Here is a 115,343-nt window from a genome sequence, read left to right on the forward strand (position 1 = left end):
GTTGAAAATAATAATTAACGAGAAATTATAGCCGATTATTCGGCTATATTTTTTTCTAAAAATTCTAAGAAACCACTTTCAAAGACACATAACTAGAATTTATTCTAGAATGTGTTATAATCTATATTGGTTTAAAACACTACTTAGGAGGGAAATTTCTCATGTCAATCTTATTGGGAAAAAAAGTAAAAGTTTTCACATTATCTTCAAATCCAGAATTAGCACAAGAAATCTGCGATTCTATTGGTATTCCACTATCTGATTGCGAAGTATTACATTTCGCTGATGGTGAAATCAACGTTCAGATTAACGAAACTGTTCGTGGTCACCATGTATTCATTATTCAGCCAACAAGTGCTCCAGTTAATGATCATTTAATGGAAGTATTAATTATGTGTGATGCATTAAAAAGAGCATCCGCTAAGACAATTAACCTAGTAATTCCTTACTATGGCTATAGCCGTCAGGATCGTAAGGCAAGAAGCCGTCAGCCAATTAGTGCAAAGCTTGTTGCTGACCTTTTACAGGTTGCAGGTGCAGACCGTGTTATCACAATGGATATTCATGCAGCTCAGGAACAGGGCTTCTTCGATATTCCAGTTGATAACTTTATGGGCTTACCTATCTTAGTAAATTACTTAATGGATAAGCATTTAAAGGATGTTGTTGTTGTATCTCCAGACCATGGTGGAGCAACAAGAGCTAGAGAATTCGCTAAGATTTTAGAGGCTCCAATGGCTATCATTGATAAGAGAAGACCTGAGCCAAATAAGATGGAGGTTATGAACATCATTGGTGATGTTAAGGGTAAGACTTGTATCTTAGTTGACGATATGGTTGATACAGCTGGTACATTAACTGTTGGTGCACAGGCATTAGTTGATGCTGGTGCAACTGAGGTTTATGCAGCTTGTACTCATGGTGTATTATCTGGTCCTGCAATTGAAAGAATTAAGAATTCTGTATTAAAGGAAATGATTATCACTAATACAATTAAGTTACCTGAAGAGAAGAAAATTGATAAGATTACTGTATTATCCGTTGGTCAGTTACTTGGTCATGGTATTTTAAGAATCTTATCTGATGAACCATTATCTGGTTTATTTACTTATACATACGATAAGAGCAAGAGAGAATTATTATAAAAATGAAGCTTATAATTGGACTTGGAAATCCAGGTAAGGAGTATGAGAATACTCGTCACAATGCTGGATTTATGGCAGTCGATGCTTTTGCTTTGAAGCACGATATCTCCTTTAGCCTTGAGCCTAAAATGAAGGGAATGCTAGCCCAGGTCAATTTAGGTGGAAATAAGGCAATCCTACTTAAGCCTATGACATATATGAATTTGTCTGGTGAAAGTGTAATTAAAGTAATGCAGTTTTACAAAATCGAAGTAGATGATATTTTAGTAATATCTGATGACTTAGATTCACGTCTTGGTAGACTTCGCCTTCGCGCTAAGGGAAGCGCAGGTGGACATAACGGACACAAGAATATTGCAATGCATATACACTCAGAGGATTATAAGAGGATTAAGATAGGAATTGACCGCTCTGATGTTATTCCTGTTGTTGATTGGGTGCTAAAAAAGATGACTCCATCTGAACTTGAAATAATGAAAGAAGCAACAGAAATTGCAGCAAATGCAATTGAGGACTTTATTTTAGGCGAAGAATTTGTTAAAATAGCATCGAAGTATTCACAAAAGTAAATATTTTTACTCGCAGGGAGTAGAAAGCCTGGTAAACAGGTTGTAATACCGACAATCGCGGCTTCGGGCCCGGTATTATATTAAATTTTGAGACTGCAGTACCTTATGGCGGTACTGCGGTCTTTTTGTTTCTAAAAAGGGGGTATATAAATGTTTTTAGATTTAGTAGATTCTTGGATATCTAGCTGGACTATTGGGAATTGGAGTATTTTATTCTTTATCGTTTTTTTGATCATTGGAGTATTTTTCTTAGTAAAATGTTGTGACATTTTTGTAGATAGTGCAGCATCCATTGCAAAAAAGGCACATGTATCTCCTTTGGTTATCGGTCTTACGATTGTGGCTATGGGAACCTCATGTCCTGAGCTTGCGGTATCGGCATCCGATTCAATTTCAGCATTAGTGGATTCCATAAGTACAGGCACAACAATTCAAGCGAATATTGCGATGGGGAATGTTGTAGGATCCAATATATGTAATATTTTATTAGTATTAGGATTATCTATTATCTTTACACCTATCATTGTTAAGAAAGCGGTACTGAAAAGAGATTACCCATTCCTAATTGGTGCATCCTTACTTTTGGTTTTATTTGGTATTTTCTTTGGTATTTCATCTGCAGTAGGCGATTATACAATTATGCGATGGGAAGGTATTATCTTTATCGTATTAATGGTAGCTTATTTAATCTATTTAATTTTAGATAGTAAAAGACATCCAACAGATGAAGAGGATGAAGAAATAAAGGATATGCCTGTATGGAAGGCAATCCTATTCTTAGTTTTAGGCGCACTTGGAATTGCCCTAGGTGGAGAGCTTGTTGTTGTAGGATCTAAAAACCTAGCTGTAATGGGGGCAACCGCAATCGGTATTGAATCCGATTTAGCTGAAAAGATTGTAGGACTTACGATTGTAGCTGTAGGTACATCACTACCTGAGCTTGTAACTTCTGTAATTGCAGCAAAAAAAGGCCAAGTCGATATGGCCCTTGGTAATGTCATCGGTTCAAACCTATTTAATATTTTATTTGTATTAGGTGTTTCAGCAACCATTAATCCAATCGTTGCAGATAGTACAATTATCTTTGATTTAGTATTTATGATGACAACAACCTTATTACTATTCGGTTTATCCTTTACAGGTAAGCTAAAGAAGTGGATGGGATTTTTATTCTTAGGATTATATATAGCCTATTTAGTTTATTTAGTTTTAAGAGTTGTTTTAGCATCAAAGGGTATTTGGTTACCTTAAGGACAAAAAGGGGAAATTTCCCTTTTTTCTTTCTTGAAAAGACGAGTTTTATGATAGAATGATAATATAAAATGGAGATGATTATATGGCAAAGAAAAGACAAACAAAAAAGGCGATTAGAGAAGCGAAGAAGCTTGCTAAAAAAAGCCCTAAATTATTTATAACCTTAGTTGTATTATTAGCTATTGCAGCTATTATATTTATTGTATTGTGGAGAGTAGGTGTTATTTCCTTTGGAGATAAAAAGACAGATAAACCAGTTGAGACAACTACAAATCCAGTAGAAACTACAACTACTACAATTACTCCAACAACAACAGAAGTTATCGAAGAAAAAAGCTATAGCTTTGATAGTAATTTAAAATATTATAAGGTAGAATACGATTCTATAAATAATGAATTCCTTGTAAAGGAAGAAGCATCCTTAGAAAAAGATTCCTTATATATTATTGCAAAAGATGTATCAGGTGTGGTATCCTTATATATCCTAGAGGATAATAACACAAAGGAAGTATCCATAGGTGTTTTACCGGCTAAGGTAGAAAAGGAATATGTTTGGATTTTTAAGGAGACTAAGGATTCAAAGAATGAATTTGTAAAATATGTAGGTGGAATTGTTGAAGGTGTTTGTTATGATGAATTCCAAATTCATTTCATGATGCTTGGAAACGATAAGGCTGGAGATTGTACATATATTAAGGCTGGAGATACAGATATTTTAATTGATGCTGGATCTACATCTGGTTCTTATACTACAACTAGTGCTTATATTAATCAGTATTGTAAGGATAATTCCTTTGAATATGTTATTGCAACACACGGAGATCAAGACCATATTGCAGCATTCCCTAATTTCTTTAAGAATTATGAAGTAGATACTGTAATTGATTTTTCATGTGAAACATATACAAAATATCAAGCATTTAAGGAATCTAAAAAGACAACTAGAGATTATTTTGCTGGCACAACTAAAACTACCGCAACATATGGTTCATATTTAGAGGCTAGAGATACTTATGCAAAAAAGCATTATACTGCTGGTGATTGCTATAATAATATCAATGGTGCAAAAAGAACATATCAGCTATCTGAAAATGTAACTATGGATATTTTATATAACTATTACTATTATGATAATAATAATGATGGTAAGGTAGATTCAACAGATGAGAACAATTTCTCTGTATTAACTTTATTCACTTATAATCTAAATGGTACATATCATAGATTCTTCTTAGGTGGAGATTTAGAAAAAGAGGGAGAAGAAAAGTTTGCAGAATATTATGATGGCTCAACAGAAGAAAAAACAATGCATAGCGTAGATTTATATAAGGCAGGACATCATGGCTCTAAAACATCATCGAATGATTGCTTATTAGATATATTACAGCCAAAGCTTTGTGTTGCTTGTTGTTGCTGTGGTACAGATGAATATACACCAATTACAGATAATCAATTCCCAACACAGGATTTTATTAATCGTATTGCGAAGTGGACAGATAAGGTTTATGCACCATCTGTATTTGATTCTTATGAAATTGTAACAGCTTCTCAAGCAAAGGATTCTGATGGTAATTTAAAATTTGATAAGAATGGAAATCCTGTATCTGAAAGAAGTGGAGTTGCTATTGGTGAACAATATATTCATACAACAGGATTTAAAGAGCTAAATGGTAATATTATTGTTTCATGTAATGGTAGCAATGTAGGACTTTGGGCATCTAATAATTTAACAAAGCTTAAAGACACGGAATGGTTTAATTCAAAGGTAACACTAGATGGTATAGAAAGGACAATGAGAGTCTGGCCATCTATTTAAGGAGGCATATATGGAAACTATATTAAATAAAATTAAAGAATTTGACAAAATCATAATTCAAGGTCATAGTAGACCAGATGGAGATTGTATTGGATCTCAATATGGCTTATATTATTTAATTAAGGAGTCTTTCCCTAATAAAACTGTAATTATTACAGGTGAAACTAGTGAATATGTATCTTTTATTGGAAGACCTACATTATGCTTAGATTCTGATTTTGAAGGAGCATTATCTATTTGCCTAGATTGTGGTAATTCAGAAAGATTATCTGATAAAAGATTTACCTTAGCTAAATATGTAATTAAAATTGATCATCATCCAAATGTAGAACCATATGGTGATTATGTATATGTAGATACTACTTCCCCTGCATGTGCACAAATCATTACAGAGTTCTATATGAAATATAAGGATGAGCTTAAAATGACAAAGGAATGTGCAACAGCACTTTATACAGGTATTTTAACAGATACAGGTAGATTTAAATTTGATTCTGTAAATTCTAGAACCTTTAATGCTGCCGCATGCTTAGTAGACCATGGCGTTGATTTAGCTTATATTGACAACAAGCTATCTGTAGAAACATTAGATACGCTAAAGCTTAAAGGATGGGTTTTAACAAACTTTAAGATGAGCGAGCATGGATTTGCATATATCGTATTAAAAAGAGAAACTATTGAGCAATTTAAGGTATCCGATGAGGATGCGTCTAATCAGGTATCAACAATATCTACAATAGAAGGATGTCCTGTTTGGGCATTATTCATTGAGTACCCAGGTGAGATTAGAATAAGGTTAAGATCTAGGGGACCTGTGATTAATCTTTTAGCTTCAGAATATGAAGGTGGAGGACACCCTAAGGCTGCAGGAGCTAAGCTTGCTTCTTGGGATGATTTAGATTCATTTGTAAAAAAAGCGGATACTTTAACATTAGAATATAAAAAGTCTCTTGAAAACTAGAATAAAATTTAGTAGAATAATAAGGGTCTCGTAAAAGGACCCTAAATAGGACTATAGCCAAGCGGTAAGGCAAGGGACTTTGACTCCCTCATGCGCTGGTCCGAATCCAGCTAGTCCTGCCATCAAAGAATAATAGAGATTGTGTCGAGAGACACAAGCCTTTAGTAATAAAGTTACACAAAAAGTAGCGAAAGATAGAGACCTAGCAATAGGTCTTTTTTCTTTATGTTGCACACTTCACGATATCGTGGTATAATGAAATTGGAGGAAATAGAATATGCCAACAATAGCATTATTCTATGGTATTATTATCCAAATGTATTTCTTGAGTTCTGAACATAATCCTCCACATATTCATGCAATCTATAATGATCATAGGGCAACGTATTCATTAATAGATATGACGAAAATCAATGGAGATCTTCCTGTTAAGGCAGAAAAGTTAGTTTTAGAGTGGATGAAGCTTCATATTGATGAATTGCGTGAAATGTGGGATAGTCAGACATTTAAGAGAATTGAACCATTAGAATAGGAGGTGGATGCAGTGAAATATATTTTTCATCCAGTAAGGACTGTTACAGCATTAGATAATTATATGTTATTTGTTGAATTTTGTGAGGGTGTATCAAAAATATATGATATTAAACCATTATTTGAAAGAATACCTATCTTCAACGAATTAAAAGAAAACAATCTATTTTATCAAGTACATGTAGATGTTGGTGGTTATGGTACTATCTGGAACGATAAAATAGATTTAGCTGCAGAAGAACTTTATTATAATGGTACTCTTGTTCCATCTAGATTTGATGGCATTATGGCACTTGGTGACGCTGCTCAATTTTGGAATATAGATGATTCTACATTACGTCACGCTATAAAAAATGGGAAATTTAAATGTGGTACTGACATTACTAAATTTGGAAAGCAATGGGTAATCACCATAGAAGCAATGGTTCGCGAATACGGCGAGCCAAAGCATTAATTGCTATTTGAGAAAAATATATAAAAACCAATAGGAGATGAGGTATTAATTTATGTATTTGAGAAAAATGAAAATAGAAGATTACGATAATGTATATTCGCTATGGATGTCTTGTGTAGGAATAGGATTAAATAATCTTGATGACTCTAAAGATGGAATTGAAAAGTTTTTAAATAGAAATGTGTATCATACATTTGATCCGGCTTTTGCTATAGAAAGAATACTGGAAGAAAAAAACATTTTATTAGATGAAGAATCTCAAAATAAAAAAATAATGAATATTATTAGGAATCAGCACTATGAACAATATGTTAAATTAATTCCTATGACTAAAGAACTTGCACATAAGCTTTTCGTAGATTTCAAAAACGATATTTCACTTTTTGACAATAAGGAAGATTTTAAAGAATATCAATATGAAAAAGAAAAAGTGGATTTATATGCGGATAGTTACAAAGAAAAAGGATATATTTTACTTGCAATAATATATAAAGATGAAGTTATTGGAGAAATTAGATTTAAAAATATTACTGAAGAATCTGCAGAATTAGGCATAATATTAAAAAACGATAATTATAAAAATAGAGGCTTAGGATCATATTCTATAATAAAAGCTTTGGATTATGCTAAAACATTTTTAAAATTAAAGAAGATTATTTTATCTATATTGCCTAGTAATACTAAATCAATTCATGTTTTTGAAAAAAACGGATTTAAAGAAACTCATGAAGATGATAAATTTGTTTGGTTTGAGAAAATATTATAAAATTATGTAATTAATTTGTTAGGCTTTCCGCTAGCCTTACGCGTCATTTTTTGTACTACCCTGCTATGGCGAGCCAAAGCAATAATTGCTATTTGAGAAAAAAATAAAAAATAATACTAATTATGATGAAGCAAATATACAATTTAAGAAATTGTTACTTACTATAAAAAAACACAAAATATAGTGTAAAATGAAATGTAAGGTGCCACTTGACAAAATTCTAGGCTACTCTTTATGGAATGTTTGATTTGCAAGGCATACAATTAAGTTGCAAATATGGAGGGGACAAATATGCAGTTAGCAGATAAAATAAGAATTATTAGAAAAGCTAGAGGTTATTCTCAAGAACAACTTGGTGATAGGCTATCTAGAGTAAGTGAAAATGGAATTAGCCGTCAAGCAGTATCCGATTGGGAAAATGGAAAGACTGAACCTAAACTAGATAATATTAGGGATTTAGCTGAAGTATTAAATGTATCTTATGATGCGCTATTAGATGAAAGTATCGATTTAGAAGAACCTAAGGTATTAAGTAAAATATTAGGTGAAAAAGAAACTGAACCAAATATAGTTGCTACACCTAATAGATTACACTTACTACATTATGAATATATTAGTAAAACTAAATTATTTAATATGCCACTTGTGCATATTAATATCGGCTTTGGAGTAAGAAGAGCTAAAGGCGTTATTGCAATTGGAAATATTGCAACAGGATTACTTTCAATAGGGTTAGTTTCTGTTGGCTTAATTTCTTTAGGAGTTTTATCTTTAGGTTTATTGTTTGCTTTTGGAGCATTATCTTTAGGCTTCTTATCTATTGGTGCTATAGCAATAGGCTTCTTATCTATCGCAAGTATTTCAGTTGGATATTTCTCAATAGGTGCAATAGGTGTAGGTAAATATTCAATTGGAGCTTTAGCTTATGGTTCTAGTATATCTTATGGTTCAAAGGCCTTTGGTGGTTGCCCAATTGAGACAAATAATGGAGAAATCTCTTATACAAAAGAACAAATTAAAAATATAATTGAATCAAACGCAAAGAATGTCCCTTATTTCATTAAGCAAATCTTTATAGGATTAGGCGCATAATATGGAAAAAGAAAAGAAGTATATTATTCTTATAGTAGAAACATTAATTATTACAGGAATGCTATGTCTAGCTAAGTTTATTCCATCTACAGGTATTAATGGCCTAGATATAGTATTCAATATATCTTATAACTTAATTATGGGAATTACAGCCTTTATAGCTTGTAAGCTAACAGGAATAAAGATTGATTTTGAATGGAAGAATTATAAACAATTTATTATTGGTTTTGGTATCGCATCTTTATTAGCATTAGCTTTAGGTGTAATCCCTGCAGCATGTGGAGGAAGCTTGGCTGGTCCACATCAAAATTTTAAAATTTGGAATTTCTTATTTAATTTATTCTATTTATTATTAATTATTGGACCAGTAGAAGAAATGGTATTTAGAATGTATTATCAAAATACTTTTATATCATTTTTTAAAAAATATAAGTGGATTGGTATAATAGTAGCTTCTATTATATTTGGATTATTCCATATCTTTAATGGATGGATCTCAGTACTAATTACATTTGGAATAGGATTAATATTTGGATTTTCTAAAGAGTATATTAAAGATATACATTATCCGGGAATATCATTTGCTCATGGATTATATGATTTATTCCTTAGAAGTATAACTTATATATTTTAATTACATATAAAGTTTAATATGAATATTACAGTTTAAAGGCCTCTAAGGGGCTTTTTTTCGTTTGGTAGACACTCATATAAAATTAAACAAAAAATATTCATTAAAATACTTGAATAAAATTTTTAATTAAGATTCAATTGAATTATAAAGGAGTTTTATTGTGAAAGTATTAAAGAATTATTCAAGTAAAAATGATGTCAATATATGTCAAATAGTAGCTTATAAGGGAAATGAATTATTGATAGAAGAGTATCGTAATGCTTTTTCCAAAGAAGACACTATGAATGTAATGAGTGTTACTAAGTCAATCACTTCGCTTCTTGTAGGTATTGCAATAGATAAAGGATATATTAGAAGTGTAGATGATTATGTTATGGATTATTTTAAGGACTATACTCCTAAAAGAGGGGAAAAAATGATTTATGATGTAAAAATTAAGCATTTATTAACAATGACTGCCCCATCTAAAGGAAAGAGTGAACCTTGGAAGAAGGTATGTACATCTAAGGATTGGACATATACAACACTAGATATATTAGGTGGAAGAAATGGTACTATTGGAGAATTCAAATATAGAACTTTAATAGTCCAGATATTATTAGGAATTATAAAGAATAGCACAAAAATGAATGTATTAGATTTCGCAAACAAGTATTTATTTAATCCCTTAGGTATAGAAAATAGAGGCAGCGCAAATTGCTTTAACGCACAAGAACAAATGGAATATACAATGAGTAAAAAGAACCACGGAAAAGTATGGTTTTTAGATCCTACTAATATGCCTACAGCAGGTTGGGGATTATCCTTATCCGCCTATGAAATGGCTCAAATTGGATTAATGGTATTAAATAAAGGCGTTTATAATAATAAAAGAATAGTAAGTGAAAATTGGATAGACCAGATGGGTAAATCATACATTTCATTAGATTTAAAATTTGGTAATCAAGATTATGGATATATGTGGTGGTTACCACATAGAACATCTAATGTTATAGCCGCGATTGGTGATGGTGGAAATGTCATCTATGTTAATTATGATAAAAATATCGTAGTTGCTATAACGGGATATTTTAAACCTATGGTATTCGATCGAATTAAATACATAGAAGAAAATATAGTTAAACCAATAGAATAAAAATTCAGTTAGCCTACCGCGTCATTTTTGTGCTACCTGCTATGGCGTTAGACAACTTTGTCGTATGACACAAGCCGTTAGCATAAATGTTACACAAAAAGTAGCGAAAGATAGAGACCTAGCAATAGGATATATATCCCCTCTAATAAAGATAGAAAGAAGTAGAGAAGCAATAATTAAATAAATGGTCTTTAACTATTTGCTTTATAATCTTCTTCATTGTAAAATGTATATAATTAAAAGAGGTTATGATATGAGAAGAAAAGAAAGACCACAGCTTACTAAAGATCAAATAAGAAGAAATATATTTTTAACAACTATTGTTATTGTATTAATTGAAGTATTATTATTAACATTAATATTTGTTAGAAAACAATACAATTTATTATGGACTCCAGCAATATTTGTTATCGTATATTTCTTTGCTTTATTTATGGATTTTGGTAAGCTAAAAGACCTTGAAAACCAAGACGAAAATGAAGAAAAAAATGAAGAAAATGTTTCTTTAGAAAACGAAAATGATGATATAAATAATGACGAAAACGAAGTAAAAAACAATAACGCATAACGTTTTTGTAATCAAACAAACGAACGAAAAAAGTATTAAAATAATGGCTTGTTCGATTTTAAAAAAATCCCACAATTGAGCCATTTTTTTAATTTTTGTATACTTCCGAAAATTGGGCAAACGTTTACACGAAAAATTACTCTTAAGAGTAGCCTTCTTGTGTTGTTTTTTTTCTTTTCAAAAGGTATAATTTTAGAGGTTAAAGGGATCGCGCCTTTAAACAAGAAAGAAGGAATATGGAATGAGTGAATACAGCGGTTGGACTGGTTTTAAGGGTTCTAAATGGAAGAATTCAATTGATGTTAGAGACTTTATTCAGACAAACTACACAGTGTATGAAGGGGATGAAAGCTTTTTAGCAGGTCCTACAGATGCAACAAAGACTCTTTGGAAGAAGGTTTCAGACCTACAAAAAGAAGAAAGAGCCAAGGGTGGAGTTTTAGATATGGAAACAGAAGTTGTTACATCCTTAACAGCTTATGGTGCAGGCTATATCGATAATGAAACAAAGGAACTAGAAAAGGTTGTTGGTTTACAAACAGATAAACCATTAAAAAGAGCATTTATGCCATTTGGCGGTATTAAAATGGCTGAACAGGCTTGTACTACTTATGGTTATACTCCATCAGAGAAGATTCATGAGATTTTTACAAAATATCATAGAACACATAACGATGGTGTATTTGATGCATATACAGAAGAAATGCTTCGCTGTAGACACAATAAAATTCTAACTGGCTTACCTGATACTTATGGTAGAGGTAGAATCGTTGGTGATTACAGAAGAGTTGCTTTATACGGTATTGACTTCTTAATTGAAAACAAAAAGCGTGATTTAAAATATACAGGTCTTCGTGGAATGGATTACGAAACAGTACAGCTTCGTGAAGAAATTGCACTTCAGATTCGTGCATTAAATGAAATGAAGATTATGGCATCCATTTATGGCTTTGATATTTCAGAGCCAGCAAAGAATGCTAAAGAAGCATTCCAGTGGTTATATTTTGGATATCTTGCAGCTATTAAAACACAAAATGGTGCTGCGATGAGTGTTGGTAGAGTTTCAACATTCTTAGATATCTATATTCAAAGAGATTTAGAAAATGGTACTATTACTGAGGCTGAAGCTCAGGAATTAGTTGACCATTTTGTAATGAAGCTTAGAATGGTTAAATTCGCAAGAATCCCATCATACAATCAGTTATTCTCTGGTGACCCAGTTTGGGCTACACTTGAGGTTGCAGGTATGGGTGGAGATGGTCGTCCTCTTGTAACAAAGAATGATTTCAGATTCTTACATACATTACAGAATATGGGACCAGCACCAGAACCAAACCTAACAGTACTTTGGTCATCTAGATTACCTGAAAACTTCAAGAAGTATGCAGCATTAATCAGTGTTGAAACTTCTTCAATTCAGTATGAAAATGACTGTGTAATGAGACCTATTTGGACAGATGATTATTCTATTTGTTGTTGTGTATCTGCAACACAAACAGGAAAAGAAATGCAGTTCTTTGGTGCACGTGCTAACCTAGCTAAGTGCTTATTATATGCAATTAATGGTGGTGTTGATGAAATTACTCATCAGCAGGTTGGACCACAGTATTCCAAGATTTCAGCAGATCTTTTAACATATGATGAGGTTATTGCTAAATACGATCAGATGATGGAGTGGTTAGCAGAAATCTATGTTAATACATTAAATGTAATTCACTTCATGCATGATAAATATTATTATGAAGCTGCAGAAATGGCTTTAATTGATACAAACGTAAGAAGAACCTTCGCAACAGGTATTGCAGGTTTCTCTCATGTAGTAGATTCCTTATCTGCAATTAAATATGCAAAGGTATCTGTAGTAAGAGATGAAACAGGTATCGCAACAGACTTCAATATCGAAGGCGACTTCCCAAGATATGGTAATGATGATGATAGAGCTGATGAAATTGCAGTATGGCTATTAAAGACATTCTTAGCAAAGATTTCTCGTCATAATACTTATAGACATTCTGAGCCTACAACATCCATCCTTACAATTACTTCTAATGTAGTATATGGTAAGGCTACTGGTTCTATGCCAGATGGTAGAAAAAGAGGAGAGCCATTATCTCCAGGCGCAAACCCTGCATATGGTGCAGAAAAGAATGGTCTTCTTGCATCCTTAAACTCTGTAGCTAAGCTTCCATATGAAATGGCACTTGATGGTATTTCTAATACTCAAACAATTAACCCTAATGCATTAGGTCATAATGATACAGAAAGAAAGAATAATTTATCTCAGATTTTAGATGGTTACTTTGATCAGGGAGCTCATCATTTAAATGTAAATGTATTTGGTACTGAAAAGCTAATTGATGCAATGAATCATCCTGAAAAGGAAGAATACCAGAACTTTACAATTCGTGTATCTGGCTATGCAGTTAAGTTCATTGACTTAACTAAGGAACAGCAGCTAGACGTTATTGCTCGTACTTGTCACGAAAGCTTATAAGATATGGCTAGCGCATTTTATTCAAAATTTGAATCCTTTGCGTCAGTAGACGGACCTGGTGTCAGGTCCGTTCTGTTTCTTTGTGGATGTCCATTTCGTTGTCTTTATTGCCACAACCCAGAAACCTGGACTACAAAGGGCGGAAAAGAAATAACAAGCGAGGATGCATTTAAGTTATTATCTAAATATAAACCTTATTGGAAAAACAATGGAGGAATTACTATTTCAGGTGGTGAACCACTTCTCCATATGGATTTTTTAATAGAGTTATTTAAGCTTTGTAAAGAAAAAGGAATATCAACTTGCATTGATACTTCCGGAGCTCCATTTACAAAAGAAGAACCATTTATATCTAAATTTAATGAGTTATTAAAATATACAGACTTATTTTTAATGGATATTAAAGCACCAAATGAAGAATTACATCAGGTGATTACTGGAAAGTCCAATAAAAATGTCTTAGAAATGTTTGATTATTTAAATGAAAAAAATATACCCATTTGGATTCGATATGTATTAGTCCCTAAATATACAGATTCCAAAGAAGTATTAAATCAAACAAAGGATTTTATAAATACATTAGGGAACGTGAAAAGAGTAGAGGTATTACCATATCATCCATTCGCACTTCCAAAATATGAAGAGCTAGGTATTGAATATCCACTAAAGGATATTAATATGCCAGATAAAGAATCCTTGGCTTACGCAAAAGAATTATTAGAATTTGAAAGATAATCGTACATAAAAAGTACGATTTTTCTTTACAATAAGAAAAATGCATATATAATTATAGATGGAAAATGAATAACACTTCTATAAAAGGGAGTAGGTGCCCAATTGTTGGGTATATATATCGTCAAGACGGGAAACCCGGTATATATTTAAAATTCGAGACTTTTACAATTTAGGATTGTAGAAGTCTTTTCTTTTCTTTTGGAGGGGACAAAATGAAAAAACATTTACTTTATGGTAGTTTTAGAGAATTGCTTGCTTTTGGTATCATTGATCTTGCAGCGATTTTGGCACTTGTTACTCTTAATATAAGTGGCAATGCCAAAATCTGGTACAATGTAATATTGATTGTTATTGCAAGCTTATTCTCTGTTTCATTTGTTATATTTTTGGTTTTTTATGTCATTAAGCTTTATGCAAGATGTGGAAAGAAAACAACCGGTGTAATCTTGGATGTTTTTCAAGTATGGCATAAAAGAAGACCAGATGATTATGTAATTGAAGTAAAATACACCAATGAATTTAATAAGGAATGCAAATTCTATGACAAGATATCTTGGGAGTTATTTGATCTTTTATCTAAAGATGATATCATTCCTATTCGAGTTCATGGTAAATTTGGCGCACTTATTCCTAATGAGGTACAAGATTATATGGAAAGAACATTAAAAAGGAGATCCGGTTTATAAGATTTCATATAATCAGAAGTGAATTTCATTTTTAAATATATAAAAAGGAGAGAGAAAGTATTATGAAAACAGCAGCACGTGTTCTTACTTTTGTATCTGCAGGAGTAGGTATTCTAACAGCATTTATTTGCTTTATTTATTATTCTAATTTCAATGAATTACTTGCTAATTCACAAGTAGATGATCCAAAAGCATTGGATTTAATCGCATTTTTTAAAGGATTATTGCTATTCTTGATTATTGGATGCATAGTTTCTGCAATATATGCTTTTATTGCAGGATCACTTTATTCAAGTGATGCAGATCCAAGTATCAAAAAAGCACTTGGAATTGTAGCAATTATTATTGGTATGATTACAAATACTGCATTACTTTTAGGTGGTATTTTTGCAGTGGTTTCTGCATCAAGAGAAATCTCTACAAAAGAATACCATTCATCTACTATTAACAATAATAGTAATAATGATGATGAATATTCAATTTATAGATAAGTTTTATTTATAATAAAAAAACGGGAGGAAAAGATTATGAAAACAGCAGCACGTATTATTACTTTTGTATCTGCAGGAGCAGGTATCTTAACAGCATTTATTTGTTTTCTATATTTAACTTTATTTACAAAAATATTTGATTTTGCACAATCACAAGAACCTGATCCAAGATTAACGGATTTAGAGGTATTCTATCAAAGATTATTCTTATATTTAATTATTGCAGGCTTAGTTTCAGCAGTAGTTGCAATCATTGCAGGTATTGTTTTTTCAAGTGAAGCAGATCCAAGTGTAAAAAAAGCACTTGGAATTGTAGCTATTATCATTGGTGCCTTCGCAAATACAGTATTACTTTTAGGTGGAATCTTTGAAGTGGTTTCTTCATCAAGAACGATTACTTCAAATAATTATTCATCTTCTAATAAGAATAATAGCGATAATGGTTATACAGTTTATAGATAATTATTATATATAATAGGCTAAGGAGGCTAACAGTTATGAAAACATATAAAATAGGGTGTAGTACATCTAGAAGTGTATGGCTAGCGTTAACTATTCCTTTACTAGCAATTGTAATTATAACCTTAGCTACAGTAAAGAATAGTCCACAGATTATACCCTGGGCTATCGTTTTTGGTATTGCTTTTGGTATTGTTTTAACAGGATTTATTGTATCTAGTATATTTGAAAATAGAAAAACCTTTGCCTTATCTGGTAATTTATCTACTGCAACTATAGAAAAAATAAAAAAGAACCCATTTTCAGAAACATATTCGACAGTATTTTATAAATATAAAAATGAATATGGTGAAGAATGTATTGGAAAATGTAAATTATTTAAAGATTGGGTAGAAATGCTTTATGAAGGTGAGACAATTCCTGTACATGTAAAAGAGAAATATGCAGCATTTGATATGGAAGAAATTACTACCAATAAATATGTTGTAAAGCCTACTATAGTTATTAAAGAAGAAAAAGAAGTATTTGTTGCTCCAAAGGCTTATTGTGAATATTGTAATTCTAAATATGATATTAAATTAGAAAAATGCCCATATTGTGGTGCAGTAAATAAAGCAAAATAAGATATTGTTTTATCATTCATTTATCTGTGCTATAATATTTGGGTATGCTGGATTAGCACAGTTGGTAGTGCAGCTCCCTCGTAAAGAGCAGGTCGTAGGTTCAAGTCCTATATCCAGCACCATAATAGTTATTAAGAGATTGCCTAGGTAATCTCTTTTCTTATCATTAATAAATTATTTTATGATATAATGGTTTTGTATAGGAGGACATTCTTATGGAAAACACAGAAGGAATTAATTTATTAATGGTAGAATATGAAGAAAATGTGAATGTGGTAGCTAAAATTAATACAGAGCTATGTAAGATGTATGGGCTAGAGCATTATTTAACAGAGTTTTCTTCTAATTTAATTAATGCTTTAAATCAATATAAGAGATTTGTAATGCTAATGAATGAAAGAAAAAAGTTTGTTTTAGGATTACTTGATTTTTCTCGTGCTTGTATTGAATTCTTTGAACAAAATAAGGATGTTAATAAATCTAGTCATGATGCAATTGTTGAAAAGATGAATAATTTAATAAAGACAATGAATGTCATTAATGATCAAATTAACAATACATTTCAAGATTCTGTAAAGGATTATTTAAAATAATGAAATATGTAGTTAGAATAAAGGCAGTCTCTGAATGCATGAGAATCAGAAGAGCTGCCCTTTGTTATGTAAGGGCAGAAAATCATACTTATGATATTCATAAGGAGGCACATCCATTAAAGAAGTTTATTAGTATTACTATAAAGGATTCTATGATTATTGTAGATGGTAAGATGGAAGCATTAAAAATAGGAGAGGAAGTATTCTTTTATAAAAAGAATCTAGTGGATACTGGATTAAAAATGGAAGAAGAAATCTTAGTTTTAGGTGCTATGCTAATACCACTAGATATAGAAATGAAGGACCATTATATAGATTTAATTGAAAAAGGGGAAACCTTTGATCAGTGGAATGGCGAAATAGAATATCTTTTAGGAATGATGTATGAGCTTGATTTAAAGGATGATTCCTTAGCTAATGAATGGTATATAAAGGCTAAGGATAAGAAATTTAATTTCTCATTACTCAATATGGATAAGGTATGTTAAGGAGATAGTCATGAAAAGTTATCATAGTTTTAATTTTTTAAAGAAAATATATTTTGTAAGAACTGGTGGTTCTATAGAAGAATTAAACGCAGCTAAATTAATTCAAGAAGAAGTTAAAAGCTTAGGTGGAGAAGCTACTATAGAAGAGTTTTTAGTGGATTATTCTGACATTCAAGAAGCTAAGCTTATTTTTGATGATAAAGTAGAAATTGAATGCAAGGGCTCTGGCTATAGTGGAAATACTCCTAAAGAAGGTATTCATGGTGAGCTTGTATATGTTTCTTCGGATGAAGATTTAAAAATGACAAACCTTGAAGGTAAAGTAATCCTATATCCAGCAAAAAGAGTGCCTCATAAGGTATATATGAAGGCATTAAAGGAAAAAGCAGTAGGCTTTATTACTACTACTGGAGATGTCTATAAAAGCGATAAGGATGTAGATTTAGATCCATATTTAAATAGAGATGCTTATTATAAGGAAGGTATGATTCCTACAGTTATGATAAGAATGAGAGATGCTGAAAAGATATTAGCTAATGAATATAAACGCGTAAATTTAACTTTAATATCAAAAGATTCTAAAAGAAATTCTAGAAATGTTGTCGCAACCATTTTAGGTAGTGATATTAAAGATGAAATGATTACTTTTACTGCTCATTATGATAGTGTTGCCTTTTCAAAAGGCGCATTTGATAATGGTACTGGAGTTATTACTTTATTACAATTATTCCATTATTATATGAATAATAAACCAAGAAGAACCTTAAAATTTATATGGTGTGGTAGTGAAGAAATGGGACTTCTTGGTAGTAAGGCATATGTAGCTATGCACGAAGATGAATTAGATAAGATTCGTCTAAATATTAATGTAGATATGGTTGCAGCAACCATAGGATATGATATTGCTTGTGTTACAGGTGAAACTAATATTATTAATTATATAGAGTATACATCTAAGGAACTAGGGTTCCCAATTCATGTATATCAAGGAGTATATTCATCTGATTCAACTCCTTTTGCAGATAAGGGCATTCCTGCAATTAGTTTTGCAAGACTTGCCAAAAATGGTGGAGCTACAATTCATTCAAAGAATGATATTATTGAAAGATTAAGTGAACCTAATTATATTAAGACATATTCATTTATTATTAATCTTACAAAGAGATGGATTGATGCTATCTATTTCCCAATTGAAAAGAAAATGCCAGATAATATGAAGGATGAATTGGATTATTATTTATTAAGAAAGCCAAGACCTGAAAAGAGGTAGTTTATGAAGGATATTATACTTAAAAGCTCATCTCCAAGAAGAAAGGAATTATTATCCAATATGGGATATTCCTTTACGATTAAGGTATATGATGTAGATGAGACTATGGATAAAGATAAAAGCCCATATTTTAATGTTAAAGCCTTAGGCTTAAAAAAGGCTATGGTTAATAAAGAAATGGATTATGGGGCTATTTTAATAGGTTGTGATACTATTGTTGTATTAGATGATAAGATTTATGGAAAGCCTAAAGATGAAAAGGATGCATATCAAATGCTTAAAAGCTTATCTGGTAAGAAGCACCAGGTAATGAGTGGACTTGCGGTTATATATAAAGAGCATATATATAATGATGTTGAAGTATCTGATGTTTATTTTAAAGAATTAAGCGATAAAGATATTTATGATTATATAAGCACCGGGGAATGCTTTGGAAAAGCAGGTGGATATGCTATTCAAGGGATTGGTATAAGATTAATTGATCATTATGAAGGATCCTTAAATAATATCATTGGGCTTCCAACAGAAAAGCTTGAAAAAATATTAGGTGAAATCAATGGAATGGAAAATTAGAGATATTACAATACCTAATCAGCTAGTATTAGCGCCTATGGCAGGTAATACAAATGAAGCATTTAGAATCATTTGTAAAGAAATGGGCTGTGGCCTTGTAATGGCTGAAATGGTATCGGATAAAGCAATAGGCTTTAAAAATGTAAAAACCTTAAAAATGACAAAGGTAAATCCTATTGAGCATCCTATTTCTATGCAAATCTTTGGGGCAGATATAGAATCACTAGTAAATGCAGCTAAATTTATTGATTTACAAAGTGATGCAGATATTATTGATATTAATATGGGATGCCCTGTAAATAAGGTTGCAAAGAAAAGTGGTGCAGGAGCATTCCTTTTACAAGACCCAGCAAAGGTTTATGAAATCGTAAAGGCGGTAGTAGAGGCTGTATCTAAGCCAGTTACAGTTAAAATTAGAATTGGTTGGGATAGTGACCACATTAACTGTGTTGAGGTTGCAAAGCTAATAGAGGAGGCTGGAGCCTCTGCAATTACAGTTCATGGTAGAACAAGAAGCCAAATGTATTCTGGTAAAGCCGATTGGGATTGGATTAAAAAGGTCAAAGAGGCAGTATCTATTCCTGTAGTTGGCAATGGAGATATTGTAGATATTGAATCTGCAAGAAAAATGCTTGAATATACTGGCTGTGATGCGATTGCAATCGCAAGAGGAGCCTTAGGTAATCCTTTCCTATTTAGAGAAATAAAGGCTGCGTTAGATGGAAATGATATTCCAGCAAGACCAACCCATGAGGAATTATATGATACAATTGTAAGGCATTATCATTTATTGTTAGAGCTTAAGGGAGAACATCTTGCGATGCTTGAAATGAGAAGCCATGTGGCTTGGTATTTAAAAGGAATGCCTGGGTCAGCTAAGGTAAAGGATGAATGTAATCATCATACAAATTTTGATGAGGTATTAGCTATATTAAGAGAGTATTTAAATATTCAAGAATAGTATAATTATTGACATTATAAATTAAAGAGAGTAGTATAAAAACAGCATTATTTTATATGAAGGAGGGAGAAAAAATGAAAAAGAGAATTATAGGAATTACATTAGCAATGGGCGCTCTATTACTTGCAAGCTGTGGAGGGAACGATTCCAAAAGAGATACATATGTAGAGGTATTAAATCAGTGTAATAAAAAGCTTCAGGAATCTAGCGATACAAAGCTTGCCTCTAGTATTTCAATGGATAATTTTTCGTTAAGTAAAACAGATACAGGTGATATTACAAGCACAAGAACATTCGTTCATTATATGTCTTTATTATATAAAAATCCAAATTTTAAAATAACAGAAGATGCTGTTTCGGTAGATTCAGATTATGTTAAAAATGGGAAAGTTCTTCAGGATAACGAAATTACTATTTTAGGAAAAATGGAAGAAGAATCAGGGCTTGTAAACTTTGAACTTTATGGCACATGTACAAATATGTACTCGGAACCACGTTATTTCTATTTTATGTTTGAAATTCATTTTGATTTCACAAAGGGTATTTTGAATGACTTTGACACGTATGTTTATTATGTTGAAAATGGGGATTTAGATAAGAATAACCCGTATGTAAATCGCTATATGGATGGTAATCTCTACTATGGTTTAACAGATGAAGAGCATTCTATGGTATTTTATGACTATGTGAATACAAATTATTGGGGCAAACATAAGGAAAGCTTGAAGAACGCAGAGAAGATTGGTGATTTCTCTTATGAATATACTAAGGCTACAAATGATATCCTTGGTGAGGATTGGCTAAAAGTAAACTAAAAAACAATTTATATGGTGAATAAAGAAGAATTATAGGATTGACGAAACTAAAGTCAATCCTTTTCTTTTTATAAATTCATGGATATTTCAGCCAAAATCTTTATTTTTGTATTCAAAAACTATCAACGAAAAATTTTCGTAAAACTTTCATAACATTTTCAGCCTCTTTCATGTTGCATTGTTTGTTAAATATGGTATCATTAAATTGTGATAGGCTAACTCTCACTTTGATAGCAAGACTTTTAAATGAAGAGATGGCCAGAACTATGGTAAGGATGGTGGTTATATGAACAAAATGAAGGACAAGGCTAAAGCGTTTATTATTGATGAAGCCTGTAGAATGTTCCTTCAAAACTCTATTGCAGGTGTTACAATGAGTGATATTGCTAAAGAAGTAGGAGTAGGAGATGCAACAATGTATCGCTACTTTGGCTCTAAGCAAAAGATTATTATGAGTGTAGCTGTTAAGCTTGCGAAGGAAGTATATGAGAAATACTTCCAAGATCAAGGAAATAAAACAGGCTATGAAAAGATTAAGGATTTTTATTATTCCTACCTTGAGGTTTTCAAAAATCATAATTCTTATTTCGCATTCGTAAGAGAGTTTGATGCATTCTTCTTAACAGAAGCCAAAGAAAAGGTTGATTACGAGCAAGAAATTGACCTATTTAAAAATAAGTTCGTGGAAGCTTATGTTTGGGGTGCACAGGATGGCACAATCAAGAAAATAGATAATGTTGAATTATTCTATTATTCCACAACACATGCTTTATTAAATCTTTGTAAGACATTATCTTATAGTGGTGCATTAATTAGCCAAGATGAGAGAACATCTAAAGAAGATGAAATAAAGACATTAATTGATATCTACTTATATAGAGTAGCTAACAAGTAATTTTTATTTTAAAAAAAACAAAGGAGTCAAAAACATGAAAACAAGAAGATTAACAAAAAAAGAAATGTGGATTTTCGCTATTGGTCAGCTAGGTTGGTCAATTCTATCTGGTATTATTAGTGCATGGTTAGTAGCATTCTACTTACCTACAAAGGATAAAACAAATCCAGTGTACTTCTCAGATACAACACTTAATTTCTACACATTAATTACGCCAGGCTTAATTATTGGTGGCTTCTTAACAATTTTAGGTTTAATTACTGCACTTTGTAGAGTATGGGATGCAGTATCAGACCCATTAGTTGCAAATTTAAGTGATAATTCAAAGAATCCTAAGGGAAGAAGATTCCCATTCATGAAGTTTGCAGCAATTCCATTTGCAGTTGTAACAATTTTAATTTTCATCTGTCCATCACTTATTTCTGGTGGTACTGAGCCAACTGGTTGGAATGTTGCTTGGGTTGCAGTTATGCTTGTATTATTCTATACATTTATGACAATTTATTGTACTCCATATAATGCATTAATTAGTGAATTTGGTAAGACTCAGGAAGATAGAATGAATATTTCTACATATATTTCATTAACATTCTTCGCTGGTACATTAATTGCTTATTTACCATTCGTATTCTCTGGTATTGTTAGAGGATTTGGCGTTGGTTATTATTGGAGCTATGTAATTTGTTTTATTCCACTTGTAATTATTGCATGCGTTTCAATGCTAATTCCTACATTATTATTAAAGGAAACAGACTTTGTTGAACCAAAGCCAGCTGGAACTAATGCATTTAAGTCATTAACTACTACATTTAAGAATAAGAACTTCTTAGTATTCTCTGGTTCTGATGTTATGTATTTCATTGGTTTAACATTATTCCAGACAGGTTTACCATTCTTCGTTAAGGTTACAATGGGTCTTGACGAGTCTTGGACAATGTATCTACTTGGTGGTATGACTGTATTATCTGCAGCATTCTATCCAGTTGTATCTAAGCTAGTTTCTAAGTGGGGTAAGAAGAAGCTTGTTATTGCTGGTTTCTTAGGCTTAGCAGTAGCTTATGTTTTAGCAGCATTAGCTTATCCTATTACTCATAATGAAAATTCAGCATTAAGCTACCTTGTAGGCTTTGGTGTAGTTGTAATCGCAGCATTCCCAATGGCATTACTTGGTATCATTCCACAGTCAATCGTTGCCGATGTTGCAGAACAGGATTCTATCGTTACAGGCGAAAAGAGAGAGGGTATGTTCTTCGCAGCAAGAACATTCGCTATGAAGCTTGGTCAGTCTATCGCAATGCTAGTATTTACTTCATTAGCTGTAATTGGTGCTGATCATGTTGATACAGCTTCTAATGATATTTCTGCACACCACATTGGTGTAACAATCGTTGCAATCGTTGCAGTAGTATTCTGTTTACTTGGTGCAGCTATTCTATTCTTCTATAATGAAAAGAAGGTTATGAAGACTATTGCTGATCATCAATTAGAAGAGGGTTTAATTACTGAGGCAGAAGAAAAAGAATTAGTTGGCGAAGAAGAGGCTGTTGATGCTCCAGCTGAAGAAGCTACTGAAGTTGAAGAAGCTAAAGAAGAAGTTACTGAAGAATAACTAATTTTTCAAAAACAAGGATGGAGGAGCAAATATGAAGTTTGAAATTACTTATCAGCATAATGGTAAGACATTTACAACAAAATCAAATGATACAATGGTTGAGGTTATAGCTAAAGAAGAGGGAGTAAGAAATCAGCTTAGCCTTAAGGCTAATGAAAATATTACAGTTAAAGAAGCTAAGGTTTTCTTAGATTTTACTTTTAAGGAATCGGATGCCTTATTTTGTAATGGATATCAGTCTTGTACAGATACACAGGAATTTGGTATTCATGATAAATTAAATAACTTAAAACAAATCCCAGGATTTGGTGTTAAAATGTTCTCTTTCAAAAGCTATGGAGATATTGCATTCTATGAATATCAAAAGAATGTATTACATGGCTGGGATGTTGGATATATCCGTGGAGATGAGAACTTATTCATTGGAAATAATAATTATGAGTGGGCAGGCATGATTATTGAATTTCATGTTACTGAAAATCAAATTGTATTAGTATTAGATATTAATAATGTTAAGCTTTCTTCTAACGAAGAGAAGTTATTCTTCGATTTCAATTTAGAAAAGTTTGATGATTTAAATAATTTAGAATATTTTAAGAAGTTTAGTCCAAGAACAACAAACAAGCTTGTTGGTTATTCTTCTTGGTATAACCATTTTGATAAGGTTAATGAATCTATTTTAATTGAAAACCTTCGTGCTGTAGATAAGAACCACTTCAATCTATTCCAGATTGATGATGGTTATGAATCTGCAGTAGGTGATTGGAAGGTTTGTAATCATGAAAAATTCCCTAATGGCTTAAGAAGCGTAGTTGAAAAGATTCATGAAAAAGAATTAATGGCAGGTATTTGGGTTGCACCATTCGTTGCCCAAGAAGGCTCTAAGCTTTTAGCTAACCATCCAGGATGGTTTAAAAAGGATTCTGATGGAAAGATGATTAAGTGTGGCTCTAACTGGGGTGGATTCTATGCACTTGATTTCTACAATGAAGAAGTTAAGGCTTATATTAAGGAAGTATTATTATACTTTAAGAATTTAGGCTTTGATTATTTCAAGCTAGATTTCTTATATGCAGTATCCCTACCTTTATATGAAGGTAAGAATAGAAGCCAGGTAGCTTGTGAGGCATACCGCTTCTTACGTGAGGTTTTAGGTGATTCTCTAATCTTAGGTAATAGCTGTATTATGGCACCTGCATTCGGCGTATTTGATTTTGTACGTGTTGGACCATCTGTAACTACAGAATGGGATGATTCTTGGTTAATGAGAAAGATGCATCGCGAAAGAAATTCCACAAAGCATACGATTTTAAATACAATTTCTAGATCCATTTTCAATGGTAAGGTATTCTTAAATGACCCAGATGCATTCTTATTACGTAAGGATATTGGATTAACTTATGATCAAAAGAAATCCTTAGCTACAATCAATGCATTGTTTGGTTCTGTATTAACAACATCAGATGATATTACAACATATGATAGATTATATCCAAATTATGATAAAAAGGCTGCAGCTGTACTTGAGCAGACTCTAGAGCTTCAGAAATCTGCAAAGAATGTTTCCTTCGTTAAGAAGGGTAACCTTATTGAGATTTCTTATGAATTAAATGATTCTACTCATGTATTTATGTATGATCCTGAAACAGGAAACAGCCAAGAGAAAAAATAAAAACAAAGGAGATAAATTATGAAATTAGCATATACCATTAAGGGAGTTCTATTTCAAACAGAGAAAAGTGATGATGCTGTTGAGATTAATGTAGCTACAAAGCAAAATAGAACTACAGTTATCTTAAAAGCAAAAAAAGAGATAAAGATTGAATCTATAGAACTAACTGAACCATATGCATATAATCCCAATGACTTAGTATTTGTTAATGGATACCAGTCTTGGACAGACACAAAGGAATTTACTGTAAAAGAGAATCTAAAGAATATTTATAAGGTTCCTAAGTTTTTAGTAAATAAGTTTGCCTTTGATAAATATGGAGATGCTCCTTTTAAGAAATATCGCAAGGGTGTATTACATGGCTTTGATTATTCTTATATTCGTGGAGAAAAGCCAGTATTTATTGGATCATATAACTCAAGGAATGCTTATTTAATTATTAATCATGAGCTAAAGAAGAATCAGATTACTCTTGAGGCTGATTGCAAAATCACATTAACTCAGGGTGATGAATTCACTGTCTTTGATTATGCAATGGTTTATGGAGATTTAGATAAAACCATAGAGGCATTCTTCCCTAAGAAAATGGAAGATAAGAACATCTTTGGATACACTTCTTGGTATAACCATTATCAAAATATTACAGAGGATATCATTTTAGATAACCTAAAGAATATTGACCCTAGATTTGATTTATTCCAAATCGATGATGGCTATGAGCAGTTTGTTGGTGACTGGTTAAAGGTAGATAAAGTTAAATTCCCTAACGGACTTGAAGGAATTTGTAAGCAAATTCTAGATAAGAATGTAACTGCAGGTATTTGGCTTGCGCCATTTGTAGCTGAAGAGAAGAGTGATTTATATAAAGAACATCCGGATTGGTTATACAAGGATAAGGAAGGAAACCCTATTAAGTGTGGATCTAACTGGAGTGGATTCTATGTATTAGATATTTATAATGAGAATGCTAAAGCATATATTGTAGAATGCTTAACTCATTATAAGGAAATGGGCTTCCGTTTCTTTAAACTAGATTTCTTATATTCTGTTGGAATGATTGAAAGAGAAGATAAGACTCGTGCTCAAATTACAGAAGATGCATATCAGCTAATTGTAGATACTTTAACAGATTGCAAGGTATTAGGATGTGGTGCTATCCCATCAAATTCTGCAGGTAAGTTTACTTACTTAAGAATTGGACCAGATGTTTCACTTATTTTTGATGACGTTTGGTTTATGAGATTCTTCCATAGAGAAAGAATCTCTACAAAGGTAACATTACAAAATACGATTTATAGATCTATTTTTGCTAGAAGCTTATTCTTAAATGATCCAGATGTATTCTTATTAAGAGATAACAATATTAGTCTTTCTAAGGAGCAAAAGGAAGCTTTAGCAACTATTAATGCATTATTTGGTAATGTATTAATGACTTCAGATAATCCTGGAGATTATGATGAGGAAAGAAAAGAAGTATTAACTAAGATTTTACATATTAATCAAGATGCTAAGAATAAGAAATATAGTAGAAATGGTGATTTAATTAATATTTCTTATGAATTAGATGGAAAAGTAATAAATAAGGTTTATGATACACAAAGAGGTGTTTTCAATGAGTGATAAGACAAGTGTGATTTTTGGCAATCCAATAGATAAAAAGACAATTAAGGCTGCAGAAAAATCCAAAAAGAAATATATAAAGAAATATGGCGATGATACAAATAAGGACTATAAGCTTGGATTTGAGGATATTCCTACCCTAGATTTTATGGGCTGTAAGAATTTAGTGTTCAAGGATAAAGTAGAAAGCCTTGGAGAAAAGCCTCTTATTGTAGGTAATATTCGTATGGGCTTTGGTCATTATAGAATTTCTATCGCTATGGCATCCTGTGCTAAAGCCTTAGGCTTTACACCATATTGGTTAAATTTAGCAGGCTTTGATGCCACTGGATCTAAAATGATTCAAGAACAGAATGCAATGTATTCTTTAGCTTCTCGCTTATCTCAAAAATCTCATTTATTTAATCATTTTGTATGGGAGCCATTAAATAGCGAGGGCTTCCGTAAGTTAACATATAATGCTAAGGATCAGAAGAATTCTGAATTACTTGCTCCAATCATTAAATCCTTACCAAAGGATACTCCATATATTGCAACTCATGTATGGCCAAGCCAGGCTGCAATTCATGCAGGTATGACAAATGTAGTTAATGCTATTCCAGATAACTGGCCTATGGCACTACATTTATCTGAAGGTGCAATTCATACAGTACAAACTCCATTTGCTTACTTCGGATATAAGATGATGAATGGCTTTGCAAAAACTCCACTTAAGGGTATTCCAGAATCTGAAATTCAAATGGTTGGAAGATATATTGACCATGAATTATTAGTAAATCTAGAAGAAGATAACCAAAAGAGAATTGATAGAGTTACTAATGGAAAACCTATTAGAATCTTACTTACCGTTGGTGGCGCAGGTGCTGGTTTTGATATGTTCTTAGCTATGGTTAAGCATTTAATTCCTTATGTAAAACAGGAAAAGGTTGCATTATTCATTAATTTTGGCGATCACCAGGATGTATATGAAAAAATGCAAAAGAAGATTAGTATTGAAGATAAAACATACTTTAATAAGTATGATGAATTTAAGGAATTTGTAAAAGCATTAAGAAATAATGATGCACATGGCGTATACGCTATTTGCAATAATGATATCTTCCAGGCAGTATACGCAACAAATTTATTAATGCCTGAATGTGATATTTTAGTTACTAAGCCTAGTGAGCTTGCATACTACCCAATTCCAAAGGTATTTATGAGACATATTGGTGGTCACGAGGTTTATGGAGCAGTAAACTCTAGTGAACTTGGTGATGGTACATTTGAATGCCCAACAGAAGAAACCGTAAACGGAATGCTAGATCGTCTACTTATGGATAAGGAATTAATTATTCATATGTGCAAACGTATTGACGAACTAAAGAAAACCGGTTATTATGATGGTGCATACAAGTGTGTTAAGCTTGCAGCAGGTATAAAAGAATAGAATAAGAATTACCCGGCATTGACCGGGTAATCTCGCATATTTAGAAAGGGTGATTAAAATGATTAATTCTTACATTAATGGATTAGTTTCTTATGCAGTAAAAAAAGGCTTAATTGAAGAAGAAGATAGTGTTTATTCTAGAAATAGAGTATTAGCTTTATTAAAGCTTGATGATTATAAAGAATGTGAGCCTAAGGAATTAGAGCTTCATGAATTATTAAAGGGTATTACAGATTTTGCAGTAGAAAAGGGCTTATTAAATGATTCTATTACAGAGCGTGATATCTTTGATACAGAGCTTATGGCTATTTTTACAGATAGACCATCAAGTCTTATTAAGAAATATAATGAATTATATAAAAAGGATCCAATGCTTGCTACCAATTGGTATTATGAGTTCTCTTGTAATACAAACTATATTAGAAAAGATAGAATTGCTAAGGATGTTAAATGGAAAACAGATACAGAATATGGTACATTAGATATCACTATTAACTTATCTAAACCAGAAAAGGACCCTAAGGCAATTGCTGCAATGAGAAATGCTAAGGTAAGTCAATATCCTGCATGTCAATTATGTAAGGAAAATGAAGGCTACTTAGGTAGATTAAATCACCCAGCAAGAGGAAATCATAGAATTATTCCCCTATCTATGGAAGGAGAAGATTTCTTCTTACAGTATTCTCCATATGTTTATTACAATGAGCATTGTATTGTATTTAACAAAATACATAAGCCAATGATTATTGATAAGCCAACATTAAGAAAGCTACTTTCCTTTGTGGATTACTTACCTCATTACTTTGTAGGCTCTAATGCGGATTTACCTATTGTTGGTGGTTCTATTTTAGCTCATGAGCATTTCCAAGGTGGTCATAACCATTTTGCAATGGAAGATGCAAAGCCTATTTATGAATTTACAGTAAAGGGATATCCAAATAGCAAGCTTGCGATTGTAAAATGGCCACTATCTGTAATTCGTGTATATTCTAGCAATAAGGATGAGGCAGCAAATTTAGGTGAGCATATTTTAAACACATGGATTAATTATTCTGATGAAGAAGTATCTATTTATGCTTATACAGATGGTGTAAGACATAATACAATTACTCCAATTGTTCGTAAGAAGAATGGATTATATGAAATGGATTTAGTATTAAGAAATAATCTTACTACAGAAGAATATCCATTAGGATTATTCCATCCACATCCAGAATATCATCATATAAAGAAGGAAAATATTGGATTAATTGAAGTTATGGGTCTTGCAATTTTACCAGCAAGATTAAAGAAGGAAATCCAATTAGTAGAAGAAATACTACTTGGTAAATCAGATATCACAGAAGAAACAGAAAAGCATAAGGATTGGATTGAATCCTTAAAAAAGAAATATACATTTACAGAAGAGAATGTAGATTCTATTGTTAAAGAAGAAATCGGTATTACATTCGGTAAAATACTTGAAAATGCAGGTGTATATAAAATGACAGATGAAGGAATTGAACACTTCATTAAGTTTACAAAGGCATTATAAAAAGAAATAGGTATATAATACAATTTGTAAAAGTGTAATTTTGCGTGCTATCAAATTTTTGATAGCGCGCATTTTTTTTGATATATGATAAACCAACAATAAAAAGAGACGTGAATTTTAAAAAAAACACAAATTTAAATTAAAACTTCATATAAAAATTGTTTGACAGTCAAACAAATAACAGTATAATTGTTCTTGAAAAACTAGAAAACTACAAAAAAGGGAGGGATTATATTATGTTAAAAAAGTTTTTTGGTATTTTATTGAGTACTGCAAGTAAGCACATATTTTTTAGAAGATGTCAAACTAGGAAGTGTATTCGATATATATTTGTAGTTGTTTCAGTGTTTACCACGGTTTTTATCCTTGGTGCATGTTCTAATGGAAATCATGATCAAATTAAAATACGTGACATTGGTATAGTTGGATGTAATAGCATAGAAGATTATCAAGATTTTTTATATAATCAATTTGATAGTATTATCTCAAATGAAGATGAAGGAGTTATTGATTTAACCTTGACAAATAATTTGTCAAATTATCAAAAAAAACAATTTACCTTCTTATCATCAATTGATGAATCAAAAAAGGTTAATAAAAAAACAAATATATCTTTTGATTGTGAGACATTAATTTTTAATTGCTCTATATCATATGAGTGTGAAGGCGAAGTAATAAAAGAAGATATTATTGAAAGTAATCCATATTATGTTCCGGAGACTAATGATTATTATATTTTCGTTGATGGGGAAGAAATATCTATAAGCGAAGCACTGAATAATGATTCGATTGATTTTTGTATTGCGCTAGTTGATGATGCGGTATATTTAGCTGCTATAGCAGTTGTTGCAGTTGTAATAGTTTCTATGCCTGTTATTGAAAAAGTTGTTACTGGTTTTGTTAAAGCTGTAGAAACATTCTTTACTAGTTTTTGGAATTGGTTAAAAGGAATTTTTTCAACAAAAACTACATATACTCCTGTTTATGAAGACAGAATTAGTTATGAGGTTAGATATGAAAATATCACATATACATTGGTGGAGGCGGATGTAAAAGAATCGGATTTGAAAGAGAAAAAATATTATTTGTGTGTTGTAGCAACCGACGAGAAAAAACTTTATATGTCTCCTATTCCACTTAGAGACTGTTATGTTGCCCCTATACTAGCTTCATCAAAATATGTTAATAGTTTTTCCAAAGATGGAGAAAGGTATTGTTTGAGTACATATACGCAAAAGGATGATGATGCATATTCTGCTGCATTGGCCGCAGCCAATTTAATTGGATTAGATTATGTTACTTTTCATTCAAAATACACTAGCAATGGCACTATAAAAAGTGGACTCCAATTTGATCACTATCATCCTGGATATGACAACGGAAGATGTTCACATGCACATAGTTTATTTGGTATTCCAACATTAAAATGATTATGACAATAGATAGATTTTATAAAACAATAGAGCAGTATTCTTATAAAGAGATATTATTAAAAGATGACTACGAGTATTATGTTCGTGTTAATGAGAAACATAGAAGAATTCATCTTAGCGGCAAAAGCAAATCAATTGAATCAATTTCTAATGGCGAAATAAAATCTAGTGAATGCTATAAAGTATTTGTTATTGACGTTGGTACTTGTTATCAAGATTTACTCAAAAAACATATAAATGGTTTTTATAGGGTTTTAATTATAATACAAATTGATGAAAACAATGTTAAGAAATGTATAATGAAGTACCCATATTGCAATGATAATTGCCTAGAAATAATATCAGAGGATTTTGAATTATATGAAAGATAAAAGAATTGTTTTTATCCTTTGTATGAATATTATAGAAATATTTGCTATAGTTTTCTTTGTTATATTTGCAGTAAAAAATAGATATACAATTAGCTATGAAGACTATTTTATGGGAGTTGTCGAAATAAAAATAGAAACGACTGACGGCAAAAATGGATATGCAACTGGGTTCAAAATCGAAAATGGAATATTGACGAATAAGCATGTTATACAAAAAAATAATAATTATTATAAAAGTATTGAATATAGAAATGCAAATGAAACAGGGTATAACGTTATAAATAAAGAGAATATTATAGTTGATGATTCTTCTGATTTAGCATTCATAAATATGGAAACAAATAATTGTTTAAAGTTGACCGACAGTTTTACATTGGGGGATAGTATATTTACAATTGGTAATCCAAATGGTTGCGGTTTGGGACTATCTTTTGGGTATGTGTCAGCGTATAATTATTCGGAGAATTTTGAAATGAATGTAATTAGATTGGATTGTAGTTTAAATAACGGAAACAGTGGAGGACCAGTTATTAATAAGAATGGATGCGTAATTGGAATTGTTTCTTTTAAAATAAATGATTTGCAAGGAAATGCATTAGATGGAATAGCTTATGCGATTCCATCTAATGAGATAATGAGATTTTTACAAAAATGTTTTCGAGCATAAAGTGCATTAGTTCAGGGTTAAGAAATTATTTCAAAATATAGTATGATTTGGGTTTTACTTTAGTATTTTTGTATTAATAAGAAGGATAGTATAACATTACATATAGAGTCTAAGGCAAAATTGCTTTAGACTTTTTTTCTTTATATTTTTAAAGAAAAATGGTATATTATTATTCAGAGGAAGAGATTATGAGATTTTCAAAACTAATGGATACCTTTGAAGAAGGTATATTTGCAAATCTAAATAATAAAAAGCTAAAGCTAGAATCAAGTGGTAAAAAGGTTTATGATCTATTTGTCGGTACACCAGATTTTAAACCAGATTTAAGTATTATAAATGCTATGAAAAATGCTTTAGATGATCCAAATAATATTAAATATTCCTTACATGATATGGATAGCTTATTAGAAAGATTCATTAAGCATTATAAGGATAGATTTAATGTAGAATTAACTAAGGATGAAATCACTACTGTAAATGGTACTCAAGAGGGTATGTGCCATATCGGAATGCTACTATGTGATCCAGGGGATTACTGTTTATTACCTAATCCTGGATATGTAGCATTTAATGCTTCAGCTAAGCTAGCTAAAGCAAATATAATTACATATCCATTACTTGAAGAAAATGATTTTATGCCAAGATTAGATTTATTGGATGAAGAAGTATTAAAGAAGATTAAGTATGTTATAATATCTTATCCATCAAATCCTACTGGTGGTATTATAACTAAAGAAAGATATTTAGAAATTATTGAATTAGCTAAAAAGTATGGTTTTATTATTGTAAATGATAATGCATATTCCGATATTATTTTTGATGGAAATGAATCTTTTTCATTTTTATCCTTGCCAGGTGCATTTGATTGTGGATGTGAATTTTATTCCTTATCTAAATCCTATAATACAACTGGCGCAAGAATATCTTTCTTTTTAGGTAATAGTAAAATAGTTTCTGAATTTAAAAAGCTAAGAAGTCAGTATGACTTTGGTATGTTTTATCCTATTCAATATGCAGCTATTGCTGCAATGGATGTAGATAAAACGATTATTGAAGCTCAAAAAAAAGAATACGAATTAAGAAGAAATGCTTTATGTGATGGCTTATCTTCCATTGGATGGAAGGTAAATAGAAGCAAAGGCACAATGTTTGTGTTTGCGAAGATCCCAAATAAATATGAGGATTCCCTAGAGTTCGCAGAAGATTTACTAGAAAAAACAGGCGTACTTTGTACCCCAGGTGCTGCCTTTGGTACTCTAGGTAAGAAATATGTTCGTTTTGCGCTTGTAAAGCCTGTAGAAGAATTGCAGGAGGTTATACGTGTAATCGATGAGTCCGGTATTTTAAAATAAAATAAAAAGGAAGTGAGACATTGAACAAATACATGTTTGTTGCAATCGAAGAGGCAAGATATGGCATCAATCATGGACATGGTGGTCCATTTGGGGCTGTAGTTGTTAAGGATGGAGAAATTATTGGCCGTGGTCATAATCAAGTAATTCTTAATAATGATCCAACATGTCATGGTGAGATGATGGCAATTCATGATGCTTGTAAAAAATTAGGCACTTTTGATTTGTCTGGCTGTGAGATTTACACAACTGGTGAGCCATGTCCAATGTGTATGGGTGCTATTTTGTGGGCAAACCTCGACAAGGTGTATTTCGGCTGTAATGTTATAGATACAGAAGATATTGGCTTTAGAGACAATAAGTTCTATAACAGAACAGAAGAGGAAAAGAAAAAATTTTCTATTTGCTTAGATAGAGATGAATGCTTAAAGCTATATGCCGAATACAAAGCTATAGAAGATAAGAAGGGATATTAATATGAAAATGCTATTAAAAAACCATTGGAAAGAATTGGCAATTGTTTTTGTATATATATTAGTAGCATGCTTAGCCTATGGAGTTTGGTTTAATTCCTTATGGCATAAGTGGTATATCAATTTAATTACTATTTTAGTGATTATAGCAATTGGTGTGGTTATTGGCTTCTTCTATATCAAAGGAATGGATAAGGAAAAAGCTAAAGAAGAACAAAAGGAACCATCTATAGAAGAACCTATAGTGGAAATAAAAGAAAGTGAAGGAGAAAACTAACGTGGGAGACATAGTTTTAAAAACCTATGGACTATCAAAAAAATATGATGGTGCATTAGTTTTAAATGATGTAAATATGACTGTTTATAAGGGGGATATTTACGGATTTGTTGGAGAAAATGGTAGTGGTAAAACTACTATTATTCGTTTAATTTCTGGTCTTATATTCCCTAATGCTGGATATTATGAGCTAATGGGAAAGAAATCAGATGATCCAGAAATTATTGAATCAAGAAGAAGAATGGGTGCAATTGTTGAATCCCCATCTATTTACTCACATTTAAATGCGAGAGATAATCTTTATATGCAAGCTTTAATTTTGGGCATTAAGGATGAAGGAAGAATTAAATGGGCATTAGATACTGTTGGTCTTGGTCGTTTATATGCGGATGATAAAAAGGCTGGCAATTTCTCTTTAGGTATGAGACAAAGACTAGGTATCGCAATGGCATTAATGACTCAAGCAGATTTCTTAGTATTAGATGAACCATTAAATGGATTAGACCCAGAGGGTATTGTTGAGGTTCGTAATTTAATTAAAGAATTAAATCAGAAATATGGAATTACATTCTTAATTTCATCTCATATTCTTACAGAATTATCTTTAGTTGCTACAAGATATGGTATTATTTCTAAAGGTCATATGATTAAAGAAATTAGTGCAGATGAATTAAAGAATCAGTGTGAGAAGAGAATTGCAATTTCTACATTAGATAAGGTAAATGTAAAGAATGCATTATTATCTTTAGTTTCTTTAGAAGATATAAAGGAGACTCCTGAAGGATTTGTTATTCCTGGTGATTTAGAGTATTCTAAGGTTTTAAGTGCATTACAGGGACTTCCTATTACTGGAATAAATACAGAAACCACCTCAATTGAGGATTATTATTTATCTGTAATTAGAGGAGGTAAGCAAAATGCTTAATGTATTAAAAGCGGATTTATATCGTATTGTTAAAGATAAGATGTTCATAATTCTTCTTATTATTGGTGCAGCTATTTCTGTTGTGTTACCTGTAGCTCTTGCAGGAATTTATATGGGAGTGGCTGGAGGCTATAACCGCGCGGCTGTGGATTCATTATATATTGTTGATGTAGTTGCTTCTCCAAGCTCAGCATTCGGACTTGTTTTAGGAATATTTATTTTAATTTTCTTAGGTAAGGATGCAACAACCTTAAGAAATAAAGTTATCGGTGGTATTTCAAGAAAAGATATTTATTTTTCTAACTTGCTATTATGTATTATTCTTTATGTAGGTTTAATGCTTGCACATTCCTTATTAACATTTGTAGTTACTGAAATTTTCTTTGATATAAAAGCTGCGGATTTCCTATATGTCTTTTTGGGATTCTTATTTAAGGTTTTTGGATATTTTGTTATAGCAGCTATGCTATCCTTCTTTGGACAAGCATTCCGTACTATCGCACTTGGAATTGTATTATTTGTAATTCTAGCAGAAGTTACAGTAGGTTTTGGTTCAATAGTTCAAGCTCTTGTACCTACTATGATGGGTCAGCCAGGTTATGAACATTTGGAGCCATTATTTAAAGGATTAACCATTGTATCATATGCTTTGTTCCAATATTCAATAGGTTTAACATTACAGGTTGAGCATAATTTAATGTTCTGCTTAACTTATTTCACATCTTTAGTATTATTTGGTATGGCATTTATTGGCTTTGGCTACTTAATTATGCAGAAAAAAGATTTAAAATAACATGGATTAGGCCCTATATGGGCCTTTTCTTTTCCATTTATTGAATTTTAGAATTATTGTGATATAATTATCCTAGTTTATCTAAAACTAATGTTTTAGAGAGTGAGGTAATATTATGTTAGATATTAAATTTGTTAGAGAAAACCCTGAAATAGTAAAAGAAAACATCAAAAAGAAATTCCAAGATCAAAAATTACCTTTAGTTGATGAGGTAATTGAAATTGATACAAAGATTCGTGCATTAAAGGTTGAAGGTGAAAACCTAAAGGCACAAAGAAATACTCTATCTAAGCAGATTGGTCAGCTTATGAGAGAAAAGAAGGTAGAAGAAGCAAATAAGATTAAGGAAATCGTTGCAAAGAACAACGAAAGAATTGCTGAAATCGATCCTGAAATTGCTACTTTAGAAGAAGAATTAAAGAAGAGAATGATGGTTATTCCGAATATCGTAGATGCATCTGTACCAGTTGGTAAGGATGATTCTATGAATGTGGAAAACCAAAAATATGGTGAGCCTGTTGTTCCACCATATGAAATTCCATATCATGCAGATATCATTGCTAAATTCAATGGCTTAGATAAGGAAGCTGCTGGTAGAACAAGTGGTAATGGTTTCTATTACCTAGTTGGTGATATTGCTAGATTACATTCTGCAATGCTATCTTATGCAAGAGATTTTATGATTGATAAGGGCTTTACTTATTGTATTCCACCATTTATGATTCACTCTGATGTTGTAAATGGCGTTATGTCTTTTGCTGAAATGGAAAATATGATGTATAAGATCGAAGGCGAGGATTTATACTTAATTGGTACATCTGAGCATTCTATGATTGGTAGATTTAAAGGACAGATTATTAAAGAATCTGATTTACCTTTAACTTTAACAAGTTATTCTCCATGCTTCCGTAAGGAGGTTGGTGCTCATGGTATTGAAGAAAGAGGAATTTACCGTGTTCACCAGTTTGAAAAGCAAGAGATGATTGTTATTTGTAAGCCTGAGGATTCTATGGAATGGTATAACAAAATGTGGAGTTACACAGTAGAATTCTTTAGAAGCCTAGACGTACCTGTACGTACTTTAGAGTGCTGTACTGGTGACTTAGCTGATTTAAAGGTTAAGTCTTGTGATGTTGAAGCTTGGTCTCCTCGTCAGCAGAAGTATTTTGAGGTTGGTTCTTGTTCTACTTTAGGTGATGCTCAAGCAAGAAGATTACAGATTCGTACTAAGGGTGATAATGGTACATATTTAGTTCATACACTAAATAATACAGTACTTGCTACACCAAGAGGATTAATCGCTGTACTTGAGAATAATTATAATGAGGATGGTTCTGTTAGCATTCCTAAGGCATTACAGCCTTATATGGGTGGAAAGACTATCATTAAGTAATTAAAGGGATTTGAAATCCCTTTTTTTTACATATAATAAACATTTGTGTTTGATAATTTCTAGATTTGTTGTTATAATGCTAGAGTACGTTTTAAGGAGGTTTTAATTTTGAATCCTTTATATATAAATTTATTTGAGGCTGTAACTACTACAGCAGAGGAAACTACAACTACACAAACAGCTGCCGAAGAGCTTGCATCCATTACTTGGGTGGATGTATGGAATAAAATCGTTGACTGGGCAATGAATACCGGAGTAAAGATTTTAATTGCTTTAGTTGTTTGGATTGTTTCATTTAAAATTATTAATATTATATTTAAAAGAATTGCAAGAGGACTTGCAAAGAAAAAGGCAGATGCTACTTTATCTAAGGTATTAGTAAATATGGGTAGAATCGCAATTAAAATACTAGTTTTAATTGGATTAATTGCTTATGTAGGTATTCAAACTGCATCTCTATCCGCATTAGTATTAGCTATAGGTACAGGTATTTCCCTTGCACTTCAAGGAACATTATCTAATTTTGCTGGTGGTGTAATCATTATAATTATGAGACCATTTAAATTAGGTGATTTCATTACATCTAATGATCAATCTGGTACAGTAGAGGATATTAAATTATTCTATACTTATATTACAACTCCAGATAATAAGGTTGTAATGATACCAAATGGTGCACTTGCAAATAATGTTATTGTAAACTTCTCAGCTAAGGATACTAGAAGAGTTGATGTTGTTATGTCTATTGCATATGGTGCTGATTTAGAGCTTGCTAAGAAAATAGCAAAAGAGGTTTGCTCAAATAATGAGAAAATCTTCCCAACTCCAGCTCCATTTGCAGAGGTTGGTGAATATGGCGCATCCTCTGTTGAAGTATATATTAGATGCTGGTGTAAAAAGGAAGATTTCTGGAATGTAAAATTCTATATGCTAAGGGAAATTAAGAAGTCATTTGATGAAAATGGAATTGAGATTCCATTCAATCAATTGGATATCAATTTTAGAAATGCTATTCCAGAAAATGTTAGTAAAAAATAGGCCTGTGGTTTCACAGACCTTTTCTCGCTTTAGGGAGGGTATATGTTAAAAAGATTTATTAGCTACTATAAGCCATATAAGGGTATGTTCACCCTAGATATGCTTGCATCCTTATTCATTGCAATTATAGGTATGGCATATCCAATATTAACCAATATTATCTTAAGAAATGTAGTTCCAGATGAACAAATGGAAGAGACAAGAAAAATTACTTTAATTTGCATATTAGCTAGTATTTTAATTGCTTGTTATTTTATTCGTATGGGACTTAGATTCTTTGTTCAATATTACGGCCATGTCATTGGTGTTAAAATGCAAGCCGATATGAGAAGAGAATTGTTTACTAAGCTTGAGAAGCTTCCATTTTCTTATTATGATGAGCATGAAACAGGTAAAATAATGTCAAGAATGACCAATGACTTAATGGATATATCCGAGCTTGCTCACCATGGTCCTGAAAATTTCTTTATTTGTGGAATTAGTATTATTTTATCCTTAGGATACTTATTCTATTTGAATTGGGTCTTTGCATTAATTATATTAGGCTGTGTACCACTACTTATAGTAATTACTTTAATATATAGAAAGAAAATGAGAGATGCCTTCATGGCAACAAGAAAAAGTGTTGCAGAAATTAATGGTGCATTAGAATCCTCTATTTCTGGTGTTAGAGTTACAAAGGCATTTACGAATTCAGAAAAGGAATTAGAAAAATTTGAAATAGGTAATAAAAGCTTTGTAAAATCAAGATCCATTGCATATAAGGCTATGGGTGCATATTCTTCTACAACTACCTTTGTTACAGATTTATTTAATGTAGCATTATTAGCTGGTGGTGGAATTTTAGTTGCTCTAGGTAAGCTTGAAATATCTATTTATGTAACATTTGTTGTTTCTGTATCTTTATTTATTACTCCACTTACTACATTAATTAATTTCGTAGAACAATATCAAAATGGTGTAACAGGCTTTAAAAGATTCGTTGAAATCATTGATGAAAAGGAAGAAGAAACTGATCCAAATAGTATTACAGTATCTAAATTAAAAGGCGAAATTGAATTCCATGATGTATCCTTTGGCTATCATAATAAGGATTATGATATCGAAGAAAATGAATATCAGCAAGAAAGAAAAGAAGTCTTATCTCATGTATCCTTCAAATTAGATGAAGGAAAGACTATTGCGTTAGTTGGACCATCTGGAGGTGGGAAGACTACTATTTGTCATTTGATTCCTAACTTTTATAAATGCAGTGATGGATATATTACAATTGATGGAAAAAGAATTAATCAAATTACTTTTGATTCCTTAAGAAGAAATATAGGTATTGTTCAACAGGATGTATTCTTATTTAATGGCTCTATAAAAGATAACATTTTATATGGTCGATTAGATGCAACAATGGAAGAAGTCATTGATGCGGCGAAAAGAGCGAATATCCATGACTATATCATGAATTTAGAGCATGGCTATGATACTCAAATTGGTGAAAGAGGCGTAAGATTATCTGGTGGACAAAAACAAAGATTATCTATCGCTAGAGTATTCTTAAAGAATCCATCTATTTTAATCTTAGATGAGGCAACAAGTGCCCTAGATAACGCAACAGAAATTTTAATTCAAAGAGCTTTAGATGATTTATGTAAGGGTAGAACTACAATTGTTGTTGCTCACAGATTATCTACAATAAGAAATGCAGATGAAATCTTAGTTGTAATGGATGGAATAATAAAAGAAAGAGGTACCCATGAAGAATTATTATTAATGAATGGGGAATATACAAAGCTTTATCAAGCTCAATTTGGAAAATAAGCACCTAGAGTGCTTTTTTCTATTAATCAAAAAAGTGGAGACATCTCCACTTAAATAATTACAATATTAATGTTTCTTTTTGAATAAAATATATTTACTATTGTTATAGTAGAAGAATTATCATCTATATAGTATAAGATTTTGAAATTCTTGAAATGTGTTGATCTGATATTCTTGTTCTTTAAAAATATCTCATCACATAATTTATTTCTTTTAGGCAATTCGCTTAAAGAATTAATTGTAGACATTATACCTAGTGTAATAATTTGTGCAGCTCTAGGTCCAAGTAACACGTTAGAAATATAATCATATATTTCATTTAAACTATTTTCGGCTATAGATGAATATTCAATTTTATAGTGCATTATTAAATTTCTTCCTTAGCTTTGCTTCTACATCTTGGCTAGAAATGGTAGTTCCATTAGTATGTTCTTCAATTGCTTTATCACACATTAAAGCTATTTCATCTTCTGTATAATCTTCATATGGTTTAGGCATATTTGAAATGACTGGAGTAAATGGAATTCCATTCCTCATCTTTATTTGATTGAAATACATAGTAATTGCAGTTGTCATAGGAATTCCTAGGCTTTTTAATATCTTATCAACATCATTTTTTAATTCTCTGTCTATACGCAATGAAATGGTTGAATCTTTTTGCATTTTAAATCACCTCTAAATATATTATATTTTACAAGACTAACAAAATCAATACAACGTAATGCAAATGTTTAAACAGTATAAATTCCATTGGTTTTATGTATATAAATAAATAATAAGGAGTGCTTTTTTCTTTTTTGGTTTTGTTTTATAATAAAAACAATAGGGAGGTAGTTTATGAGCTACAAACGATTCAATAATTTAGTAAAAATGACATTAGATGATTTATATTTAGGAAATCCTAAGACATTATCGGATTTAAAAGAAAACATATATAATATTGTTGAAATGGAAGCTCCACTTACTTTAAATACATTAAAGGCTAGATTAAGAGAAGCCTTTGGTGTTGCTAAAATAAGTCAAAAGGCTTTAGATATTATTATGGAAGATATTAAAGAATTAGGCTTAAAAACTACAGATAATTTTTATGATATAGTTTTATGGCCTAAAAGTGGTGTATTTGATATAGATGAATTAAGAGAAGGAGATCGCCTAATTTATGATATTCCATATCAAGAAATGGTTATCCTAGCTTCTAGCTTAAGCTTATCTGGAGAAAAATTATATAGAGCTATCTTAGCTCATTTTGGCTTACAGGTATTAACCCAAAAGGCTTTAGATTATTTAAGATTTATTGAAACAAAACTATAATAAATTATCCTAAGATTTTCTTAGGATTTTTCTTTACTATTGTTCAATTAATTTATTATAGTATAATGTATTTGAAATTAGGTGATGGTATGTTAACTGTTGTATTAAATAAAAACGAAGAAAAAGAAAAAATAGAAGGATTTCCTTGGGTTTTTAATAATGAAATAAATTCCTTTAAAGGAGATAATATTGTATCTGGGGAAGTAGTAAGGGTTGTTACTTTTGATGGTAAATTTGTTGCTTACGGATTTTTAAATACATCTTCAAAAATAATGGTAAGAATATTATCAAGAAATGAAGAGGATGTAATTGATAGAGAATTCTTTAAAAGAAAAATGGAATATGCATTAGAGCATAGAAAGAATATTAACTTTAATGATTCTAATTGTATGAGATTAATATTTGCTGAGGCAGATTCTCTACCTGGTTTAATTGTAGATAAGTATGCAAATTATTTATCTGTTCAGTTTTTATCCTTAGGAATGGATAAGATTAAAGGAATGATAGTAGAATTATTAATTGAATTAACAGGTTGCTTAGGTATATATGAAAGAAGTGATGTACCTGTAAGAGAAAAAGAAGGACTTCCTCTTTTTAAAGGTCCTATATATGGTGAATTTGACCCTAGAGTTGAAGTTATGGAAAACGGAATAAAGTTTATCGTTGATTTAGCTGAAGGTCAAAAAACAGGCTATTTCTTAGACCAAAAGCTAAATAGAGATAATATTAAATATTATTGTAAAGATAAAAATGTATTAGATTGCTTTTCTAATGTTGGAGGATTTGCACTTCATGCATGTAAATATGGAGCAGCCCATGTAGATGCATGTGATATATCAAAGAAGGCTTGTGATGATATATTAGTAAACGCTAGATTAAATAATTTTAATCAATTAGATGTTATCTGTGAGGATACATTCAATCTACTTAGAGACCCTAAAATGGTAAATAAGTATGATACTATAATCTTGGACCCGCCAGCATTCACCAAATCAAAGGATTCTGTTAAGAATGCTTATAAGGGATATAAAGAAATTAATTTATCCGCAATGAAGATTATTAAATCTGGTGGATATTTATTAACATTTAGCTGTAGCCAGCATATGACTCCAGATTTATTCATGCAAATGATTAAAGAAGCAGCTCATGATGCAAAAAGAAGTGTACAATTCTTAGATTTTAGAATTCAATCTATTGATCATCCTGCATTACTTCAATCGGATGAACAGCTATATTTAAAATGTATGATATTAAGAATAAACTAAAAAGAGGACGTCGTCCTCTTTTAGTTATTTATATACTTTTGTTTATATTTTGTTGGAGTATATCCTGTTATTCTTTTAAATGCTTCTGTGAAGCTAGATAAGTTTTTATATCCAACTTGTCTATATATTTCAGTGAAGGATTTTTCACCTCTTAATAATAAAGCCTTTGCTTCACTAATTCTTAGTTTATTTAAATGTACGATAGGAGTATCATTCATATAAGCCTTAAAGGCTTTTGTGAAATATGCTAAAGAATAATCACTCATTGCTGCTAGATTGGATATATCTAAATCTGGTTCCATATAATGATTATACATATATAGAATCATATTCTTTATATTCTTTCTATATTTCTTTTCTGGTCTTCTATTATCTACTCCAATAGATAATCCACTACAAATTAAAGTAGAAGTAATTAGCTTTGCTAAATTTTCTGCTTTAAAGATATTATATTGTGGTTTAGCTAATTCTTTTTGGAAATCTTTAATAACCTCTAAAATAGTTGGAGGCATATTAAATCTTGTATAGAAATATTTATCTTCATATCCTAGTCTTTTCTTTAGATCATCTAAATAATCCTTATCTACTGTAATATCAATTACAGAAGATTTATCTAATGGGAATACAATTCCATGAGTAACTAAAGGATTTACAGGATAAATATATCCCACCTCTCCAATATAATTGGCTTTTTCATATACGAGTAATGCAACAGTATCTATTGGAATAATAAATTCATACTCTGTATGAGAATGGGAAAAGGCATCAATGGTTTCATGTCCTTCCTCATAATAATACTCTGCAATTGAAAAATCCCTTATTGTAGATATAGAGTTATAATTTTTAATTTGGCTAATACTTGCTCCATGAGCTTGTAATACTCCCATAACTAACCCTCCGAATGGTATATCTTATTGTGATAATAACATAATTATTTTAAAAAAAGAAACATTTTTGTATATATTTTTCAATTATTTTCCCAAAATACATTACTTTTTTCATTTTTTGGACATTTTAGTTATTAATGTGTTTTTATTTATAAAGTTGTAATCATTGCGAAGCATTTATAAAAATAATATAATATAAACAATTAGGAAGGTTGTTATGCATAAGAATTTCTTTATTTCACTTATTGTACTTTTATTTTTTATTAGTACAGCAATAATTACATATTGTTTACATTTTTTACCTTCTTGGAATTTAACCTTAGGCTTTATTATGGGATTTTCCATCTTTGCATTTTCTATGCTTGTTGGAATTATAGGAAGAAAAATATTAATATTTAATATATTCTCCTTTGTTTTATCAGGATTCGCTTTGGCATTTTTTATTTTAATATGGTTAACTTATAAGGAATTAGAAGTATCTATTTTAATGTTACTTGCGAATGCAGGATTAGCATTTGCATATACCTTTATTTATTATCTAATTATTTTAATTCCAGGTATAAGAAATCATAGGATAATATCTGCAATTTTATTTACAATACTTGGTATTGCAAGTATGCCCTTTTTCTTAAGCGCTACAGAGCTTACTTGGTTTTCAACATTTGGTTTATTTATGGTTTTATCTATATCCTTCATTTGGGTTGGGATTAAAGATAAAAAGGATAAGAAAGAGGCAATGAGGCACATATCCTATGCTGGATTTGCGAGTGTCATAGTTGGGGTTATTGTACTTCTTGCAGTTTCTGGTGGAGATTTAGATATACCAGATTTTGATATTGGTGTTGGCGGCAAAAAGAAAAAGAATAAAATGTAGGATTGGAGATTAATTTATGGAGAATTATTATCATAACGTACAATATTACGAAACAGATAAAATGGGTGTAACTCATCATTCCAATTATATTCGTTGGATGGAAGAAGCTAGAATAGATTTTTTTAAAAAGTTAGGATTTGATTATTTGGATTTTGAAAAACAGGGAGTATTTTCTCCTGTAATTGGATTAAATAATATTAAATATAAAAAGCCATCTACAGTTGGAGATATAATTGAAATAGAGGTTACTATTAAATCCTATAATCGATTAGTTTTAGGAATTCACTATGTAATGAAAAAAGATGGAGTTTCTATTTTTGAAGGAGATAGTGAGCACTGCTTCATTAAAGAGGATGGAAAGCTTGTAAGGCTTGGGGATGATATGTTTTCTCGATTACATGAAAAGCTTAAAGAACTTACAAATAAAGAATAATAGGACACCCAGAGGTGTCTTTTTCTATTTTGTTGGTCTTTATTTTTTAAAAAATATAGGTTAAAATAAATTTAATAGAACGATTTAAAAAAATATTAGAGGAGGCTTTTATGGGCAAAATAGTTATTAAAGATGGCATTACTTATTATGCAATTAATTGTATGGGCTGTGGACAGGAATTATTATTCAAAATGGATAATGATGTAAGAAGAGTTTATGGTGCATGCAGAAAGTGTATGAAGAATTTTAGCCTTGAGGTACCAAAGCTTGAAAAAAATATGAAGCCTTAATTTTAAGACAAAAAAATGAAGAAGATTTAAAACAATATTTTATTTTTTTTCAAAGTAGCATTATAATGTATATAAACTAGGAGGAAATATAATGGAAGAAAAAAGATTTATTGGTATGACACCTAATGTAGTTTTTGGTCTTACTTGGTTATTATTCCCATTCGGAATTGTAGCTTTAGCTGTAGATCATGATAAGATGACAAAAAATGATAAGCAGCAGATTGTATCTGCCTTTGTATTAGAGGCTCTTTCTGCTATCATTTCTATCATCTTCTCTATTGTAGATGCAATTATTGTTGCTTCTACAAATGGTGCAGTAACATGGGTACCTCTACTTGGATTAGTATTCTATGTTCCAATTTTCGTTTTCTGGTTAATCTCTATGATTCAGGCATTCCGTGGTATTGAATTCCATTGCCCTATCGCTTGGAGCATTGCTGGTGGCTTTGTTCATGAGGGTAAGGCTGATCAGGCTGAAACTAAAGAAGAACCAAAGGCAGAAGAACCAAAGGCAGAAGAAGAAAACAAAGAAGAATAATATAGATTGGACGGATTTTATCCGTCTTTTCTTTTAATTCTTAACTTTAAATGATAAAATACTATAAAGGATGTGGTTTTATGCTTAAGAATAATTATCATACACATACATATCTATGCCGTCATGCAGAGGGTAAGGTTATGGATTATGCTAAAGCGGCATATGAAAATGGCTTTTTAGAGCTTGGTATGTCTGATCATGCACCTGTGTTAAAGGATTTTATGAGGGAAGAAGAATATTTAAGAAATCATTTAGATACTGGAGCAATGGATATTAGTGAATTAGATTTATATTTTAAGCAAATTGAAGAAGCTAAAATAGCATATCCTGATTTAAAAATATATTCTGGCTTTGAAACAGAATATTTAGAAGAACAATATGATTTTTATAAGTCCTTAAGAAAAAGAGTGGATTATTTTAATTTAGGAATTCATTTTTTTAAGGATAAAAATGGAAATGTTTTAAATTGCTATACAGAATTAGATTATTCTAATTTAGATGAATATTATAATAATGCGAAAATGGCATTATCTACAGGAATGTATACTACATTTGTTCACCCAGATATATTTATGTTTGGATATAAGGATATAAATGGAAATCATGTATTTGATCAAAAATGTGAGGAAATCACAAGAAAAATTGCAGAATTAGCTTTAAAATATGATATTTATTTGGAAGTAAATACCAATGGATTAAAGTATTGTAAGGATAAACAGGATAGATCTACATGGTTATATCCATATCCAAAATTTTGGGAAATCATAAAAGAGTATCCTGTAAAAATATTAGTTGGAGCGGATGCTCATACTGTAGATGCACTTTATAATGAAAATGTTCGCCTAGTTTTTGATTTTATTCATGAATTAGGTTTAAAAATAGAAGAAAAGATGGTGATTAAAAATGATGAAAAATTATAGAATTACCCCAACTCTTTTATACCAAGAGTATGATAGTGAAGATGAAATGTTTCAAGCCTTTGATGACTACTTACAGAGTGGATATAAGGTAAAAGAAACAATATATCTATGCCCTGTTATTACAAATAGACAAGAAGAGATTATTTTATCTTATATTCATATGAAGGATATTGGTGAGGATATAAAGAAAAAAATTCACCGTATGTGTAAATCTATTCGAATAATGAAACCAGATTATAGCGACACTATATTAAATATTATTGGTGGAATTAGAAATAATTATGGATATGAAAGTCACTTTAAGGACTCCCATAATGTGTTGGATAGAAAATATAAAAATTGTATTATTTTATTACTTGATGGATTAGGCGCGAGTGTATTAAAGGAAAATCTAGATGAGGATGCCTTCTTAAATAAGAAGCTATCCTTCACTGAGCACGCTATCTATCCATCTACTACAGCCGCATCAACTACTTCAACTCAATGTGGATTAACTCCACTAGAATCTAGCTGGACAGGCTGGAGTAATTGGATTAGAGAATTAAATAGAGAAATAATCTTATTTACTGGAAATAATTATTATACAGATGAACCAACTGGCAGAAGTGGATTTGATTTTATTCCCTTTAAGCCATTCTTCCATGATATGAAGGTAAAGGGATATATTATTAATCCGGATTTTTCTAAAGAGACTAAGGATATTAATGATGTATTAAGTGATTCCTTATCCAAATTAAATTTCCCACAGCCTATAGTTCAATATGTATATTGGCCAGAGCCTGATGGCATTATGCATCAATATGGCACTTATTCAAATGAGGCTAAAGAGGCGATTCGAGATATAAATGATAAGGTAGAAAGGTATTCTCAGGCATTACCTTTAGATACTATCTTAATTATTTCTGCAGATCATGGTCATACTCCAGTAAAGCCTATTAATATTTATAATTGTGAAGTATTAAATAGATATTTAAAAACAAAGCCATCCAATGATTCTAGATGTGTAGTATTTAGAGTAAAGGATGGAATGGGTTCTAAATTTGAAAAAATGTTTAATAGTCTATTTGGTGAAGTATTTAAGCTATTACCTAGTAAGGATGCTATAAAAATGGGCTATTTTGGAGACCCAAATGGTCATATTCACCAAAGAATTGAGGATTTCTTAGGAGATTATGTAGCTATAGCTACTAACCAATTTTATTTAAACTCTAAAGAAAATAATTTTAATTTTAAATCTCATCATGCGGGTATAACAAAGGATGAGATGGAAGTACCAGTAATAGTTATAAGGAAGTATTAATATGAAAATTCAAGTGGACTCTATTTTATCCCAAGGAATTACCTATGGTAAGATTCATATTATGGATAAAATGGAAGAGGATGATACGGATTCCTCAAATGATTATATAAAACTTGATAATGCGATTGAAAAATCTTTAGCTGAGATAGAGGAAATGAAAAAGAAATCCCCTGAATTATCTAGCTATTTATTAGTTCAAGAATATATGATATCGGATCCTGAGCTTAAGAAAAGAATCGTGTTAATGCTTGATGAAGGTATTTCTGTTTTTCATGCTGTTTCTGCAGTAATGAAGGAATTCATTAAGGGCTTAGCGGAATCTAATTCTGGTTATTTAAAGGAAAGAACAAATGATATGGAGGATGCCGCAAGAAGAATTATCATGAATCTTTCAGATACTAAGGTTATAACTCCAGAGGAGCCATTCATCCTTTATACAGATAAACCATATCCTTCTTATTTAATTCATAATAAAGAAAAGATCTTAGGTATTATATCAAAAACGGGAGGATACACCTCTCATACAGCTATTTTAGCTAGAAACTATGATATTCCTTTTGTTATTTCTAAAGAAGAATTCAAAGAAGGGGAAGAAGTATTAATTGATACAAGAAAAGAAATTATTATTACGAATCCTTCTGCCTTACAAAAGAATATCAAAAAGGATTCAAAACATAAAAAAGCCGTTTTACATGCAGGATATAAATTCTTGGCAAATGCTGCATCATCTTCTGATGTAAAAAAAGCTATGGATTATGGATTTGATGGTATTGGACTTTATAGAACAGAAATGATATTCATGAATTCGAATAGACCATTTACTGCAATCGAGCAGTATAAGATTTATAGTGAGGCTGTAGAAGCCTTAGATGATTCTAAATATATTGTATTTAGAACATTTGATGTTGGTGGAGATAAACAAATATCTTATGTTCATACGAATAAAAAGGGTATAGATAATTATAAACAAAATCCTTATATCTTTGAAAATCAGGTAATGGCAATATTAAAAATATATACGGATACAAAAAAGGATATAAGAATAATGTTCCCTATGATATTTGCCCCAGAAGAATTTGATTATTTAAGGGGCTGGGTTTTTGATTTAGCATCTAGATTTGGTTATAAGGTTCCACCTTTAGGTATGATGCTTGAAACAGAAAGTGCATTAGAAAAAATAAAAGAATTTAGAGGTATTAAATTCATTTCTATTGGAACAAATGACTTAGTTAAAGATATTTATAAAATAGATAGAGAAACTGCAGTCGATAGACTAGATGAATATAAGGATGACCTTATTAAAAGATTACCACCAGTTGTAGAATTTGCAGAAAGAAAGAATATCATTCTATCTGTATGTGGTGAGATTGCATCTATTCCTGATATTGCAGAAGAATTCTATAAAATAGGGATTAAGAATCTATCTGTTTCCCCATCCTTAGTAAATATGCTAAATCAAGCATATCAGGACTATACGAATAAAACAATGAAGTAGAAGATATCTGTAAAAGGGGAGAAATGTGATAATATGAAAAAAGTAATTTGTATGATTTCTTTATTATTCTTAACGATTCTTAGTGGTTGTGGCAATGACACACCACAGCGTGCATACGAGATAGGAAAAGTGGAGTCATTTGATAAAACCCTTATTTTAATTGAATGCGATACAGAAAATGAACTGTTTAGTATTGATGTTAAGAATTTAAAATATGAAGCTGTGTTTGACTTTAGATTAACAATTGATTTTAAGCAAATTGACAATTTACAATTTTATAATGTCACTAAAGGAGAAGCTATTTCTATAGCTGAAAATTATACTATGAAAGAAGACTCCACATTTAATGTTTCATATAAAGATATTTCGATTGATTATAAGAATGAAATTCTAAAAGGGAATTTTCAAATAGATTTCTATGGAAGTCTTTGGGTGATAATCAAATAAGACTTGAATCAAGTTTTTTAGGAGGTGAATTTTCACTTCCTTTTTAATTGTAATCGGTTTTATACTTTGGATTATGGATTTTAAATTGAATTTGATTCCTATATTTAGTATAATTACTAATGGTTTTGAAAAGAATGGAGATTAAATTATGAGTACATTAGTTGTTGTAGGATCCCAATGGGGAGACGAAGGTAAAGGTAAGATTACAGATTACATGGCTCAAAAGGCTGATGTTGTCGTAAGAAGCCAAGGCGGAAATAATGCCGGCCACACAATTACAATTGAGGGAGAAAAGTTTGCATTAAGAAGTATTCCATCTGGAATATTTAATCCAAAAATTAAAAATGTAATGGCAAACGGTATGGTAATAGATCCAAAACAGATGCTTGAAGAGCTTAAGGGCCTTGAGGATAGAGGAATTAAGAATTATCAATTATTTGTTTCTAATCGTGCTCATATTGTACTTCCATATCATAGATTATTAGATGGTGCCTATGAAAAATTTAAGGGAGATAAGAAGATAGGTACTACAAAGAAGGGTATTGGACCTGCATATGCAGATAAGGTAAATAGAATTGGTATTCGTATTGCAGATTTAATTGACCCAAAGATTTTTGCTGAAGCATTAAAGACAACTTTAGCTATTAAAAACATGGAGCTAAAGATGCTTGGCGAAGAGGAATTAGATTTCGATTCTATTTATAATGAATATGTAGAATATGGTAAAAAGATTAAACCATTTGTATGTGATACTTCCTTACTTCTTGAAGAGGAAATTGAGGCTGGTCATAAGGTATTATTTGAAGGTGCCCAGGGTGTAATGCTTTGTATTGAGCATGGTACATACCCATATGTTACATCCTCATCTCCAACAGGCGCATCCGTACCTGTAAATACTGGTGTTGCACCTAAGTATATTGATAATGTTTTAGGTATCTGCAAGGCTTATACTACAAGAGTAGGTGAAGGTCCATTCCCTACAGAAATCGATAATGAAATAGGTAATTATATTCGTGAGCGTGGCCATGAATATGGTACAGTAACAAAAAGACCTAGAAGAGTAGGCTGGTTAGACTGTGTTGCTCTAAATTACGCAAGAAGAGTATCTGGTATTAATTATTTATCCTTAATGCTATTTGATGTATTAAGTGGTCTTGAGGAAGTTAAGATTTGTTATGCATATAGCTTAGATGGAAAAGAAATTAAAACAATTCCTGCAACACTATCTGAACTTGAAAGATGCAAGCCATTATATATTACAATGCCTGGTTGGAAGGAAGATATTACTAATGTAACATCCTTTGATGAATTACCAGAAAATGCGAAGGCTTATATTAAAAAGATTGAAGAATTAACAAAAACAGAAATTGTTATCTTCTCTGTAGGTCCTGATCGTACTCAAACTATCCAATTAAAGGATTTCTTTAAATAAAATGGAAAAGATATTAGTATCCGGCTGTTTAGCCGGATTTAATACAAAATATAATGGTAAAAATAATTACAACTCTTTAATTGAAGAATTAAAAGAGAAATATGAGCTTATCTATATATGCCCTGAGGTTGATGGGGGATTATCTATTCCAAGAGATCCATCAGAAAGAGTATTAGATAAGGTTATTTCTATAAATGGTAAGGATGTAACAAAAGAGTATTCTTTAGGTGCTAAGATAGCACTAGATAAGGCACTAAAGAATAATATCAAGATTGCAATATTAAAGGATGGGTCACCATCCTGTGGATCCACTTATATTTATGATGGTACATTTAGTCATAAAAAGATTAATAAACAAGGCGTTACTGCAGAATTATTAATTAAGCATGGAATAAAGGTATATACAGAAGAAGAAATAATAAAGCTATTATAAAGGGTGATTATATGAGTGAACTTGAAGTTACTAAATCTGAGATGAGAAAATGCTTAGATATAAAGAAAATAATCATAAATCTAATCATATATTTTTCTATATATGCCATTATTTTTACAGGTCTTTATCTTCTTATGTATTATTACATTTTAGATGTAACCTGGTGGGCTGTTGTTGTAACAATAATATCTGTTTTCTTTTTAATCTTTGAAATTAGTAATTTTATAAGGCTATTTTATATGCTGAACGCATATAAGCATTTACCTTGCTATAAAGTAAAATTAGACAAGGTAAATTATTATTTAAATAAAAAAATACCTGTATTTGCATGTGCTATACCAACAAAGCTTGGTATAGAGGTAGTAGAAACAAATGCGATATATAAAATAAAGGATGTCCCATATTATAAGGGACACCAAGCGAAGGTATTATATGATTCAAAGAAGCATAGAATATATGTAATTTCTTTGGTAGACTAAGGCATCGTTATGGTGTCTTTTCTTTTTTTATAAAAAGTTAATTCTATGAATTAAAAAAATTAATTTATCAAAAAAAATAACACTGGTGTTGACAAAAAAACAATCTGGTCCTATAATATGGAACAGATGGGACAGATGGAACAGTTTGCCCCAATTCAAGAAAGCGAGGGACGATATATGGAAATTAATAATACCGGAAATGTATTTGAACAAATCGTGAATTATTATAGAAAATATATCTCTTTAGGCTTGCTTGAAGAAAATGATAGGATGCCATCTTGTAGAGAGCTTGCGATAAAGATAGGCGTTAACCACAAAACAGTGGATAAGGCATATCAAGAGCTTGTAAAAGAAGGACTTATCTATAATGTTCCAAAAAAAGGATTCTTTGTTAGGGGTAAGGTAGTACAAAAGGAAAACAAAATGGCCAAGGAGGTCATCCTTAACCTTAAGAATCAAGGAGTAGAAAAGGGAGAGCTACTCAGCATAATTGAGAAGGTGTATGGAGGAGAGAGCGATGATTGAAATTATTAATGTGTGTAAGTCTTATGATGAACCTGTTTTAGAGAATATTAATTTCATCATTGAAAATGGGTCTATATTTGGTCTTATCGGTATTAATGGTGCCGGTAAGACAACCTTCTTAAATATGATATCAGGTGTCATGGGCGTAGATTCGGGAGAGATATTATATGATGGAATGCATGTATATGAGAATATTGATGTTAAAAAGGATATATTCTTTTTACCAGATGAACCATTTTATACTATGAATACTACGCCTTTGAACCTAGTTAATACCTATAAGGTGTTTTATAAAATTGATATAGAGGCATATTATAAGTATTTAAAGCTTTTTAAATTACCTATAGATAGCTCAATGTATAATTTCTCTAAGGGAATGAAAAGACAGGTATTTGTATCCTTAGCTTTAGCTATAAAACCCAAATACTTATTCTTAGATGAAACATTTGATGGATTAGATCCTTTAGCAAGATTAACTTTAAAAAGAGAATTAATTAAGCTTGTAGAAGAAAAGAATACTACAGTTGTAATATCTAGCCATTCCTTAAGAGAGCTTGCAGATATTTGTGATTCTTATGGAATCATCAATAAGCATGATGTCCTATCCTATGGTAATTTAGATGAGCTAATGTATAAATATCATAAATACACTATGGCATTCGATAGAATCCTAGAGGAAAAGGATTTTGATTTCCCTATAGTTAAGTTTAATAGAGAAAATAAGATTATCTCTATTGTTACTACACTTGATTATGAGGAAATGAAGGATAAGGTTTCTTTATTAGATCCAATTGATTTAGAGGAATCTCCGCTAGATTTTGAAGAGGAATTTATGATAGAGGTTAAAAATCAGGGAGTAGAGCGATGAGGGAGTATTTTTTAAGTGTATTAAAAAAGAGAACGCCAATTATGATTGCGTTAACCATTGTATTTTTAATTGCTACAGTTGTTGTAAATAATGTAAGCCCATATGTAGTAATTGAATATAGTGATGGCATCTTCTATGATGCTCCAAAGGCAGGATTATTTATTGTATATATTGCAGGAATAATTGCTTTATCTGTTGTAGTATCCTTAATTGAATTCTCATTTAAAATGATAAGAATTCAATCCCAACAGGCATATTCCTTTCCAATAAAAAGAGAAAAGCTATTTTTAGCTAGATATCTTATTGGTTTAATTGAAATTGTTGTTCCAATTACAATTTCTTATTGTGTATCTAGCGTAATGATTTGTACTTCACATAATTTGTATAATTTAACTTATTTATGGTTATATTTGCCTTGTGCCTTAGTTACTGCATGGCTATGCTATTCTTATTTATCCTTCATGTTTTGTAGAGCGAATAATATCATTGATGGAATTGCTGGAATGGTTTTAGCAGTATTAGCACCACTTGCGGTAGGATTTGCATGTGAGACGTTTTTAAATCGTATACAAATTACATATGGTATACAAATTAACTTTATGAAATTTTATTATTGTTCTCCATTTTATATATTAGATTATTCAACAAGATTTATAGAAGCTAAGATGCTAGATAGAGAATTTGTATTCTCTTGGATTCCATTTGCTTTCTTTATGCTATGGGTTATCCTATCAGGATTAACTATAGGATTAATGGGATTTTTCAATAAAAGAATTAAAAGCGAGGATATCGCAAGTGATTCGAATTCAATATTTACTTATAAAATGTTTATCGGAATTACCACAGTAAGCTTAACAATTTCTTTAAGCTTTGTAATTAGTCTTTGGGCACCAATACTTGGTATTGGATTAACCTATTTGGGTTATTTCTTATATCAAAGAGGTACAGACTTAGGGGATAAGATTTTATATCCTTTATGGATATCCTTAGGAGCACTTGTACTTGGTGTTTTATTAGTCTCTTTACAATGGGGAGGGCTATTATGAGAAAGTTAAAATTATATATGATTGGTATGGCTTTCATGGGAGCCTTAATACTTTCATCCTGTGGTCAAACCTATAGGGGAGCATATCAAGGTTATTATAGTAAAACGATGTTCAAGTATGAGTATTATCCTGTAGATGGTGGCTATGGACTTGACATTATTGATCCATGGGTAAGCACAGACTATCAATTAAATGAAAATCCAGAGTATCTATTTGATTCTGTTCCTATGGGAAATGAAGAACTTGTATTACCTTCTTATTATAACGGACTTCCTATATTAGAAATATCTAATGCCAAGGGGCTTCAATATGATGATGAATTAAAAACTGTTGTTTTACCTGAAAAATTAGAATATATAAAAACCTCTCGTTATGAGAAGGAGTATAGAGAATGGGTTGGCACTTCAGCATTTCAATCGTGCAATAATATAGAAAGTATAGTTTTCCCATCTACTCTAAAAAAAATAGAAAATAATGCATTTTCTAATTGTAACAAGCTAGATAATGTATTTATACCTGGTTCGGTAGAAAAAATAGGTGATAGTGCATTTGCATATTGTCGTAATTTAAAAGATATCTATTTAGCTGATGGAGTAAAGGAAATAGGGGATTATGCGTTTAACACTGGTAAAATAAAGAATTTGCGTATACCAGAGACATTAGAGAGTGTTGGAGTATCCGCATTTAGTGTTACAAGAAGCCTTTGTAATACCTATGATAATCTTTTATATATGGGAAATGGAGAGAACCCATATTTATTATGTGTTGGTAGAGAAAATTTAGAAGCTACAACTATCAATATAAAGGATGGCTGTAAATATATCGCACCTCGTGCTTTTGAAAATATATCTGTTGAAACTCTTACTATCCCTTCTAGTGTTAAAAGAATTTTTGAACTTGCATTTGGGGGTTCAAAAGTAAAGAATGTTACCTTTTCGAGTGGAATAGAATATTTAGGTGATTATTCTTTTAAAGAAACTCAAATCACAAGCCTAGAATTACCAGATAGCTTAATAAGCCTTGGTAAGAGTGCATTTTCCGATTGTAAGCAATTAGAAAGCATAAGCTTGCCAAAATCCATAAGAGAAATTAGTCAAGATGCATTTAGTGGATGTAAAAGCTTAAATACATTAACTATACCAAGCAATATCATTCGTATAGAGGATGGTGCATTTAGTGGATGCTCATCCTTAGAAAGCATTGATTTTAAAGAAGGACTTAAATATATAGGATCCGGAGCCTTTATGGATTGTACTAGCTTAAATGAGGTTACTCTTCCAGATAGTTTAATTAAAATGCTAGGCTACGCATTTTATGATTGCTCATCTTTAAAAACTATGACTATTTCAGATACCATTTTAGAGATTCCAAGTTATTTTTGTGGAGGATGTACTATCCTAAATAGCGTTCAATTACCAAAGGATTTAAGATATATTGATGGTTGTGCATTTAGTAATTGTAAGGAACTAAAGAGTGTTACATTCCCTAATTCTTTAAAAGAAATAGGAGCTTGCGCCTTTATGAATTGTCCTTTAGAAAATATTACAATACCTAAGAGTGTTTCACTTGTAAAGGATCATGCTTTTAAGTCAAGTGTTTTGGATACTATTACCTTTGAAGAGGGGGCATCAGGTATTGATGCTTATTCATTCGGTGTGGGTAGTCTTGATTCAGAATATTTGGGTGATGAAAATAATCCAAATTATATGCTGAATAAGTATCAGTATGGAATCTCAAGCGATTGTAAGGTTATTGGTAAAAATGCTATTACAGATTTCACATCTTTGATTGAGATACCAGAAGGAGTAATAAGGTTAGATGATTATGCAGTAAATTTCAATAATGAAACCCCATATATAGTTTATTTACATCTTCCAAATTCGCTAGAATCCATAGGAAATATCCCATTTATAGAGGGATATAGGCTTACAGAATTTGAAAATGGATTATATTTAGGAAATTATGAAAATCCTTATTTGGTATTCTGTAAAATGAAGGATAAAACTGCAGAAAAAATTAATATTTCTTCAAGCTGTAAGTTTATTCTAAATAGTGCATTTTACGATTCTGGATTAAAAGAAGTAACAATCCCAGAGGGCGTAAAAGAGATTGGGGATTATGCATTCCGTCAATGCCGCGCTTTAGAAAAAGTAAGTATTCCAAATAATGTAAAAAGAATTGGGGCATATGCTTTTAGTGGATGTACTAATCTAAAAGATATTACATTATCCAATTCTATTACTTGTATAGAGGAATACACATTTAAGGATTGTACTTCCCTTAAGAAGATTGATATTCCAAATGGTGTAGTAGAAATCGGGGAGGAAGCATTTTTAGGTAGTGCTATTACAAATTTAGAATTACCTAGTTCTGTAAAGTATATAGCTACTTTTAATCTGCAAAACTTCTCTTTTTCAAAGAGATTAAATAATTGCTATGTAGGGACTTTTGACATGGTTTCCAATTCCGTAATTACTTTTGATGGTACGATGGAAGAATTAAAAAATATGTATGTTTACCGTTGTGTTTATGGAGATGACGGTATGATAATTCAGTGCTTAGATGGCGATATAAAAATGACTTGGTAGGAGGTTTATAATGAATAAATTAAATAAAGCAATTTATACATTAATGGCTGGTTTTTGTTTATGTACTTTAACCTCCTGCTCCTCCTATGAGCTATTGTATGAATATTATGATGATTTAGATGGATATATTGTTTATTCACAGGAGTCTACAGTATCTAGATATAATCTAATGGATTCTATTCAAATTGCAGGCTTATATGCATATAAGCCAGTATTAGGTATTTCTTCATATACATTTTATAAATGTAGTAATTTAAGGAATGTAGCTTTACCATCTAATATAAAACAAATAGGTGCATATTCCTTCTCAGAATGTCATTCTTTGGCAAGTATTTATTTCCCTAAAAGCTTAGAGGTTATAGATTCTTGTGCATTTAAAGGATGTGCACTTAATAAGGTAAATATTCCTGCTAATGTTAATCATATTGGAACAGGTGCCTTCGCAGACTGTCCATTAGAAGAAATTACTATAGATTATAATAACTCCTTATTTGATACAACAAAGGATATTAATGCAATTATCCATTTAGAGGATAAAAGATTAATTTCAGGCTGTAAAAATACGGTAATACCTGATTATGTAAAAACAATTGGGGCATATTCCTTCTATGGAACAACATTAGAGCATATTGATATTCCAGCCAGTGTTGAAGAAATATTAAATTATGCATTTTATAATTGTGATTCATTATCTGAAATTGATATACCTAGTACTGTAAAGTGTATTGAGGATAAAGCATTTTCTTCCAATACAAAGGTTAATTATTCAGGTACAATAAGTGAATTCTTGGGCATTTATCAATGCACAGAGAGCGGGGCAAAAGGGTTAACCATTACATGTAGTGATGGTTCATATACTTATAGCTAATATCCTTAGGAGAGAGGGATTCTTATGATAGAGATTAAAAATGTAACTAAATGTTATGACAAAAACAAGGTAATATTAGAAGATGTTAATGCCACAATTCCAGATGGATCTATCGTTGGTTTAATTGGATTAAATGGAGCTGGTAAATCTACTTTATTAAGATTAATTGCTGGAGTATATGAACCAGATTCAGGGGACATCTTATTTGATGGAGAGAGTATTTATAAAGATGAGAGAGTAAAAAGAAGATTATTCTATGTGCCAGATGAACCATATTTTAGGCGAGGAGAGACGCCTAGATCCTTAACAGAGGATTATAGATTTTGGTTTAATCCTTTAGCATATTATGTAACATTTAGATCTCATTTAAATAAATTTAATATTAATGAAAATAAGCCTTTATATAAGTTTTCCAAGGGTATGAAAAGACAAACCGCACTAGCCTTAGGGGTTTCTGTTGAACCTAAATATCTATTTTTAGATGAAGCATTCGATGGAGTAGACCCTCTTGCTAGAAAGGATTTAAAGGAGCTATTGCTCAAAAATCAAGAGAAGAATAATTCAACAATTATTCTATCTAGCCATTCCTTAAGGGAGCTTGAGGATATTTGTGATACTTATTTAGTTGTAGATGAAACAAAGGTATATGTATATAATGATGTATCTGAATTTAGTTATCATAGATATGTAATGGCTTTTGATGAGAACATTAATGAGAAAAGCTTTGGTATTCATTTTGTAAGATTTGACAAGGAAAATAAGATTATTTCTTGTGTAACTAAGCTAACCTTTAAGGAAATGAAGGAAAGAATTGCCAAATTTAATCCAAAGCTTTTAGAAGAACAGCCTATGAGTGTTGAGGAATCCTTTATCATTAGAATGGGATATGATGGTGATAGAAATGCGTAGATATTTTGGTTTTCTATTTTCTAAAAGAGGTAAAATACGATTTGCAATCTTTGCGTTAAGTACGGCAATTATGATAGGCTTATCCTATGCAAGTGGATTATCTTGGGGTAAATGGGAGAGTGTAGAGGGAGGATATCGATATGTTGTTGATATCCTTACCGCAAGCCCTTATATATTTTCCTTTGTTTTATTAGGGTTATGCTTTATTGAGCCTGCGCTTATATTTTCTTTTAAAATGAAAAGAAATAGCTTTGAAACAGAAAGGAGATTATCTGTTTCTAAAAGGTCAATGTATTTTGCTAGATATATTATGGGATATTTAGAAATTATCCTTCCATATACATTTGCATATTTTATTTCTGCAGGATTTCTTTTTATTAATCGAGGATATTGGGATTCCTTTTATCTTGCATCATTCTTTTATGTAGTACTTCATGTAGGAGGTATATTTGCATATAGCTTCTTTACATTCTTTTATTTAAGAGGAAGAAATATAATTGATGGATTTGTTCTTATGGTTTTAGCAACCCTAGCTATTATGTTTTTAGGAAATGCTATCTTGTATTTAGGAAATATGGCTGGTGGAGCACTTATGGGTTCCTTTGAATATAGAGTTAATCCATTTTCTATGTTTCAATGGGCTTGTATCTATTTAGATGATGCACTTAATCATAAGAGTACCTTAGATAATATAACAAAAATATTTGGAATGGTTTCTACAGGTTTATTTTCTCTTTCAATATTTGGTATTGTATTACACAAGGGAGACTTTAATTGTGAGCATGCAAATCAAAAAACAGTATCCTATTTTGGTTATAAAACATTAATTCCTTTAACGTTTATACCACTTATGGTATTTAAAAATGTTATTGGATTACCAATATATTATATTTTCTTTGTATTAGTATTCTCTTTAACCTATTTAGCTTATGCCCTATCCTATAGAAGATTTATGTTTACGAAAAGAGAATGGCAGCTATATTTTATAATTATTGGTGCGGAAGCATTTGTTTATTTTTTAACTCTATTCTTATAAATCACAATTTTAAAAAAGGGAGAGTACTTATGGTAATTTATTTGCTTGTGACATATATATGGTCGATGATATTTAATGGTTTATTTATTTGGCACGTTGTACATTCTAAAAGAAAAGAAGAGCCTTGGAGTAGACCAATGTTGGTTTTAAATATATTCTTTTCTTTGTTGTGGATTTTACCATTACTTTGGTGTATTGCAATATTAATTGCCCTATCCAGTGGTGGAGGATTGGTTTCAATGTAGGAGGGAAAATATGAGTGATCGTAAGTTTTTTATCTTATTTGGAATAATAGTTGGTATTGGTTTATTACTTTCTATTGTACATGTCATTTATTTAGCTCAAGCATATCCTAATGCCTCCATCATTCAGTTTATTGCAAGGGAGTGGTGGATATGAAAAGAAAAATAGCTATGCTTATTGGAACGGCTCTATTCTTTGTTTTAGCGAATCTGTTTTTATATTTTTCTTTAACAAGAAGAATAACAAATAATTATAGTAGCGCCTCCCAAATGAAAATGATTGATGTTTCTAAATATTTACCATTTGAAGAGGAATCTACTTTAGCAAGAACAGGCTCTAGTATTAAATATAGTAAAGATGATGACTTACCTACCTTAGATGGAGCTGCAGCCTTAGTTCCTATTTATGCATCCTTAATTGATAATATTTATCCAGAAGGCTCTGTAACATATATAGGCGGAAAGTTTTCAGATGATAATTATTATGGGGAAAACTTTGCAAGCGATAGCAAAATGAAATACCAAAATACAATTAGAGGATTTAATGCGCTTCTTGATGGAAGTGTAGATTTATTCTTTACAGCATATCCATCGAAAGCGCAGCTAGCCCAAGCAGAAGAAAAGAAAGTAGAGCTTGAAATTGTGCCTATTGGTATAGAAGCATTTGTTTTCTTTGTAAATAAGAAAAACCCTGTAGATGGACTTTCTATAGATGAGATTAAATCCATATATAGGGGTGAAATTACAAATTGGAATCAAGTAGGTGGTCCATATAAAGATATCTATCCTGTAACAAGAGTAGAAGGTTCTGGAAGCCAAACTATGATGGAATATTTTATGGGTGGCAAATTTGATCCAAAGCAAACTCCATTTTCTATCTTTGGTGGTTCTATTGGATATTCCTTTAGATTTTATTTATCTGGTATGATTGCATCAAGTGATGTAAAAATGCTAGAAGTAAATGGAGTATATCCAAACGAAGAAAATGTAAAGAATGGTTCATATCCTATTACCACAAAATTTTATGTTGCCTATAGAAAGGATAATACTAATCCTAAAGTAAAAGAATTAGTTTCTTGGTTATTATCTACTGAAGGCCAAAAAATGATTGAAGAAGTAGGTTATGTAGGCTTACCTAATTAAAATATATTTTTAGCATTTCTTAAGGGGGATGCTTTTTCTTTTTATAAAAAAAAATTAAAAAAATTAGCACTCATGTATTGACAGTGCCAAAAATTGTGATATACTATAGGTGTAATTGGCAGTCAGAGACATAGAGTGCCAACATAAGAAAGATAAAATTTGAAAGGAAATGAAGAATTATGAGAAATGAATTACAGTCTTTAATGGAAGAGTTAAATAATATGTTTTATACATGTGGAGGATCTACTAAGAGCTTCCCTGTAGATGTTATCGAGGAAAAGAATGGATATAAGGTATATGCCGAAATCCCAGGAGTAAAGAAAGAGGATATCAAGGTAACATTCTTAGATGGTACATTAAGTATTTCTGCAAATGTAGAGGGCAAGAAGGATTTAAAGTATATCATCCGTGAAAGAAATCAGGTTAAGTATGCAAGAGATATTTACTTTGGAGATATTTTAGAGGATACAATAGCTGCAAAATATGAAGGTGGTGTACTTACTGTTACCATTACAACTAAGGCACCAGAGGAAAAGCCTCGTAAGGTAATTGAGATTCAATAAATGGAAAGGAGATGAGAATTATGATGCATGGATATTTAGATAGCAAGAACAATCATGAGTATTACATAGGATTTCCGCTTGATGTAACTGAAGATGATACTTCGTATACTGTTACTGCTGATTTACCAGGTGTAGAGAAGGAAAATATTAAGGTTGGCTTCTTAGATGGTGTTTTGACAATAACCGCTAAAAAGGATTATCCAAAGGATCATAATAAATATCTTATTCATGAAAGAAGCTTTATGAATATGAAGCGTGAAATCAACTTTGGCGATGTAGAAGAGGATACAATTTCTGCAAAGCTTAATGATGGTGTATTAACTATTGTTATTGCTAAGGAGCCAAAAAGAATGGAAAAAACCATTGAGATTCAATAGAGGAGGTAATGATTATGATGAATCTAGATAAGAAGAATGAAAATAATTTGAGCTTGTGGGATTCCTTTAGTTCCCTATGGAATGATGCATTTACTAAGGAAATGAAAACAGATATCGAAGAAAACGAGAATGAATATGTGTTAACTGTTGAGGTTCCTGGAATGAATAAGGAGAATGTATCTGTTACATTCTCGGATGAAACCTTAACTATTCATGTAGCTCGTGAGGATAATAAGGATAACAAGGATAAATCCTATATTTGTAAGGAAAGAACATCCATTGATATGGAAAGAAGCTATTACTTAGAGAATGCAGATGAAAACCAAATTACCGCAAAGATGGAAAATGGTATTCTTACATTAAATGTAGGTAAGCTTAAAGATATTGCTAACCCTAAAAAGGTTATTAATATAGAATAAACACTCTCCTTATTTGCTGGAGGCCAAAAAGGCCTCCTTTGTTTTTTAAAAACGCTATTTTCAAAGTTATTGTTTCCATTAAATAAATTTAATGGTACAATATACAAGAATTATTGTGAGGTAGAATATGACATTATTAGCCAAGAGAAGTATTATCAAGGAAGATAAAAGTAATATTATAACCTTAGGTGCAATTGCAAAGGAAGAAAAAATGAAGGATCCTTCCGTTACAAACGCAACTATTGGTATGCTTTATGGAGAGGATTCCAAGTTATTCGCATTTAAGAGTGTAGATAATGCCTTAAATGGATTATCTACAGATGAAAAATATGCTTATGGTGCAACACCAGGTTCTAAAGCATTTCATGAAGCAGTAAAAATGTGGGTATTTAGAAATTATTATGAAGAAATGAAGGATAATTCTAAGGTAATGGCAACACCAGGTGGTACAGGTGCCTTATCCAATACATTTTCCAATTACTTAAATGAAGATGATAAAGCATTACTTCCAAATTATATGTGGGGAAATTATAAACAATGCTTATATGAAAATCATCAAGGCTTTGAAACCTATAAGTTATTTGATGATAAGGGTGGATTTAATGTAGCAGATTTAAAAGAAAAAATGCTACTTATGAAAAAAAGCCAAGGTAGAGTATTATTTGTAATTAATGATCCTTGTCATAATCCAACAGGTTATACAATGACTAGTACAGAATGGGACTTAGTTATTGATTTAATGAATGAGGTATCTAGTGATGGAACGCCAGTAATCCTACTTCATGATATGGCCTATATTGATTATGCAAAGGAAGGCTTTGAATATACTAGAGATAATATTTATAAATATAAGAGATTAAATGAGAATTGCTTAGTAATTATGGCATTCTCTGGTTCTAAGACTTTAGCATTATATGGTGTTAGAATTGGTGCTCAGGTCGCTTATGCAAACAATCAAGAAACCCTTACAGATTTTGCAAAAGCCAATAAGTTCTCTAGCCGTTCTAAATGGAGTAATCCATCCAATCTTGGCCAAAATATCATTATTAAATGCTTCACAGATGAAGCATATAAAAAATCATTTGAAGAAGAATTAAAGATGGCTTCTAATACCTTAGTAGAAAGAGCTGAAATCTTCTTAAATGAATGTAAGAATGTCAAGCTTGAAACCTTACCATTTAAATGTGGATTCTTTATTACAATTCCTTGTAAAAATCCAGATTTAGTTTATCAAAAATTGGTTGAAAAGAAAGTACACATTATCCCTATGGGAAATGTTGTAAGAGTTACAATTTCTGCAATCTCTAAGGAAGAATGCAAGAAGCTTCCAAAAATGATTAAAGAAGCTATTTTAGCTTCAGAATAAAAATAAAAAAGTAGGATCTGTCTTCAGGTCCCCTTTTATGCTTAAGGAGGTATTTTTAAGTGGATTATTTAGAATATTTTTATAAATTAAATGAACGTATATTTAAAACACCTAAGGTAAAGCTTGGAAATACCTGTGATGAATATAATATTCATTTAATTGCTTCAGACTTTTACATGGGAAATAAAACAATATTTGTTGTTTTACCAACCCTATATTTAGCTCAAAAATATTATGATTCCTTAGCTTCTATATTAAAGGAAGAGGATGTATTATTCTTCCCTGCAGATGAGCTTGTTTCTGCTGAAATGATTTCTGCAACTGGTGATTTCTTATTTGAAAGAATTCAAACCCTATATACATTAATGGGTAGTGAAAAGAAGCTAGTTATTGCCAATATGCATGGAGCTATTAAATATGAAATGAATAAAGATAAATGGCAAAAAAGCTGTTTTACAATTCATTTAGGTGATTCCTTTGATATTAAAGAATTATGTAAGAAATTAGTAAGCCTAGGCTATGAAATGGTATATACAACAGTAAAAACAGGTCAGTTTTCTAGACGTGGCTCTATTGTTGATATTTTCCCTTTAGGAATGCTAAATCCCATAAGACTAGATTTCTTTGGGGATGAGCTTGATACTATGAAGCTATATGATGTAGAGACTCAAAGATCGAAAGAAAAAATAGATGAGGTCACTATATTACCTGTATCTGAGTTTATTTATAATGAAGAAGAATTTGAATTAGCCAAAAGAAAAATATCAAGCTTTCTAGCCCCATTTAATTTATCTTCCTTAGAAGATGATATGTATAAAAGAGATATAGAGAATTTATCCTTACATAAATCCTTAAATACATTATCTAGATATTTGAGATTCTTTGAAAATCAAAGCTTTACTTTATTTGATTTTAAAGAAACGAAAAAGATCTATTTTGTAGATCCTGTAAAATCAAAGGAAAGCTATGATCATTTATTGTTAGATTTAGAGGATTCTTGTGGTAGACTTGGTGGATATTCCTTATCTAAAATGGATATGTTTTTACCGATAAAGGAAGCACTTAAGTGCGCTGATGTTGAAATAGAAGGCTTAAGAAGTATAGGGGAATGTGATTATTTAATCAATGCGAAGCCTATAGAGCCTTATAAGGGAAATCCTAAATTAATATTACAGGATTTATTAGATTATAGATGTAGGAAAAAGCTTGTATTAAGTATTTCTTCTAAAGAAAGAAGAGAAAAGATTAATTCTATTTTAGAAGAACATGGATTAGTTTTAGTTAATATTAATGATGTATCTAAAATGAGTGTAGGTCAAATACATTATATGGATGGTGGATATCCATCATTTGATGTAACTGTAGGTGAATTAATGGTAATTAGTGAATCTACAATATTTGATACTACCTATACTCCTAAAAAGATTAAATATAAATCCATCTATAAGAATGCATCTAAAATATCTCATTATGATGAATTAACTATTGGAGATTATGTTGTTCATTATGATTATGGTATTGGTAAATATATGGGTATTCGTACCATAACTCAAAAGGATATTACTAGAGACTTTATTTATATTATGTATGCGAATAATAGTGCATTAATGCTGCCACTTGAAAAAATATCCTCACTTATGAAATATGCAAGTGCGGATACAGAAGGTGTAACATTACATGAGCTTGGTGGTACTGCTTGGGCAAGACAAAAGGCTAAGGTAAGAAAAAGAGTACATGATATATCTGACCAATTAATTTCTTTATATGCACAGCGTCAAGCTGCAGAAGGCTTTAGCTTCCCTAAGGATTCTGATTTACAATATCAATTTGAAGAGGATTTCCAATATGATTTAACACCAGACCAAAAAAAGGCTGTTGATGACGTTAAAAGAGATATGGAATCAAGTAGGCCTATGGATAGACTTATTTGTGGTGATGTTGGTTATGGTAAAACAGAGGTTGCTCTTCGTGCTGCCTTCAAGGCAGTTATGGGTGGTAAGCAGGTTGCAGTACTTGCTCCAACGACTATTTTAGCGCGCCAGCATTATTATACTTTTAAAGAAAGAATGGAAGAATATGGTGCTAAGGTTGAACTTTTAAATAGATTTATTCCTCAAAAGAAACAAAAGGAAATTATTGAAGGGCTTGCCTTAGGTAGTGTTGATGTAGTTATTGGTACACATAGGCTATTATCTAAGGAAGTAGAATATTACGATTTAGGCTTATTAATTGTAGATGAGGAACAAAGATTTGGTGTTACTCACAAAGAAAAGATTAAGGCATTAAAAGTAAATGTGGATTGTATTACATTATCTGCAACACCTATTCCTAGAACCTTACAAATGTCTGTAATGGGGATTAAGGATTTATCTATGATTGAAACACCACCTAAAAATAGATATCCAATTCAAACATATGTATTGGAAAGAAATGATAGAATCATAAGAGATGCGATAGAGCGTGAGCTTGCAAGAGGAGGCCAGGTATTCTATTTATACAATAGAGTAGACACCATTATGGATATGGCCGCTCACTTACATGATTTAGTTCCAGAGGCTAGAATTTGTGTTGGTCATGGCAAATTATCAAGAGAAGAACTTGAGGATGTAATTACAAGCTTTATTAATAAGGAATATGATGTATTACTTTGTACTACAATTATTGAAACTGGTATTGATATGCCAGATACAAATACATTATTAATTCATGATGCAGATAGACTAGGTCTATCTCAAATGTATCAGATTAGAGGTAGAGTTGGTAGATCTTCTAAAATTGCTTATGCATATTTAATGTATGAGCCAAGAAAGGTTTTAACTCCGGAGGCTGAAAAGAGACTTGAAACCATTAAGGAATTTAATGAGCTAGGCTCTGGATTCAAGATTGCAATGAGGGATTTATCTATAAGAGGCTCTGGAGATTTACTTGGAGAAGAACAATCTGGCTTTGTAGAATCTGTTGGTATTGATATTTATTTAAAAATATTAGAAGAAGAGCTAGAAAAGAAAAAGCATCCAGAAAAGATATCCTTTGATATCGAAAAGCCTAAGGAGGATATTTCTATAGTTACCCCAATGGTATCTAGAACCATCAAGTCCGACTACATCAACAATGATGATATTAGAATTGAGGTTCATAAAAAGATAGATGCAATAAATTCTATTGCAGGTCTTCACCAGCTTGAAGCAGAGCTTATTGACCGTTTTGGTCAAATCTCTGAAGAATTATATTTATATATGTATGAAAAGCTTATGAAGTCTTATTGTAAGCAATTAAACATTTATAAAATTGATACAAAAAGACAAAATGAAATCATCTATTATATGGAGCATGAGGCAAGCCAGCATAAGGATGGGAATCATTTATTCCAAGAGGCTTATAAGGCCAAGGTAGTTAAGCTTGGCTATAAGGATGGAGAGATTAGCTTTACACAAACAGTTGACCCTAAGAAAAAGCTTTTAGGATTCCAACAGATTTGTGATTATTTTTCTAAGATTTTATAGGATTTGAAATAGACATTTCTTGTAATAATATGTATAATATTATAAAAGGCTAACTGTGTTATTTTTGGAGGTAAGATATGGCATTATTTAATTCTATTCCTGCAGTATCCACACAAAAGGATACTACAAAACCAATAGGTAAAAAACCTTCTAGTAAGGTAACCAAAGAAGACTTAGAAGTTAAAGCCCCACTAACAGTAGAAGAAGAGGATTTAATTCTAAAGGATCGAATTAAAGAGCTTGATGAAGAAGCATCTGAGCCAATCTATTTTGAGGATGACGAGGATTTACCTAAGGTAGAAGAGAAAAAGGTTATTGAAAAGAAAGAAGTAAAGGAAGAACCAAAAAAGGCTAATGAAGCTAAAGCTCCATCAAAGCCATTAAAGGTGGCTAAGGCAGAGGAAAAGCCTGAGGTAAAAAAAGAACCTGAACCAAAGAAAGAGGAAAAGCCTATTAAAAAGGTAGTAGCTCCTAAGCCTTTGGTAAAGGAAGAACCTAAAGTAGAAGAAAAACCAGAAGAAAAGCCAATTGTAGAAGAAAAGGTAGAACAAAAAATGGAAGAAAAAGAACCTGAAAGACCTCTTACTTTAGAAGAAAAGAAAGCAAGGCAAATGGAAAACCTAAGAAAAGCAAGACTTGCTCGCCAAGCACAACAAGCAAAGGAGAATGATAATATGGCAACTAAGAAAGAAGAAAAACCAAAGAAGCTAGTAACAGAAACTAAAAAGCCAGTAGATATGTCTAAAATGATAATGACAGCTAAACCTAAAAAGGATACTAGTGGTAAGACTGTTTATCATGTATCTAAGCGTGGCGAAACAAGAGAAGACCGTGTATGGAAGGTGTTTATCCAAGAATCTAATAAGGTAATTAAGCTATTTGATTATCAAGAGGAAGCATTAGATTATGCTAAGCAATTAGCTAAGAATAAGAATGATGGCTCGTATGTAATCTTACATGGCTTAAATGGTAAGATTAGAAAATTCTAAATTATTCAAAACTAAGAGTATCCGCTCTTAGTTTTTTTGTTATAATAGAGAGGTGTAAAAGGAGAGTTAAAATGATTAAATTAGTAAAAGCAAAATATTCAGATGATGTTATCGAATGCTATCCCTTAGCAAGATTCTTATATTCTTCAAGTGAAAAAGAAGAACCACATTATTTAGTTTATGTTCCAGAAGAAGAAACTATTGCTGCAATTTTAGTTGAAGAAATCTTAGAACCAATGGATGAGATTACAGCATCCTGGGTTAAAGCTGATGATTTCACAAGCCATCTTCCAGAGGATTATTGTCCATCAGAATTTTTAGTTAAACAATTCTTTGGTGAAAAGTTTATTTTAGACCGTAGTGAATTTATGTGCTTATGGGAAGAAATGGAAGAAGAGGAATGCTTAGAAATTTTACGTGAGGAAAAACCTGAATTATTTAGATAAGCACTTATAAAAGACATCCGTTTGGATGTTTTTTTATTTCTAATATTAATGTATAATAGTAGTGATGGAAAGTTATTTAATCATTGAGACACATATGTGATCTCGTTAAAACCATTTAGAGCTTTGACTCTTTATTCAATGGTCTTTCCATCGCTATCGAAATAAGCTAGTTGAGAGAATATTTGGCTCTCAGCTTTTCTTTTACTTTAAAAAAGTAATGATATTCTATATTCCTTATGTTAAAATAGAATTGGTAGAAGCGATTATTTATTAAATTATTTTTCTTTTAAATAGTAAGATGACAATTATTAAGAAATCTATTTAAAGGGGAATGTCAGGCCTTGTCACCCTGATGGTTTTTATATGTATCGAGTACTTATATTAGAAGAAAGCAATTTAGGAAGAAATGTAGAAAAGGCATTTAAAAAGGAAGATATTATATCTTATAAGTTTTCTCATTTTAAAGATGGAGAAATGCTTGTTGAATTATTAGAGCCTGTACGTGGAGATGATGTTATTTTACTAGCATCCGTATCTCACCCTGTAAATGAGAATTTAGTTAAGATAATGATTTGTGCTGACGCCTTAAGAAGAGCATCTGCAAAATCCGTTTGTCTATTTACGCCATATTTAGGCTATGCAAGACAAGATAGAAGAATGAATCCTTGGCAGCCAATTACTGCAAGATTAGTTGCGGATTTACTTCAAACCTCAGGCATAACTAGGGTTATTACCTTCGATTTACATGCACCGCAGATTGAGGGATTCTATAGTATTCCTATTGATAATATTCCAGTTTCTGCCATTTTAGGCTCTATTTGGAGAAAGTCCTGTCCTCCAACATTTAACCCAAATGACGATGTTGTCGTTTCCCCAGACCATGGTGGAGTCGTTCGTGCTAGAGCGTTTATGAACGCTGCAGGAATCCCTAATTTAGTTGTTGTTAATAAATATAGAGAAAAGGCCAACGAGGTTGCTTCTATGCAGGTTATCGGTAATGTAGAAAATAAAAATGCCATCATAGTAGATGATTTAGTCGATACCGGTGGAACATTAATGAAGGCTTCGTCTGAGCTTAAGATGCTTGGAGCTAAGGATATTTATATTTTCTGTACGCATGGAGTATTTTCAGATAATTCTATAAAGAAATTAAGTGAATATCCTGATATTACTAAAGTCATTATTACGAATACTATAGATAAATCTAATGAGCTTATTAATGATAAGATTGAATATCTAGATTTATCTAGAGTAGTTATAGGTATTATTAAAACCTTCCAGGAGGGTAAGCATTTGATTGATTTCTTACATGCAATGCTTGCTTATGACCCAAATAAGGATGAGGAATTAAAGAAGCAAAGAAAAAATTAAAATAGGGAAGGCATGCGCCTTCCTTTTAATATATATGCACATACATATGTATACATATATGCGTGCATACGCGCACGCGATAGGGGAACAAATTCTTTTACATAATCCCTATGAAAGTGAAGTTTTCATTAAAAAAAGATTAAAATATAGATCCTATAGTATAACTTAGGGTCTTTTTGTTATCTGGATAGATTATTTTTAATAAATTACCCCCTATTATATATTTATATATAATAAAGAAAATAATAAAAAAGAACTTGCATTGACAAAACTTTTCCTGTATAATAGAGAAGGCTCTATATCGAGCAAGAAGTGGCTGTGAAGTGGGAGGTTGCTGACACACCGAAGAGCGTTGTCATTAACCGTGTGTTAGGTTTTCCCATGGAGCAAGTCTATACGCAGATTATAGGCGAAAGGAGCAATTAAAAATGGCAAAAGAAAAAATTAAAATTCGTTTAAAGTCTTATGATCACAGATTATTAGACCAGTCAGCAAAGAAGATTGTTGACAGTGTTAAGAAGACAGGTTCTGTTGTAAACGGACCAATCCCTCTTCCAACAGAGAAGGAAGTTTTCACAATCTTAAGATCTGTTCATGTTAACAAGGATTCTCGTGAGCAGTTCGAAAGAAGAACTCATAAGAGATTAATCGAAATTGTGGATCCAACTCCACAGACAATTGACGCTTTAATGCACATTGATCTACCTTCTGGTGTAGATATCGTATTAAAGAAGTAATTAAAACAAAAAATCAAAAAATATTAGAAAAGAGGAAAATTTCAAATGGCTAAGGGAATCTTAGGTAGAAAATTGGGCATGACTCAAATTTTCGATGCAGCTGGAAATTTAGTTCCAGTTACCATTGTTGACTGTTCTGAAAATGTAGTATTACAGCAGAAGACAGTTGAAAACGATGGTTATGTTGCTGTCCAGGTTGGTGTTGCAAACAAGAAGGTAAATCTTTCTAACAAGCCTGAACAGGGTCACGTAGCTAAGGCTAACACTGCTCCTAAGCGCTTCATCAGAGAATTCCGTTTCTCCGAAGCACAGGGAAATGATTTGTTATCTTACAACGTAGGCCAAGAAATTAAATGTGATATTTTTGCAGCAGGTGATATCGTAGATGTTACTGGTACTTCCAAGGGTAAGGGATTTGCTGGTACAATCAAGAGATATAACCATGCTAGACTTAGAATGACTCACGGTGTATCTGCTTGTCACCGCGAAGTTGGTTCTTTAGGCGCAATTAAGGGTAACTTAAAAGGTAAGAAGTTACCAGGACATATGGGTTCCGAGACTGTTACATTACAGAACCTTACAATTGCTAAGGTTGATGCTGAAAGAGAGTTAATCTTAATCCGTGGTAATGTTCCAGGTCCTAAGAAGGGATTCGTAGTAATCAAGACAGCTGTAAAGGCTGTTAAGTAATAGGGAAGGAGATTTATTATGCCAACAATCGCAGTATTAAATCAGTCCGGTGAAAAAGTTAAGGATTTAGAATTAAGCGAAGCAGTATTCGGCGTTGAAATCAATAAGCAGGTTGTATACGATGTAGTAAACGCACAGAGAGCTGCTATGAGACAGGGTACTCATGACACTAAGGGCCGTAGCGAAGTTCGCGGCGGTGGTAAGAAGCCTTGGAGACAGAAGGGTACAGGACGTGCTCGTCAGGGATCCACTCGTGCACCACAGTGGGTTGGTGGTGGAACAGTATTTGGTCCTACACCAAGAAGCTATGCTTTCAAGTTAAACAAGAAGGTTAAGCAGTTAGGTATGAAGAATACCTTAACATATTTCGTTAATGAGAATAAGCTAATCGCAGTTGAGAACGTTACATTAGCTGATGCAAAGACTAAGAACTTTGTTAAGTTATTAGCTAACATCAAGGCTGATGGTAAGACAGTTGTAGTTGTAGCTCCAGAAGAGTTCAACGAGACTCAGGTTTTAGCATCTCGTAACATCAATGGTGTATATTTAACACCAGCAAACAATGCATCTGTTTATGAGTTATTATGCTATAAGAACTTAGTATTAACAGAAGCAGCAGTTAAGTATTTCGAGGAGGTATTGAAGTAATATGACTAAGGCATTCGATATTATCCAGGGCCCAATCATTACAGAAAAGTCAATGGCTCTAAAGGAAAACTATAACAAGTACACATTCAAGGTTCTTAAGTCAGCTAATAAGGTTGAAATCAAGAATGCTGTTGAAGAAATTTTTAAGGTAAAGGTTGTATCTGTAGCAACAGTTAACGTATTACCTAAGCATACAAGAGTTGGTCAGCATGAAGGCTTCAAGCCAGCATACAAGAAGGCAATCTGCAAGTTAGCAGAAGGCAACAAGATCGACGCTTTCGAGATTTAATAGGAGGAAATATTAACTATGGCAGTTAGAAAATATAAGCCAACGTCTAATGGTAGACGTAACATGTCAGTGTTAACTTTTGATGAAATCACAACTGACACTCCTGAAAAGTCATTATTAGCTCCTGCAAAGAAGAATGGTGGTCGTAACAACACTGGTAAGATCACAGTTCGTCATCAGGGTGGTGGTGCTAAGAGACAGTACCGTATCATTGACTTCAAGAGAAATAAGGATGGTATTCCAGCAACAGTAAAGTCTATTGAATACGATCCAAACCGTTCTGCAAATATCGCATTATTATTCTATGCAGATGGTGAAAAGAGATATATCTTAGCTCCTAAGGGATTAACAGTAGGAACTGTATTAGTATCTGGTAAGGATGCTGATATCAAGGTTGGTAATGCACTTCCAATCGTAAACATTCCAGTAGGTAGCTTAATTCATAACATCGAGTTACATCCTGGTAAGGGTGGACAGCTAGCAAGATCTGCTGGTGTATCTGCTCAGATCCTAGGTCGTGAAGAAGGTTATGTATTAGTTCGTTTAGGTTCAGGCGAAGTTCGTAAGGTTTTAGCTACTTGTAAGGCTACAATCGGTGAAGTTGGTAATGAATCTCATGAGTTAGTAAGAATTGGTAAGGCTGGTAGAGCTCGTCATATGGGCTTAAGACCAGAGGTTCGTGGTTCTGTTATGAACCCTAATGATCACCCTCATGGAGGTGGTGAAGGTAAGTGTCCAGTAGGTCGTCCTTCTCCAATGACACCTTGGGGCAAGCCAGCATTAGGTTTAAAGACTCGTAAGCACAAGAAAGCTTCTGATAAGCTTATCGTTCGTAGAAGAAATGGTAAATAAGGAGGAACAATATGGCTCGTTCAATTAAAAAAGGCCCATTCGTTGATGGCCACTTAATGAAGAAGGTTGAAGCAGCTCAGGCTGGAGATAAGAAGGTTATTCAGACTTGGTCTCGTAGATCTACAATTTTCCCAGCATTCGTTGGTTTAACTATTGCAGTATATAACGGTCGTGAACATGTTCCGGTATATGTTACTGAGGATATGGTAGGTCATAAGTTAGGCGAATTCGCTCCAACTAGAACTTATCATGGACATGATGCAGACGATAAAAAAGCTAAGAAATAGTATAAAGGAGAAAAATCATAATGGAAGCAAAGGCTATTGCAAATACTGTTAGAATTACTCCTCGTAAGGCTCGTCTTGTTGTTGACCTAATCCGTAATAAGGATGTAGCTGAAGCAAAGGCTATTTTGAAGCTTACAAACAAGATGGCTACAGAAGTAGTTTTAAAGGTATTAGACTCTGCAGTCGCAAATGCAGAGCATAATTATAACATGGATGTTAATAACTTATATGTTAAGACATGCTATGTTACAGATGGTGTAAGAATGAAGAGAATGTTACCTCGTGCTAAGGGCCGTGGTGATGTTATTCAGAAAAGAACCTGCAACGTTACAGTTGTTGTTGCAGAGAAAGAATCTAAGTAGGAGGTATATAACACATGGGTCAGAAAGTAAGTCCATTAGGATTACGTGTTGGTATCAACCGTGATTGGGATGCTGCATGGTATGCAGAAAAGACAAAGGTAGCTGATTTATTACATGAGGATTTAGCAATCCGTAAGTATTTAGAGCAGAAGTATGCAAAGGCTAGCGTTTCACGTGTTATTATCGAACGTGTTAAGGGCAATAACAACAAGGATCGCGTTAAGATTACATTATATACTGCTAAGCCAGGTCAGGTAATCGGTAAGGACGCTGAAACTAAGAACGCTGTAGTAAAAGAATTAGCGTATAAGACAAAGAAGGAAATCATCTTCAACATCGTTGAAGTTAAGGTTCCTGAATTAGATGCAACATTAGTTGCAAAATCAATTGCTGAACAGTTAGAGGCTCGTGCTTCTTTCCGTAGAGTTCAGAAGGTTGCAATCCAAAGAGCCATGAAGCGTGGCGCTAAGGGTGCAAAGACATTAATTTCCGGTCGTTTAGGTGGAGCTGAAATGGCAAGATCTGAAGGCTATAGAGAGGGCCAGGTTCCTCTAGCAACTTTAAGAGCTGATGTTGATTATGCAGTTGCTGAAGCACATACAACTTATGGTAAGTTAGGTATTAAGGTTTGGATTTACAAGGGCGAATTATTCGAAATCCCTTCAAGAGAGGTTGCTGACAACAAGCGTCCTGTTCGTAAGCCAAGACCAGCAAAGAAAGAAACTGCTGAAGGCTCTAAGGGAGGTAAATAATTATGTTAATGCCTAAGAGAGTAAAGTTCCGTCGTCCACATAGAGTTTACTACCATGGACATGCTAAGGGTGGTACTGATTTCGCATTCGGTGAATTCGGATTAGTAGCAACTGAAGGCTGCTGGTTAACTTCTCAGCAGATTGAGGCTGCCAGAGTAGCAATCACTCGTAAGATGAACCGTCAGGGACAGGTATGGATTAAAGTATTCCCACATGTAAGTAAGACTAAGAAGCCTCTAGCAGTACGTATGGGTTCTGGTAAGGGTGCTCCTGAAGTTTGGGTAGCAGTAGCAAAGAAGGATGTTATCTTATTTGAAGTAGCTGGTGTTCCAGAGGATATCGCTCGTGAAGCACTACGTTTAGCTTCTCATAAGTTACCTTGTTCTACTAAGATTATTAAAAGAGTAGGTGAGTAGTCATGAAGGCAAAAGATATTCGTAATTTAACTGAAGATCAGATCAACAAAAAGATCGCTGACTTAAAGGAAGAATTATTCAACTTAAAGTTCCAGGCTGCTCTTGGTAACATTGAAAAGCCTGCTCGTATGAACGAAATCAAGAGAGATATTGCTAGATTAAAGACTGTTTTAACAGAAAAGTCTGCTAGCAAGGCTGAGTAAGGAGGAAGCAACATATGGAGCGTAATGTTCGTAAGTTTTTCACAGGAACAGTAGTTTCTGATAAGATGGAAAAGACAATCGTTGTTTCCGTTGACACATTTGGTGTTCATCCAATCTACAAGAAGAGAGTTAAAAAATCTTCTAAGTTCCATGTACATGATGAAAACAATGTAGCTAAGACTGGCGATGTTGTTAAATTCATGGAGACTAGACCTCTATCTAAGACTAAGAAGTATATCTTAGTTGAAGTAGTTAAGGCTAAGGAAACTATTTAATGAAGGATCAGGAGGTAATATCATGGTTCAGCAGGAAACAAGATTAGCAGTCGCTGATAATAGCGGTGCTCGTGAATTATTAATTATTAAGGTATTAGGTGGTGCATTACACAGATATGCAAACGTTGGTGACATCGTTGTATGTTCTGTTAAGGATGCTGCTCCTAATGGACAGGTAAAGAAGGGTGACGTAGTTAAGGCAGTTATTGTACGTACAAAGGCTGGCTTACACAGAGCTGATGGTTCTTACATTAAGTTTGATGAGAACGCAGCTGTTATCATCCGTGAAGACAAGACTCCAAGAGGTACTCGTATCTTTGGCCCAGTAGCACGTGAGCTACGTGACAAGGATTTCATGAAAATCGTATCCTTGGCGCCAGAAGTACTTTAAGAGGAGGTAAACTTAGTATGCAGATTAAGACTGGAGATACAGTAGTTGTCATTGCTGGTAAAGATAAGTTTACAAAGGACAAAAAAGGAAATCTTACCCCTACAACAGGTAAGGTATTAAGAGTTTACCCAGCTACAAACAAGGTTGTTGTAGAGGGTGTAAACAAGGTTAAGAAGCACAAGAAGCCAACTCAGGCTAATCCTGATGGTGGAATCGTTGAGGAGGAAGCTCCAATCGATGCTTCTAATGTTATGTTATTAAACCCTAAGACTAACAAGGCAGTAAGAGTTGGTATTAAGGTTGTTACAGACAAGAACGGCAAGACTAAGAAGATTAGAGTTGCTAAGGACGAAACTCAGTATGAGTTCGATAAGTAAAATTTAGGGTAAGGAGAAAGAATTATGAATCGTTTACAGGAAAAATACAATACTTCCGTTAGAACAGAGTTAGCAAACAAGTTTGCTTATAAGTCTTCTATGCAGATCCCTAGACTTGAAAAGATCGTTATCAACATGGGTGTAGGTGATGCAGTAGCAAATTCTAAGGTATTAGATGATGCTGTTGAAGAATTAACATTAATTGCAGGTCAGAAGCCAGTTGTTACAAAAGCTAAGAAGTCTATCGCTAACTTCAAGCTTCGTGAAGGTATGCCAATCGGTTGCAAGGTTACATTAAGAGGAGAAAGAATGTATGAGTTCTTTGATAAGTTAGTATCTATTTCTCTTCCACGTGTACGTGACTTCCGTGGTATCAATCCAAATGCATTTGATGGTCGTGGAAATTATACTTTAGGTGTTAAGGAACAGTTAATCTTCCCTGAAATTAATTTCGATAAGGTTAAGAAGGTTCGTGGTATGGATATCGTTATCGTAACTACAGCTGCAACAGATGAAGAAGGTCGTGCTCTATTAACTTTAATGGGTATGCCTTTCAGAAAGTAATAAGGAAGGATAATAAACTATGGCAAAGACATCAATGATTGTTAAGAATCATAGAAAACCAAAATATAGTGCTCGTGAATATACTAGATGTGAGCGTTGTGGTCGTCCACATGCTGTAATCAGTAAGTTCAAGTTATGCCGTATTTGTTTCCGTGAATTAGCATACAAGGGTCAGATTCCAGGCGTTAAAAAGGCTTCCTGGTAATCTGAAAGTTTAATAAGGAGGAATATCAATAATGATGACAGATCCAATTGCAGATATGTTAACTCGTATTAAGAACGCAAATGCTATGCGTCATGAAACAGTTGTAGTTCCAAGTTCCAAGACTAAAAGTGCAATTTTAGATGTACTTAAGGCAGAAGGATTCATTGCTGACTACACAGTTTCAAGCGATGTTAAGAGTAATACAACAATTACATTAAAGTACACTGAGAATAACTCAAGAGTAATCAAGGGTTTAAAGAGAATCTCTAAGCCATCCTTACATGTATACTCTACAGCAGAGGATTTACCAAAGGTATTAAATGGTTTAGGTGTTGCAATCATCTCTACATCTCAGGGTATTATGTCTGATAAACAGGCTCGTAAGCTAAAGATCGGTGGAGAAGTATTAGCTTACGTTTGGTAATATAAAACCAACATACAAAAATTTTTAAGGAGAAAATTAAAATGTCCAGAATAGGAAATAAGGCTATTCCACTTCCTGCAGGCGTTACAGTCAGCGTTGCTGAGGGTAATCTAGTTACCGTAAAGGGCCCTAAGGGAGAGCTTGTTAATAAGTTCAATAGCGCACTAGAAATTGACGTTCAGGCAACAGAAATCGTTGTTAAGCGTCCAAATGATTCAAAAGAAATGAAGACATTCCATGGTACAACTCGTGCATTATTACACAACATGGTTGTCGGTGTATCCGAAGGCTTCAAGAAGACTCTTGAAATCAACGGTGTAGGTTACCGTGCTGCACTTCAGGGCGGTAAGCTAGTTGTATCCGCAGGTTATTCTCATACAGTAGATATGGAAGTTCCTGCAGGATTAAAGGTAGAATTACCAAAGAATACTCAGATTATTATTTCTGGTATTGATAAGCAGTTAGTTGGTCAGTTTGCGGCTGAGATTCGTGAAATCAGAAAGCCTGAACCTTACAAGGGCAAGGGTATTAAGTATGATTACGAGCATATCCGTCGTAAGGAAGGTAAGACTGCTAAGAAGTAGTTGAAAGGAGTACATAACATATGATTAGTAAAGTATCAAAGAACGTTACACGTCAGAAGAGACATTTACGTCTTCGTCAGACACTAAAGGGCACAGCTGCTAAGCCTAGATTAGTTGTATTTAGATCTAACAAGCAGATTTATGCTCAGGTTATTGATGATTTATCTGGTAAGACATTAGTTAGTGCTTCTTCACTAGATAAGGAAATTTCTTTAAATAACGGCTCTAATGTAGAGGCAGCTAAGGCAGTAGGTGAATTAGTTGCAAAGCGTGCATTAGCAGCTAAGATTGAAGCTGTAGTATTTGACCGTGGTGGTTATTTATACCATGGACGTGTTGCAGCATTAGCTGATGCAGCAAGAGCTGCAGGCTTAAAATTCTAAGGAGGTATAGACTTTATGCGTACAGATCGTGATCAGCGTAAGGAAGAAGTTGTTGCTGAACCAGAGTTCGAAGAGCGTGTTGTAACTATCAACCGTGTAACTAAGGTTGTTAAGGGTGGTAGACGTTACCGCTTTGCTGCACTAGTAGTTATTGGTGACAGAAAAGGAAGAGTAGGATTCGGTACAGGTAAGGCTAACGAAGTTCCTGATGCAATTAAGAAGGCAGTTGAATCTGCAAAGAAGAATATGATTACTGTTGCTACAGTAAAGACAACTATTCCTCACGAAGTAACTGGTGTATACGGCGCTGGCCGTGTATTCTTAGCACCTGCTGCTGAAGGTACCGGTGTTATCGCTGGTGGTCCAGTTCGTGCAGTTGTAGAATTAGCTGGTATTTCAGATATTCTTTCAAAATCACTTGGTTCTTCAACACCTATCAATGTTGTAAGAGCTACAGTAGAAGGGTTAAAGAGCTTAGAGACTGTTGAGCAGATCGCTGCAAGACGTGGTTTAACAGTTGAAGAGATCTTAGGTTAATATCATGTATAAGATTACACTAGTAAAGAGTTTAATTGGCAAGAAGCCAAACCAGGTTGCTACTGCAAAGGCATTAGGCTTAACTAAGATTGGCCAGACAGTAACAAAAGAGGAAAATGAAGCTATTAAGGGTATGATCGTTACCATTGCACATATGGTAAAGGTTGTACAGGAATAATAAAGGAGGTACCTAGAAATGTTAAATAATTTAAGTCCAGTTCAGGGTGCTAGACATTATAAGAAGAGATTAGGCCGTGGTATCGGTTCTGGTATCGGTCATACTTCAGGTAAAGGTACTAAGGGTCAGAACGCACGTTCTGGCGGTGGCGTTCGTCCAGGTTTCGAAGGTGGACAGTTACCATTATTCCAGCGTTTACCTAAGAGAGGTTTCCACAACCATAACAAGGTAGAATATGCTGTTGTTAACGTTGAGAAGCTTAACGTATTTGAGGATGGTGCTGTAGTTGATGCAGAAGCATTAGTTAAGGCAGCCCTAATCAAGGATGTAAAAGATGGTGTTAAGGTATTAGGTAATGGCGAATTAACAAAGAAATTAACAGTAAAGGCAAACAAGTTCTCAGAAGCTGCAAAGAAGGCTATCGAAGCTAAGGGCGGCTCTGTTGAAGAGGTAAAGTAATTTGTTTAATAAAGCAAAACTTATCTTAAGCAACCGTGAGGTTGTTCTTAAGATATTAATTACATTTGCTTTGCTGTTGGTGTTTAAGGCTGGAACATATATTCCAATCCCTTTGATTGATACGTCAACCATTACGAATTTAATTTCGGGAAATGATTTCTTAACAGTTTTGAATGCCTTTTCTGGTGGAGGTTTATCACATTTCTCCATTCTAGCATTAGGTATTTCGCCATACATTACTGCATCTATCGTAGTCCAAATGTTACAGATGGTTATCCCAACATTAAAGGACTGGGGTGAGCAGGGAGAAAACGGTAAGGAAAAGCTTAACCGTGTAACAAGATATTTAACAATTGTTATTTCTATGGTTCAAGCTTTACTAATCATTTTCAGTTTAGGTTCTAAACCTGAAAATGTATTAGGAAATTCCTTAATTCAATATAGAGGTGCCTTCTGGGTATTCTATATTTATATGGCAGTTGTAATTACAGCAGGTTCTGCATTTACTATGTGGTTAGCTGATTTAATTACACGTCATGGTATTGGTAATGGTTCATCTATTATCATTGCCGCAGGTATCATTTCATCTATCCCAAGAATGTTTACAACATTAAATGGTAAGTATTTAGGAGATGCCTACTCAGGCTTGAATTTATTCTTATACATTTTAATTATCGTTTTATATGTAGCGATGATTCTAGCAGTTGTATACTTCGAAGGAGCTGTAAGAAAGGTTCCTGTTCAATATGCAAACCGTCAGGCAGGTCAGCAGGGTTCAGATATTCCTATTAAGCTTAATAGTGCATCCGTAATCCCAGTAATCTTTGCATCAACAATTATGTCAATTCCAATGACAATTATTGGTGTATTAGGATTACAGACTGAGACATCTACAGGTGCTTATTGGATTAATCAGATATTCTCAACTTCTGAGCCAATCGGTATTGCAATTTATATTATCTTTATTGTATTCTTCAGCTTCTTCTATAGCTTTATGCAGCTTGATCCTGAAAAGATTGCAGACAACCTTGAAAAACAGGGTGCCTACATTCCTGGTTACCGTCCAGGTGAGGAAACAAAGCATCAGCTATCTAAGATGTTGTTCAGAATTACAGAAATCGGTGCTTTATATCTAGTAGTTTTAGCTATGGTACCAATTATTGTATCAAAAGCATTCCAATTTTCTAGTAGCGAAGCTTCTAGTATTACAGTTGGTGGTACATCCTTAATCATTATTGTCGGTGTTGCTATTGAAACATTCCGTCAGATTGAGACTGCATCCGAGACTAAGGAATACAAAGGCTTCTTAGATTAATCAGGAGGAAACATAATGAAATTATTAATTATGGGTCGCCCAGGTGCTGGTAAAGGCACACAGGCAGCAAATATCAAAGAGTATTATAATATCCCACATATTTCTACAGGAGATATGTTCCGTCAAGCAATGAAGAACGAGACTAAATTAGGTCTTGAGGCTAAGAGCTATATGGAAAAGGGAGCATTAGTACCAGATGAAGTTACAATTGGTATTGTAGAAGAAAGACTTTTAGAGGATGATTGTAAGAACGGATTCCTATTAGATGGATTCCCAAGAACAATCGCTCAGGCTGAAGCATTAGATGCATTCTTAGCTAAGAATGGTGTTAAGCTTGACGCTGTATTAGATGTTAACGTTCCAGCTGAAATTTTAGTAAGACGTATGGTTGGTCGTAGAGTTTGTAAGACTTGCGGTGCAACATTCCATGTTGAATTCAATGCACCAAAGGTTGAAGGAATCTGTGACAACTGTGGTGCTAAGTTAATTCAGCGTCCAGACGATACAGAAGAAACAGCGGTTAATCGTTTAGCAGTATATGATCAAAATACTGCACCATTATTAGATTTCTATGCTAAAAAGAATTTATTAAAGACAGTAAATGGTGACCAGCCATTAGACAAGGTCTTCGAGGATATTAAAGAGGTTTTAGGAAAGTAATCGGAAGATTCTTTCCCTAAAGCTTAAAGCATGTATAGCATGGGAACTAAATGTTTCATTTAGATAATAGTTGAGTTCATGGTATTCCTTATTATAAGGGATATCATGGAGATTCAGCTAAGCTTTAGGACCTACAAAATAAAAGGAGGATCATAATAAATGGCAAAAGAAGATGACGTTATAAAGATGGAAGGCGTTGTACAAGAAGTACTTCCAAACACACAGTTCATTGTTACACTAGACAATGGCCACCAAGTTAAAGCCCACGTTTCTGGTAAAATCCGCATGAACAACATACGCATTTTACCAGGTGATAAGGTAACCATTGAGTTATCAACCTATGATTTAACACGTGGAAGAATTACTTACAGACATAAATAGTATGGAGGATAAAGACTATGAAAGTAAGACCAAGTGTAAAGCCAATTTGCTCTCAGTGCAAAGTTATTAAGCGTAAGGGTCGCGTAATGGTTATTTGTGAAAACCCTAAACATAAACAGAGACAAGGATAAAATAGAAAGTAGGAGGGTGCATTAAAATGGCACGTATTTCAGGAGTAGATATTCCAAATGAAAAAAGAATCGTAATCTCTTTACAGTACATCTATGGTATTGGTGAGACTACATCTAAAAATATTTTAAAGGCTGCGAATGTATCTGAGGACATTCGTACAAAGGATTTAACTGAAGATCAGTTAAGTGCAATCCGTACACAGGTTGCAAAGTATAAGGTTGAGGGTGACCTTCGTAGAGAAGTTGCTCTTAACATTAAGAGATTAATGGAAATTGGTTGCTATAGAGGTATGCGTCACAGAAAGGGATTACCTGTTCGTGGCCAGAGAACTAAGACTAACGCTCGTACTCGTAAGGGACCAAAGCGTACTATCGCTAACCATAAGAAGTAATAAGGAGGAAATGAGATATGGCACAGAAGAAAGTTACTAAGCGTAGAGTAAAAAAGAACGTACCTGTTGGTGTTGCTCACATTCATTCTACATTTAACAATACAATTGTTACCATCACTGACCCTCAGGGAAATGTAATTTCTTGGTCAAGTGCAGGTGCATTAGGATTCAAGGGTAGTCGTAAGTCAACTCCTTTTGCCGCACAGCAGGCAGCTGAGGCTGCAGCAAAGGCTGCAGTAGACCAGGGTGTTGCTAAGGTTGAAGTTACAGTTAAGGGTCCTGGACAGGGCCGTGAAAGTGCAATTCGTTCTTTAGCAGTTGCAGGTCTTGAAATCACAGCAATTACAGACGTAACACCAATCGCTCATAACGGTTGTCGTCCACCAAAGCGTCCTCGTGGATAATATTTTGGTATTGATTTAGCAGTATATTGACAATTGAATATATTTCAAACAAACGAAAAATATAGGAGGACCATTAATGAAAGATTTAAAATTTGAAAAACCAAGAACTAATGTTGAAGAAATCTCTGAACAGGGCCGTTATGGCAAGTTTGTCATTTCCCCACTTGAAAGAGGATTCGGTATCACATTAGGAAACGCATTACGTAGAACATTATTATCTTCTTTACCAGGCGCAGCAATCGTTAATGTTAAGATTGATGGTGCTGAGCATGAGTTCCAGAACGTTGATGGTGTTGTTGAAGATGTTATCACAATTATCTTAAATTTAAAGAGAATTGTTTTAACAGTTGATTCTGAAGATCCTAATTATGAAAAGACAATCGAAATCAACCGTGGTGAAGGTGAAGTAACTGCAGCTGATATCATTCATGACAATGATATTAAGGTAATTAATCCTGATCAGCACATTGCTACTGTTATGGCTGGTGGTGCACTTCATATGTTCTTAACAGTTCGTCGTGGAGTTGGTTTTGTAAGTTCCGTTGCTAACAAAGAATATAGTAGATCTGTTGGCGTTATCGCTATTGACTCTATTTATACTCCTATTGTTAATGTAGCATTCAATGTTGAGAAGACTCGTGTTGAGGGTGTAAATGTTGCATCCTTCGACAAGCTAGAGATTGAGGTTACAACAAATGGCTCAATCACTGCTAAGGAAGCATTAGCTGTAGCATCCAAAATGATGATTGAACACTTAAATGTTGTAGTTGAGCTTTCTGAAAAGGCTACTGAAACTGATTATATGATCGAAACAGAGGATGATAATCAGAGCCGTAAGTTCGATATGACAATCGATGAATTGGATTTAACAGTCCGTTCTTACAACTGCTTAAAGAGAGCAGGTATCAATACTGTTGGTGAATTAACAGAGAAGTCCGAAGAGGATATGATTAAGGTTCGTAACCTTGGTAGAAAGTCCTTAAAGGAAATCAAGGAAAAGCTAGAGACATTAGGCCTAGGCTTTAAGAAAAACTAATTAAAGGAGATATTTATCATGGCATATAGTAGATTACGCCGTAGCTCCGATCAGAGAAAGGCATTACTTCGTGACTTAGTTACTGATTTAATCCTTAATGGAAAGATCGAAACTACATTAGCAAAGGCAAAAGAGCTTAAGAGACTTGCTGACAAGATGGTTACTTTAGGTAAGGCTAACACATTAGCTTCCCGTCGTCAGGCAGCTGAGTTCATCCGTTTCGAAAAGGATGAGGAAGGCAAGTTCGCTATTCAGAAGTTATTCAGCGAGATTGCTCCTAAGTTCGCTAATCGTAATGGTGGTTACACTCGTGTAATCAAGACTGGTTTCCGTCGTGGAGATGCAGCACCATTAGCAATTATCGAGTGGGTTGAATAATCTATAATTTAAACAAATAAGAGGCAGAGGGTTCTGCCTTTTTTTGTTTAAATAAGAGTCTTTATCGTTTATAATATATAAAACGAATGAGGAATATATATGGAAAAGATAATTAATGGTTATAAATCAAATATAAGTGAGCTTAATGAATTATATGAGAAAAGAAATAGTAATCTAAGATTTGATACAGTTTATGTTTATGATAATTCGAAAGAGAATCCCATTTTTGTATTAGAAGGAGAAGAATTATATAGAACATCATTTAACACTGAAATAATAAAAAAAGATAATGGAACAATCGATTTTAATTCTTTAGAGGCAAAGGATGTATTAATCATTTGTTATGATATGAAGAGTCAAACAAGGCAAATGCCAGCTAAGATAAATGTTATGAATGTATATTATTTAGGTGTTAAAACAACTAAGGATTTATCTAAATATAAACCATTTTGGTATGATAACAAGAGATAGAAGGAATCTTCTATCTTTTTTGTATGCATTCCACGAACAAAATTACTCCATTTTCCAAAGAAAACGTATTATTTATGGAATGAGAAATCCTAAGGTGTATTTTCCAAAATCTATGTTATAATAATATCAATAGGGCCATGGCCCCTATAAACTTTTGGGATAACGGAGACTATTTATGAATTTAAGAGATTTTGACAAGGAGTTAGCAGAAGCTATCGACAACGAATTAGTTAGACAGAGAACTAACATTGAGCTAATTGCTTCCGAGAACTTTGTTTCTCGTGCAGTACTTGAAGCACAGGGCTCTATTTTAACTAACAAGTATGCAGAGGGTTACAGTGGTAAAAGATACTATGGTGGATGCGAATATGTAGATGTTGCTGAAACTTTAGCTATTGAACGTGCTAAGGAATTATTCCATGCAGGATTTGCTAATGTACAGCCACATTCAGGTGCATCTGCGAACTTATGCGCATACAATGCGATTTTAATGCCAGGCGATACAATTATGGGTATGTCACTAGATGCAGGTGGACATCTTACTCATGGTTATTCTGTAAATTTCTCTGGTAAGATTTATAAGGCAGTTAATTATGGTTTAACCGATGATGGTTATATTGATTATGATGCTGCAGAAGCATTAGCACTAGATGTATTACCTAACGTTATTGTTGCAGGTGCTTCCGCATATTCTAGAATCATTGATTTCAAGAGATTTAAGGAAATGGCTGATAAGGTAACAGAAAAAGCTGGTAGAAAGTGCTTCTTCATGGTGGATATGGCACACATTGCTGGTTTAGTTGCTGCTGGATTACATCCAAATCCACTTGAATACGCAGATATTGTTACAACAACTACTCATAAGACATTAAGAGGACCTAGAGGTGGTATGATTTTAACTAATGATGAAGCATTAGCCAAGAAAATCAATTCCTCAGTATTCCCAGGTTGCCAGGGTGGCCCACTTATGCATGTTATTGCTGCAAAGGCAGTATGCTTTAAAGAAGCATTACAGCCAGAATTCAAGGAATATGCAGCTCAGGTTATCAAAAACTGTAAGGCTTTAGCTGAAGAATTAAAGAAACTTGGCTATAAGCTTGTTTCAGGTGGTACAGATAATCATTTAGTTTTAGTAGATATTTATGGTTCTGTTGGTGTAACAGGAAAGAAAGCAGAGAATATTTTACATTCTGTAAGTATTACATGTAATAAGAATGCTATTCCTAATGACACACAAAAGCCAACAATTACATCTGGCGTACGTTTAGGTGCTGCAGCTATTACAACAAGAGGCTTCAAGGAAGAAGATATGATCAAGGTTGCACATTGGATTGATGAGGCTTTAAGAAACCAAGAGAACGAAGAAGTTTTAGCTAGAATCAAACAAGAAGTTATTGATATTATGGCTAAGCATCCATATTTAGAATATTAATTAAATTTTATATAAATTTACGATACACAAAGGGGTGTATAGTATGAAAAAGGTATTTATTTTTTCAAATGACAAGACATTCGAAAGAGGAGTTATGGAAATATTGCCTATGTCGGAGTACAACGTTAGTACTCCTACGGTAGAACCACAAAGCTTATATTCCTATATGCTTCAGTTTCATCCGGATGTCATAATAATTCACAATTCCTACATACATGGCTATTATAGATTGTTTGATATGCTATTACAATCAAGACGCTGCTATGTAATATATGGCTCGGCACTTTTAGAGGAAGGTGCCCTATATAACGCCTTATCCTCTTCACGCTTTTTTATGTTGGATGATCGCTTTTTAATGGGAATTCCAATGATAATAAAGATTATGGAGCGTGACACCTTGTTAATAGAAGCATTGTCTTCAGAAAATGATAAGTTAAAAGCGAAGGTTTTAGAAGGTGGCTTAGTAAAAAAAGCTAAGACCTATTTAATGGAAAATGATCATATGAGTGAGGATGAAGCATATAAATACATCCTTAAGCTTTCCATGGATAAGAGAACCTCTAAAGCGGAAATCGCAAAACAAATATTAAACGGGGTGGTTAAATGATCGAAAAGACTAAGGAAATTGCGAACGTTCGTAATCTTACTGTAAGTCTACCAACCATTCGTTATGTTGACCCAGACTATATTTATATGGGTGTAACGAATGCGAGATGCTCAACCGGAGAAATTTGGGTTAAGGTTGGTGACCATGTCAAAGTAGGACAAACGATTGGTATGCGTAAGGGTCCGTTTTTTGATCAACCGATTCAGTCAACCGTTAGCGGTGAGGTTGTCGGAGTCGTTAAAAAGTTTCACCGTAGTGGAAAACTCTTAGACTTCTATAAGATTAAAAATGATAAGAAGGATGAGTTTGTTGAAACAGCTATAGAAAGAACGAAGGAAGAGATTAAAAAGCTAACACGGGAGGACTTTGTCCAAATTACGAAGGACATGGCTCTTGTTGGCTTGGGAGGCTCTTCCTTTCCTACTTATATAAAGTTTCAAACTAAAGATAAAATCGATACTATTTTAATTAATGCAGTAGAATGTGAGCCATACCTTTCTGCAGACCATAGATTAGTTATGGAGTTTCCATATCGTATCTATAATGGTATATCTTATGCTATGCAAGCCTTTGGCGCAAAAAAGGCTTATATATGTATAAAGAAGAAGTATCAGGATTTATATGATTGCTTATCTATTGCGAAGACTAGGTTTCCAGATTTAAATTGTGATATTAAAAGAGTAGGTAATTATTATCCTCAAGGCTGGGAAATTGAACTTATTCATAGTGCACTTGGTATTCGTGTACCTTCTGGTGTTTTACCAGCTAAATTAGGAGTAATGGTATTTAATGTTTCAACAATAGTAGGATTATATAAAGCGATAAGATATAATATTCCAGTTGTAAAAAGGAATTTTACATTAACTGGAGATGGTATTACTGTTCCACAAAATTATAGAGTAAGGCTTGGTACATCCTTACAAGAATTAATCGAGATGAGTGGGGGATATAAGGATGATAGTAATAAGGTATTAATCTTAGGTGGACCTATGATGGGTGCAAACCTAGTAAGAGATGATGCAGTTATTACGAAAACCTGTACATCCTGTATTATTCTAAATGAACATAAATTTAAAGAAGAACCATGTGTTAGATGTGCTTCTTGTGTATATTCTTGTCCTGTTGGATTACAGCCTGTTCAAATTATGCAAGCTGTAAAGAATAAGGATAAGGAAGCATTAGAAAAGAAGTTAAATATTAAAGCCTGTATTTTATGTGGTATGTGTACATATACATGTACTTCAAAAATTCATTTAACAGAGTATTGTCGTAAGGCGAAAAAGATGGTTCAAGGAGGTGGAAAGTAATGAAGCTAGTTCCACAAAGCGCTCCTTATATCAGAAAGAATGTTTCTGTATCTAGAATGATGCTAGATGTATTAGTAGCATTATTTCCTGTTACTCTTTTTGCGATGATACAAAATGGCTGGAACGGAATATATGTTATACTAATTTCCTCTATTACAATGGTATTTTTTGAGCTTTTTATACATATGCTAATCAAATGGCCTAAGGATATGAAAATAAAAGAATTCTTCACAAAAGAAGGATTTAAAAAGGTCAAAGAAACATATACGATTAATAATATTTATGCACCCTTAATTAGTGCAATTATTTATTCCTTAATTTTACCTGCAGGCACTAGAGGATATGTTGTATTTATTGGTGCAGCATTTGGTATTATTATTGGAAAAATGGTATTTGGTGGATTAGGTCAAAACATATTTAATCCTGCAGCAGCAGGAAGAATCTTTGTTTCTATATGCTTTAGTCTATCCTATGATAATGGTGGGGTTGATTTAGTTAGTGGTGCAACTCCACTAGGATTAGTAAAGGGCAATTTATCCAATATAAATTCCTATGGTATTTTAGATTTATTTATTGGTAATGCCCCAGGCGCAATGGGAGAAGTATGTGTATTATTAATCTTAATAGGCGCCTTATATTTATTAATCCGAAGAAGTGCCGATTTTAGAGCAATGTTTGGATATATAATTACATTTACTCTAATTATGCTTATTGTATCTATTACATATTATTTTGGAGTATCTAAGGAAGCATCTATCGGTGAAATGCTATTTTATCAGTTATTCTCTGGTGGTGTTATGTTTGCTGGAGTATTCATGATTACAGACCCAGTAACAAGTCCTACATCAAAATTTGGTAGAGTATTTTATGCCGCCTCTGCAGGCGCCATAACTGTATTAATTAGAATTTGTGGCTCTTACCCTGAAGGTGCAGCATTCTCCATTTTGATTATGAATATGTTTACTCCTGCGATTGATTATTTCATGAGAGGAAAGCCAAATAAATATACATGGAAGGAACTATTAATTTTATTTGGAATGATTCTTGTTATAAGTGGAATATTGATTGCATATATTTTAGTTAAGGTAGGAGGTGCAAGCTAATGAAAAGATACGCTTATGTTTCTTTAGTATTAGGTGCTATTGCCTTAATTTGTGCTTTATTGATTGCTGGATTTTATATGATGACAAATCCATTTGTAAAAATGAATGAAGAAAATAAAGTAAGAGATACCTATACTAAAATATATAGTGAATATTATAGTAGTGAAGATGTAGGATTTATCGAAGACGAAAAAGGCTATATAAAGAAAAAAGATATAGCATATGATAAAGATGGCAATGTATTAGGATATATATACACAACAAGTGGAAAGAATTCCTATGGAGAAGTATCTTTAATGATAGGTATTAAAGATGAAAAAGTAGTTGATGTTGAATTCTTAGTAAATACAGAATCTTTTGCATCTACAGTAAATTCTTATGTAAAATCAAATTATCCATCATCTTCGGATTCTGTCATAATATTAAATCCTTATCAAGGAAATGAAGAAATTTATGTAGATAGCTTATCTATGGATGAATTAGATATGATTGATACAAAATGTGGTGCAACCTTTGGTGCAACCTTAGTTAAATCTATGGTTTTAGCTGCAATTACAGAAGCGAAAGGAGAAATAATATGAAAAAGTTCTCCTATAAAAAAACATTAATCGCTGGCATTATTACAGAAAACCCAGTATTTGTTTCGCTTCTTGGAATGTGTTCTACACTAGCAACTACAAAATCTTTAGAGGCCGCATTTGGTATGGGAATATTAGTTATTTTAGTTTTAATTGGATCAAATGTATTAATATCCTTCTTAAGAAATATCATACCAAGCGAGGCTAAAATTCCATGCTATATCATAATCATTGCAACATTTGTAACCATTGTTAAAATGCTTTGTGAAGCATTTATCCCAGCCCTTTATACAGGTCTTGGAGTATTTATTTCTTTAATAGTTGTTAATTGTATTATTTTAGGTAGAGCAGAAGCATATGCTTCTAAAAATGGTGTTAGAGCATCCTTTGTTGATGCAATTGGTACAGGTTTAGGCTTTACCATGGCAATATGTATTGTTGCGATTATAAGAGAAATATTAGGTACAGGAGCAATTACTATTGGGCAGTATTTTCCACTACCTTCTAAGATAATTATTCAAATAATTCCTTCAAATATTGCAATTTCATTATTTGTAGAACCTGCAGGTGGCTTTTTAACACTAGGTTTAGTTTTAGCATTCTTAGCTTGGAATAAAAATAGAAAAGAAACTAAAAATATTGCAAAAGAAAAAGAAGCAAAGGTAAAAGAAATGAAACTAAAAGAGGAGGTAACAAAATAGTATGAATTATATTATTATGTTTTTACTAGTAATTGTAAATTATGCAATTATAAATAATGTTATCCTATCTCAATTTTATGGTATATGTCCATTCCTAGGAGTATCTAAAAAGCCTACAGCTTCTTTAGGTATGGGTGTTGCAGTTATCTTTGTAATTGTGCTTGCAAGTGCGATTTGCTGGCCAATATATCAGTTACTTGCACTTGCAGGAATACAGTTTATGGATACAATAACTTATATTTTAGTTATCGCATCCTTAGTTCAGCTAATTGAAATGATTATTAAAAAATATTCTCCTTCCTTATATAAAGCCTTAGGAGTATATTTACCGCTTATTACAACAAACTGTGCAGTACTTGGCGTTGTCCAAGGAAATACAGATCAAGGATTAGATTTTGGTTCATCTATGGCAACAGCCTTAGGTACATCACTAGGCTTTGCAATTATTATCTTCATATTTTCTACTATTCGTTATAAATTAGATGCATCGGATTGTCCTAAGGCATTTAAAGGAATTCCAATTGCCTTAATTACTGCAGCATTAATGGCTATGGCATTCTTAGGATTTTCTGGGATGATTAGCTTATAATGAATCCTTATTTAATTTTAGGGCTTGGAATCATAGCCTTGCTTGTTGCTATATTCTTTATCACCTTCTTTTTAAATAAAAAAACTCCTATTCCTAAGGAGTGCGTAAATTTAAGAATAGGTGAAGAAGGATGTAGTGGCTGTAAAAATTATAGCTGCAGTATGAAGGATAAATATAATTTAAAGAAAATAGAAGAAGATATTGAAAAAGATTTAAAGGAGGAGAATTGATGGAATTATTATGGGCAGTATTAATACTCGCAGGTCTTGGTTTAATTTTAGGTCTTGGTCTTGCAGTTGCATCAAAAATCTTCCATGTAGAACAAGATACTAGAATTGAAGATATTACAAAGATTTTACCTAATGCGAATTGTGGTGCTTGTGGTTACCCTGGTTGTCAGGGCTTTGCAGAAGCAATTGTAACTGGTGCTGCAGAAAGCTTAAGCCAATGTAAGCCAGGAGCTAAAGCGGGTAAACCAGAAGAAATAAGAGAATATTTAGATAAAAATCCTAATCCTGATGGTTCAATTAATCCAATTAAGATAAAGTAAGCTTTTGACAGCGAGTAAAAATGGTATATAATTGAATAAAGGGAGTAAGAAAGAAGGGATTTATATGAAAAATAATAAAAAAAGAAATATAGTTGCTTATGTATTTGCTGGATTAACTGTCCCCCTAGGATTTATAACCATTCTCTTTTTAAATGCTCTTCAGCAACTTTTAAATAGCAGTGGTGAACAAACTGCTTCTAATTTTGGTGAAGCTTTAGGTGGTGCCTTAGGTGCAGCATTTGCAGCAGTATTTTTAATTGTTATTATTTTTGCGGCAGGTCTTGGAACATTTGTTTTAGGTGGAATATCAATTTCTATATTAGGTACTTGTATAAAACAAACAGAACAAAAAAGAAAAACAGCAAATATTGTTATTTTGATATGTGTTTCTTTATTACTCGTTGCTGTTATAGTTGGTATCATATTGGTATTATTTGTATTAAATCGTGGATAGTATAGTATAGGAAGCTTATAGGCTTCCTTTTTTATTGTTTAAAAATTCGACAAGTGTTAAAATAATAATGATGGAAAGTAGGTGTCTTTTTATGAAGACAAAGAACAACTTAAAAGCCTGGCTTTATCTACTACCTGCTATTTTATTTTTAGCTTTTTTTACAGTTTATCCTCTGATTGATATTTTTGTTTATTCCTTTGAGGAAAACTATCAATTTACTAAAGAAGCTACAGGAATAGGTTTTGGTAATTATGGCTTTGTACTTAACGATGAGAAATTTTTATCAGCAGTAAAAAATACGATTCTATTAGTAATTATTACTGTACCATTATCTACACTTATTGCCTTATTAATCTCTGTTGGATTAAATGCAATAAAGCCATTAAGAAAAGTATTAGAAACAATATTTTTCTTGCCATATGTTACAAATACATTGGCTGTAGGTATGGTATTTATGCTATTGTTTAATAAGGATTCCCAAGAAAATGTAGGTTTGGTGAATTCTATATTAGGATTATTTGGTATAAATGCTATAGATTGGGTTGGACCTACATCTAGTTATATAGCAAAGCTATTTGTATTATGCTTTTACACTATTTGGTATGTAATGCCATTTAAGATTTTAGTACTTACTGGAGCTATTGCTTCTGTAAGAAAGATATATTATCAAGCTGCAGCAGTAGATGGTGCATCAAGGTTTACAGTATTTAGAAAAATCACTGTACCTCAAATATCTCCTATGATATCTTATTTGATTATTACAGGCTTTATTGGAGCTTTTAAATCTTATAGTGATGCAGTTGCATTATTTGGAGAAAACTTAGATGATGCTGGAATGAATACTATTGTTGGATATGTTTATGGACAGCTATATTCTAATTCTGGAGGATATCCATCTAGAGCTTCTGCAGCCGCAATTATTTTATTCTTTATTATTTTGGCGATTACGTGCATTAATCTACTAGTAAGTAGAAAGCACGTATATTATTAGGAGGCGTTCATATGGTATCTTCTAATAAATTAGACGAAAAGAAAATGAAGAAATCGATAAGAGCGTTTAAAACTCTTAGAATCATATTAAAGGTTGTTGTTTATACATTCTTAATATTATGGGCTATTGTTGTATTATTCCCATTCTATTTTATGGTAATTACATCTTTTAAGGATTTTGCTACTTATGCATATACATCTACAGAGATATATATTACCTACCCAACATTCGATAATTATATTAGTGCCTGGGTTGATGTAGATATGATTGGTTATTTAATGAATACCTTAGTATTTGCGCTTGTTACAACCTCTATAATGCTTGTTGTATCTATTCTTGCAGCATTCGCCTTTGCAAGATTAGAGTTTAGAGGAAAGAATTTAGTATTCACATTATTCTTAGCTATGATGATGATTCCAAATGAGCTTGTAATCATTACAAACTTTGTTACAATTACAAATTCAGGATTAACAAATTCTTATACCGGCTTAATATTACCATCTGTATTATCTGTATTTTATATTTATTTATTAAGACAAAACTTTATGCAGGTTCCAGATTCCTTATATTATGCAGCTAAGGTAGATGGACTATCTGATATGAATTACTTAATTAAGGTTTTGATTCCATTATCTAAGCCAACAATTATTACAATTATTATTTTAAAATTAATTGAATGCTGGAATTCTTATGTATGGCCAAGATTAATTACTTCCGAAGTAGAAGGTCAAAAGAGCTATTTCTTAGTAAGTAATGCAATTGAAGCTATGAGAAATTCAGGCTTTGGTAAATCTAATATGCCAGCTATGATGTCTGCGGTTGTTATTGTTTCTATACCATTATTGTTATTATTTGCAATATTTAGAAACCAAATAATGAGTGGCGTTGTAAGAACAGGTACGAAGGGATAGTGATATTATGAGAAAAGTGTTACTAGCTCTTTTAGGGGTATTATCTATTGTAGGCATAACTAGCTGTCATCATGTAACAAAACATAATGAATTTCATGTGCCTGAAGAATTTGATATGAATAAAAACTATACAATTTCTTTCTGGGCTAAAAATGATTCGGATCAAAGACAAATTGACGTTTACAAAAAAGCAATTTCTGATTTTAATACTTATTATCCTAATATAACTGTTGAACTTAGAAATTTTACATCTTATCCAGATATTTATAGAGAGGTATTGGTTAATCTAAATACAAATACTGCACCTAATGTTTGCATTTCTTATCCGGATAATGTAGCAACATATTTAGAAAGTCCTAATTCAGTTATCCCATTAGATAATTTATTGACTGATGCAAAATATGGTCTTCAAGGCAGTTGTGTAAAATACAAAACAATTGGTGATGATGGTATTGTAAAAACCTTTTTAGATGAAGGAATTTTATATGATAATTATTATACAATTCCATTTATGAGATCCACAGAAGCTCTATATATTAATAAAACATATGTAGAAAGATTGGGCTATACAATTCCAGATATCCCAACTTGGGATTGGCTTTTTGAGGTATGTCAAAAAGGCGTAGAAGAGAGAAAAGAGGGGAAAACAAGTATTACTTCTTTAGTAGACCCTAGTAAGGATTTTAAAGGAATGGTTTATAAATCAAGTGATAATTGGTTTATTCAATATGTATTTCAAGCAAATATGCCTTATACTAATTCATCTGGTGAAGTATTCATATTTAACGATAAAACAACATCCTTTTTATTGGATTTAAAATCAAAATGTAAAAAGGATTATTATGAATCGTTTGCAGTAAGTTCTCATTATCCAGGGGATTTGATTAATGTTTGGGATGCAATCTTTGGTATTGATTCTACGGCAGGTGCTACATGGATTGGTTATGATTCCTTACAAGGTACATCATCCTTAGGCTATGAAGAATTTGAACTTGAATTAAGAATTATACCACAGTTGGATATAAATAATCCAAAGATGATTTCTCAAGGACCGTCTATTTGTATTTTTAATAAAGACGATGAAGAAGAGGTGTTAGCCTCTTGGTTGTTTGCACAATTTTTATTAACTGATGATGTTCAAATGGCTTATCAAAAGACGGAAGGATATTTACCTGTTACAAATTCATTATTAAATTCAAAAGAATTTAAGGAATATTTGAATGGTACAGAAATATATTCTGGAGCTAAAAAGGCTAAAGAATTATTATTAAATAATTTAGATAATACTTTTATTACACCTGTGTTTAATGGTTCAGCAAATGTAAGAAGTGCAGCAGGATATTTAATTAATTCTGTATCGACAAAAACAGATTCTTTTAGCACAAAAGAAGGAATAGATAAACTATACGCGAGATGTAAAACAAATTATTTGGATACATCAAGCAAAATGTCTTTAGGTGGAATATTAATTATTACAGGTATTTCTTTAGCCTGGGTTGGTATTGGAGTATATGTAATATTACAAAAAGTATTAAAAAATAAGAAACAGATGAAAAAATCATAAAACACATAATTATTTGACTATTTTTTTATTGGGAACTATAATTTAATTAGCAAAACAGGAGGACAAATTAAAAATGAAATTAACAAAGATTTTTGCGACAACTGCAGCATTAGGCCTATTTACTCTTGCCAGCTGTGGTGCTGAAAGCTTAGGTGGTATGAGCTATAAGGAGTATATGGATGCAGAACTTCAGGCAGAAGTTAAGATTGACGCTTATATCCAGGATAGATGTACTTGGTATAATGGTGCAGCATCCTTCTATTTACAGGATGAAGAAGGCGGATATTATGTTTATAATCTAAAGTGTAGTAGAGATGATTATGATAATAAACTTTCTGTTGGTAAGTTCATCTCTGTTACAGGATCAAAAGCTGAATGGCGTGGAGAAGTTGAGATTAATGGAGATGTTGCAACAGAAAACCAGGGCTTTACAGTTGGATCTTCTAGCAAGATTTATAAGGCAACACAGGTTGCAAACATTGCTAAGGATACATTAGATCAGCATAAGAATACTAAGGTTATGGTTACAGATTTAACTGTAACTAAAGCACCTTATACAAGTTTTGATGACTTCTCATTATCTCCAAATTCTGGTGTTGATGTTTATTTTGCAGTAAAGGATTCTAATGATAATGAATTAACATTTGTAGTTGAAGCTTATTTAGAGTCTACACAATTTGGTAGCCCAACTTATACAACAGTTACATCTTTAGCTTTAGGCGATAAGATTAATCTCGAAGGATTTGTTTATTATTGGGATGTTCCACAGCTTCAAGTAACTAAGGTTGTAAAAGCTGATAATTAATTATAATTAGGAAGGAATTTTTTTCCTTCCTTTTTTCTTGCTCACATTTTGCAACACTCGTTTTATATACTATAGGTGCATTAGATAGATGCAAGATAAAAATAGAAATGAGGTTATGAATATGAGATGGTTTATGAGATTTAGCATATTTAAAAGGAATAATAGAGAAGGCTATCGTAAGAGCCTATATAGTGGATCTAGTCGAATACGAGAGTCTTATTAAGGAATAATAAAATAAATACCACCTTACTGTTTCTAAGGATGGGTATTATAAAGAGGGTGAAATATGAAGGATAAGAAAAGGAATAAATCATAGGAAATAAAAATGGTTCAATAGATATGGGTAAGAAAGTCTTAGGACTTACGCTTTTGTATTAAGCGATAATTAGGTGCTTATATCCATATCGTTAAGGGGTATATATAAAAAGAAAGAGGGAATCTTTATAGGTAAAGCCAAGGAAAGAAATAAATAAGATTAATGTATAAGTGATTGGGAACCGGCAAAAAAATGTATAAAAATAAGTTAATCGCATAAATAGTTAAAAAAGAAATCCAGCAAGCAGCTGGATTCTTTTTTACGCTATAAATTTTTCTATTTTTCTATCTTTTTCAATCTGACGATTGATTACTTCATTAAACATATCAAAGTCATCTTCTTGATAAATATTGTATTCTAACGCAATTTCATAGAAGATTTCTTCAACAGTATGAACCTCCATATTATTTGAAATAAAGATGTCATCTGTAATATCGTTTAATAAAGCGAAATATTCATCTGGAGCATTTTCTTTTCTTTCTAGATATTGATTCACCTTTTCATCTAAATCAGTAAGCTTTTTTAATTCTTTTTTAACATTATCATCAGAAGAAGAAGTGATTTCACTTTCAAAGTCATTGATGTAAAGAAGAAGATTAATCGTTTGGGAACATTTTTCCATTTCATTAATATCTCCCTTGAAATCACTTTGTAATATGTTATCAATCATCATAAATGAATCATAAACATAATCAAAGCCTGTAGAAAAGATAACCTCCTCATCCTCAGATAGCTTTTTGCCCTTTTCATGTTGTAAATATAAATAATCTACTACCGCAAGGACACATGCGAATCTTTGGATGGATTTACTTTTATTTTTTACTAATGTTTGAATAAGAGTGCTATTTTCTTTTTTCCAAGAAGCATAGTCCTCATAAATTGTCATAACGTCTTCCATTATCTTGTCTTCATCTGAGGGAATAGGATAACATCACGAATAGTAGTAGATTCAGTTAAGAAAATAACTAAACGGTCTACACCAATACCAATACCACCTGCAGGAGGCATACCATATTCTAGAGACTCTAAGAAGTCAACATCCATACCATTAGCTTCGTCGTTACCTAATTCCTTTTCCTTCATTTGTTCTTCAAATCTTTCTCTTTGATCAATTGGGTCATTTAATTCTGTATATGCATTAGAGAATTCATGTCCACCAATGAATAGCTCAAATCTTTGAACAAATCTTGGGTCCTCTGGATCCTTCTTTGTTAATGGAGAAATTTCAATTGGGTGACCCATTAAGAATGTAGGCTGGATTAATGTTTCTTCACAGAATTCCTCAAAGAAGGCATTAATGATATGGCCAACTGTGAAGTGTGGCTCAACAGGTACATTATGCTCCTTAGCTAAAGCCTTAGCTTCTTCTAAGGTATAATTATTTGCCTTGAAATCTACACCAGTCTTTTCCTTGATTAATTCGCACATTGTAACTCTTCTAAATGGTTTAGAAATATCAATTAAATCTCCTTCTGGATTGAAAGGATTCTTAAACTGCTCTTTTCCAATAACCTTATTTGCAGCAAAACGAATTACACCTTCGTTTAAATTCATCATGCTAGATAAATCACCATATGCTTCATATAATTCAACAGTAGTGAATTCTGGGTTATGAGTCTTATCCATACCCTCATTACGGAAGATACGACCAATTTCATAAACTCTTTCAAGACCACCAACAAGTAATCTTTTTAGGTGTAATTCTGTTGCGATTCTTAAATAGAAATCAGAATCAAGTGCATTATGATGAGTAATGAACGGTCTTGCAGAAGCGCCACCCTGGATGTTTTGTAATACTGGAGTTTCAACCTCGATGAATCCTGCATTATCGAAATATTCCTGCATAGCACGAATAATTCTAGGTCTTAGAATTGCAACTCTTTTTGCATCCTCATTCATGATTAAATCAACATATCTACGTCTATATCTTTCCTCAACATCTGTTAAGCCATGGAACTTTTCAGGAAGAGGTCTTAAAGCCTTAACAAGGTGAGTATATTCTTCACACTTAACTGTAACCTCACCAGTCTGAGTCTTCATTACAGTACCCTTAACACCAACGATATCTCCGATATCTGCCATCTTGAATAAGTCATATTGTTCCTCTCCAACAACATCCTTACGGATATATACTTGGATTTTTCCTTCCTTATCCTGAATAGCGAAGAAGGATGCCTTACCCATCTTACGGATAAACATAATACGTCCTGCAATTTGAACAGAAACATTCATTTCCTCTAACTGCTCATGTGTATACTCCTGATATTTTGTTTTTATATCGCTACTTTTATCTTTCTGGTTATAAGCCTGTCCAAATGGATCAAGACCTAGCTCTCTATATTTTTCTAATTTGTTTCTTCTAACAATTTCCTGTTCGGATAAATTTAAATCTGCCATATAAACCTCCATTAATTTAAATACTTTTAAATTATATCAAAGGCGGTGGTAAAAAACAAGTAGAGTTCACCTATGGTAAGCACTTGCAAAAGGAGATTTATTATCATTTTCTTTAAAAAAATGATATAATGGTCTTGTTCAAGGAATTAAACCTAAGAAATAAGGATGATGTTATCCCTTTGACATCATATAAGTTGGTGATAAAATGATTAAAATATACGGCAAAAATTGTGTTTATGAAGCCATTCGTAAAAAAGCAAGAATGGAAGTATTTATAGAAGATAACCAAGTAAAGAAGGATAAGAATATCCTCTCTTTATTAAACGATAAGGGTTATAAATATGAAGTATTAACAAAACGTGATATGGATAAGAAATTTGGAATGTCTCATCAAGGATATGGAGCATTAAGAGAAGATTATGAAATCTATGATGAGGAATTTTTAAATACATTTAAAAAGGAACAAGGTAGAGTTTTAATTTTAGATGGTATACAGGACCCACATAATTTAGGTGCTATATTAAGAAGTGTAGATGCCTTTGGCTTTGATTTAGTAATATTACCTAAAAACAGAAGTGTTATGGTAACTGAGGTTGTAGCCCATGTATCTACAGGAGCTATTGAATATACAAAGATTGTATATGTAAATTCTTTAAATAATGCAGTTTCCAAGCTAAAAGAAAATGGTTTTTGGATTTGTGGAACAGATGCTAAAGGTACTGTAAGAAGCCAAGATATTGATCCTAGTCTATCCTTAGCAGTAATTATTGGTTCTGAAGGATTTGGAATGTCAAAGACATTAGTTAAGCAATCCGATTATTTAATTACCATTCCAATGGTTGGTCACGTGAATTCATTAAACGCAAGTGTAAGTGCAGGTATAGTATTACATGATCTTTGTTTAACAAAGTAATGATGGATTTAAAATTATATAATGATTATGAAATTTTATATTTAATCAAAGAAGGAAATGAGGTTGCCCTATCTTTTATCTTTAAGAAGTATGAGCCATATATATGGAAGATTGCATCTGCTTATCATAGATACAATGATAAAAGAGAGGATTTAGTACAAGAAGGAAGAATTATTCTTTTCAATTGTATTAAAGCTTTTAATGAGGATTTAGGCATTTCCTTTTTTTCATTTTTTACTTTATGTATTAAAAGAGATTTTTTAAAAAGAGTTTCTAATGATTATTATAAAATAAATATTTATTTAAAAGAGGATATTATTGGGACCATGGATTATTCTAAAAATATCGTCTATACATCAGAAGCCTTACTTGAGGATTTAGAAGAAAAGGAAATGTATCAGTTTGTTATATTAGACGGTATGAGCTTACGTCTTTATGCAGAAAAAAAACACCTAGACTATCCTAAGGTGTATTACAAATATGGAATGTTAATTAAAAAATTAAAGAAATTATTATAATTTTTTGCCCTATAAAAAGCAAAAAAACAGGCTTGGCCTGTTAAATGCGCAATAATTTTTGAGCTTATGCTCTTTCAATGTTTCCCTTCTTTAAAGCTCTAGCAGAAATCTTAACCTTCTTAACATTTCCGTTCTCGTCTTTAATATGTACTGTCTGAAGGTTAGCCTTCCAAGTACGGCGAGTAGCGTTTAAAGCGTGAGATCTTTTGTTACCTGTAACAGTTGTCTTGCCTGTAACATAACATCTTGCCATAGTCTTTCCCTCCTTAGACTTAATTTAATCAGCCTTAATAATTTACCATATATATTATATGAATTCAAGTTTTTTTTGAAATTATTTAAAACTTATTTTTAAAATATATGGACAAATTGAAAATGTTTGCCCATTTTCTCATTTCATTGACAATAACGACAAAAAGTGCTATAAATGTTAGTACTGATAGTATGTACATTCTTTGGTAGTTTTGGGATTGTAAATATCAGAATAAAAATTGAAAGGATGATAAAGACTACTGAATATTTTTCGTGATTTTAGTAAAAATCACAAATATTAAATAAGAAGGAAACGCAGAAATTTTCTGCTAGAATATATAGTTATAATATAGGAGGAAAAACATGAGTGTTAAAGAAATAGATGTTGATCTGTTTAAGAAAATGGTGATTAACGGAGCAATTAATCTTAAAAACAATCATGCTGAGGTTGACGCATTAAACGTATTCCCAGTACCAGATGGAGATACAGGAACAAATATGTCTATGACAATCACTTCTGGTGTTAGAGAATTAGAAAACTGTGAGTCAAGCTCAATCATTGAAAACGCAAAGGTATTATCTCGTGGTGCATTAATGGGAGCTAGAGGTAATTCAGGAGTTATTTTATCCCAGTTCTTTAGAGGTATTTATGTTGGACTTAAGGAAATTCAGCATAACTATTTAACAATCGAAGATTTTATGAATTGTTTACTTTCTGGTAGAAAGATTGCCTATAAGGCAGTTATGGCTCCAGTTGAAGGTACAATTCTTACTGTAGTAAGAGAGGCAGCTGAAAATACAGAATCTCATCTACAAGAGTTTGATACAATTGATGCATTATTAGAGTTCTATTATAATGAGGCTGAAAAGACTTTAGCTAATACACCTGAGCTATTACCAGTATTAAAGGAAGCTGGAGTAGTAGACTCTGGTGGAGCTGGCTTCTGTAAAATTATTGAAGGTATGCTAATGGCATTAAAGGGTGAAATCCTTGAAGCTCATGAAGCAAAGCCACAGGATGAGGATAGCCAGGATGCATCTCAAGAAATTAAGTTTGCATACTGCACTGAATTCATTTTAGAATTAAGAAAGCCTGAAACATTTGAAGAAAGAGAGCTTACAGCTACATTATCCTTACTTGGTGATTCTTTAGTTGTAGTTAGAGATGGCAAGGAAATTAAGGTTCATATCCATACAAACCGTCCTGGCCGTGTACTTGAAATCGCTCAGAAGTCTGGTGAGTTCCAGACATTAAAAATTGAAAACATGCATTTACAGCATTCTCATTTAGAGGATGGTGCTAAGAATGGCAACCAGCCAAAGAATAATGATGCTCCAAAGGCAAATGAGCCAAAGAAGGAATTTGCATTAATTGCTGTATGCTTCGGTGAAGGTATCGTAAATACATTTAAGGAATTAGGTGTAGATTATGTTATCGAAGGTGGTCAGACAATGAACCCATCTACAGAGGCATTCGTTTCTGCAATTAAGGCTGTAAACGCAAAGAATGTTATCATTATTCCTAATAATGGTAATGTAGTTATGGCTGCTAAGCAGGCTGCATCCATGGTTAGAGGATCTAAAGTAGAAGTAATCCTTGCAAAAACTATTGCACAGGGCTACGCTTCTTTAATCAACTATAACCCAGAGGCTTCCATGGAAGAAAACCTTGCAGCAATGGGTGAATCTATCGCTCATGTTAAGTCTGGTGAGGTTACATACTCTGTACGTGATACTGAAATCAATGGTGTAAAGATTGTTGCTGGCGATTATATGGGTATTGCCGATGGTGAAATCATCGTATCTGTTAAGGAAGAAAAGGATGCTGTTAAGGGCTTACTTGAAAAGATGATTGATGATGAATCTGAAATTGCTACTTTCTTCTGTGGTAAGGATGTAACTGAAGAAGAAAAGGCACTAGTAGAAGAAATGTGTCTTGCTATTAACAAAAACCTTGATGTTGAAATCATCGATGGTAATCAAGATATTTATTCTTACATTATTGCAGTTGAATAAGACGAATGAATGGGGCATTTTAAATGCCCCTTTTATTATGCTTTGGATAGAAATTTGACAATTTCTAATGAATTTTATAAAATCTTTAATGTTTAGGGAGAGAGTATTATGAAAACGAAATATCCAATTATATTGGTTCATGGTATAGCGATTAAAGATTTATTTTTTATAAAATCCTTTGGTAAGATAGATAGGCATCTAAAAGATGAAGGCTATAAGGTATATAAGAGTAATATCGATGGATTTGGGACTATTGAAAATAATGCCGCTATCTTAAAAGAGGAAATATTAAAAATATTAGAAGATGAAAAAACGACTAAGGTCAATATTATCGCACACTCTAAGGGAGGATTAGATGCGAAATATATGATTGAGAAGCTCGGTATGGAGGATTATGTACAAAGCTTAACTACATTATGTACTCCTCATAAGGGAAGCCCTATTGCCTCAAGTATCTTAAAATTACCAAAATGGATGTTAAAAATAATCGCATTTTGGATTAATTTTTGGTATAGAATTTTTGGGGATAAAAAGCCAGATTCCTTAACGGTTTGCAAGGAGCTTGCTTTAGTCGATGATATTGAAAAGGAAACCTTCAAGATATCCAAAAGAATTTATTGCCAAAGCTATTCTACTAAAATGGATAAGGCCAAGGATGATTTTATTATGGGAATACCACTTGTATTCTTCCACCATTTTTCTAAGGACACAGAAACGGATGGCTTAGTTGGAATTGATTCCACTAAATTTGGGGAATACAAGGGATGTGCATTTGAAGAATCTATATCTCATTCTGAGATTATTGATTTTTTTGTAACTAAAAAGAAAAGAGAAAGAATTTATAAATTCTATAGTTCAGTCTGTGCTGATTTATCCAAAAGAGGATTTTAAGGGGAGGCTATTATGGAAGGAACTACTTTTATATGTCCATCCTGTGGTGGAAAGCTTAGCTATGATGCTAAAGAAAAGAAGCTTTTATGTATAAATTGTAATAATACATACACTACAGTAGATTTAATGAAAATTGATAGAAGTATTGATGATATTGATGATGAATTAGAGGCTGATTACTTCAACAAGGAGGATAATACTATAGAATACACATGCTCTAGCTGTGGTGGAAGTATTATTGTTGAGGATTCTATCGCATCCTCAGCTTGCCCATTTTGTGGAAACAATGTCCTATTAAAGAATTCCTTAGTAGGAGCTTTTAGACCAAAATACATCGTTCCTTTTTCAAAGAAAAAAGAGGATGCAGAGGCTATTAAAAGGCATTATTTAAATAAGAATCCTTTTTTACCATTTGGATTTAAAAATGTAGTTAAAGAAAAAAGACCAAATGATATTTATATTCCTTTATATTCTTTAAGAGGAAAGGTTAGCTTTGATTTTTCTGTAATCCAATCACAAAATGCTTTTGTTAGCATAGTTGCTGCAGATAAAGAGGAAACCGATAGAACGATTATGATAACTCTATTTGGTAAAGTTTCCTTTAATCATTTTCCTATGCATGCCCTAAAGCATGACTATGATGATATTATTAAAGCGATTGGACCATTTGATTTAAAGGGAATCAAGCAATTTGATACACCATATTTGGCAGGTCACATGGCAAAAAGATTAGAGATTCCATTTAGAGATTTAAAGAACCATGCAACCCTCCAAATTGAATCCGATATTAGAGAATATTTCCAAAACCCTGAAACTCTAAGAAATTTATATATTGAAAGTGGAAAATTAAAGAGGGATTCTACAGAGGGTGAAGCCTTACATGCTACTAATTTTAATGTGATTAAAATGGAATCCTCCTATACATTCTATCCTATGTGGTTTATAGAGCCTACATTTAAGGATAAGAAGTATACGATTATCATAAATGATCAAAATGGTGCTATTTATGGTAATATTCCATTATCTAAATTAAAGGTATTTGGCTTTACTGTATTCTTCTTAGCTTTATTTGAACAAATATCCTATTGGCTAGTATTTTTAATGAATAAAAGCTGGTTGCCTTCTTTAATTATTTCTCTATGCATAAGTGCTTTATTAACTACTATAGTAATGGTATCCTTATATAAATCCAATTATTCCTATAAGAAGCGTATTGAGGATTATATTGTTCCAAATAGCTGTAGTTTAAGTAATATAAAGGAAGTTAATGAAAGAAAAAGTAAGGTTAGAAGCTTTGAAAATGAAATGGAAGAGCTTAGTGCTAAAATTAGAGAACAAAAGAAATATATCTCTACGGGTGTAGATATTAGAAGGGAACAGGAAAAATATCAGAACCTATTAATTCAATATCAAGGCTTAATTAATGTTTCTGAGCAATTCTATAAGAGAAGATATGAAGAAGAGATTCAAAAGGTAGATACCTATACTAAAGAAGACTTAGAAAATCTAATTACTGCAGTAATGTCTGAAAAAAGTGTTGCCGATGGTAGATTATTAGTTGGTAAGATTAATAAGCAATATCGTGATGTAATAATAAAGTATTGTGATAAAAGAATAGAATTATATCAAAATAGACTTAAGAAATTAGAGGAGTAATCCTCTTTTTTTCTTAAGTCTTTTCAAGTATAATAATTATAAATTATTATGGAGACTATTTATGGAACTTAAGGATATCAAGGGTGTAGGTAAGGCTACCTTAGAACAATTGAATAATGAAGGTATTACTACCATTGATGAGCTATTATTTACTTATCCAAATTCCTATGAAATTTATGAATTTGATAAGGAGAAAATATTTAGTGGAGATTATGTATGTATAAATGCTATATGTGATACAAAGCCTGCATTTATAAAATATAGATCTAATGTTTATTCTGTAATATTTTATGTATTAGTTGATGGTATAAGAGTAAAATGTATTTTCTTTTCTTCAGATTATTTAAGATATAAGCTATTTAAGGGAGTGTCTTGTATTTTATATGGTAGATATAAAAAGGAAGAAAAGGAGTTCTATATTAAAAGAGTATTTTTTGATGATTTTGAAAAGAAAATTAATGTTTCTTATAAATATAAAAATATAAAGGCATATCAAATTCAAAAAATTGTATCGAATATCTATGATTTAGGCTATAGGGTAGGAGAAACTATTCCAAAGGAATTACTGACAAAATATAAGCTATATTCTATGAATGAGCTTGTATATAAATCTCATTTACCTATAGATAAAATGGATATTATTCAAATAAATAGAAGAAGAAAATATGAGGAATTCTTTTGGTATGCAATGTCTTTTAATATTTTAAGAAATATGAGAAGCAAAAGTGAAAAGCCAATGCGTCATATGGATGAAGAATTTATGAAATTCTTTATTAATGGATTATCATTTAAGCTTACCGATGGACAAAAGAGTGCTATTAAGGATGTCACAAGAGATATCTTAGGAAAATATCCAATGAACCGTTTAGTTCAAGGAGATGTTGGTTGTGGAAAAAGCATTGTATCTATATTTGCAATACTTGCCCTAGTTACATCAAATTATCAGGCAGCATTAATGCTTCCAACAGAAATACTGGCTAACCAGCAATATGAATTAATTAAAGAGCATTTTAATAAATTCGGTATTAAGGTTCGCTTATTAACCTCATCTGTCAAGAAAAAGGAAAGAACTGAAATATTAGAGGGCTTAGAGGATGGGTCTATCCAAGTATTAGTTGGTACACATTCTTTAATTCAAGCTGATGTTAAATTTAAAAGACTTGGTATTGCAGTAATTGATGAGCAGCATAAATTTGGTGTAAATCAAAGAAAGGCATTGATTGAAAAATATCCAAATACGGATGCCTTATATTTAACTGCAACACCAATCCCAAGAACCCTAGGCTTAACCTTCTTTGGAGATTTAGATATATCCTCGATTAAGGATATGCCAAAGGGAAGAATGCCTGTAGATACTAAGATTATTTCTTATACAAAATTAAAAAGCCTAATGCATTTTATTGAAGGAAAGATTAGTCTTGGGGAGCAGGCTTATGTTGTTGTACCATTAGTTATAGAAAATGAGGACTATGATGCAATACCAATTGATGAGGCAGAGCGCATTTTTAAAGAGGAATTACCAAATATAGAAATTAAATCTATCCATGGAAAGATGGCTATAGATAAAAAGAATATGATTATGGAATCCTTTAGAAATGGTGAAACTAAGATATTAATATCTACAACCGTAATTGAGGTTGGAGTAAATGTACCAAACGCCACTATGATGGTAATCTTAGACGCAGATAGATTTGGTCTTGCTCAAATTCATCAGCTAAGAGGTAGAGTAGGAAGAGGTAATAAGCAATCCTACTGTGCACTAGTTACTAAAAAACTAGACAACGAAAGGTTAAGAATATTAGAAAGTACGACGGATGGCTTTGGAATAGCAGAAGAGGATTTTAGATTAAGAGGTCCTGGTAATTATTTTGGGGAAGAGCAATCTGGCTTTTTGCAGCTAGAATATGCGGATTTTGAATCCGATTATAGGATTTGGGAGGCTGCAAAGAAGGATGCAGAGGAATACTATCCAAAATATTTAAGTGGAGAGGAAGCCTCAATTCGTTTTACAAATATGATAATTGAAAATGCCAAGAATGGCTTTAAAAGTAACTAGGCTTTTAGCACCATAAATGGTATAATATGGAAAAAGTGTATTTTGGAGGTCGCTATGATTAGAATTGCAGTAGACGCAAACGGCGGAGATAATGGAGTAAATACTACAGTTCCTGCAGCAATGATGGCTGTTAAGGAATTTGATGATATTGAAATTGTATTATTTGGTGATGAGGAAAAGATTAAGCCTTTATTAACAAATAGTGAAAGAATTTCTATTGTTCATACAAAAGAAACCTTATCTATGGGAGAAAAAGATCCTGTTCGTGCGGTAAGAAAGCAAAAGGAGGCTTCCTTAGTTAAGGCATTATATGCAGCGAAAAATGGAGAGGTAGATGCAGTTGTAACCAATGGTCCTACACAGTGTGTAGTTATGGGTGCTCATTTAATCATAAGAAGAATTAAGGAAATGGAAAGAGTTGCCCTATGCCCTATTATTCCTAATTTTGATGGTCATCCAAGATTATTACTTGATGTTGGCGCAAATGTAGAATTAAAAGCAAATCATTATGCTGAATTCGCAATTTTCGCAACCGTTACAGCAAAAGAAATTTTAGGTATTAAAAATCCTACAGTAGGATTATTAAATATTGGTTCAGAACCAGGTAAGGGTAGAGAAATAGATAAAGAGGCATATGAATTATTAGAGTCCTTAGAGGGTATTAATTTTAAGGGTAATGTAGAACCGGATAAATTAATTGATTGCCCTACAGATATTGTTGTTTCTGATGGATATTGTGGAAATATTGCCCTAAAGAGCTTTGAAGGTACTGCAAAGGGTATGGGTAGAATGCTAAAGCAGGAAATTAAAGCATCCTTAGGTGGCAAGATTGGATACTTATTCATGAGAAAGAATTTAAAAAGATTTGCCGGAAGAATGGATGCTTCTGAGGTTGGTGGAGCTATGATTTTAGGTATTGGTAAGCCTGTAGTTAAAGCTCATGGTAATGCAGATAGTAAAACATTCAAAAGCGCAATTCGCCAAGTAAGAAATATGGTTAAGGCCGATTTAATAAATAAAGTAGTAGAAGCACTACCAAAAAAGAGTGGTGAGGAAGTTGAATAATATTGAAGAATTTGAAGGCGTTATTGGCTATACCTTCAAAGATAAAAGCTTATTAGAAACAGCACTAACACATTCTTCTTATGCCAATGAGCATGGAAAGGAATGTAATGAAAGAATGGAATTCTTAGGAGATGCTGTTTTAGAGCTTGCAATGTCAAAATATTTATATGCAGTAATTTCCCTAGATGAGGGTGTATTAACTAAAACACGTGCTAAGGCAGTATGTGAGGGTGCACTTGATTATTATGCTGCAAAAATCAATTTACCAAAGTATTTATACTTAGGTAAGGGGGAAGAAATATCTGGAGGAAGATTCCGCCCTGCCATTATTGCAGATGCCATGGAGGCTGTACTAGGTGCAGTATTCTTAGATTCTGGGTTTGATGAGGCATATAAGATTGTTAAAACATTCTTTATTCCATATATTGATGAGGTAACTAAGCTTAAGGATTATAAGTCCTTGCTTCAAGAAAAGCTTCAAAGTGAAAAAAGAACGATTCGTTATGAAATCGTTAGGGATGAAGGTCCTGCAAATGATAAGGAATTTGAAGCTGTTGTTTATATGGATGAGATCCTTATGGGAAGAGGAATTGGTAAGACAAAGAAGGAAGCACAACAAAATGCTGCGAAAAATGCATTAGAAAAGGAAGCTAAGATATGATAAAAAAATTATATGAATCTGGATGCTTCAAATATGAAAAATTCATTCTTGTTCATCAAAAGGAATTATTATTATCTCCAGTGGCATGTGTTGTATTAATTCAAATGCTAAAGGAATATGAAACAAATAAATTCTTTTCTGTTGCTTCCCTAAAGGAAAGAATGATGATTACTGATTCTGATTTTGATGAGGCAGTAACTAATCTACTTGAAAGAGAATTCTATTCCATTTATATTCAATATGAGGATGGTATAGGTAGAGAAGCAGTATCCCTTGATGGATTTTTTGATCGAGTAAAGGATATTTTATCTGGAGTTAATTCTAAGGATTTTGAAAATGATTTTTTCCATGTTACTCAGCTTATTCAAAAGGAAATTGGCAGAGTATTAACTGCAGACGAGCTTGAAATTGTATCTAGCTTAATTACAGAAGATAGAGTAACCGTTTCTGATATGGAAGAAGCATTAGAATATATGAAGTCTCATTACAAGGTTTTAAATGTTAAAAACCTTGTCACTAGCTTAAATCGTTTTAGAGGAGAAGCTCGTGAGGTAGAGGCTGTACCAGACTTTGTTAAGGATTTCTTGGATAATATCAAATAATGAATAAAGAAAAATCAAAAGAAATAGTAGATATTTTAAAGGAGATTATTACAAATCCAGCTCCTGAGCTTGATTTTAAAAATCCTTTTGAATTAATCATAGCTGTTGTATTAAGTGCTCAAACAACAGATAAAAGAGTAAATATAGTTACGAAAGAATTATTTTTAAAATATCCTGATGCGAAAAGCTTAAGTATGGCAGATTATGATACCATTTATAATATTATTACGCCACTTGGCTTAGCTAAAACGAAGGCTAAAAATATTATTGCTTTAGCCAAGACCTTAGATGAAAAATATTTAGGAATCGTTCCTAATGATTTTGAATCCTTAGTAGAATTACCTGGAGTAGGAAGAAAAACAGCTAGCGTTGTATTAGCCGTAGGCTTTAATATTCCTGCAATGCCTGTAGATACTCACTTATATCGTATGGCTAAAAGATTAGGGTATATTAAAGAAGATGAGGATATTCTTAAAGCAGAAGAAGTTTATAAAAAATATATCCCTAAAAATGAATGGGCCAATGCTCATCACTTATTCTTACTCTTTGGAAGATATCACTGCACAGCAAAGAATCCTCTTTGCAAAGATTGTAAACTTAAGATTTATTGTAAGTACAAAGGGTAACTTTGTACTTTTTAATTTTCGGAGGTTAGATGATATTCGTTGGCTTTTCTCCACTGTATTCACTTGATGAAAATTTAATACTTTATGAAAAATTAAAAGATAGTATGATTCCATGGAGCTTATTTCAATTAATTGATAAGAACTCAATTTTAACAAGAAATGGAACAAGAAATAAAACCTATTTACGAAAGGGTGGTAAAAAGCATATTCGGATTCAAAGAATGGTATTAAACCATAGGAATTATTTCGATTTGTTTCCAACGTTTTTAATTCCAAATTCAACATTACTTACCTATGATATGGGAATATATGAAAAAGAAGAATATATCATAGAAAAAAAGAGGAGAAATTCTAGCTTTGAAAAATGGCTAATGGAACAAGATTTAGATAAGGATATCTTTTCAAAATTAATAGAAATTGGTTCAAAGGATAATGCTATTTTTTATAAAACTAAGGATAAATATTACTCCTATAAGGAATGGATAAGTACTAAAAAAGAAAAGAAAAAGGTATTTTTTTATCTTATCTATTATGAAAAATAGGAAAATAAATTCATCAGCATACTCATCATTTTCATAAAAAGGTTATTTTCATATAATATTTTCGAAAAGGAACCCTCGTTTGCATAGTAAAAAGGGAAAAACAAGGAGGTTTTAAAGCATTCTTGAAACATTTCTTTTCAGTTTCAATTTTGCTCAAAAAGAACATATAATGAATGTAGGGCCCTTTTTAGAAAGGATAATTGAAAATGAGTGTTATGTTAGACATTTTGTCACAAAGAAAAATTGAGGGAGCTATACATGCATCAAATCAAGAAATCATTGGTATTGAAATAAGAAGAAAGCGTATTGAGCTTTCTTATACCTTAAGCGGGCTATGCTTTGACATATGCTCACCATCTTATTTATGTAAAATTGAGAGGAATCAAATACAAGCCAATAATTACATATTACAAGAGATTTGTACTCGCGTTGCAATTACAGTAGAACAACAGGAGCTTCTATTTCATTCCTACGAAGTATTATTACAATCGATCGAAGCCTATTTAAAGGATGATATGGATACCATATTAAAAATCGTTAAGCAGGGAGAAGGCTTTGAAAACTATAGATATAGAATTATCCAATTAATGAAGTATATCAGAGAGGATGATCTATATTTAGCTAAAAAGACATGCAATGAACTTTTAAAATTATTATCTACTATGCAGGATTTAGATATGGTAGTTTTTTCTATATTCACTGCAATCTTAGAATATAAAGAAAAGAATTATTTAGAGGCTATAGCTATTTTAAATAAGCTAGATGGAATCAATATGGATTTATCTCTATCTATTTTATATTCTAAGTATTTATTCTTAACTTCAGCTATTTTACTTCGTGGAGATACATTAATTTATTACACAGACATCAAAGAAAAGCTTGTGAAGGCTGGATATTATTTAAATTTAGAAGAAATGGATTATGCGTTAGCTATTTATGCACTTAAAGTAAAATCTACATATTTATTTGATTATTCCACAAAGCTAATTCATAATGAGGTTTACTTAAATTCTTTAAAATTCATTCAAGGCTATCAAAATAAAGATATGGATTTAATAAATACATATAAAGATAAACCATTAAATGATTTTTGTAAGCTTTTATTTGAAATATTAGAAGGTAATGAAGCTAAAATTGAAATGATTATGCATTTAACCTCTAGTCGTGATGATTTTGATTTTAGTGCGAATTTATTAAAATATTTAGCATTATCAGATACGGAAGAAAAAAGAAGGTTTATTTTAAATTCTTGTGAATATTATAAAAAAGCCAAGGATATGTATGTTGCTAATTATTTTATGATGGAATTATTAAGAATCAATCAAGAAAAGCCTAAAAATAAAGAAACTGTTGCCACCTTATATGATTATTTTATAAAAAATGAAAATAAGTAAAATAATACTATTCTTTCAGCTTTTAGCTATATTCCTTTTTCTCCCTTTTACGGTATTCGCTGCAAGCTGGAAATTTATGTGGGTAAACACAACAGTAAATGTTCCTGTAGGGGCATCTATTGAGGATTATAAAAATATTCCTAAGGCATATTTATATAAGAATGATGTTTGCTTAACAGATTCTACTATAACCTATAACACAGAAGGAGATTGGCTTTATTATTTTAAGGATATTGATACATATACTGTAGGTCAATATCATGTTTGGTATAAGGCATATGATGCTAAATATTCTCCTGGTACATGTACTGGGTATAAGGCATTAGTCACATTTAATGTTGTAGATAAAAAACCTCCAGAGATTAAAATTAATCAAAACTATTTTTATATCAAAAGAGGTAATGATTTTGATTTATCTAAAAATTATAATGTGAAGGATAATTATAAGCTGGAACCTGTAGAGGTATTGCATGAAATCAATAATAAAAAAACAGGAACCTATTTAGTTTCTGTAATTGCGAAGGATTCCAGTGGTAATCAAGCAATATCTAAGTTTAATGCGGTTGTATATGAAAATGAATCTCCAGTAATATCTTGTGATGCACCTGGAGATATCATCCAAATTCCATTAAATAAGGAAGTAGATATAAGCTCTCATTTTACTGCAGTAGATTCTTATGAAGGAGATATTTCAGATAGAATTGAATATCCAATAATAAAGAATGATACTGTTTCGGAATACCCCTATACAGTGACAGTAAAAAATGAAGCCAATCTATCTAGTACTTATAAAGTAACTATTAAGGTAATAGATGATGTAGAGCCAACCTTAGAATTATCTTGCCATAATTTGGTATTAGATTATAGCTTAGATTTTTATTTGATTGATTATAGAAGATATATCAAAAGAATAAGTGATAATCTACCAATTAATTATGATAATTTAATTATTACTCATGATTTAGAAAATAGAGTAGGATCTTATACCATATGGTATAGCTACAGTGATGGAATATTTACTGTTTCAGATTCTATTGAGGTATCTTTAGTCTCTTATGATAAACCAGAAGTATATGTGGACGATATAGAATTAACTGTAGATAATCCAATTGATTTATATGATTTTGTTTCAGTATATGATAAATCAGATATGAATGTTTCATCTACTATAGAAATATATGATGAGAATGTGGATTATACAAAGGCTGGTACTTATTATGCTGAAGTCTATTGTATTAATTCTTCTGGATTATCTACTACCAAAAGATTTAAGGTTATTGTTAAAGAAGAGGCAGTAGAAAGTGAATCTTTTAATTATTACTTTTTAGGGTTAATTTTAGCTTTTGTATTAATTTTTGGACTTCTTATATTTATTGTCCTTTATATCGTTTTAAATAAAAGAAAACTCAAGAAATCTATGTAATTAGATTCGGCTCACATGAGTCGAATCTTTTTCCAATATTTGAGTGAATTTATGAATACTTTGCTATATAATGAAAGAAGGTGGTACTATGAAAGGATTCTTATATGGACAAACTGAATATAATATCTTAAAGAATTCAGCAAGGCTTAAGGATTATTTATCTATGGCTAAAACCAATGGCTTTGATTTCCTTTCTTTAACAGATTCATCAATGTATGCTTGTTATAAGTTCTATATGGGATGTCAAGAGATGGGTATAAAGCCCATTATAGGATTAGAATACCAAATGCTAGATGAGGATAATTTCTATTCGAAATGCTTATTATATGCAAAGAATAATGAAGGATATAAGGAATTATCTAGGATTTCTTCTTTAGTTAAGCTTAAGAATATTAATTCCTTTTTAGATATAAAAGATTATAAAAATATTTATTTTGTTTTCCCTTTCTTTGAATCTATTTTAGAAAGATTATTTAAACAAAAGAACAATGATTCTAATGCTTTAAATATATTAAATGAATATCTAGATAAGATTAATAAAATTGGTGGTTATATTGGTTTATCTTATACAAATAAATTAGAATCCATTCCTCTTGTAAGAGAATTTAGTGAATATATAAGTAAGTTTAATGTTAAGACTCTTCCCCTTCATCAAATGAAATATATAAAGCCTGAGGATTCTATTGTTTATGAATGCTTAACTAAAATTGATGGTAAGCCAGAGAAAATATCTGAATTTGATGATTATTCCTTTTTGACAAATCCAAAGGAAGATAATAATTTAAATGATTTTATTAATTCCATAAATTTGAATCTATTTCAAAACAAAATAGCATTACCTCATTATCCAAATACTAAGGGAAAGAGTGC

At 32.1% G+C, this 115,343-nt stretch carries 136 protein-coding genes and 2 tRNA genes (1 of these 138 running past the window's edge); 132 read left to right on the plus strand and 6 right to left on the minus strand.

The window, feature by feature from the left end:
- Positions 1-161: 161 nt before the first annotated feature.
- From EI71_RS01925 to EI71_RS02135, 43 genes are all read left to right on the plus strand, one after another.
- A complete protein-coding gene (locus EI71_RS01925) occupies positions 162-1,145 on the plus strand; it encodes a ribose-phosphate diphosphokinase (protein WP_119015566.1) in 984 nt (327 codons plus the stop codon).
- Positions 1,146-1,147: 2 nt separating this feature from the next.
- Positions 1,148-1,714 carry an aminoacyl-tRNA hydrolase gene (gene pth, locus EI71_RS01930; RefSeq protein WP_119015567.1) on the plus strand — a complete coding sequence of 189 codons (567 nt, stop codon included), beginning with the start codon at positions 1,148-1,150 and terminating at the stop codon, positions 1,712-1,714.
- A gap of 150 nt (positions 1,715-1,864) precedes the next feature.
- Positions 1,865-2,965 (plus strand): calcium/sodium antiporter, encoded by a 1,101-nt coding sequence (locus EI71_RS01935; RefSeq protein ID WP_119015568.1) that lies wholly within the window; start codon positions 1,865-1,867, stop codon positions 2,963-2,965.
- A gap of 85 nt (positions 2,966-3,050) precedes the next feature.
- Positions 3,051-4,784, plus strand: coding sequence for a ComEC/Rec2 family competence protein (locus EI71_RS01940; protein ID WP_119015569.1), 1,734 nt, complete (start codon positions 3,051-3,053; stop codon positions 4,782-4,784).
- Between the two features lie 10 nt (positions 4,785-4,794).
- On the plus strand, positions 4,795-5,745 hold the full coding sequence (locus tag EI71_RS01945) for a DHH family phosphoesterase (RefSeq protein WP_119015570.1): 951 nt from the start codon (positions 4,795-4,797) through the stop codon (positions 5,743-5,745).
- Positions 5,746-5,792: 47 nt separating this feature from the next.
- Positions 5,793-5,867, plus strand: a tRNA-Gln gene (locus tag EI71_RS01950).
- Between the two features lie 155 nt (positions 5,868-6,022).
- Complete coding sequence (locus EI71_RS01955) at positions 6,023-6,277, plus strand: DUF4160 domain-containing protein (protein WP_119015571.1); 255 nt, start codon at positions 6,023-6,025, stop codon at positions 6,275-6,277.
- A gap of 12 nt (positions 6,278-6,289) precedes the next feature.
- A complete protein-coding gene (locus tag EI71_RS01960) occupies positions 6,290-6,730 on the plus strand; it encodes a helix-turn-helix domain-containing protein (RefSeq protein ID WP_211321004.1) in 441 nt (146 codons plus the stop codon).
- 67 nt (positions 6,731-6,797) lie between these two features.
- On the plus strand, positions 6,798-7,496 hold the full coding sequence (locus EI71_RS10560) for a GNAT family N-acetyltransferase (protein WP_211321005.1): 699 nt from the start codon (positions 6,798-6,800) through the stop codon (positions 7,494-7,496).
- A 291-nt stretch (positions 7,497-7,787) separates the two neighbouring features.
- Entirely contained in the window at positions 7,788-8,588 is an 801-nt protein-coding gene (locus EI71_RS01970) for a helix-turn-helix domain-containing protein (RefSeq protein WP_162849685.1), read from the plus strand.
- 1 nt (position 8,589) lies between these two features.
- Positions 8,590-9,222, plus strand: coding sequence for a CPBP family intramembrane glutamic endopeptidase (locus EI71_RS01975; RefSeq protein WP_119015573.1), 633 nt, complete (start codon positions 8,590-8,592; stop codon positions 9,220-9,222).
- A gap of 160 nt (positions 9,223-9,382) precedes the next feature.
- A complete protein-coding gene (locus tag EI71_RS01980) occupies positions 9,383-10,357 on the plus strand; it encodes a serine hydrolase domain-containing protein (RefSeq protein WP_211321006.1) in 975 nt (324 codons plus the stop codon).
- A 253-nt stretch (positions 10,358-10,610) separates the two neighbouring features.
- Entirely contained in the window at positions 10,611-10,925 is a 315-nt protein-coding gene (locus EI71_RS01985; RefSeq protein ID WP_119015574.1) for a hypothetical protein, read from the plus strand.
- 241 nt (positions 10,926-11,166) lie between these two features.
- On the plus strand, positions 11,167-13,419 hold the full coding sequence (gene pflB, locus EI71_RS01990; protein ID WP_119015575.1) for a formate C-acetyltransferase: 2,253 nt from the start codon (positions 11,167-11,169) through the stop codon (positions 13,417-13,419).
- A 3-nt stretch (positions 13,420-13,422) separates the two neighbouring features.
- A complete protein-coding gene (gene pflA, locus EI71_RS01995; protein ID WP_119015576.1) occupies positions 13,423-14,154 on the plus strand; it encodes a pyruvate formate-lyase-activating protein in 732 nt (243 codons plus the stop codon).
- Positions 14,155-14,366: 212 nt separating this feature from the next.
- Complete coding sequence (locus EI71_RS02000; protein ID WP_119015577.1) at positions 14,367-14,840, plus strand: hypothetical protein; 474 nt, start codon at positions 14,367-14,369, stop codon at positions 14,838-14,840.
- Positions 14,841-14,902: 62 nt separating this feature from the next.
- A complete protein-coding gene (locus EI71_RS02005) occupies positions 14,903-15,331 on the plus strand; it encodes a DUF4064 domain-containing protein (protein WP_119015578.1) in 429 nt (142 codons plus the stop codon).
- A 36-nt stretch (positions 15,332-15,367) separates the two neighbouring features.
- Positions 15,368-15,793: a DUF4064 domain-containing protein gene (locus EI71_RS02010; RefSeq protein WP_119015579.1), complete on the plus strand. Its 426-nt coding sequence runs from the start codon at positions 15,368-15,370 to the stop codon at positions 15,791-15,793.
- A gap of 35 nt (positions 15,794-15,828) precedes the next feature.
- Positions 15,829-16,413, plus strand: a complete 585-nt coding sequence (locus tag EI71_RS02015) for an O-antigen ligase family protein (protein ID WP_119015580.1) — start codon at positions 15,829-15,831, stop codon at positions 16,411-16,413.
- Positions 16,414-16,459: 46 nt separating this feature from the next.
- A tRNA-Thr gene (locus EI71_RS02020) sits at positions 16,460-16,535 on the plus strand.
- Positions 16,536-16,628: 93 nt separating this feature from the next.
- Positions 16,629-17,006, plus strand: a complete 378-nt coding sequence (locus tag EI71_RS02025; RefSeq protein ID WP_119015581.1) for a hypothetical protein — start codon at positions 16,629-16,631, stop codon at positions 17,004-17,006.
- Entirely contained in the window at positions 17,006-17,494 is a 489-nt protein-coding gene (locus EI71_RS02030; RefSeq protein WP_119015582.1) for a hypothetical protein, read from the plus strand. The genes EI71_RS02025 and EI71_RS02030 overlap by 1 nt, the downstream gene beginning before the upstream one ends.
- A 10-nt stretch (positions 17,495-17,504) precedes the next feature.
- Positions 17,505-18,764 carry a M28 family metallopeptidase gene (locus EI71_RS02035; RefSeq protein WP_119015583.1) on the plus strand — a complete coding sequence of 420 codons (1,260 nt, stop codon included), beginning with the start codon at positions 17,505-17,507 and terminating at the stop codon, positions 18,762-18,764.
- Between the two features lie 3 nt (positions 18,765-18,767).
- Positions 18,768-19,337: a Maf family protein gene (locus EI71_RS02040; RefSeq protein ID WP_119015584.1), complete on the plus strand. Its 570-nt coding sequence runs from the start codon at positions 18,768-18,770 to the stop codon at positions 19,335-19,337.
- Positions 19,321-20,298 (plus strand): tRNA dihydrouridine synthase DusB, encoded by a 978-nt coding sequence (gene dusB, locus EI71_RS02045; RefSeq protein WP_119015585.1) that lies wholly within the window; start codon positions 19,321-19,323, stop codon positions 20,296-20,298. Before EI71_RS02040 ends, dusB begins: the two co-directional genes overlap by 17 nt.
- Positions 20,299-20,372: 74 nt before the next feature.
- Complete coding sequence (locus EI71_RS02050) at positions 20,373-21,113, plus strand: hypothetical protein (RefSeq protein ID WP_119015586.1); 741 nt, start codon at positions 20,373-20,375, stop codon at positions 21,111-21,113.
- 286 nt (positions 21,114-21,399) lie between these two features.
- A complete protein-coding gene (locus EI71_RS02055) occupies positions 21,400-22,008 on the plus strand; it encodes a TetR/AcrR family transcriptional regulator (protein WP_119015587.1) in 609 nt (202 codons plus the stop codon).
- 34 nt (positions 22,009-22,042) lie between these two features.
- Positions 22,043-23,617 carry an MFS transporter gene (locus EI71_RS02060; RefSeq protein WP_119015588.1) on the plus strand — a complete coding sequence of 525 codons (1,575 nt, stop codon included), beginning with the start codon at positions 22,043-22,045 and terminating at the stop codon, positions 23,615-23,617.
- Between the two features lie 34 nt (positions 23,618-23,651).
- Positions 23,652-25,292, plus strand: a complete 1,641-nt coding sequence (locus EI71_RS02065) for a glycoside hydrolase family 36 protein (protein ID WP_119015589.1) — start codon at positions 23,652-23,654, stop codon at positions 25,290-25,292.
- Between the two features lie 18 nt (positions 25,293-25,310).
- Entirely contained in the window at positions 25,311-26,912 is a 1,602-nt protein-coding gene (locus tag EI71_RS02070; RefSeq protein WP_162849686.1) for a glycoside hydrolase family 36 protein, read from the plus strand.
- A complete protein-coding gene (locus EI71_RS02075; protein WP_119015591.1) occupies positions 26,905-28,341 on the plus strand; it encodes a DUF6937 domain-containing protein in 1,437 nt (478 codons plus the stop codon). Before EI71_RS02070 ends, EI71_RS02075 begins: the two co-directional genes overlap by 8 nt.
- A 58-nt stretch (positions 28,342-28,399) precedes the next feature.
- Complete coding sequence (galT, locus tag EI71_RS02080; protein WP_119015592.1) at positions 28,400-29,875, plus strand: UDP-glucose--hexose-1-phosphate uridylyltransferase; 1,476 nt, start codon at positions 28,400-28,402, stop codon at positions 29,873-29,875.
- Between the two features lie 236 nt (positions 29,876-30,111).
- Positions 30,112-31,305: a hypothetical protein gene (locus EI71_RS02085; protein WP_162849687.1), complete on the plus strand. Its 1,194-nt coding sequence runs from the start codon at positions 30,112-30,114 to the stop codon at positions 31,303-31,305.
- A 2-nt stretch (positions 31,306-31,307) separates the two neighbouring features.
- Positions 31,308-31,679: a hypothetical protein gene (locus tag EI71_RS02090; RefSeq protein ID WP_211321007.1), complete on the plus strand. Its 372-nt coding sequence runs from the start codon at positions 31,308-31,310 to the stop codon at positions 31,677-31,679.
- Positions 31,669-32,346, plus strand: a complete 678-nt coding sequence (locus EI71_RS02095; protein WP_119015595.1) for a S1C family serine protease — start codon at positions 31,669-31,671, stop codon at positions 32,344-32,346. The genes EI71_RS02090 and EI71_RS02095 overlap by 11 nt, the downstream gene beginning before the upstream one ends.
- A gap of 188 nt (positions 32,347-32,534) precedes the next feature.
- A complete protein-coding gene (locus EI71_RS02100) occupies positions 32,535-33,698 on the plus strand; it encodes a pyridoxal phosphate-dependent aminotransferase (protein WP_119015596.1) in 1,164 nt (387 codons plus the stop codon).
- A gap of 20 nt (positions 33,699-33,718) precedes the next feature.
- Entirely contained in the window at positions 33,719-34,174 is a 456-nt protein-coding gene (locus EI71_RS10470) for a nucleoside deaminase (RefSeq protein ID WP_119015597.1), read from the plus strand.
- Between the two features lies 1 nt (position 34,175).
- A complete protein-coding gene (locus EI71_RS02110; protein WP_119015598.1) occupies positions 34,176-34,448 on the plus strand; it encodes a hypothetical protein in 273 nt (90 codons plus the stop codon).
- Between the two features lies 1 nt (position 34,449).
- Positions 34,450-35,373 (plus strand): ATP-binding cassette domain-containing protein, encoded by a 924-nt coding sequence (locus tag EI71_RS02115; protein WP_211321008.1) that lies wholly within the window; start codon positions 34,450-34,452, stop codon positions 35,371-35,373.
- Positions 35,366-36,166, plus strand: coding sequence for a hypothetical protein (locus EI71_RS02120; RefSeq protein ID WP_119015599.1), 801 nt, complete (start codon positions 35,366-35,368; stop codon positions 36,164-36,166). Before EI71_RS02115 ends, EI71_RS02120 begins: the two co-directional genes overlap by 8 nt.
- Before the next feature lie 115 nt (positions 36,167-36,281).
- Positions 36,282-37,559, plus strand: coding sequence for a serine--tRNA ligase (gene serS, locus EI71_RS02125; protein WP_119015600.1), 1,278 nt, complete (start codon positions 36,282-36,284; stop codon positions 37,557-37,559).
- Between the two features lie 108 nt (positions 37,560-37,667).
- On the plus strand, positions 37,668-38,597 hold the full coding sequence (locus tag EI71_RS02130; RefSeq protein ID WP_119015601.1) for a mechanosensitive ion channel family protein: 930 nt from the start codon (positions 37,668-37,670) through the stop codon (positions 38,595-38,597).
- A 42-nt stretch (positions 38,598-38,639) separates the two neighbouring features.
- On the plus strand, positions 38,640-40,409 hold the full coding sequence (locus EI71_RS02135) for an ABC transporter ATP-binding protein (protein ID WP_119015602.1): 1,770 nt from the start codon (positions 38,640-38,642) through the stop codon (positions 40,407-40,409).
- 50 nt (positions 40,410-40,459) lie between these two features.
- On the opposite strand, the gene EI71_RS02140 is transcribed toward EI71_RS02135, so the two are convergent.
- Together EI71_RS02140 and EI71_RS02145 are read right to left on the minus strand one after the other, a co-directional pair.
- A complete protein-coding gene (locus EI71_RS02140) occupies positions 40,460-40,774 on the minus strand; it encodes a type II toxin-antitoxin system RelE/ParE family toxin (protein ID WP_119015603.1) in 315 nt (104 codons plus the stop codon).
- Entirely contained in the window at positions 40,764-41,072 is a 309-nt protein-coding gene (locus EI71_RS02145) for a type II toxin-antitoxin system RelB/DinJ family antitoxin (RefSeq protein WP_119015604.1), read from the minus strand. Before EI71_RS02145 ends, EI71_RS02140 begins: the two co-directional genes overlap by 11 nt.
- Before the next feature lie 174 nt (positions 41,073-41,246).
- Between EI71_RS02145 and EI71_RS02150 the strand changes: the two genes are divergently transcribed.
- Positions 41,247-41,720, plus strand: coding sequence for a DUF3320 domain-containing protein (locus EI71_RS02150; RefSeq protein WP_119015605.1), 474 nt, complete (start codon positions 41,247-41,249; stop codon positions 41,718-41,720).
- Between the two features lie 89 nt (positions 41,721-41,809).
- Positions 41,810-42,985 carry a class I SAM-dependent rRNA methyltransferase gene (locus EI71_RS02155; protein ID WP_119015606.1) on the plus strand — a complete coding sequence of 392 codons (1,176 nt, stop codon included), beginning with the start codon at positions 41,810-41,812 and terminating at the stop codon, positions 42,983-42,985.
- A gap of 20 nt (positions 42,986-43,005) precedes the next feature.
- Here the strand turns inward: EI71_RS02155 and EI71_RS02160 are convergent, their stop codons facing one another.
- Positions 43,006-43,872 carry a helix-turn-helix domain-containing protein gene (locus EI71_RS02160; RefSeq protein ID WP_119015607.1) on the minus strand — a complete coding sequence of 289 codons (867 nt, stop codon included), beginning with the start codon at positions 43,870-43,872 and terminating at the stop codon, positions 43,006-43,008.
- 217 nt (positions 43,873-44,089) lie between these two features.
- Between EI71_RS02160 and EI71_RS02165 the strand changes: the two genes are divergently transcribed.
- From EI71_RS02165 to EI71_RS02515, 73 genes are all read left to right on the plus strand, one after another.
- Positions 44,090-44,746, plus strand: coding sequence for a hypothetical protein (locus EI71_RS02165; RefSeq protein WP_119015608.1), 657 nt, complete (start codon positions 44,090-44,092; stop codon positions 44,744-44,746).
- Between the two features lie 16 nt (positions 44,747-44,762).
- Positions 44,763-45,179, plus strand: coding sequence for an acyl-CoA thioesterase (locus EI71_RS02170; protein ID WP_119015609.1), 417 nt, complete (start codon positions 44,763-44,765; stop codon positions 45,177-45,179).
- Between the two features lie 110 nt (positions 45,180-45,289).
- Positions 45,290-45,469, plus strand: a complete 180-nt coding sequence (locus tag EI71_RS02175; protein ID WP_119015610.1) for a hypothetical protein — start codon at positions 45,290-45,292, stop codon at positions 45,467-45,469.
- A gap of 91 nt (positions 45,470-45,560) precedes the next feature.
- A complete protein-coding gene (locus EI71_RS02180; protein WP_119015611.1) occupies positions 45,561-46,007 on the plus strand; it encodes a hypothetical protein in 447 nt (148 codons plus the stop codon).
- An 80-nt stretch (positions 46,008-46,087) separates the two neighbouring features.
- Entirely contained in the window at positions 46,088-46,927 is an 840-nt protein-coding gene (locus tag EI71_RS02185; RefSeq protein WP_119015612.1) for a PHP domain-containing protein, read from the plus strand.
- On the plus strand, positions 46,911-48,227 hold the full coding sequence (locus EI71_RS02190) for an alkaline phosphatase family protein (protein WP_119015613.1): 1,317 nt from the start codon (positions 46,911-46,913) through the stop codon (positions 48,225-48,227). The genes EI71_RS02185 and EI71_RS02190 overlap by 17 nt, the downstream gene beginning before the upstream one ends.
- Position 48,228: 1 nt before the next feature.
- On the plus strand, positions 48,229-49,722 hold the full coding sequence (locus EI71_RS02195; protein WP_119015614.1) for a putative PEP-binding protein: 1,494 nt from the start codon (positions 48,229-48,231) through the stop codon (positions 49,720-49,722).
- A 33-nt stretch (positions 49,723-49,755) separates the two neighbouring features.
- Complete coding sequence (locus tag EI71_RS02200) at positions 49,756-50,169, plus strand: hypothetical protein (protein WP_119015615.1); 414 nt, start codon at positions 49,756-49,758, stop codon at positions 50,167-50,169.
- A gap of 148 nt (positions 50,170-50,317) precedes the next feature.
- Positions 50,318-51,601, plus strand: coding sequence for an adenylosuccinate synthase (locus EI71_RS02205; protein ID WP_119015616.1), 1,284 nt, complete (start codon positions 50,318-50,320; stop codon positions 51,599-51,601).
- A 1-nt stretch (position 51,602) separates the two neighbouring features.
- Positions 51,603-52,034, plus strand: a complete 432-nt coding sequence (locus EI71_RS02210; protein ID WP_119015617.1) for a 2-thiouracil desulfurase family protein — start codon at positions 51,603-51,605, stop codon at positions 52,032-52,034.
- A gap of 11 nt (positions 52,035-52,045) precedes the next feature.
- Positions 52,046-52,513 (plus strand): hypothetical protein, encoded by a 468-nt coding sequence (locus tag EI71_RS02215; protein ID WP_119015618.1) that lies wholly within the window; start codon positions 52,046-52,048, stop codon positions 52,511-52,513.
- Positions 52,514-52,630: 117 nt separating this feature from the next.
- A complete protein-coding gene (locus EI71_RS02220) occupies positions 52,631-53,038 on the plus strand; it encodes a GntR family transcriptional regulator (RefSeq protein WP_211321010.1) in 408 nt (135 codons plus the stop codon).
- Complete coding sequence (locus tag EI71_RS02225) at positions 53,031-53,906, plus strand: ABC transporter ATP-binding protein (RefSeq protein WP_162849689.1); 876 nt, start codon at positions 53,031-53,033, stop codon at positions 53,904-53,906. Before EI71_RS02220 ends, EI71_RS02225 begins: the two co-directional genes overlap by 8 nt.
- A complete protein-coding gene (locus EI71_RS02230) occupies positions 53,903-54,952 on the plus strand; it encodes a hypothetical protein (RefSeq protein WP_162849690.1) in 1,050 nt (349 codons plus the stop codon). The genes EI71_RS02225 and EI71_RS02230 overlap by 4 nt, the downstream gene beginning before the upstream one ends.
- A complete protein-coding gene (locus EI71_RS02235; protein ID WP_162849691.1) occupies positions 54,949-57,540 on the plus strand; it encodes a leucine-rich repeat domain-containing protein in 2,592 nt (863 codons plus the stop codon). The genes EI71_RS02230 and EI71_RS02235 overlap by 4 nt, the downstream gene beginning before the upstream one ends.
- 10 nt (positions 57,541-57,550) lie before the next feature.
- Complete coding sequence (locus tag EI71_RS02240) at positions 57,551-58,408, plus strand: leucine-rich repeat domain-containing protein (RefSeq protein WP_119015623.1); 858 nt, start codon at positions 57,551-57,553, stop codon at positions 58,406-58,408.
- Between the two features lie 24 nt (positions 58,409-58,432).
- The gene (locus EI71_RS02245; RefSeq protein ID WP_119015624.1) at positions 58,433-59,317 is read left to right on the plus strand and encodes an ABC transporter ATP-binding protein; all 885 of its coding nucleotides are present in this window, start codon (positions 58,433-58,435) and stop codon (positions 59,315-59,317) included.
- Positions 59,310-60,353, plus strand: coding sequence for a hypothetical protein (locus tag EI71_RS02250; protein WP_119015625.1), 1,044 nt, complete (start codon positions 59,310-59,312; stop codon positions 60,351-60,353). Before EI71_RS02245 ends, EI71_RS02250 begins: the two co-directional genes overlap by 8 nt.
- A 29-nt stretch (positions 60,354-60,382) precedes the next feature.
- Positions 60,383-60,598 (plus strand): hypothetical protein, encoded by a 216-nt coding sequence (locus EI71_RS10015; RefSeq protein WP_147387546.1) that lies wholly within the window; start codon positions 60,383-60,385, stop codon positions 60,596-60,598.
- A 10-nt stretch (positions 60,599-60,608) separates the two neighbouring features.
- Positions 60,609-60,752: a hypothetical protein gene (locus EI71_RS10090; RefSeq protein WP_162849692.1), complete on the plus strand. Its 144-nt coding sequence runs from the start codon at positions 60,609-60,611 to the stop codon at positions 60,750-60,752.
- On the plus strand, positions 60,749-61,738 hold the full coding sequence (locus tag EI71_RS02255) for a PstS family phosphate ABC transporter substrate-binding protein (protein ID WP_119015626.1): 990 nt from the start codon (positions 60,749-60,751) through the stop codon (positions 61,736-61,738). The genes EI71_RS10090 and EI71_RS02255 overlap by 4 nt, the downstream gene beginning before the upstream one ends.
- A 179-nt stretch (positions 61,739-61,917) precedes the next feature.
- Entirely contained in the window at positions 61,918-62,301 is a 384-nt protein-coding gene (locus tag EI71_RS02260; RefSeq protein ID WP_119015627.1) for an Hsp20 family protein, read from the plus strand.
- An 11-nt stretch (positions 62,302-62,312) separates the two neighbouring features.
- Positions 62,313-62,678 carry an Hsp20 family protein gene (locus tag EI71_RS02265; protein ID WP_119015628.1) on the plus strand — a complete coding sequence of 122 codons (366 nt, stop codon included), beginning with the start codon at positions 62,313-62,315 and terminating at the stop codon, positions 62,676-62,678.
- Positions 62,679-62,692: 14 nt separating this feature from the next.
- Positions 62,693-63,097 (plus strand): Hsp20/alpha crystallin family protein, encoded by a 405-nt coding sequence (locus EI71_RS02270; protein ID WP_162849694.1) that lies wholly within the window; start codon positions 62,693-62,695, stop codon positions 63,095-63,097.
- Between the two features lie 127 nt (positions 63,098-63,224).
- Complete coding sequence (locus EI71_RS02275) at positions 63,225-64,463, plus strand: pyridoxal phosphate-dependent aminotransferase (RefSeq protein WP_119015630.1); 1,239 nt, start codon at positions 63,225-63,227, stop codon at positions 64,461-64,463.
- Positions 64,464-64,522: 59 nt separating this feature from the next.
- On the plus strand, positions 64,523-67,966 hold the full coding sequence (gene mfd / locus EI71_RS02280) for a transcription-repair coupling factor (protein WP_119015631.1): 3,444 nt from the start codon (positions 64,523-64,525) through the stop codon (positions 67,964-67,966).
- Positions 67,967-68,043: 77 nt separating this feature from the next.
- The gene (locus EI71_RS02285; protein WP_119015632.1) at positions 68,044-68,955 is read left to right on the plus strand and encodes a DUF2188 domain-containing protein; all 912 of its coding nucleotides are present in this window, start codon (positions 68,044-68,046) and stop codon (positions 68,953-68,955) included.
- Positions 68,956-69,026: 71 nt separating this feature from the next.
- Entirely contained in the window at positions 69,027-69,401 is a 375-nt protein-coding gene (locus EI71_RS02290) for a hypothetical protein (protein WP_119015633.1), read from the plus strand.
- Between the two features lie 363 nt (positions 69,402-69,764).
- Positions 69,765-70,772, plus strand: a complete 1,008-nt coding sequence (locus tag EI71_RS02295) for a ribose-phosphate diphosphokinase (RefSeq protein ID WP_119015634.1) — start codon at positions 69,765-69,767, stop codon at positions 70,770-70,772.
- Between the two features lie 428 nt (positions 70,773-71,200).
- Complete coding sequence (gene rpsJ, locus EI71_RS02300; protein ID WP_119015635.1) at positions 71,201-71,509, plus strand: 30S ribosomal protein S10; 309 nt, start codon at positions 71,201-71,203, stop codon at positions 71,507-71,509.
- 45 nt (positions 71,510-71,554) lie between these two features.
- Positions 71,555-72,199 carry a 50S ribosomal protein L3 gene (gene rplC / locus EI71_RS02305; RefSeq protein WP_119015636.1) on the plus strand — a complete coding sequence of 215 codons (645 nt, stop codon included), beginning with the start codon at positions 71,555-71,557 and terminating at the stop codon, positions 72,197-72,199.
- A gap of 18 nt (positions 72,200-72,217) precedes the next feature.
- On the plus strand, positions 72,218-72,847 hold the full coding sequence (rplD, locus tag EI71_RS02310; protein WP_119015637.1) for a 50S ribosomal protein L4: 630 nt from the start codon (positions 72,218-72,220) through the stop codon (positions 72,845-72,847).
- A 1-nt stretch (position 72,848) separates the two neighbouring features.
- Complete coding sequence (gene rplW, locus EI71_RS02315; RefSeq protein ID WP_119015638.1) at positions 72,849-73,136, plus strand: 50S ribosomal protein L23; 288 nt, start codon at positions 72,849-72,851, stop codon at positions 73,134-73,136.
- An 18-nt stretch (positions 73,137-73,154) separates the two neighbouring features.
- Positions 73,155-73,988 carry a 50S ribosomal protein L2 gene (gene rplB, locus EI71_RS02320; protein ID WP_119015639.1) on the plus strand — a complete coding sequence of 278 codons (834 nt, stop codon included), beginning with the start codon at positions 73,155-73,157 and terminating at the stop codon, positions 73,986-73,988.
- A gap of 11 nt (positions 73,989-73,999) precedes the next feature.
- On the plus strand, positions 74,000-74,275 hold the full coding sequence (gene rpsS, locus EI71_RS02325) for a 30S ribosomal protein S19 (RefSeq protein WP_119015640.1): 276 nt from the start codon (positions 74,000-74,002) through the stop codon (positions 74,273-74,275).
- Positions 74,276-74,295: 20 nt separating this feature from the next.
- Positions 74,296-74,637, plus strand: coding sequence for a 50S ribosomal protein L22 (rplV, locus tag EI71_RS02330; protein ID WP_119015641.1), 342 nt, complete (start codon positions 74,296-74,298; stop codon positions 74,635-74,637).
- Between the two features lie 14 nt (positions 74,638-74,651).
- Positions 74,652-75,389: a 30S ribosomal protein S3 gene (gene rpsC, locus EI71_RS02335; protein WP_119015642.1), complete on the plus strand. Its 738-nt coding sequence runs from the start codon at positions 74,652-74,654 to the stop codon at positions 75,387-75,389.
- Positions 75,390-75,391: 2 nt separating this feature from the next.
- Positions 75,392-75,805 (plus strand): 50S ribosomal protein L16, encoded by a 414-nt coding sequence (rplP, locus tag EI71_RS02340; RefSeq protein ID WP_119015643.1) that lies wholly within the window; start codon positions 75,392-75,394, stop codon positions 75,803-75,805.
- Positions 75,806-75,807: 2 nt separating this feature from the next.
- Positions 75,808-76,008 carry a 50S ribosomal protein L29 gene (gene rpmC, locus EI71_RS02345; RefSeq protein ID WP_119015644.1) on the plus strand — a complete coding sequence of 67 codons (201 nt, stop codon included), beginning with the start codon at positions 75,808-75,810 and terminating at the stop codon, positions 76,006-76,008.
- A gap of 14 nt (positions 76,009-76,022) precedes the next feature.
- A complete protein-coding gene (gene rpsQ, locus EI71_RS02350; RefSeq protein WP_119015645.1) occupies positions 76,023-76,283 on the plus strand; it encodes a 30S ribosomal protein S17 in 261 nt (86 codons plus the stop codon).
- 22 nt (positions 76,284-76,305) lie between these two features.
- Entirely contained in the window at positions 76,306-76,674 is a 369-nt protein-coding gene (gene rplN, locus EI71_RS02355) for a 50S ribosomal protein L14 (RefSeq protein ID WP_119015646.1), read from the plus strand.
- 17 nt (positions 76,675-76,691) lie between these two features.
- Positions 76,692-77,051: a 50S ribosomal protein L24 gene (gene rplX / locus EI71_RS02360; RefSeq protein ID WP_119015647.1), complete on the plus strand. Its 360-nt coding sequence runs from the start codon at positions 76,692-76,694 to the stop codon at positions 77,049-77,051.
- A 24-nt stretch (positions 77,052-77,075) separates the two neighbouring features.
- Positions 77,076-77,615 carry a 50S ribosomal protein L5 gene (gene rplE / locus EI71_RS02365; RefSeq protein ID WP_119015648.1) on the plus strand — a complete coding sequence of 180 codons (540 nt, stop codon included), beginning with the start codon at positions 77,076-77,078 and terminating at the stop codon, positions 77,613-77,615.
- A 19-nt stretch (positions 77,616-77,634) separates the two neighbouring features.
- Entirely contained in the window at positions 77,635-77,820 is a 186-nt protein-coding gene (locus EI71_RS02370) for a type Z 30S ribosomal protein S14 (protein ID WP_119015649.1), read from the plus strand.
- Positions 77,821-77,848: 28 nt separating this feature from the next.
- Positions 77,849-78,244 (plus strand): 30S ribosomal protein S8, encoded by a 396-nt coding sequence (gene rpsH / locus EI71_RS02375; RefSeq protein WP_119015650.1) that lies wholly within the window; start codon positions 77,849-77,851, stop codon positions 78,242-78,244.
- A gap of 41 nt (positions 78,245-78,285) precedes the next feature.
- Complete coding sequence (rplF, locus tag EI71_RS02380) at positions 78,286-78,828, plus strand: 50S ribosomal protein L6 (protein WP_119015651.1); 543 nt, start codon at positions 78,286-78,288, stop codon at positions 78,826-78,828.
- A gap of 20 nt (positions 78,829-78,848) precedes the next feature.
- Positions 78,849-79,211, plus strand: a complete 363-nt coding sequence (gene rplR, locus EI71_RS02385) for a 50S ribosomal protein L18 (RefSeq protein WP_119015652.1) — start codon at positions 78,849-78,851, stop codon at positions 79,209-79,211.
- Between the two features lie 15 nt (positions 79,212-79,226).
- Complete coding sequence (gene rpsE / locus EI71_RS02390; RefSeq protein WP_119015653.1) at positions 79,227-79,748, plus strand: 30S ribosomal protein S5; 522 nt, start codon at positions 79,227-79,229, stop codon at positions 79,746-79,748.
- Between the two features lie 4 nt (positions 79,749-79,752).
- Positions 79,753-79,926 carry a 50S ribosomal protein L30 gene (gene rpmD, locus EI71_RS02395; RefSeq protein WP_119015654.1) on the plus strand — a complete coding sequence of 58 codons (174 nt, stop codon included), beginning with the start codon at positions 79,753-79,755 and terminating at the stop codon, positions 79,924-79,926.
- A gap of 18 nt (positions 79,927-79,944) precedes the next feature.
- Positions 79,945-80,385 (plus strand): 50S ribosomal protein L15, encoded by a 441-nt coding sequence (gene rplO / locus EI71_RS02400; protein ID WP_119015655.1) that lies wholly within the window; start codon positions 79,945-79,947, stop codon positions 80,383-80,385.
- A gap of 1 nt (position 80,386) precedes the next feature.
- A complete protein-coding gene (secY, locus tag EI71_RS02405) occupies positions 80,387-81,700 on the plus strand; it encodes a preprotein translocase subunit SecY (protein WP_119015656.1) in 1,314 nt (437 codons plus the stop codon).
- Between the two features lie 15 nt (positions 81,701-81,715).
- Positions 81,716-82,360 carry an adenylate kinase gene (locus tag EI71_RS02410; RefSeq protein ID WP_119015657.1) on the plus strand — a complete coding sequence of 215 codons (645 nt, stop codon included), beginning with the start codon at positions 81,716-81,718 and terminating at the stop codon, positions 82,358-82,360.
- Between the two features lie 159 nt (positions 82,361-82,519).
- Positions 82,520-82,741 (plus strand): translation initiation factor IF-1, encoded by a 222-nt coding sequence (gene infA / locus EI71_RS02415; protein WP_119015658.1) that lies wholly within the window; start codon positions 82,520-82,522, stop codon positions 82,739-82,741.
- A gap of 17 nt (positions 82,742-82,758) precedes the next feature.
- Positions 82,759-82,872 (plus strand): 50S ribosomal protein L36, encoded by a 114-nt coding sequence (rpmJ, locus tag EI71_RS02420; protein WP_119015659.1) that lies wholly within the window; start codon positions 82,759-82,761, stop codon positions 82,870-82,872.
- Positions 82,873-82,898: 26 nt separating this feature from the next.
- Entirely contained in the window at positions 82,899-83,264 is a 366-nt protein-coding gene (gene rpsM, locus EI71_RS02425) for a 30S ribosomal protein S13 (RefSeq protein WP_119015660.1), read from the plus strand.
- Between the two features lie 17 nt (positions 83,265-83,281).
- Positions 83,282-83,668, plus strand: a complete 387-nt coding sequence (gene rpsK, locus EI71_RS02430; protein ID WP_119015661.1) for a 30S ribosomal protein S11 — start codon at positions 83,282-83,284, stop codon at positions 83,666-83,668.
- Between the two features lie 76 nt (positions 83,669-83,744).
- Positions 83,745-84,704 (plus strand): DNA-directed RNA polymerase subunit alpha, encoded by a 960-nt coding sequence (locus EI71_RS02435; RefSeq protein ID WP_119015662.1) that lies wholly within the window; start codon positions 83,745-83,747, stop codon positions 84,702-84,704.
- Positions 84,705-84,722: 18 nt separating this feature from the next.
- Positions 84,723-85,082 (plus strand): 50S ribosomal protein L17, encoded by a 360-nt coding sequence (rplQ, locus tag EI71_RS02440; protein ID WP_119015663.1) that lies wholly within the window; start codon positions 84,723-84,725, stop codon positions 85,080-85,082.
- A gap of 99 nt (positions 85,083-85,181) precedes the next feature.
- Complete coding sequence (locus EI71_RS02445) at positions 85,182-85,553, plus strand: hypothetical protein (protein ID WP_119015664.1); 372 nt, start codon at positions 85,182-85,184, stop codon at positions 85,551-85,553.
- Between the two features lie 175 nt (positions 85,554-85,728).
- Positions 85,729-86,985 carry a serine hydroxymethyltransferase gene (gene glyA, locus EI71_RS02450; RefSeq protein WP_119015665.1) on the plus strand — a complete coding sequence of 419 codons (1,257 nt, stop codon included), beginning with the start codon at positions 85,729-85,731 and terminating at the stop codon, positions 86,983-86,985.
- A gap of 43 nt (positions 86,986-87,028) precedes the next feature.
- Positions 87,029-87,592 carry an ANTAR domain-containing response regulator gene (locus EI71_RS02455; RefSeq protein WP_162849695.1) on the plus strand — a complete coding sequence of 188 codons (564 nt, stop codon included), beginning with the start codon at positions 87,029-87,031 and terminating at the stop codon, positions 87,590-87,592.
- Positions 87,589-88,899, plus strand: a complete 1,311-nt coding sequence (locus tag EI71_RS02460) for an RnfABCDGE type electron transport complex subunit C (RefSeq protein WP_119015667.1) — start codon at positions 87,589-87,591, stop codon at positions 88,897-88,899. The genes EI71_RS02455 and EI71_RS02460 overlap by 4 nt, the downstream gene beginning before the upstream one ends.
- Positions 88,899-90,002, plus strand: coding sequence for an RnfABCDGE type electron transport complex subunit D (locus tag EI71_RS02465; protein ID WP_119015668.1), 1,104 nt, complete (start codon positions 88,899-88,901; stop codon positions 90,000-90,002). The genes EI71_RS02460 and EI71_RS02465 overlap by 1 nt, the downstream gene beginning before the upstream one ends.
- Complete coding sequence (locus EI71_RS02470; RefSeq protein ID WP_162849696.1) at positions 90,002-90,583, plus strand: hypothetical protein; 582 nt, start codon at positions 90,002-90,004, stop codon at positions 90,581-90,583. The genes EI71_RS02465 and EI71_RS02470 overlap by 1 nt, the downstream gene beginning before the upstream one ends.
- Positions 90,580-91,281, plus strand: a complete 702-nt coding sequence (rsxE, locus tag EI71_RS02475) for an electron transport complex subunit RsxE (protein WP_119015670.1) — start codon at positions 90,580-90,582, stop codon at positions 91,279-91,281. The genes EI71_RS02470 and rsxE overlap by 4 nt, the downstream gene beginning before the upstream one ends.
- A 1-nt stretch (position 91,282) precedes the next feature.
- Entirely contained in the window at positions 91,283-91,870 is a 588-nt protein-coding gene (locus EI71_RS02480) for an electron transport complex protein RnfA (protein ID WP_119015671.1), read from the plus strand.
- On the plus strand, positions 91,870-92,100 hold the full coding sequence (locus tag EI71_RS02485) for a hypothetical protein (RefSeq protein WP_162849683.1): 231 nt from the start codon (positions 91,870-91,872) through the stop codon (positions 92,098-92,100). The genes EI71_RS02480 and EI71_RS02485 overlap by 1 nt, the downstream gene beginning before the upstream one ends.
- Entirely contained in the window at positions 92,100-92,420 is a 321-nt protein-coding gene (locus EI71_RS02490) for an RnfABCDGE type electron transport complex subunit B (RefSeq protein ID WP_119015673.1), read from the plus strand. Before EI71_RS02485 ends, EI71_RS02490 begins: the two co-directional genes overlap by 1 nt.
- Positions 92,421-92,484: 64 nt before the next feature.
- Complete coding sequence (locus tag EI71_RS02495; RefSeq protein WP_119015674.1) at positions 92,485-92,874, plus strand: hypothetical protein; 390 nt, start codon at positions 92,485-92,487, stop codon at positions 92,872-92,874.
- Positions 92,875-92,965: 91 nt separating this feature from the next.
- On the plus strand, positions 92,966-93,865 hold the full coding sequence (locus tag EI71_RS02500) for a carbohydrate ABC transporter permease (protein ID WP_119015675.1): 900 nt from the start codon (positions 92,966-92,968) through the stop codon (positions 93,863-93,865).
- An 11-nt stretch (positions 93,866-93,876) separates the two neighbouring features.
- Positions 93,877-94,776: a carbohydrate ABC transporter permease gene (locus EI71_RS02505; RefSeq protein ID WP_211321011.1), complete on the plus strand. Its 900-nt coding sequence runs from the start codon at positions 93,877-93,879 to the stop codon at positions 94,774-94,776.
- Between the two features lie 7 nt (positions 94,777-94,783).
- Complete coding sequence (locus tag EI71_RS02510) at positions 94,784-96,340, plus strand: extracellular solute-binding protein (protein WP_119015676.1); 1,557 nt, start codon at positions 94,784-94,786, stop codon at positions 96,338-96,340.
- 73 nt (positions 96,341-96,413) lie between these two features.
- Positions 96,414-97,145 carry a hypothetical protein gene (locus EI71_RS02515; protein WP_119015677.1) on the plus strand — a complete coding sequence of 244 codons (732 nt, stop codon included), beginning with the start codon at positions 96,414-96,416 and terminating at the stop codon, positions 97,143-97,145.
- Positions 97,146-97,720: 575 nt separating this feature from the next.
- On the opposite strand, the gene EI71_RS02520 is transcribed toward EI71_RS02515, so the two are convergent.
- The gene (locus EI71_RS02520; protein WP_119015678.1) at positions 97,721-98,359 is read right to left on the minus strand and encodes a hypothetical protein; all 639 of its coding nucleotides are present in this window, start codon (positions 98,357-98,359) and stop codon (positions 97,721-97,723) included.
- A complete protein-coding gene (lysS, locus tag EI71_RS02525) occupies positions 98,359-99,858 on the minus strand; it encodes a lysine--tRNA ligase (protein WP_119015679.1) in 1,500 nt (499 codons plus the stop codon). Before lysS ends, EI71_RS02520 begins: the two co-directional genes overlap by 1 nt.
- 205 nt (positions 99,859-100,063) lie before the next feature.
- On the opposite strand from lysS, the gene rlmB reads away from it, so the two are divergent.
- Positions 100,064-100,771, plus strand: a complete 708-nt coding sequence (gene rlmB, locus EI71_RS02530; protein WP_119015680.1) for a 23S rRNA (guanosine(2251)-2'-O)-methyltransferase RlmB — start codon at positions 100,064-100,066, stop codon at positions 100,769-100,771.
- Complete coding sequence (locus EI71_RS02535; protein WP_119015681.1) at positions 100,771-101,289, plus strand: sigma factor; 519 nt, start codon at positions 100,771-100,773, stop codon at positions 101,287-101,289. The genes rlmB and EI71_RS02535 overlap by 1 nt, the downstream gene beginning before the upstream one ends.
- A 64-nt stretch (positions 101,290-101,353) precedes the next feature.
- Here EI71_RS02535 and rpmB read toward each other — a convergent pair whose 3' ends face one another.
- On the minus strand, positions 101,354-101,542 hold the full coding sequence (gene rpmB, locus EI71_RS02540) for a 50S ribosomal protein L28 (RefSeq protein ID WP_119015682.1): 189 nt from the start codon (positions 101,540-101,542) through the stop codon (positions 101,354-101,356).
- A gap of 362 nt (positions 101,543-101,904) precedes the next feature.
- Between rpmB and EI71_RS02545 the strand changes: the two genes are divergently transcribed.
- The 12 genes from EI71_RS02545 to dnaE all read left to right on the plus strand — a co-directional run.
- A complete protein-coding gene (locus EI71_RS02545; protein ID WP_119015683.1) occupies positions 101,905-103,557 on the plus strand; it encodes a DAK2 domain-containing protein in 1,653 nt (550 codons plus the stop codon).
- A 108-nt stretch (positions 103,558-103,665) separates the two neighbouring features.
- Positions 103,666-104,448 (plus strand): esterase/lipase family protein, encoded by a 783-nt coding sequence (locus EI71_RS02550; RefSeq protein ID WP_119015684.1) that lies wholly within the window; start codon positions 103,666-103,668, stop codon positions 104,446-104,448.
- A gap of 12 nt (positions 104,449-104,460) precedes the next feature.
- Positions 104,461-106,104 carry a hypothetical protein gene (locus EI71_RS02555; RefSeq protein WP_119015685.1) on the plus strand — a complete coding sequence of 548 codons (1,644 nt, stop codon included), beginning with the start codon at positions 104,461-104,463 and terminating at the stop codon, positions 106,102-106,104.
- Positions 106,105-106,165: 61 nt separating this feature from the next.
- A complete protein-coding gene (locus tag EI71_RS02560) occupies positions 106,166-108,160 on the plus strand; it encodes an ATP-dependent DNA helicase RecG (protein WP_119015686.1) in 1,995 nt (664 codons plus the stop codon).
- Positions 108,161-108,214: 54 nt separating this feature from the next.
- Positions 108,215-109,225, plus strand: a complete 1,011-nt coding sequence (gene plsX, locus EI71_RS02565; RefSeq protein WP_119015687.1) for a phosphate acyltransferase PlsX — start codon at positions 108,215-108,217, stop codon at positions 109,223-109,225.
- Positions 109,209-109,886 (plus strand): ribonuclease III, encoded by a 678-nt coding sequence (gene rnc, locus EI71_RS02570; protein ID WP_342769477.1) that lies wholly within the window; start codon positions 109,209-109,211, stop codon positions 109,884-109,886. The genes plsX and rnc overlap by 17 nt, the downstream gene beginning before the upstream one ends.
- Positions 109,883-110,488: a hypothetical protein gene (locus tag EI71_RS02575; protein WP_119015689.1), complete on the plus strand. Its 606-nt coding sequence runs from the start codon at positions 109,883-109,885 to the stop codon at positions 110,486-110,488. The genes rnc and EI71_RS02575 overlap by 4 nt, the downstream gene beginning before the upstream one ends.
- Positions 110,488-111,114, plus strand: coding sequence for an endonuclease III (gene nth, locus EI71_RS02580; protein ID WP_211321012.1), 627 nt, complete (start codon positions 110,488-110,490; stop codon positions 111,112-111,114). The genes EI71_RS02575 and nth overlap by 1 nt, the downstream gene beginning before the upstream one ends.
- 29 nt (positions 111,115-111,143) lie before the next feature.
- A complete protein-coding gene (locus EI71_RS02585; protein WP_119015691.1) occupies positions 111,144-111,656 on the plus strand; it encodes a hypothetical protein in 513 nt (170 codons plus the stop codon).
- 206 nt (positions 111,657-111,862) lie between these two features.
- Positions 111,863-113,050: a hypothetical protein gene (locus EI71_RS02590; RefSeq protein ID WP_119015692.1), complete on the plus strand. Its 1,188-nt coding sequence runs from the start codon at positions 111,863-111,865 to the stop codon at positions 113,048-113,050.
- A 76-nt stretch (positions 113,051-113,126) separates the two neighbouring features.
- Entirely contained in the window at positions 113,127-114,473 is a 1,347-nt protein-coding gene (locus EI71_RS02595; RefSeq protein ID WP_119015693.1) for a hypothetical protein, read from the plus strand.
- 88 nt (positions 114,474-114,561) lie between these two features.
- On the plus strand, positions 114,562-115,343 hold the start of the coding sequence (gene dnaE / locus EI71_RS02600; protein ID WP_162849699.1) for a DNA polymerase III subunit alpha. It continues 2,161 nt past the right edge of the window; the window shows 782 of its 2,943 coding nt (coding positions 1-782); the start codon lies at positions 114,562-114,564; the stop codon falls past the right edge of the window.

It is taken from the genome of Anaeroplasma bactoclasticum, assembly GCF_003550015.1.
Classification (GTDB): domain Bacteria; phylum Bacillota_I; class Bacilli_A; order Acholeplasmatales; family Anaeroplasmataceae; genus Anaeroplasma; species Anaeroplasma bactoclasticum.

What these genes read in the sequence shown, in the direction of transcription:
- EI71_RS02100 (WP_119015596.1), top strand. Translation starts at nt 32,535, where the DNA reads ATGAGATTTTCAAAACTAATGGATACCTTTGAAGAAGGTATATTTGCA.
- EI71_RS01975 (WP_119015573.1), top strand. Translation starts at nt 8,590, where the DNA reads ATGGAAAAAGAAAAGAAGTATATTATTCTTATAGTAGAAACATTAATT.
- EI71_RS02445 (WP_119015664.1), top strand. Translation starts at nt 85,182, where the DNA reads ATGGAAAAGATAATTAATGGTTATAAATCAAATATAAGTGAGCTTAAT.
- EI71_RS02175 (WP_119015610.1), top strand. Translation starts at nt 45,290, where the DNA reads ATGGGCAAAATAGTTATTAAAGATGGCATTACTTATTATGCAATTAAT.
- EI71_RS02090 (WP_211321007.1), top strand. Translation starts at nt 31,308, where the DNA reads ATGACAATAGATAGATTTTATAAAACAATAGAGCAGTATTCTTATAAA.
- EI71_RS02465 (WP_119015668.1), top strand. Translation starts at nt 88,899, where the DNA reads ATGAAGCTAGTTCCACAAAGCGCTCCTTATATCAGAAAGAATGTTTCT.
- EI71_RS02275 (WP_119015630.1), top strand. Translation starts at nt 63,225, where the DNA reads ATGACATTATTAGCCAAGAGAAGTATTATCAAGGAAGATAAAAGTAAT.
- rplD (WP_119015637.1), top strand. Translation starts at nt 72,218, where the DNA reads ATGCCAACAATCGCAGTATTAAATCAGTCCGGTGAAAAAGTTAAGGAT.
- EI71_RS02500 (WP_119015675.1), top strand. Translation starts at nt 92,966, where the DNA reads ATGAAGACAAAGAACAACTTAAAAGCCTGGCTTTATCTACTACCTGCT.
- rplV (WP_119015641.1), top strand. Translation starts at nt 74,296, where the DNA reads ATGGAAGCAAAGGCTATTGCAAATACTGTTAGAATTACTCCTCGTAAG.
- EI71_RS02010 (WP_119015579.1), top strand. Translation starts at nt 15,368, where the DNA reads ATGAAAACAGCAGCACGTATTATTACTTTTGTATCTGCAGGAGCAGGT.
- rplP (WP_119015643.1), top strand. Translation starts at nt 75,392, where the DNA reads ATGTTAATGCCTAAGAGAGTAAAGTTCCGTCGTCCACATAGAGTTTAC.
- EI71_RS01955 (WP_119015571.1), top strand. Translation starts at nt 6,023, where the DNA reads ATGCCAACAATAGCATTATTCTATGGTATTATTATCCAAATGTATTTC.
- rpsJ (WP_119015635.1), top strand. Translation starts at nt 71,201, where the DNA reads ATGGCAAAAGAAAAAATTAAAATTCGTTTAAAGTCTTATGATCACAGA.
- EI71_RS02370 (WP_119015649.1), top strand. Translation starts at nt 77,635, where the DNA reads ATGGCAAAGACATCAATGATTGTTAAGAATCATAGAAAACCAAAATAT.
- EI71_RS02260 (WP_119015627.1), top strand. Translation starts at nt 61,918, where the DNA reads ATGAGAAATGAATTACAGTCTTTAATGGAAGAGTTAAATAATATGTTT.
- EI71_RS02145 (WP_119015604.1), bottom strand. Translation starts at nt 41,072, where the DNA reads ATGCAAAAAGATTCAACCATTTCATTGCGTATAGACAGAGAATTAAAA.
- rplW (WP_119015638.1), top strand. Translation starts at nt 72,849, where the DNA reads ATGACTAAGGCATTCGATATTATCCAGGGCCCAATCATTACAGAAAAG.
- EI71_RS01935 (WP_119015568.1), top strand. Translation starts at nt 1,865, where the DNA reads ATGTTTTTAGATTTAGTAGATTCTTGGATATCTAGCTGGACTATTGGG.
- EI71_RS02150 (WP_119015605.1), top strand. Translation starts at nt 41,247, where the DNA reads ATGAGCTACAAACGATTCAATAATTTAGTAAAAATGACATTAGATGAT.
- EI71_RS02025 (WP_119015581.1), top strand. Translation starts at nt 16,629, where the DNA reads ATGGAAAACACAGAAGGAATTAATTTATTAATGGTAGAATATGAAGAA.
- EI71_RS10090 (WP_162849692.1), top strand. Translation starts at nt 60,609, where the DNA reads ATGAGTGATCGTAAGTTTTTTATCTTATTTGGAATAATAGTTGGTATT.
- EI71_RS02070 (WP_162849686.1), top strand. Translation starts at nt 25,311, where the DNA reads ATGAAATTAGCATATACCATTAAGGGAGTTCTATTTCAAACAGAGAAA.
- EI71_RS02295 (WP_119015634.1), top strand. Translation starts at nt 69,765, where the DNA reads ATGTATCGAGTACTTATATTAGAAGAAAGCAATTTAGGAAGAAATGTA.
- rpsE (WP_119015653.1), top strand. Translation starts at nt 79,227, where the DNA reads ATGCGTACAGATCGTGATCAGCGTAAGGAAGAAGTTGTTGCTGAACCA.
- pth (WP_119015567.1), top strand. Translation starts at nt 1,148, where the DNA reads ATGAAGCTTATAATTGGACTTGGAAATCCAGGTAAGGAGTATGAGAAT.
- EI71_RS02515 (WP_119015677.1), top strand. Translation starts at nt 96,414, where the DNA reads ATGAAATTAACAAAGATTTTTGCGACAACTGCAGCATTAGGCCTATTT.
- EI71_RS02160 (WP_119015607.1), bottom strand. Translation starts at nt 43,872, where the DNA reads ATGGGAGTATTACAAGCTCATGGAGCAAGTATTAGCCAAATTAAAAAT.
- EI71_RS02555 (WP_119015685.1), top strand. Translation starts at nt 104,461, where the DNA reads ATGGAAGGAACTACTTTTATATGTCCATCCTGTGGTGGAAAGCTTAGC.
- EI71_RS02120 (WP_119015599.1), top strand. Translation starts at nt 35,366, where the DNA reads ATGCTTAATGTATTAAAAGCGGATTTATATCGTATTGTTAAAGATAAG.
- rplQ (WP_119015663.1), top strand. Translation starts at nt 84,723, where the DNA reads ATGGCATATAGTAGATTACGCCGTAGCTCCGATCAGAGAAAGGCATTA.
- EI71_RS02245 (WP_119015624.1), top strand. Translation starts at nt 58,433, where the DNA reads ATGATAGAGATTAAAAATGTAACTAAATGTTATGACAAAAACAAGGTA.
- rplX (WP_119015647.1), top strand. Translation starts at nt 76,692, where the DNA reads ATGCAGATTAAGACTGGAGATACAGTAGTTGTCATTGCTGGTAAAGAT.
- EI71_RS02235 (WP_162849691.1), top strand. Translation starts at nt 54,949, where the DNA reads ATGAGAAAGTTAAAATTATATATGATTGGTATGGCTTTCATGGGAGCC.
- rlmB (WP_119015680.1), top strand. Translation starts at nt 100,064, where the DNA reads ATGATTAAAATATACGGCAAAAATTGTGTTTATGAAGCCATTCGTAAA.
- EI71_RS01945 (WP_119015570.1), top strand. Translation starts at nt 4,795, where the DNA reads ATGGAAACTATATTAAATAAAATTAAAGAATTTGACAAAATCATAATT.
- rpsQ (WP_119015645.1), top strand. Translation starts at nt 76,023, where the DNA reads ATGGAGCGTAATGTTCGTAAGTTTTTCACAGGAACAGTAGTTTCTGAT.
- EI71_RS02155 (WP_119015606.1), top strand. Translation starts at nt 41,810, where the DNA reads ATGTTAACTGTTGTATTAAATAAAAACGAAGAAAAAGAAAAAATAGAA.
- EI71_RS02550 (WP_119015684.1), top strand. Translation starts at nt 103,666, where the DNA reads ATGAAAACGAAATATCCAATTATATTGGTTCATGGTATAGCGATTAAA.
- EI71_RS02250 (WP_119015625.1), top strand. Translation starts at nt 59,310, where the DNA reads ATGCGTAGATATTTTGGTTTTCTATTTTCTAAAAGAGGTAAAATACGA.
- EI71_RS02065 (WP_119015589.1), top strand. Translation starts at nt 23,652, where the DNA reads ATGAAGTTTGAAATTACTTATCAGCATAATGGTAAGACATTTACAACA.
- EI71_RS02030 (WP_119015582.1), top strand. Translation starts at nt 17,006, where the DNA reads ATGAAATATGTAGTTAGAATAAAGGCAGTCTCTGAATGCATGAGAATC.
- EI71_RS02185 (WP_119015612.1), top strand. Translation starts at nt 46,088, where the DNA reads ATGCTTAAGAATAATTATCATACACATACATATCTATGCCGTCATGCA.
- pflB (WP_119015575.1), top strand. Translation starts at nt 11,167, where the DNA reads ATGAGTGAATACAGCGGTTGGACTGGTTTTAAGGGTTCTAAATGGAAG.
- rplN (WP_119015646.1), top strand. Translation starts at nt 76,306, where the DNA reads ATGGTTCAGCAGGAAACAAGATTAGCAGTCGCTGATAATAGCGGTGCT.
- EI71_RS02505 (WP_211321011.1), top strand. Translation starts at nt 93,877, where the DNA reads ATGGTATCTTCTAATAAATTAGACGAAAAGAAAATGAAGAAATCGATA.
- rpmC (WP_119015644.1), top strand. Translation starts at nt 75,808, where the DNA reads ATGAAGGCAAAAGATATTCGTAATTTAACTGAAGATCAGATCAACAAA.
- EI71_RS02205 (WP_119015616.1), top strand. Translation starts at nt 50,318, where the DNA reads ATGAGTACATTAGTTGTTGTAGGATCCCAATGGGGAGACGAAGGTAAA.
- EI71_RS02595 (WP_119015693.1), top strand. Translation starts at nt 113,127, where the DNA reads ATGTGGGTAAACACAACAGTAAATGTTCCTGTAGGGGCATCTATTGAG.
- EI71_RS02485 (WP_162849683.1), top strand. Translation starts at nt 91,870, where the DNA reads ATGAATCCTTATTTAATTTTAGGGCTTGGAATCATAGCCTTGCTTGTT.
- EI71_RS02180 (WP_119015611.1), top strand. Translation starts at nt 45,561, where the DNA reads ATGGAAGAAAAAAGATTTATTGGTATGACACCTAATGTAGTTTTTGGT.
- EI71_RS02285 (WP_119015632.1), top strand. Translation starts at nt 68,044, where the DNA reads ATGGCATTATTTAATTCTATTCCTGCAGTATCCACACAAAAGGATACT.
- EI71_RS02560 (WP_119015686.1), top strand. Translation starts at nt 106,166, where the DNA reads ATGGAACTTAAGGATATCAAGGGTGTAGGTAAGGCTACCTTAGAACAA.
- EI71_RS02200 (WP_119015615.1), top strand. Translation starts at nt 49,756, where the DNA reads ATGAAAAAAGTAATTTGTATGATTTCTTTATTATTCTTAACGATTCTT.
- EI71_RS02240 (WP_119015623.1), top strand. Translation starts at nt 57,551, where the DNA reads ATGAATAAATTAAATAAAGCAATTTATACATTAATGGCTGGTTTTTGT.
- EI71_RS02195 (WP_119015614.1), top strand. Translation starts at nt 48,229, where the DNA reads ATGAAAATTCAAGTGGACTCTATTTTATCCCAAGGAATTACCTATGGT.
- EI71_RS02480 (WP_119015671.1), top strand. Translation starts at nt 91,283, where the DNA reads ATGAATTATATTATTATGTTTTTACTAGTAATTGTAAATTATGCAATT.
- dusB (WP_119015585.1), top strand. Translation starts at nt 19,321, where the DNA reads ATGGAATGGAAAATTAGAGATATTACAATACCTAATCAGCTAGTATTA.
- EI71_RS02470 (WP_162849696.1), top strand. Translation starts at nt 90,002, where the DNA reads ATGAAAAGATACGCTTATGTTTCTTTAGTATTAGGTGCTATTGCCTTA.
- EI71_RS02265 (WP_119015628.1), top strand. Translation starts at nt 62,313, where the DNA reads ATGAGAATTATGATGCATGGATATTTAGATAGCAAGAACAATCATGAG.
- plsX (WP_119015687.1), top strand. Translation starts at nt 108,215, where the DNA reads ATGATTAGAATTGCAGTAGACGCAAACGGCGGAGATAATGGAGTAAAT.
- rplR (WP_119015652.1), top strand. Translation starts at nt 78,849, where the DNA reads ATGATTAGTAAAGTATCAAAGAACGTTACACGTCAGAAGAGACATTTA.
- rplF (WP_119015651.1), top strand. Translation starts at nt 78,286, where the DNA reads ATGTCCAGAATAGGAAATAAGGCTATTCCACTTCCTGCAGGCGTTACA.
- EI71_RS02050 (WP_119015586.1), top strand. Translation starts at nt 20,373, where the DNA reads ATGAAAAAGAGAATTATAGGAATTACATTAGCAATGGGCGCTCTATTA.
- serS (WP_119015600.1), top strand. Translation starts at nt 36,282, where the DNA reads ATGTTAGATATTAAATTTGTTAGAGAAAACCCTGAAATAGTAAAAGAA.
- EI71_RS02490 (WP_119015673.1), top strand. Translation starts at nt 92,100, where the DNA reads ATGGAATTATTATGGGCAGTATTAATACTCGCAGGTCTTGGTTTAATT.
- rpmD (WP_119015654.1), top strand. Translation starts at nt 79,753, where the DNA reads ATGTATAAGATTACACTAGTAAAGAGTTTAATTGGCAAGAAGCCAAAC.
- EI71_RS01985 (WP_119015574.1), top strand. Translation starts at nt 10,611, where the DNA reads ATGAGAAGAAAAGAAAGACCACAGCTTACTAAAGATCAAATAAGAAGA.
- EI71_RS02410 (WP_119015657.1), top strand. Translation starts at nt 81,716, where the DNA reads ATGAAATTATTAATTATGGGTCGCCCAGGTGCTGGTAAAGGCACACAG.
- lysS (WP_119015679.1), bottom strand. Translation starts at nt 99,858, where the DNA reads ATGGCAGATTTAAATTTATCCGAACAGGAAATTGTTAGAAGAAACAAA.
- EI71_RS10015 (WP_147387546.1), top strand. Translation starts at nt 60,383, where the DNA reads ATGGTAATTTATTTGCTTGTGACATATATATGGTCGATGATATTTAAT.
- rplE (WP_119015648.1), top strand. Translation starts at nt 77,076, where the DNA reads ATGAATCGTTTACAGGAAAAATACAATACTTCCGTTAGAACAGAGTTA.
- EI71_RS02165 (WP_119015608.1), top strand. Translation starts at nt 44,090, where the DNA reads ATGCATAAGAATTTCTTTATTTCACTTATTGTACTTTTATTTTTTATT.
- EI71_RS02575 (WP_119015689.1), top strand. Translation starts at nt 109,883, where the DNA reads ATGATAAAAAAATTATATGAATCTGGATGCTTCAAATATGAAAAATTC.
- pflA (WP_119015576.1), top strand. Translation starts at nt 13,423, where the DNA reads ATGGCTAGCGCATTTTATTCAAAATTTGAATCCTTTGCGTCAGTAGAC.
- rpsC (WP_119015642.1), top strand. Translation starts at nt 74,652, where the DNA reads ATGGGTCAGAAAGTAAGTCCATTAGGATTACGTGTTGGTATCAACCGT.
- EI71_RS02535 (WP_119015681.1), top strand. Translation starts at nt 100,771, where the DNA reads ATGATGGATTTAAAATTATATAATGATTATGAAATTTTATATTTAATC.
- EI71_RS02435 (WP_119015662.1), top strand. Translation starts at nt 83,745, where the DNA reads ATGAAAGATTTAAAATTTGAAAAACCAAGAACTAATGTTGAAGAAATC.
- EI71_RS02290 (WP_119015633.1), top strand. Translation starts at nt 69,027, where the DNA reads ATGATTAAATTAGTAAAAGCAAAATATTCAGATGATGTTATCGAATGC.
- galT (WP_119015592.1), top strand. Translation starts at nt 28,400, where the DNA reads ATGATTAATTCTTACATTAATGGATTAGTTTCTTATGCAGTAAAAAAA.
- EI71_RS02455 (WP_162849695.1), top strand. Translation starts at nt 87,029, where the DNA reads ATGAAAAAGGTATTTATTTTTTCAAATGACAAGACATTCGAAAGAGGA.
- EI71_RS02000 (WP_119015577.1), top strand. Translation starts at nt 14,367, where the DNA reads ATGAAAAAACATTTACTTTATGGTAGTTTTAGAGAATTGCTTGCTTTT.
- EI71_RS02055 (WP_119015587.1), top strand. Translation starts at nt 21,400, where the DNA reads ATGAACAAAATGAAGGACAAGGCTAAAGCGTTTATTATTGATGAAGCC.
- EI71_RS02085 (WP_162849687.1), top strand. Translation starts at nt 30,112, where the DNA reads ATGTTAAAAAAGTTTTTTGGTATTTTATTGAGTACTGCAAGTAAGCAC.
- rpmJ (WP_119015659.1), top strand. Translation starts at nt 82,759, where the DNA reads ATGAAAGTAAGACCAAGTGTAAAGCCAATTTGCTCTCAGTGCAAAGTT.
- rpsM (WP_119015660.1), top strand. Translation starts at nt 82,899, where the DNA reads ATGGCACGTATTTCAGGAGTAGATATTCCAAATGAAAAAAGAATCGTA.
- EI71_RS02255 (WP_119015626.1), top strand. Translation starts at nt 60,749, where the DNA reads ATGAAAAGAAAAATAGCTATGCTTATTGGAACGGCTCTATTCTTTGTT.
- EI71_RS02035 (WP_119015583.1), top strand. Translation starts at nt 17,505, where the DNA reads ATGAAAAGTTATCATAGTTTTAATTTTTTAAAGAAAATATATTTTGTA.
- EI71_RS02220 (WP_211321010.1), top strand. Translation starts at nt 52,631, where the DNA reads ATGGAACAGATGGGACAGATGGAACAGTTTGCCCCAATTCAAGAAAGC.
- EI71_RS02520 (WP_119015678.1), bottom strand. Translation starts at nt 98,359, where the DNA reads ATGGAAGACGTTATGACAATTTATGAGGACTATGCTTCTTGGAAAAAA.
- infA (WP_119015658.1), top strand. Translation starts at nt 82,520, where the DNA reads ATGGCAAAAGAAGATGACGTTATAAAGATGGAAGGCGTTGTACAAGAA.
- EI71_RS02110 (WP_119015598.1), top strand. Translation starts at nt 34,176, where the DNA reads ATGAAAATGCTATTAAAAAACCATTGGAAAGAATTGGCAATTGTTTTT.
- EI71_RS02015 (WP_119015580.1), top strand. Translation starts at nt 15,829, where the DNA reads ATGAAAACATATAAAATAGGGTGTAGTACATCTAGAAGTGTATGGCTA.
- rplB (WP_119015639.1), top strand. Translation starts at nt 73,155, where the DNA reads ATGGCAGTTAGAAAATATAAGCCAACGTCTAATGGTAGACGTAACATG.
- EI71_RS02135 (WP_119015602.1), top strand. Translation starts at nt 38,640, where the DNA reads ATGTTAAAAAGATTTATTAGCTACTATAAGCCATATAAGGGTATGTTC.
- EI71_RS02270 (WP_162849694.1), top strand. Translation starts at nt 62,693, where the DNA reads ATGATGAATCTAGATAAGAAGAATGAAAATAATTTGAGCTTGTGGGAT.
- EI71_RS01940 (WP_119015569.1), top strand. Translation starts at nt 3,051, where the DNA reads ATGGCAAAGAAAAGACAAACAAAAAAGGCGATTAGAGAAGCGAAGAAG.
- EI71_RS02060 (WP_119015588.1), top strand. Translation starts at nt 22,043, where the DNA reads ATGAAAACAAGAAGATTAACAAAAAAAGAAATGTGGATTTTCGCTATT.
- EI71_RS02140 (WP_119015603.1), bottom strand. Translation starts at nt 40,774, where the DNA reads ATGCACTATAAAATTGAATATTCATCTATAGCCGAAAATAGTTTAAAT.
- rpsS (WP_119015640.1), top strand. Translation starts at nt 74,000, where the DNA reads ATGGCTCGTTCAATTAAAAAAGGCCCATTCGTTGATGGCCACTTAATG.
- EI71_RS02040 (WP_119015584.1), top strand. Translation starts at nt 18,768, where the DNA reads ATGAAGGATATTATACTTAAAAGCTCATCTCCAAGAAGAAAGGAATTA.
- glyA (WP_119015665.1), top strand. Translation starts at nt 85,729, where the DNA reads ATGAATTTAAGAGATTTTGACAAGGAGTTAGCAGAAGCTATCGACAAC.
- rpmB (WP_119015682.1), bottom strand. Translation starts at nt 101,542, where the DNA reads ATGGCAAGATGTTATGTTACAGGCAAGACAACTGTTACAGGTAACAAA.
- EI71_RS02170 (WP_119015609.1), top strand. Translation starts at nt 44,763, where the DNA reads ATGGAGAATTATTATCATAACGTACAATATTACGAAACAGATAAAATG.
- EI71_RS01970 (WP_162849685.1), top strand. Translation starts at nt 7,788, where the DNA reads ATGCAGTTAGCAGATAAAATAAGAATTATTAGAAAAGCTAGAGGTTAT.
- EI71_RS02095 (WP_119015595.1), top strand. Translation starts at nt 31,669, where the DNA reads ATGAAAGATAAAAGAATTGTTTTTATCCTTTGTATGAATATTATAGAA.
- EI71_RS02590 (WP_119015692.1), top strand. Translation starts at nt 111,863, where the DNA reads ATGAGTGTTATGTTAGACATTTTGTCACAAAGAAAAATTGAGGGAGCT.
- EI71_RS02005 (WP_119015578.1), top strand. Translation starts at nt 14,903, where the DNA reads ATGAAAACAGCAGCACGTGTTCTTACTTTTGTATCTGCAGGAGTAGGT.
- nth (WP_211321012.1), top strand. Translation starts at nt 110,488, where the DNA reads ATGAATAAAGAAAAATCAAAAGAAATAGTAGATATTTTAAAGGAGATT.
- EI71_RS02215 (WP_119015618.1), top strand. Translation starts at nt 52,046, where the DNA reads ATGAGTGAACTTGAAGTTACTAAATCTGAGATGAGAAAATGCTTAGAT.
- EI71_RS02460 (WP_119015667.1), top strand. Translation starts at nt 87,589, where the DNA reads ATGATCGAAAAGACTAAGGAAATTGCGAACGTTCGTAATCTTACTGTA.
- EI71_RS01925 (WP_119015566.1), top strand. Translation starts at nt 162, where the DNA reads ATGTCAATCTTATTGGGAAAAAAAGTAAAAGTTTTCACATTATCTTCA.
- rplO (WP_119015655.1), top strand. Translation starts at nt 79,945, where the DNA reads ATGTTAAATAATTTAAGTCCAGTTCAGGGTGCTAGACATTATAAGAAG.
- rsxE (WP_119015670.1), top strand. Translation starts at nt 90,580, where the DNA reads ATGAAAAAGTTCTCCTATAAAAAAACATTAATCGCTGGCATTATTACA.
- EI71_RS02495 (WP_119015674.1), top strand. Translation starts at nt 92,485, where the DNA reads ATGAAAAATAATAAAAAAAGAAATATAGTTGCTTATGTATTTGCTGGA.
- EI71_RS02075 (WP_119015591.1), top strand. Translation starts at nt 26,905, where the DNA reads ATGAGTGATAAGACAAGTGTGATTTTTGGCAATCCAATAGATAAAAAG.
- EI71_RS02190 (WP_119015613.1), top strand. Translation starts at nt 46,911, where the DNA reads ATGATGAAAAATTATAGAATTACCCCAACTCTTTTATACCAAGAGTAT.
- rpsK (WP_119015661.1), top strand. Translation starts at nt 83,282, where the DNA reads ATGGCACAGAAGAAAGTTACTAAGCGTAGAGTAAAAAAGAACGTACCT.
- rplC (WP_119015636.1), top strand. Translation starts at nt 71,555, where the DNA reads ATGGCTAAGGGAATCTTAGGTAGAAAATTGGGCATGACTCAAATTTTC.
- EI71_RS02585 (WP_119015691.1), top strand. Translation starts at nt 111,144, where the DNA reads ATGATATTCGTTGGCTTTTCTCCACTGTATTCACTTGATGAAAATTTA.
- EI71_RS10560 (WP_211321005.1), top strand. Translation starts at nt 6,798, where the DNA reads ATGAAAATAGAAGATTACGATAATGTATATTCGCTATGGATGTCTTGT.
- EI71_RS02510 (WP_119015676.1), top strand. Translation starts at nt 94,784, where the DNA reads ATGAGAAAAGTGTTACTAGCTCTTTTAGGGGTATTATCTATTGTAGGC.
- EI71_RS02210 (WP_119015617.1), top strand. Translation starts at nt 51,603, where the DNA reads ATGGAAAAGATATTAGTATCCGGCTGTTTAGCCGGATTTAATACAAAA.
- EI71_RS02225 (WP_162849689.1), top strand. Translation starts at nt 53,031, where the DNA reads ATGATTGAAATTATTAATGTGTGTAAGTCTTATGATGAACCTGTTTTA.
- EI71_RS02230 (WP_162849690.1), top strand. Translation starts at nt 53,903, where the DNA reads ATGAGGGAGTATTTTTTAAGTGTATTAAAAAAGAGAACGCCAATTATG.
- EI71_RS02545 (WP_119015683.1), top strand. Translation starts at nt 101,905, where the DNA reads ATGAGTGTTAAAGAAATAGATGTTGATCTGTTTAAGAAAATGGTGATT.